Source organism: Rossellomorea sp. H136 (assembly GCF_056838065.1).
On the sequence record NZ_CM166371.1, the window covers coordinates 4,397,705 to 4,497,500 of the forward strand.

Annotated in this window: 88 protein-coding genes, 2 rRNA genes and 2 riboswitches (2 of these 92 cut by a window edge); of the genes, 26 read left to right on the forward strand and 64 right to left on the reverse strand. The window is 41.8% G+C overall.

Annotated features, from left to right (window positions below; genetic code table 11):
• The 8 genes from flgK to ACYH0O_RS22210 form a co-directional block, all read right to left on the reverse strand.
• Positions 1-123, reverse strand: the 5' portion of a protein-coding gene (gene flgK / locus ACYH0O_RS22175) for a flagellar hook-associated protein FlgK (protein ID WP_482630365.1). Its footprint begins 1,455 nt before the window's first position; the window shows 123 of its 1,578 coding nt (coding positions 1-123); the start codon lies at positions 121-123; the stop codon falls past the left edge of the window.
• Between the two features lie 29 nt (positions 124-152).
• Entirely contained in the window at positions 153-647 is a 495-nt protein-coding gene (locus ACYH0O_RS22180) for a flagellar protein FlgN (RefSeq protein WP_482630366.1), read from the reverse strand.
• 17 nt (positions 648-664) lie between these two features.
• Positions 665-934 carry a flagellar biosynthesis anti-sigma factor FlgM gene (gene flgM / locus ACYH0O_RS22185; RefSeq protein WP_482630367.1) on the reverse strand — a complete coding sequence of 90 codons (270 nt, stop codon included), beginning with the start codon at positions 932-934 and terminating at the stop codon, positions 665-667.
• A gap of 111 nt (positions 935-1,045) precedes the next feature.
• Complete coding sequence (locus ACYH0O_RS22190; protein ID WP_482630368.1) at positions 1,046-1,462, reverse strand: TIGR03826 family flagellar region protein; 417 nt, start codon at positions 1,460-1,462, stop codon at positions 1,046-1,048.
• A gap of 60 nt (positions 1,463-1,522) precedes the next feature.
• Positions 1,523-2,224: a phosphoribosyltransferase family protein gene (locus ACYH0O_RS22195; RefSeq protein WP_482630369.1), complete on the reverse strand. Its 702-nt coding sequence runs from the start codon at positions 2,222-2,224 to the stop codon at positions 1,523-1,525.
• A complete protein-coding gene (locus ACYH0O_RS22200) occupies positions 2,214-3,701 on the reverse strand; it encodes an ATP-dependent helicase ComFA (protein ID WP_482630370.1) in 1,488 nt (495 codons plus the stop codon). Before ACYH0O_RS22200 ends, ACYH0O_RS22195 begins: the two co-directional genes overlap by 11 nt.
• Before the next feature lie 192 nt (positions 3,702-3,893).
• Positions 3,894-4,745, reverse strand: a complete 852-nt coding sequence (locus ACYH0O_RS22205) for a DegV family protein (RefSeq protein ID WP_482630371.1) — start codon at positions 4,743-4,745, stop codon at positions 3,894-3,896.
• Positions 4,746-4,959: 214 nt separating this feature from the next.
• Positions 4,960-5,862: a DMT family transporter gene (locus ACYH0O_RS22210; RefSeq protein WP_149156483.1), complete on the reverse strand. Its 903-nt coding sequence runs from the start codon at positions 5,860-5,862 to the stop codon at positions 4,960-4,962.
• A gap of 281 nt (positions 5,863-6,143) precedes the next feature.
• Between ACYH0O_RS22210 and murB the strand changes: the two genes are divergently transcribed.
• A complete protein-coding gene (gene murB, locus ACYH0O_RS22215) occupies positions 6,144-7,064 on the forward strand; it encodes a UDP-N-acetylmuramate dehydrogenase (RefSeq protein ID WP_482630372.1) in 921 nt (306 codons plus the stop codon).
• Positions 7,065-7,438: 374 nt separating this feature from the next.
• Here murB and ACYH0O_RS22220 read toward each other — a convergent pair whose 3' ends face one another.
• The 14 genes from ACYH0O_RS22220 to ACYH0O_RS22285 form a co-directional block, all read right to left on the reverse strand.
• The gene (locus ACYH0O_RS22220) at positions 7,439-7,900 is read right to left on the reverse strand and encodes a hypothetical protein (protein ID WP_482630373.1); all 462 of its coding nucleotides are present in this window, start codon (positions 7,898-7,900) and stop codon (positions 7,439-7,441) included.
• A 66-nt stretch (positions 7,901-7,966) separates the two neighbouring features.
• Positions 7,967-8,854: a helix-turn-helix domain-containing protein gene (locus tag ACYH0O_RS22225; RefSeq protein ID WP_482630374.1), complete on the reverse strand. Its 888-nt coding sequence runs from the start codon at positions 8,852-8,854 to the stop codon at positions 7,967-7,969.
• Between the two features lie 40 nt (positions 8,855-8,894).
• On the reverse strand, positions 8,895-9,800 hold the full coding sequence (locus ACYH0O_RS22230) for a helix-turn-helix domain-containing protein (protein WP_482630375.1): 906 nt from the start codon (positions 9,798-9,800) through the stop codon (positions 8,895-8,897).
• 212 nt (positions 9,801-10,012) lie between these two features.
• Positions 10,013-10,399 carry an SMU1112c/YaeR family gloxylase I-like metalloprotein gene (gloA2, locus tag ACYH0O_RS22235; RefSeq protein ID WP_482630376.1) on the reverse strand — a complete coding sequence of 129 codons (387 nt, stop codon included), beginning with the start codon at positions 10,397-10,399 and terminating at the stop codon, positions 10,013-10,015.
• A gap of 100 nt (positions 10,400-10,499) precedes the next feature.
• Complete coding sequence (locus tag ACYH0O_RS22240; protein WP_482630377.1) at positions 10,500-11,327, reverse strand: creatininase family protein; 828 nt, start codon at positions 11,325-11,327, stop codon at positions 10,500-10,502.
• A 30-nt stretch (positions 11,328-11,357) separates the two neighbouring features.
• Complete coding sequence (locus tag ACYH0O_RS22245) at positions 11,358-12,533, reverse strand: M20 family metallopeptidase (RefSeq protein ID WP_482630378.1); 1,176 nt, start codon at positions 12,531-12,533, stop codon at positions 11,358-11,360.
• A 3-nt stretch (positions 12,534-12,536) separates the two neighbouring features.
• Entirely contained in the window at positions 12,537-13,547 is a 1,011-nt protein-coding gene (locus tag ACYH0O_RS22250; protein WP_482630379.1) for an ABC transporter ATP-binding protein, read from the reverse strand.
• Positions 13,548-13,552: 5 nt separating this feature from the next.
• Positions 13,553-14,506, reverse strand: coding sequence for an ABC transporter ATP-binding protein (locus tag ACYH0O_RS22255; RefSeq protein ID WP_482630380.1), 954 nt, complete (start codon positions 14,504-14,506; stop codon positions 13,553-13,555).
• 3 nt (positions 14,507-14,509) lie between these two features.
• Positions 14,510-15,394 carry an ABC transporter permease gene (locus tag ACYH0O_RS22260; protein WP_482630381.1) on the reverse strand — a complete coding sequence of 295 codons (885 nt, stop codon included), beginning with the start codon at positions 15,392-15,394 and terminating at the stop codon, positions 14,510-14,512.
• 11 nt (positions 15,395-15,405) lie between these two features.
• A complete protein-coding gene (locus tag ACYH0O_RS22265; protein WP_482630382.1) occupies positions 15,406-16,380 on the reverse strand; it encodes an ABC transporter permease in 975 nt (324 codons plus the stop codon).
• A gap of 59 nt (positions 16,381-16,439) precedes the next feature.
• Positions 16,440-18,221 carry an ABC transporter substrate-binding protein gene (locus ACYH0O_RS22270; RefSeq protein WP_482630383.1) on the reverse strand — a complete coding sequence of 594 codons (1,782 nt, stop codon included), beginning with the start codon at positions 18,219-18,221 and terminating at the stop codon, positions 16,440-16,442.
• A gap of 41 nt (positions 18,222-18,262) precedes the next feature.
• The gene (locus ACYH0O_RS22275) at positions 18,263-19,216 is read right to left on the reverse strand and encodes a S66 peptidase family protein (RefSeq protein WP_482630384.1); all 954 of its coding nucleotides are present in this window, start codon (positions 19,214-19,216) and stop codon (positions 18,263-18,265) included.
• A gap of 22 nt (positions 19,217-19,238) precedes the next feature.
• Positions 19,239-20,039, reverse strand: a complete 801-nt coding sequence (locus tag ACYH0O_RS22280) for an IclR family transcriptional regulator (protein WP_482632641.1) — start codon at positions 20,037-20,039, stop codon at positions 19,239-19,241.
• A gap of 657 nt (positions 20,040-20,696) precedes the next feature.
• On the reverse strand, positions 20,697-21,623 hold the full coding sequence (locus ACYH0O_RS22285; RefSeq protein WP_426892250.1) for a manganese-dependent inorganic pyrophosphatase: 927 nt from the start codon (positions 21,621-21,623) through the stop codon (positions 20,697-20,699).
• 174 nt (positions 21,624-21,797) lie between these two features.
• On the opposite strand from ACYH0O_RS22285, the gene ACYH0O_RS22290 reads away from it, so the two are divergent.
• Positions 21,798-22,100, forward strand: coding sequence for a hypothetical protein (locus ACYH0O_RS22290; RefSeq protein WP_482630385.1), 303 nt, complete (start codon positions 21,798-21,800; stop codon positions 22,098-22,100).
• 202 nt (positions 22,101-22,302) lie between these two features.
• Positions 22,303-22,404 carry an IS1096 element passenger TnpR family protein gene (locus ACYH0O_RS22295; protein ID WP_482630386.1) on the forward strand — a complete coding sequence of 34 codons (102 nt, stop codon included), beginning with the start codon at positions 22,303-22,305 and terminating at the stop codon, positions 22,402-22,404.
• A gap of 505 nt (positions 22,405-22,909) precedes the next feature.
• On the opposite strand, the gene ACYH0O_RS22300 is transcribed toward ACYH0O_RS22295, so the two are convergent.
• The gene (locus ACYH0O_RS22300) at positions 22,910-23,968 is read right to left on the reverse strand and encodes a DctP family TRAP transporter solute-binding subunit (protein WP_482630387.1); all 1,059 of its coding nucleotides are present in this window, start codon (positions 23,966-23,968) and stop codon (positions 22,910-22,912) included.
• Positions 23,969-24,042: 74 nt separating this feature from the next.
• On the opposite strand from ACYH0O_RS22300, the gene ACYH0O_RS22305 reads away from it, so the two are divergent.
• The 6 genes from ACYH0O_RS22305 (at position 24,043) to ACYH0O_RS22330 (ending at position 30,978) form a co-directional block, all read left to right on the forward strand.
• The gene (locus ACYH0O_RS22305; RefSeq protein WP_482630388.1) at positions 24,043-25,653 is read left to right on the forward strand and encodes an ATP-binding protein; all 1,611 of its coding nucleotides are present in this window, start codon (positions 24,043-24,045) and stop codon (positions 25,651-25,653) included.
• Positions 25,637-26,326 (forward strand): response regulator, encoded by a 690-nt coding sequence (locus ACYH0O_RS22310; RefSeq protein ID WP_482630389.1) that lies wholly within the window; start codon positions 25,637-25,639, stop codon positions 26,324-26,326. Before ACYH0O_RS22305 ends, ACYH0O_RS22310 begins: the two co-directional genes overlap by 17 nt.
• Positions 26,327-26,478: 152 nt before the next feature.
• The gene (locus ACYH0O_RS22315; RefSeq protein WP_482630390.1) at positions 26,479-27,477 is read left to right on the forward strand and encodes a TAXI family TRAP transporter solute-binding subunit; all 999 of its coding nucleotides are present in this window, start codon (positions 26,479-26,481) and stop codon (positions 27,475-27,477) included.
• A 42-nt stretch (positions 27,478-27,519) separates the two neighbouring features.
• On the forward strand, positions 27,520-27,993 hold the full coding sequence (locus ACYH0O_RS22320) for a DUF1850 domain-containing protein (protein ID WP_482630391.1): 474 nt from the start codon (positions 27,520-27,522) through the stop codon (positions 27,991-27,993).
• A 15-nt stretch (positions 27,994-28,008) separates the two neighbouring features.
• Positions 28,009-30,171, forward strand: a complete 2,163-nt coding sequence (locus tag ACYH0O_RS22325) for a TRAP transporter permease (RefSeq protein WP_482632642.1) — start codon at positions 28,009-28,011, stop codon at positions 30,169-30,171.
• Between the two features lie 15 nt (positions 30,172-30,186).
• On the forward strand, positions 30,187-30,978 hold the full coding sequence (locus ACYH0O_RS22330) for an SDR family oxidoreductase (RefSeq protein WP_482630392.1): 792 nt from the start codon (positions 30,187-30,189) through the stop codon (positions 30,976-30,978).
• Positions 30,979-31,027: 49 nt separating this feature from the next.
• Here ACYH0O_RS22330 and ACYH0O_RS22335 read toward each other — a convergent pair whose 3' ends face one another.
• The 7 genes from ACYH0O_RS22335 to ACYH0O_RS22365 all read right to left on the reverse strand — a co-directional run bounded on the left by ACYH0O_RS22335 (position 31,028) and on the right by ACYH0O_RS22365 (position 41,286).
• A complete protein-coding gene (locus ACYH0O_RS22335) occupies positions 31,028-32,098 on the reverse strand; it encodes an SDR family oxidoreductase (protein WP_482630393.1) in 1,071 nt (356 codons plus the stop codon).
• A gap of 178 nt (positions 32,099-32,276) precedes the next feature.
• Positions 32,277-34,280, reverse strand: a complete 2,004-nt coding sequence (locus ACYH0O_RS22340; RefSeq protein ID WP_482630394.1) for a penicillin-binding transpeptidase domain-containing protein — start codon at positions 34,278-34,280, stop codon at positions 32,277-32,279.
• Between the two features lie 217 nt (positions 34,281-34,497).
• Complete coding sequence (locus ACYH0O_RS22345; RefSeq protein WP_482630395.1) at positions 34,498-36,027, reverse strand: AbgT family transporter; 1,530 nt, start codon at positions 36,025-36,027, stop codon at positions 34,498-34,500.
• Positions 36,028-36,221: 194 nt separating this feature from the next.
• Positions 36,222-37,529: a hypothetical protein gene (locus ACYH0O_RS22350; RefSeq protein WP_482632643.1), complete on the reverse strand. Its 1,308-nt coding sequence runs from the start codon at positions 37,527-37,529 to the stop codon at positions 36,222-36,224.
• A gap of 6 nt (positions 37,530-37,535) precedes the next feature.
• Positions 37,536-38,768, reverse strand: a complete 1,233-nt coding sequence (locus tag ACYH0O_RS22355) for a M20 family metallo-hydrolase (RefSeq protein ID WP_482630396.1) — start codon at positions 38,766-38,768, stop codon at positions 37,536-37,538.
• Positions 38,765-40,087 (reverse strand): amidohydrolase, encoded by a 1,323-nt coding sequence (locus ACYH0O_RS22360; RefSeq protein ID WP_482630397.1) that lies wholly within the window; start codon positions 40,085-40,087, stop codon positions 38,765-38,767. The genes ACYH0O_RS22355 and ACYH0O_RS22360 overlap by 4 nt, the downstream gene beginning before the upstream one ends.
• A complete protein-coding gene (locus tag ACYH0O_RS22365) occupies positions 40,084-41,286 on the reverse strand; it encodes a M20 metallopeptidase family protein (protein WP_482630398.1) in 1,203 nt (400 codons plus the stop codon). The genes ACYH0O_RS22360 and ACYH0O_RS22365 overlap by 4 nt, the downstream gene beginning before the upstream one ends.
• 438 nt (positions 41,287-41,724) lie before the next feature.
• Between ACYH0O_RS22365 and trhO the strand changes: the two genes are divergently transcribed.
• A complete protein-coding gene (trhO, locus tag ACYH0O_RS22370; RefSeq protein ID WP_482630399.1) occupies positions 41,725-42,690 on the forward strand; it encodes an oxygen-dependent tRNA uridine(34) hydroxylase TrhO in 966 nt (321 codons plus the stop codon).
• Between the two features lie 64 nt (positions 42,691-42,754).
• Here trhO and ACYH0O_RS22375 read toward each other — a convergent pair whose 3' ends face one another.
• Complete coding sequence (locus tag ACYH0O_RS22375; protein WP_482630400.1) at positions 42,755-48,013, reverse strand: 5'-nucleotidase C-terminal domain-containing protein; 5,259 nt, start codon at positions 48,011-48,013, stop codon at positions 42,755-42,757.
• Positions 48,014-49,405: 1,392 nt separating this feature from the next.
• On the opposite strand from ACYH0O_RS22375, the gene ACYH0O_RS22380 reads away from it, so the two are divergent.
• The 3 genes from ACYH0O_RS22380 to ACYH0O_RS22390 all read left to right on the forward strand — a co-directional run bounded on the left by ACYH0O_RS22380 (position 49,406) and on the right by ACYH0O_RS22390 (position 51,562).
• Positions 49,406-49,600, forward strand: coding sequence for a helix-turn-helix transcriptional regulator (locus ACYH0O_RS22380; RefSeq protein ID WP_482630401.1), 195 nt, complete (start codon positions 49,406-49,408; stop codon positions 49,598-49,600).
• A 5-nt stretch (positions 49,601-49,605) separates the two neighbouring features.
• Positions 49,606-50,079 (forward strand): DUF3278 domain-containing protein, encoded by a 474-nt coding sequence (locus ACYH0O_RS22385; protein ID WP_482630402.1) that lies wholly within the window; start codon positions 49,606-49,608, stop codon positions 50,077-50,079.
• A gap of 310 nt (positions 50,080-50,389) precedes the next feature.
• Positions 50,390-51,562, forward strand: coding sequence for an SEC-C metal-binding domain-containing protein (locus ACYH0O_RS22390; protein WP_482630403.1), 1,173 nt, complete (start codon positions 50,390-50,392; stop codon positions 51,560-51,562).
• A gap of 84 nt (positions 51,563-51,646) precedes the next feature.
• On the opposite strand, the gene ACYH0O_RS22395 is transcribed toward ACYH0O_RS22390, so the two are convergent.
• The 8 genes from ACYH0O_RS22395 to ACYH0O_RS22430 all read right to left on the reverse strand — a co-directional run bounded on the left by ACYH0O_RS22395 (position 51,647) and on the right by ACYH0O_RS22430 (position 60,513).
• Positions 51,647-52,468, reverse strand: coding sequence for a MetQ/NlpA family ABC transporter substrate-binding protein (locus tag ACYH0O_RS22395; protein ID WP_482630404.1), 822 nt, complete (start codon positions 52,466-52,468; stop codon positions 51,647-51,649).
• 21 nt (positions 52,469-52,489) lie between these two features.
• The gene (locus ACYH0O_RS22400) at positions 52,490-53,155 is read right to left on the reverse strand and encodes a methionine ABC transporter permease (RefSeq protein ID WP_482630405.1); all 666 of its coding nucleotides are present in this window, start codon (positions 53,153-53,155) and stop codon (positions 52,490-52,492) included.
• Complete coding sequence (locus ACYH0O_RS22405; protein WP_482630406.1) at positions 53,145-54,158, reverse strand: methionine ABC transporter ATP-binding protein; 1,014 nt, start codon at positions 54,156-54,158, stop codon at positions 53,145-53,147. The genes ACYH0O_RS22400 and ACYH0O_RS22405 overlap by 11 nt, the downstream gene beginning before the upstream one ends.
• Positions 54,159-54,230: 72 nt before the next feature.
• A riboswitch (SAM riboswitch) is annotated at positions 54,231-54,342 on the reverse strand.
• A 213-nt stretch (positions 54,343-54,555) separates the two neighbouring features.
• Entirely contained in the window at positions 54,556-55,545 is a 990-nt protein-coding gene (locus tag ACYH0O_RS22410) for a LacI family DNA-binding transcriptional regulator (protein ID WP_482630407.1), read from the reverse strand.
• Between the two features lie 91 nt (positions 55,546-55,636).
• Positions 55,637-57,271, reverse strand: a complete 1,635-nt coding sequence (locus ACYH0O_RS22415; protein WP_482632644.1) for an alpha,alpha-phosphotrehalase — start codon at positions 57,269-57,271, stop codon at positions 55,637-55,639.
• A 116-nt stretch (positions 57,272-57,387) separates the two neighbouring features.
• Positions 57,388-58,218 carry a carbohydrate ABC transporter permease gene (locus ACYH0O_RS22420; protein ID WP_426892225.1) on the reverse strand — a complete coding sequence of 277 codons (831 nt, stop codon included), beginning with the start codon at positions 58,216-58,218 and terminating at the stop codon, positions 57,388-57,390.
• 33 nt (positions 58,219-58,251) lie between these two features.
• Positions 58,252-59,154: a carbohydrate ABC transporter permease gene (locus tag ACYH0O_RS22425; protein WP_482630408.1), complete on the reverse strand. Its 903-nt coding sequence runs from the start codon at positions 59,152-59,154 to the stop codon at positions 58,252-58,254.
• Between the two features lie 126 nt (positions 59,155-59,280).
• On the reverse strand, positions 59,281-60,513 hold the full coding sequence (locus ACYH0O_RS22430) for a sugar ABC transporter substrate-binding protein (protein WP_426892223.1): 1,233 nt from the start codon (positions 60,511-60,513) through the stop codon (positions 59,281-59,283).
• 551 nt (positions 60,514-61,064) lie between these two features.
• On the opposite strand from ACYH0O_RS22430, the gene bglX reads away from it, so the two are divergent.
• Together bglX and ACYH0O_RS22440 are read left to right on the forward strand one after the other, a co-directional pair.
• Positions 61,065-63,230 (forward strand): beta-glucosidase BglX, encoded by a 2,166-nt coding sequence (gene bglX, locus ACYH0O_RS22435; RefSeq protein WP_482630409.1) that lies wholly within the window; start codon positions 61,065-61,067, stop codon positions 63,228-63,230.
• Between the two features lie 19 nt (positions 63,231-63,249).
• The gene (locus ACYH0O_RS22440; RefSeq protein ID WP_482630410.1) at positions 63,250-66,582 is read left to right on the forward strand and encodes a GH36-type glycosyl hydrolase domain-containing protein; all 3,333 of its coding nucleotides are present in this window, start codon (positions 63,250-63,252) and stop codon (positions 66,580-66,582) included.
• Positions 66,583-66,641: 59 nt separating this feature from the next.
• On the opposite strand, the gene chbG is transcribed toward ACYH0O_RS22440, so the two are convergent.
• Both chbG and ACYH0O_RS22450 read right to left on the reverse strand, forming a co-directional pair.
• Positions 66,642-67,331 carry a chitin disaccharide deacetylase gene (gene chbG, locus ACYH0O_RS22445; protein ID WP_482630411.1) on the reverse strand — a complete coding sequence of 230 codons (690 nt, stop codon included), beginning with the start codon at positions 67,329-67,331 and terminating at the stop codon, positions 66,642-66,644.
• Positions 67,332-67,351: 20 nt separating this feature from the next.
• Positions 67,352-68,077 carry a GntR family transcriptional regulator gene (locus ACYH0O_RS22450; protein WP_482630412.1) on the reverse strand — a complete coding sequence of 242 codons (726 nt, stop codon included), beginning with the start codon at positions 68,075-68,077 and terminating at the stop codon, positions 67,352-67,354.
• Between the two features lie 222 nt (positions 68,078-68,299).
• Here ACYH0O_RS22450 and ACYH0O_RS22455 point away from each other — a divergent pair, with 222 nt between their 5' ends.
• From ACYH0O_RS22455 to ACYH0O_RS22470, 4 genes are read left to right on the forward strand one after another with little or no spacing between them, the layout of a single operon-like run.
• Positions 68,300-69,607: a 6-phospho-beta-glucosidase gene (locus ACYH0O_RS22455; protein ID WP_482630413.1), complete on the forward strand. Its 1,308-nt coding sequence runs from the start codon at positions 68,300-68,302 to the stop codon at positions 69,605-69,607.
• 23 nt (positions 69,608-69,630) lie between these two features.
• Complete coding sequence (gene celB / locus ACYH0O_RS22460) at positions 69,631-70,923, forward strand: PTS cellobiose transporter subunit IIC (RefSeq protein ID WP_482630414.1); 1,293 nt, start codon at positions 69,631-69,633, stop codon at positions 70,921-70,923.
• The gene (locus ACYH0O_RS22465; RefSeq protein WP_426892217.1) at positions 70,920-71,240 is read left to right on the forward strand and encodes a PTS sugar transporter subunit IIA; all 321 of its coding nucleotides are present in this window, start codon (positions 70,920-70,922) and stop codon (positions 71,238-71,240) included. The genes celB and ACYH0O_RS22465 overlap by 4 nt, the downstream gene beginning before the upstream one ends.
• A 12-nt stretch (positions 71,241-71,252) precedes the next feature.
• Positions 71,253-71,558 (forward strand): PTS sugar transporter subunit IIB, encoded by a 306-nt coding sequence (locus ACYH0O_RS22470; protein ID WP_149156449.1) that lies wholly within the window; start codon positions 71,253-71,255, stop codon positions 71,556-71,558.
• A gap of 99 nt (positions 71,559-71,657) precedes the next feature.
• Here ACYH0O_RS22470 and ACYH0O_RS22475 read toward each other — a convergent pair whose 3' ends face one another.
• The 3 genes from ACYH0O_RS22475 to ACYH0O_RS22485 all read right to left on the reverse strand — a co-directional run bounded on the left by ACYH0O_RS22475 (position 71,658) and on the right by ACYH0O_RS22485 (position 73,649).
• Positions 71,658-71,876, reverse strand: coding sequence for a DUF2922 domain-containing protein (locus tag ACYH0O_RS22475; RefSeq protein WP_149156448.1), 219 nt, complete (start codon positions 71,874-71,876; stop codon positions 71,658-71,660).
• A 40-nt stretch (positions 71,877-71,916) separates the two neighbouring features.
• Positions 71,917-72,135 carry a DUF1659 domain-containing protein gene (locus ACYH0O_RS22480; RefSeq protein ID WP_149156447.1) on the reverse strand — a complete coding sequence of 73 codons (219 nt, stop codon included), beginning with the start codon at positions 72,133-72,135 and terminating at the stop codon, positions 71,917-71,919.
• Positions 72,136-72,269: 134 nt separating this feature from the next.
• Positions 72,270-73,649 carry a Glu/Leu/Phe/Val family dehydrogenase gene (locus ACYH0O_RS22485; protein ID WP_482630415.1) on the reverse strand — a complete coding sequence of 460 codons (1,380 nt, stop codon included), beginning with the start codon at positions 73,647-73,649 and terminating at the stop codon, positions 72,270-72,272.
• 339 nt (positions 73,650-73,988) lie between these two features.
• Here ACYH0O_RS22485 and ACYH0O_RS22490 point away from each other — a divergent pair, with 339 nt between their 5' ends.
• From ACYH0O_RS22490 to ACYH0O_RS22505, 4 genes are all read left to right on the forward strand, one after another.
• Positions 73,989-74,777 carry an ABC transporter ATP-binding protein gene (locus ACYH0O_RS22490; protein ID WP_482630416.1) on the forward strand — a complete coding sequence of 263 codons (789 nt, stop codon included), beginning with the start codon at positions 73,989-73,991 and terminating at the stop codon, positions 74,775-74,777.
• The gene (locus tag ACYH0O_RS22495) at positions 74,761-75,516 is read left to right on the forward strand and encodes an ABC transporter permease (RefSeq protein ID WP_149156444.1); all 756 of its coding nucleotides are present in this window, start codon (positions 74,761-74,763) and stop codon (positions 75,514-75,516) included. The genes ACYH0O_RS22490 and ACYH0O_RS22495 overlap by 17 nt, the downstream gene beginning before the upstream one ends.
• Before the next feature lie 67 nt (positions 75,517-75,583).
• Complete coding sequence (locus tag ACYH0O_RS22500) at positions 75,584-76,579, forward strand: aliphatic sulfonate ABC transporter substrate-binding protein (protein WP_482630417.1); 996 nt, start codon at positions 75,584-75,586, stop codon at positions 76,577-76,579.
• Positions 76,580-76,644: 65 nt separating this feature from the next.
• Positions 76,645-77,235 carry an SCO family protein gene (locus ACYH0O_RS22505; RefSeq protein WP_482630418.1) on the forward strand — a complete coding sequence of 197 codons (591 nt, stop codon included), beginning with the start codon at positions 76,645-76,647 and terminating at the stop codon, positions 77,233-77,235.
• Positions 77,236-77,594: 359 nt separating this feature from the next.
• On the opposite strand, the gene ACYH0O_RS22510 is transcribed toward ACYH0O_RS22505, so the two are convergent.
• The 14 genes from ACYH0O_RS22510 to ACYH0O_RS22575 all read right to left on the reverse strand — a co-directional run bounded on the left by ACYH0O_RS22510 (position 77,595) and on the right by ACYH0O_RS22575 (position 91,578).
• Positions 77,595-78,818: a hypothetical protein gene (locus tag ACYH0O_RS22510; RefSeq protein ID WP_482630419.1), complete on the reverse strand. Its 1,224-nt coding sequence runs from the start codon at positions 78,816-78,818 to the stop codon at positions 77,595-77,597.
• A complete protein-coding gene (locus ACYH0O_RS22515; protein ID WP_482630420.1) occupies positions 78,815-79,255 on the reverse strand; it encodes a type II secretion system protein in 441 nt (146 codons plus the stop codon). Before ACYH0O_RS22515 ends, ACYH0O_RS22510 begins: the two co-directional genes overlap by 4 nt.
• Before the next feature lie 11 nt (positions 79,256-79,266).
• On the reverse strand, positions 79,267-79,692 hold the full coding sequence (locus ACYH0O_RS22520; protein ID WP_482630421.1) for a type IV pilus modification PilV family protein: 426 nt from the start codon (positions 79,690-79,692) through the stop codon (positions 79,267-79,269).
• 160 nt (positions 79,693-79,852) lie between these two features.
• Positions 79,853-80,974, reverse strand: a complete 1,122-nt coding sequence (locus ACYH0O_RS22525; RefSeq protein WP_482632645.1) for a histidine kinase N-terminal domain-containing protein — start codon at positions 80,972-80,974, stop codon at positions 79,853-79,855.
• Between the two features lie 212 nt (positions 80,975-81,186).
• Positions 81,187-81,272: riboswitch (cyclic di-GMP riboswitch) on the reverse strand.
• Between the two features lie 710 nt (positions 81,273-81,982).
• Positions 81,983-83,761, reverse strand: a complete 1,779-nt coding sequence (locus ACYH0O_RS22530) for a LamG-like jellyroll fold domain-containing protein (RefSeq protein ID WP_482630422.1) — start codon at positions 83,759-83,761, stop codon at positions 81,983-81,985.
• Between the two features lie 133 nt (positions 83,762-83,894).
• Positions 83,895-84,923, reverse strand: coding sequence for a MupG family TIM beta-alpha barrel fold protein (locus ACYH0O_RS22535; RefSeq protein ID WP_482630423.1), 1,029 nt, complete (start codon positions 84,921-84,923; stop codon positions 83,895-83,897).
• On the reverse strand, positions 84,920-86,278 hold the full coding sequence (locus ACYH0O_RS22540; protein ID WP_482630424.1) for a PTS transporter subunit EIIC: 1,359 nt from the start codon (positions 86,276-86,278) through the stop codon (positions 84,920-84,922). The genes ACYH0O_RS22535 and ACYH0O_RS22540 overlap by 4 nt, the downstream gene beginning before the upstream one ends.
• 96 nt (positions 86,279-86,374) lie before the next feature.
• Positions 86,375-87,274, reverse strand: coding sequence for an N-acetylmuramic acid 6-phosphate etherase (murQ, locus tag ACYH0O_RS22545; protein ID WP_482630425.1), 900 nt, complete (start codon positions 87,272-87,274; stop codon positions 86,375-86,377).
• A 247-nt stretch (positions 87,275-87,521) separates the two neighbouring features.
• Entirely contained in the window at positions 87,522-88,082 is a 561-nt protein-coding gene (locus ACYH0O_RS22550; RefSeq protein ID WP_482630426.1) for a competence protein ComK, read from the reverse strand.
• A 283-nt stretch (positions 88,083-88,365) separates the two neighbouring features.
• Entirely contained in the window at positions 88,366-88,665 is a 300-nt protein-coding gene (locus ACYH0O_RS22555) for a DUF5658 family protein (protein ID WP_482630427.1), read from the reverse strand.
• A 108-nt stretch (positions 88,666-88,773) separates the two neighbouring features.
• Positions 88,774-89,400, reverse strand: a complete 627-nt coding sequence (locus ACYH0O_RS22560) for a TasA family protein (RefSeq protein WP_188048544.1) — start codon at positions 89,398-89,400, stop codon at positions 88,774-88,776.
• Positions 89,401-89,426: 26 nt separating this feature from the next.
• Complete coding sequence (gene sipW / locus ACYH0O_RS22565; protein ID WP_426892203.1) at positions 89,427-90,002, reverse strand: signal peptidase I SipW; 576 nt, start codon at positions 90,000-90,002, stop codon at positions 89,427-89,429.
• Positions 90,003-90,008: 6 nt separating this feature from the next.
• Positions 90,009-90,857: an amyloid fiber anchoring/assembly protein TapA gene (gene tapA, locus ACYH0O_RS22570; RefSeq protein ID WP_482630428.1), complete on the reverse strand. Its 849-nt coding sequence runs from the start codon at positions 90,855-90,857 to the stop codon at positions 90,009-90,011.
• A 124-nt stretch (positions 90,858-90,981) separates the two neighbouring features.
• On the reverse strand, positions 90,982-91,578 hold the full coding sequence (locus tag ACYH0O_RS22575) for a CalY family protein (protein WP_149156431.1): 597 nt from the start codon (positions 91,576-91,578) through the stop codon (positions 90,982-90,984).
• Positions 91,579-91,915: 337 nt separating this feature from the next.
• Between ACYH0O_RS22575 and galU the strand changes: the two genes are divergently transcribed.
• Together galU and ACYH0O_RS22585 are read left to right on the forward strand one after the other, a co-directional pair.
• The gene (gene galU, locus ACYH0O_RS22580) at positions 91,916-92,827 is read left to right on the forward strand and encodes a UTP--glucose-1-phosphate uridylyltransferase GalU (RefSeq protein WP_482630429.1); all 912 of its coding nucleotides are present in this window, start codon (positions 91,916-91,918) and stop codon (positions 92,825-92,827) included.
• 11 nt (positions 92,828-92,838) lie between these two features.
• On the forward strand, positions 92,839-94,173 hold the full coding sequence (locus tag ACYH0O_RS22585; protein ID WP_482630430.1) for a UDP-glucose dehydrogenase family protein: 1,335 nt from the start codon (positions 92,839-92,841) through the stop codon (positions 94,171-94,173).
• A gap of 50 nt (positions 94,174-94,223) precedes the next feature.
• Here the strand turns inward: ACYH0O_RS22585 and ACYH0O_RS22590 are convergent, their stop codons facing one another.
• The gene (locus ACYH0O_RS22590; protein ID WP_482630431.1) at positions 94,224-94,772 is read right to left on the reverse strand and encodes a serine O-acetyltransferase; all 549 of its coding nucleotides are present in this window, start codon (positions 94,770-94,772) and stop codon (positions 94,224-94,226) included.
• A 587-nt stretch (positions 94,773-95,359) separates the two neighbouring features.
• Between ACYH0O_RS22590 and ACYH0O_RS22595 the strand changes: the two genes are divergently transcribed.
• On the forward strand, positions 95,360-95,485 hold the full coding sequence (locus ACYH0O_RS22595) for a hypothetical protein (RefSeq protein ID WP_482630432.1): 126 nt from the start codon (positions 95,360-95,362) through the stop codon (positions 95,483-95,485).
• Positions 95,486-95,551: 66 nt separating this feature from the next.
• Here ACYH0O_RS22595 and ACYH0O_RS22600 read toward each other — a convergent pair whose 3' ends face one another.
• The 5 genes from ACYH0O_RS22600 to ACYH0O_RS22620 all read right to left on the reverse strand — a co-directional run.
• Positions 95,552-96,388 (reverse strand): SGNH/GDSL hydrolase family protein, encoded by an 837-nt coding sequence (locus ACYH0O_RS22600; protein WP_482630433.1) that lies wholly within the window; start codon positions 96,386-96,388, stop codon positions 95,552-95,554.
• A gap of 274 nt (positions 96,389-96,662) precedes the next feature.
• Complete coding sequence (locus ACYH0O_RS22605) at positions 96,663-96,887, reverse strand: hypothetical protein (protein ID WP_426892197.1); 225 nt, start codon at positions 96,885-96,887, stop codon at positions 96,663-96,665.
• Between the two features lie 8 nt (positions 96,888-96,895).
• On the reverse strand, positions 96,896-97,735 hold the full coding sequence (locus ACYH0O_RS22610; protein ID WP_426892196.1) for a tyrosine-type recombinase/integrase: 840 nt from the start codon (positions 97,733-97,735) through the stop codon (positions 96,896-96,898).
• A 160-nt stretch (positions 97,736-97,895) separates the two neighbouring features.
• Positions 97,896-98,012: ribosomal RNA gene (rrf, locus tag ACYH0O_RS22615) — 5S ribosomal RNA — on the reverse strand.
• Between the two features lie 104 nt (positions 98,013-98,116).
• Positions 98,117-99,796, reverse strand: a 23S ribosomal RNA gene (locus tag ACYH0O_RS22620); it runs 1,256 nt beyond the window's last position.

Here is a 99,796-nt window from a genome sequence, read left to right on the forward strand (position 1 = left end):
TCGTTGACGGGTATATCCAGGGGTATTTGCGTTGGAGATATTGTGACCGGTTGTATAAAGGGCGCCCTGCTGGGTGTACATGCCTCGTTTTGCCGTTTCCAGGCCCATAAAAGTGGATCGCATGGTGTTGCCTCCGTTTCAATTAGTAAGTGCTATGCTTTCGAATCAAACATGGATCGTCCAGTTGGTGATTTCTTTTCACCGTTTGGACGTGAATAGGTTGATTGATCCGGCTGCGGTTGCGTCATGGATAGATTCATATTCACGAATTGCAGAGATTGATAGACAAGCTTTTGATTCAGCTCATTTAGGACTTTCAACTCTCCGATGATTCCGAGTAATTTTTGCTGCCAATGGGCGAGCGTTTCTTGGTCTTGGGGTGAACTGTGCTCGATACAGTGAGATATCGTGGGTGCCCCGTTAAAAGGTACTCTCCGTGATTGAAGATAGTGACTGGACTCTCGCTGCCGCTCAGCTTCCACCGTATTGATGGCGGCCAAGTGCTTTTGTTCATCCTTCAGTACACGATCGAGTTCACTCATATCACCTTTTTTGATGACGTTCGTTTTATCCATTGAAAGATCGAACAAACTTTCATGCAGCTTATATAGTTTTTCAAGAGTTGTCGTTAGATTGGTTGCTGACATGTTTGTTCGCTCCCTTTTTATTGTCCGTTATAGAAATTCTTCAATCCTTTAGCAATTGCTCTGGGATCGATGGTGTAGTTCCCGCTCTGAACCTGATCTTTTAAAGCTTCCACTCTGGCTTGGCGCTCTTTACCGAGTTTGGAAACCTCCTGCATCTCTTTGGCAGCAGATGAAATTTCAATTTTGTCGGATGCGTTCTTTTCCGTTTTGCCGACCTGATCCATCTTGTTAAGATTGCGCTTATAAGGATTGATGTTCTGATTTCCGATATTGTTAATCTTCATCATTTTCTCCTCGCTTTCATCACGTCCATTGTTTCTACCTAGTATATCGGATAAAAACGTGGTTTGTTTAGCTTTAGAGCCTGGTTAGTTTTTCCTGATTTATGTGCTGACCTTCTAGTTCTTATCTCTCATGGTGTAATACGTTCTCTGACCGGATTCCTTTGATATATTCTTCCATTCCTGCTCCGTTTCGAACTTTTTCAGTTCACTGGCAAGTTCAGAAGAACAATCACTGCAAATCCTACCCGTCCCTATAATCTTCCCGCATTTATCACAAGGATAACCCATATTTGGAAACTGCCTCGTCTGAATGCGGCCTTTTTTCACCCATTTATATAGAAGCTCCTCATCTACACCCGTCACTTCAATGACACGCTCCATTGTCGCAGCTCGGTTATCCCGCTTTTTTAAAAATTGATAGACAGTCTCGTACATCGTTTCTTCTTCTTTATAGCATTTGTCACATACATCACGGAATTTATTTTTCATAAAAATCGCGTTGCAGCGTGGACAGTTGATGATTTCTGACATAATTGGTTCCTCCCAATAAAGCTTATCTTATTTGTTATATCGGTAGAAATGGAGATTGCTTTAACCCCTGGCAAGAGTTAAGGAAGATACCTCTTCAGCCCCTGCTTCCTTTAAGAGCTTAGCCGCCTGCCTCAAGGTCGTTCCCGTCGTGTAAATATCATCAAACAGCAGAATGGACTTGCCTTTAAGATCAGATTCTACCAATTGAAATACCTGCACTTGCCGAAGACGCTCAGCTCGTGTCTTCTTCGACTGTTTTTCAGAATGCGAACGGGCGAGAATATTGGAGGGATGGACCTCTGCTTCCTCCAGTAGAGCGGTAGATTGGTTGAACCCTCTCTCAAAGAGGCGTTCATCACTTAGAGGGATGGGAATGATGAGGTCATATTCCATTTTAGTGAGATAGGTTTTAATAGTATGAGAGAAGACTTTTGCCAACACGTAGTCCCCGCGATACTTATACTTTGCCAGATACTCTTTAAGAAAATCATTATAACGATATAATGAGAAGTTCTGGTGTAGAAGCCCTTTCCACTCAGAATCCACGTCCCATCGATGACAGTCCAGGCACACGTCACCCTTAATTAATCGCGGAGCCAGATCATCCAAGGACCGGGAGCACCCCAAACAACGCTTCCCTTCTATTTTCACTAACTGTTTATCACACGCAGAACACAGAAATTGAGGTTCCCTGTAAAACACCCCTCTCCAGGTCATCATCTCAACCAGTTCATCATCACAGTTCAAACAGTTATTGATCATGAAGCAATCCTCTTTTCCCAGCTTCTTTATTCATCTGATCGATATGAAGAAGGGCTTTGATCATCTCACCCGTTCGGCCGTAATGAAAATAGATAATGTCTCCTGTGGGATGGTCTACACTGCGTCCTACCCTTCCTGCGATTTGTACGAGGGCACTTTCTGTAAAAATCTTTTCTTCTGCCCCAAGAACGGCGACATCGATGTTCGGAATCGTCACACCCCGCTCTAAAATGGTGGTGGTTAATAGAATCGGAATTTCTTTGCTTCTCATTTTCATTACCTTCTCTTTTCGATCTGGATCTTCGGCATGGACGGATTCGATTAGAGGATTCATTCCTTGAAATAACGGCAGGGCTTTTTCCATAAGTTCGACTGTCGGGAAGAAAATGAGGGATTGTTTGGATTGCTGGAGATTTGATAATGTCCACTTTTTCATAGGATGAGGGATTCGATTTTTCTTCAAGGATTTTTTCCAAAGACCACACCACACAAACTTTGGTAGAGGAATGGGATGGCGGTGGAAGCGGGCCGGGATTTGGATATAGCTTCTATTCCCCTTGGCACACTGCAGCTGTGTTTTTTTATCCGGGGTAGCTGTAAGGTAAATAATCGAGGACTGAGGTTTTCGTGCTTTTTCCACTGCCCATTGCAGGGAAGAATCGTAGGAGTATGGAAAGGCGTCGACTTCATCAATAATCATGACATCAAAAGCGTCCTGAAATCGATACAGTTGGTGGGTGGTGGATAGAACAAGCTGGCCATAGGTGTTCCGTTCTTCCGAGCCTCCATAAAGGGTGGTCACCGATGTATCAGGGAATACCTTTTTAATACGTGGAGATAGTTCAAGGATTACATCGGTTCGAGGTGCGGCAATACATACCCGTTTATTCTCCCTAAGTGCTTCATGGATTCCTTCAAAGAGAACCTCCGTCTTTCCAGCTCCGCACACCGCCCAAACCAGCAAGTCCTTCTCCTCTTTAACGGCCAAAACCATTTTTTCAGAAGCTGTCTTTTGCGCTTCTGATAGAGTGCCGGACCATTTGAAAACGGGAGTCGTTTCTGATGTTGGTGCAGGTCCTTTCCAGGTTAAGAGTGGTGTGCACTCCGAAACTCTTCCCATCATGATGCAGTTACGGCAGTAGGTGCAGGGGGTGTGGCATCTGGAGCAGTAAAATGAATCGAATAAATGGGGGCTGGTATTTCCACAACGGAGGCAATTGCTTTTTTCCACACCTTTTTCATATGAAACATAGCCATTTAAATAGTGCTCTTGAAGGGTTTCGATTGAAAATGGGAGCTCGTCCTGTAGCAATGAACGTCCGCTAAGAAAGGATTGAAGCTCTGGAGAAAAACGAAATGACGGGTTGAGAGGTTGAGATGGAAGGAAAGTGAATTCTGAGATTTTTTGTAGAACGGAGGCTTCCCCTTTTATAAGGGGTTCTGGTATTAATCCATTATCTGCAAAAGCAAAGCGCAAAAACATCACTCCTTATTTGGGATAGTGATGTATTCTACATAAAGGGGTGAAAATCCTGCCTAATAAAAATGGTGCCAGGCACAAAAATGATGTTTTGTGCCTGGCACCGGGGAGTTCGGGATTGTACCTGGTACGTGATGACCAAATTGAACCTGGTACAAAAAACGTAATTTGTACCAGGTTCAATCAAAACTATCGACTCATCTTCCGAGCCCAACCCATCCCCATCGAACCCTCACCTAAATGGGTACCGATAACAGGGCCAAAAATACTTACATTGAACTCCACATTCGGATACTTCTCTTGAAGCTCATTCTTCCACTCGATTGCGTCTTCTTCGCGATTTGCATGAATAATAGATGCCTGAAATGCTTCGCCTGAAGACACGGCTACTTCAAGGAGTGATTCCACCCGCTTCAACGCTTTCTTCTTCGTACGAATTTTTTCAAACGGAACAATCACCTTATCAACAAAATGAAGCAAAGGCTTCACCTGTAAAAGGCTTCCGATGATCGCCTGAGCTTGCGATAGCCTGCCTCCGCGCTGCAAGTGAGCCAGGTCATCAACCATGAAGTATGCCTGTACAGAATGCTTCATTTCATCCAATAACGCAACGATTTCTTCAGCACTTTTCCCTTCACGGTCAAGCTTGGCCCCTTCAATGGCATAGAAGCCCTGGATCATGCAGCTGATTTCCGAGTCATAGGGATACACTTTAATGCCCTCGACCATTTCCCCAGCTTGAACTGCGCCTTGGTACGTTCCGCTGATTCCACTTGATAAGTGAATGGAAATGACGGCGTCGTAATCCTTTGAAAGTTTCTCGAATAGCTCGACGAACTTTCCGACTGGAGGCTGTGAAGTCGTTGGAAGCTTTTCCTGGGTGCTGACCTCTTCGTAAAATTCACTTGCCGTAATATCAACTTCTTCTTGATAGGTTTCTCCTCCGAAAATGACGCTGAGAGGAATCATATGTATGTTCAGTTGATCACGCAATTCTTTCGGGATGTAGGCGGTACTATCCGTTACAATTGCCGTTTTCATAGAATTACCATCCTTATTGTTTATTTTTATAGCCCTGCTGCGAGCTTATCTAGTCTACCTTATGTATCCTTTTCATTTTATATGAAAACAAGTTGGTTTGCATTAGTTTCTCGGGACTTTCGGCTCCACTAAACGAAACAAACGTTTGTTTAAGACTCTATGCCCATACAGTACAAGGGATTCGATGTCCTAATCAAACGTTTGTTTAAAGGTCTTACCTCATACCTACAGGCAAAGAGGAGACGATTTTTTTTGATTTTCTAGATGAGAGGAATACTCCTGCAAAAATGATGAGTAATCCTAATATCAGGTTATGCGTGACAGGCTCCCCCAAAAGAACGAATCCCCAAATCATCGCAGTACCCGGAATCAAGTATGTCACTGTCGAAGCAAATTCCGGACTTCCATTCGTCATGATATAGAAATAAAGAAGCGTTGCTACACCTGATCCTAAACAGCCTAACCCTAAGATACCCAGGATGACCTCTCCTGTTAACAAGTCTCCAATAGAGATCGGATTGGTCAATATCATTCCTACAAAACCTACAGCTGCCCCAATCAACAGCTGGAATGTAGAAATGACAACCACACTCGTTCCAGCTAGATATTTTTTTGCGTACTGAGAAGCAAATGCGTAACTCATGGTGGCAAGCACCATCGTCCCCACCCCTACAAAATCCGAAGTGAAGATCCCACTCACCTCGAAATTCATCAGGACAAGAATCCCCATAAACCCAACGACAATTCCAATCCATTGAAACCTGGTCAGTATGACTGAGAAAAATAAAAACCCTGCCAGCCCCGTCCAAATCGGTGTGGTTGCGTTTAATATGGATGCCGTATTACTATTAATCTGTGTTTCACTTAACGCGATCAGGGTCCAAGGTAACGCCGCATTACCAATCCCAACGACGATCAGCTTCCACATAGGGAGCGATTTCCTCTCCCCTTTTTTCCTCTGTACGAAAAAGATTGGAAGAAGCACAAGCGCCCCAGCTAAACATCGTAAGAATACCGTCCCCCACACACCAACTGGATCCACCAACCACTTAATAAAAACGAACGACATCCCCCAAATCAGACTTAAACCGATTAAGGCTACATATAATTTGGCCAAATTGCTTCCTCCTCCCTAGATTGTATAATTTAATAGTTAAATAGACGTTATAACATATTTTGTTAGTTCTATCCTAACTCACTTTGCTTAAGATGGGAACATTCTTTTTTTCATATTTTTGACCTATAATAAAGCATTCTTTTCCAATTACTGAGGTTCATTCGAAGGGGATTCACACCTGCCAACTGAAACCATTTAACTTTCATGGGTTTTCGTCATATAATGGTGGGGTAGGATTTATTAATGAAAAGACGAAAATTACTTTATAGGACTGATATAGAATGTACAATAAGGAAAAAGTATTTGAAGAATTATCAAAGGTGATGCATTCTGACAATATCAAACGTGACGAATTGTTAAGAGAGCATTTGTATACGAAGTTAGGCGGAAAAGCAGATTTCTTCTTAACGCCAACTACTTATGAAGAAGTTCAAAACATCGTGAAGCTGTCAAATGAAGTGGATGTCCCATTTACATTGTTAGGTAACGGATCGAATCTGATCGTGAAAGATGGTGGAATTCGTGGCATCGTTCTTCATCTAAAAAACTTTAAAGACATCAAAACGACCGATCAACTGATTGTCGCTCAAAGTGGTGCAGCGATCATCGATGTGTCGAGACGCGCGTTAGCTGAAAAGTTATCAGGGCTCGAATTCGCCTGTGGGATTCCAGGTACCGTTGGTGGCGCTCTATTCATGAACGCCGGGGCATATGGCGGAGAAGTTAAAGATGTTCTGGATTATTGCCATGTCGTTGACCGTGAAGGGAATCTGGTTAAGCGTACAGCCGCAGAATTAGAGCTTGATTACCGTCACAGCAATATTTCTGAAAAAGGCGATATCGTACTCGAAGCAACCTTCAGCTTGAAACCTGGCGACTACGAAGAAATCAAGGCCGTTATGGATGATCTGACAGATAAACGGGAATCCAAGCAGCCACTAGAATACCCATCTTGCGGAAGTGTCTTTAAACGACCACCTGGATATTTCGCAGGTAAGCTTATTCAGGACAGTGAGCTTCAAGGAACGAACTTTGGTGGCGCTGAAGTCTCCATGAAGCACGCTGGTTTCATCGTGAATAAAGACAATGCGACAGCCTCGGATTATATTTCACTCATTGAACACGTTCAAAAAACAGTGAAAGAAAAATTTGATGTGGAGCTTGAACGGGAAGTACGTATTATTGGAGAAGATCTGGAATAAAGAAGGTCAGGAATCATTGGATTCCTGACCTTTTTTATTCCATTCACCGTCAAAAATAACTGTAACCAACTTTAAACAAAAAAAACAGTCTAAATGAATTTAGACTGGGCAGTGGCTTTCACAATAAATTTCATTCTTAAGGAACATTAGCTATCTCTTTTTGACAACAGGAGCTGGCTTTTTTCTGCGAAATTCTCTCAATCTTGTTACTTGGAATTGAGATAACTTCGCATCTTTTGCATAGGCTTCACGAGCCTTAAAATAGAGTAGCGACACAGCTAATGCCCTCCTTTGTGAAAATATTAGTTTCTTTTTACCCGAAAAATTCAAGATAAAACCAAATTCAGTGAAAAAATTTCATTATAATCATCACCTTAGAAATTATAGTTCCATAGTACCCTCCATTCTCCTTCTTCTATGGCTACATAACAGGTTTGTGTGATCATTAATTCACCAAACTGACTATCAAAATACAAGTTCACTTCCGCTTTTCGAACATTTTTAAATTTAAGCCCTTCTTCGTTAAACGTAAACTCCTTCTCCTTTTCAATATTGCCAACCTCCACCTCAAACTCATCGACCCCCATATGCCCCATGAATACATGGTTTTTCGTTTGGATATATGAGGATTTGGGGAACTTATTTTGCATTTCCGAATGGAACAACTCCCATGCGTTACCGAAATCGCCGTCTTTTTCAAAATTGTAAAATTCCTCGATCACTTCTTCAGGTGTATCAGGTTCCTGGTTTTTTCCAATGAACATAAACAGAGCAACAGCAAGCAAAATAGCAACAATCGCTCCGATAAAAAGAGGAATCGGGCTTTTCCTTCTCATTCATCCAACACTCCTCATCTATAATCATGCTTATGAAGGACATGTTGAATGTATGAAACAGAAATATTATGACAGAATCTTGAGGTATAATTGCTCTTTCTTATCAGTTAGAAAGGTCTTATGTTCATCATTCCCAAGCATCTCAAACATCATTATAGATTTTTCTATATAAGAGAATGCTTGTTCGTAGTTCTCTTTCAGCTCGCAATTATAGCCTATGTGATAATGTAATTGTGCTAAACCATATAAGTGCTCCTCTTCAATGCACCACTTTATTGCTTCCGTGCAGTGATCAATCGATTCACTGTATTTTCCTAATCTGGTTAACGCCCTTGCTTTATTATAAAGCAATCGGGTTTTAATTGATTTATCGCTTAGTTGTCCAGTAGTATGGATTGCCTTTCTAACTTGATCATAATATTTGAGAGCTGTGGCATAGTCTTCTGTGCCTACGTAAAAACCCCCGATGGTTAATAGAATCTCCATTTCCCTTTCCGAAAGCGCTTTTTTACTGTCTGCTGTAAGTGAGAAGGCTTCATTTAACAGTCGAAAGGCTTCATCACGATTATTTTCAATCTCAAATATATAGATTCCTTTGTGCCAATAAAGGAGTTGAAGGTTTTCCCTTTCCTTAAAAAGTGGATTGTTTTCTTCTGCTCTCACCATTTCGATCATTTCTTTATATCTGTGTTTTTTTCTTAAGTGACGCAATTGGCGCTCAACTTCCTTTATGTAGTCCAGACGGGGGGTTGTTCCTATCTCAAAGAAATAATTCACATCCACTCCAAGCTTTTTGGAAATTTGATAAAGTGAAGTGGCATTGGGATAGATGTCTCCCTTTTCTATTCGACTGATAAGTGCCTGTGTGCATATCCCTTCTCCTAATTCTCCTTGAGTTATACCAACAACCTGACGTAGCTCCTTAATCTTTTTACCAATGATGGAGTAATCCACGAGCCTGCCTCCCTAGAGGTTATATTTAATAAGAAAGTTACTAAGTTAAAAATGCATTTTTATCTATATTTTTTTTGAGTTTTTCTATGTTCCCTTTAATAAAATTGGATAATTTAGGGTTGTTTTGGATATCAAAAAGCATAGCAGCTTTCTCCAGATAAGGCAGAGCTTCCTGATATCTCTCTTGCAGCTCCAGGTTATACCCAATATGATAATTTAATTGCGCGAATCCATATAAAGTTTCTTCTTGAATAATCCACCTAATACCTTCTTCACAATACTGGATAGACTCATGATAGTTTCCGAGCCTTGTCAATACCCTGGCGATATTATATAAGAGCCTCGTTTTAATGGACTTGTCGTGAAGTTGGTCGTTATATGTTATAGCATCATTTACACTTCGATAAATTTCTATTGCCCGATCATAATTATGACGACTGAATTCCAGTATCCCCATACTGATAAAAATATTCATTTCACGCTCAGACATGGCCTTTTTCTTATTATATGTCAGGGAGAGTGCCTTCTCTAAAATGATCAATGCTTCCTCTTTGTTTTGCTCGACCTCATTCACATATATTCCCCTATGCCAGTAGAGAAGCTGAAGATTTGTTTCATCTTTTAAAAATAATGGATTCTTCTCTTCTGTTCGAACGATTTCGATGATTTCATCATATTTCAATTTCACTCTTAACTTCTTTAGTTGACGCTCAACTTCTTTCACATAATCCAGGCGGGGAGTCGTACCAATCTCGAAAAAGTAGTTCACATCAACCCCAAGCTTCTTGGAAATTTGATAAAGAGAAGTAGCACTCGGATAGATATCCCCTTTTTCTATTCGACTGATCATGGCTTGAGTACAAATTCCGTCTGCCAGTTCACCCTGAGTCAAACCCACGACTTTTCTCAACTCTTTGATTTTTTTACCAATGACAGAATTGTCCATAACCCCACCTCCCGTAAATATTAATATTTTTATATTTTAACAGGAAACATGCAAATTTTTCAGGGAAATCCCCATATATTCTCTCTTAAGGTGATAAACCGCCAATACATACATTTAAAATCTATGTTTTAATATATCTAACGACAAATTACAATACCTTTGGACAGCACTTCTCTTTATGGGAAGTGCTCTTTTTTTATGGACGTGCCCAATTAATCCTCATATATCTCCAATGGCAGTCCATCCGGGTCCTCAAAAAAAGTGAAGCGTTTATGAGTATAAGAATCTATTCTTATTTCCTCAGTTACAATGCCTTCTTTTTTAAGGAGTCTTACAGTCTCCTCAATATCCTCTACTTCAAATGCTAAATGACGTAACCCTCGTGCTTCCGGATAACTTGGACGTGCTGGAGCAGCAGGAAAAGAAAACAGCTCGATCAAATATTCACCATTTAACGCTAAGTCCAATTTAAAAGAGTCTCTTTCTTCTCGAAAAATTTCCTGTTTTATTTCAAAACCAAGCTTGTTGACGTAAAAGTCTTTTGATTGATCATAATCTGAGCAGATAATGGCGATATGGTGGATTTTTTTAAAGTTCATGTGTTCTCTCCTTCACTATTTATCTATCATCCTATTATAAACAGAAAACTTCCTATCAATGTTGTTTACCCTAACATTGATAGGAAGTAAATGATTTCTATCAGCTGAGGTGGTGATTCACCCGCGGATGATTCGGTTCACGTCCTTTAAAGATTTGAACGAACTCGACTAATCCCTCCACAGCGGCATTAAGCAGCTTTTCCCCTTTTTCTCTGGTAGCTTGTGTGGGATCACCCAATGTCCCCGTCTCAGAAATGGAGCTCCAATATGGCACCATCACGACCGGTCGTCCTTCGCCTTTCCCGACTAAATCCAGCCAGAAATACTTAGACATTTGGTATTTGTCTATATCTCTAACGGCTTTGTCCATTTGAACCAGATCTTCTTTGATAGCCAGATACATAGAGGTTTCAAGCTCACAGGCATGATTGATCCCCCCAGGACTTTCTGAATCCCTTATTTCCTCCGTTAAGTCCACTACTTGTTGGAAATCCCAATGTGAAATAGAGGTACACTGAACATCCGGGTATTTTAAAATGGTTTGTCTTGCCGCTACTTTTAATAATGAAACATTGCTTCCATGTCCATTCATTAATATAATCTTCTTAAATCCCTGATGGGCTAAACTGTTGCAAACATCCACTACATAATTAATAAAAGTTTCACTGCTGATGGAGATGACTCCGGGGAAATCCATCTGATGAGGGGCATACCCATGGTTTATTGCCGGAACGATGACCATATTGTCTGGCGAAGCCTTACCTGCCCTATTACAAATTTCGTTCGCCAGTACTAAATCAGTATCAATGGGTAAGTGATGGCCATGCTCTTCAATCATTGCAACAGGAACAACAGCGATTCGTTCTTCCTTGACGGCATCTTTCACTTCAGGCCAAGTCATTTCTCCAAAAAGATATTTTTTCTCCATGTCTATGTACCCCTTCTTTCTTTATTGAATTTATACGTGCGATAAAAAGGATCGTTTAAATTCCTCTTTGATTTTTTCTTGTATTTCTTTATTTTTTATTACGTTCAGGCATGTATGAGCCATGGTTTTCCCCGCCAGCAGCATCGTTTCATATGCAGCAGGAGTGTTACACATATCAGCAAATTCCTTCGTATGTCCAGGGACAAGCTGATCCGTTAAGGATAAAACAGGATGAATCGATGGTACTGCGCGGCTGACATTCCCCATATCAATCGAGCCCATCCCTTCATCATATCTTGAAATATCCACATAGTTGTATTCATCAAGAGCCTCTTCATACAGTTCTACCAAGGTTTGATTACTGACCATGGCAGCATACGGATGCCCGATTTCTTTCACTTCCAGTTCCGTCCCAGTCATAAGGGCTGCCCCTTTGGCACAGTTGATGACCTGTTCGACCACTTCTTCTAAATACACATTATCGATGGATCGAATACAAAACTCCGCCACCGCTCTATGGGGGATGATGTTGGTTACCTTCCCGCCCTCTTTGATGATCCCGTGTATGCGCACATCGGGTTTTACATGTTGCCTCAAGGCATTGACTCCATTAAAGGTTTGAATAACGCCATCAAGGGCATTCTTTCCCTGCCAAGGTTCAGAAGCTGCGTGGGCATTCTTTCCGTGAAAGACAAACTCGTAGCTATGGAAGGCGAGGGATTTCACATCAATGATCGTGGAGTACCCAGGGTGAAACATCATGGCAATATCAACGTTCTCAAAAACACCTTCATATAAGAGGTCAATCTTACCGCCGACGTTTTCTTCATCAGGTGTACCGACAACGGATACCTCATATTGTTCATCAGTTTCTAGTTTAGCAAGGGCAAGACCGGCAGCGACACTTGCTACCCCGATCAAATGGTGGCCGCAGGCATGACCAATATCGGGCAAGGCATCATATTCAGAACAAAAGGCGACATGAATACCTCCTTCACCTTTTTTGTAATTTGCGATGAAGGCTGTATCATACTCTCCAACCCCTCTTTGAACTGTAAAGCCTTGACTCTCTAAATAGTCACATAAAGCCTTAGAGGATTTGTATTCTTCTCCCCCTAACTCCGGGTTCTGCTGAATATATCTACTTAATTCCACTAGATCTTCTTTTTCTCGATCAATAATTGAACTGATTTGTTCTTTTTCCATTGTTTATTCCGCTCCTTCCATCAGCTTTTCTGCGAAATGACAGGCGGCGAAATGCCCATCACTGTATTGGGTCAATTCAGGCTCTTCTACCTTACACTTCTCCTCAGCAAAAGGGCATCTTGTATGGAATCTGCATCCTGTGGGGATGTTACTTGGGTTTGGAGTTTCACCCTTTAGGATCATTCGTTTTTGTTTCTGTTTGGAGATTTTCGGTTTGGGCATGACATTAATAAGTGCTTTCGTATAAGGATGCAGGCTCGTAGAAATCACCTTATCCGCTTCGCCGATTTCGACAATTTTCCCTAAGTACATAATGGCAATTCGATTAGAAATTAACCACGCTAATGAAATATCATGAGTGATAAACAAGTAAGAAATTCCTTTCTTATCTCGTAAATCTACCATTAATCGGAGAATATCGGCTCGAACAGAGACATCAAGCATCGAAACAGGTTCGTCGGCTACAATAAATTCAGGATTTAATATAAGTGCTGAGGCAATCACAACCCGTTGTCTCTGCCCCCCGCTTAATTCATGGGGATAACGGTAGAAGAACGTTTCCGCCGGTTTCAACCCCGCCCATTCCAAAGCCTCTTTGACCTTTTCCTTTTTATGCTCTTCATTTCGAATCTTCCCGTTAATTTCCAATGGTTCTGCTACTATGTCGATGATTTTGAATTTCGAGTTTAATGAATCATATGGATCCTGAAAAATCATTTGCGCTTTTTGACGGAAGGATTTTATTTGTTTTTTATCCTTTTGATTCAGTCGTTGGCCATTATAGGTCACTTCCCCTTCAACGTTATCAAGCAACTGCAAAACGGCTTTTCCGGTCGTTGTTTTCCCGCTTCCGCTTTCCCCGACAAGAGAAACAATTTCACCTTTTCTTATTTCAAAATCCAGCCCATCAACTGCTTTCACCTGCTTCTTTTCTTTCGATAATAACTCATTCAGAAATCCGTTTTGAATCGTAAAATTCACCCGTAAATCTTTTGTCTTCAATAAACTGTCCACATCGTTTACCCCCTTAAGTGACAAGCAACATAATGATCTTCAGCCATTTTCTTCAGTGGTGGGGCGGATACCTCACATTCCTTCGTTGCATGCTCACATCTAGGATGGAAATAGCAGCCTGAAGGGGGTGTAATTAAGTCTGGCGGAGTCCCTGGGATTGACTCAGTCATTTCTTTTTCTCCATATATATCAGGGAATGATTTCACTAGTTTTTGAGTATAGGGATGAGAACTGTTATTGATGATGTTTTCCACACTTCCCGTTTCCACGACTTTCCCCGCATACATGACGATTGCTTTATCGCATGTTTCCGCCATAACAGACAAATCATGTGTGATTAAAATGACAGACATCCCGAGTTCCCTACGGAGCTTTTCCAGCAGCTCTAAAATTTGCGCCTGTACCATGACATCCAGAGCCGTAGTGGGTTCATCTCCAATCAGCACTTTTGGATCGCATGCCAATGCCATGGCGATCATCACCCTCTGTTTCATTCCCCCGCTGAATTCATGAGGATATTGATCGATTCTCACACTATCAATTTCTACTAATTCAAGAAGTTCTTTCGCTTTTTTTCTAGCAGCCTTGTAAGTTAATTGGTTATGATACATCATCACTTCTGTAATTTGTTCGCCAATTTTTTTTACAGGGTTTAATGCATTCATAGCCCCTTGAAAAGCAATCGAAATATCATTCCATCGATACCTTCTAATCTTGTTTTGATCCAATTCAGCTAAATTCTTGCCGTTATAATTAATTTCTCCTCCCACTACTTTGCCTTCTTTGGGCAGGAGATTGATAATCGATAAAGCGGTGGTCGTCTTTCCACAACCGGATTCTCCGACCAAACCGATCGCTTCGCCTTCCTCTAATGTAAAGCTCACATCATCTACTGCTCTTACGACGCCATCTTTTGTTTCAAAATACGTTTTTAAGTTTTTTATCTCTAAAAGACTCATGGTTTATCTCCTTTTTAATCTTGGGTTTAAGATTTCATCAAAGGCATACCCAATAAATGTGAAGCCCAGAACGACCAGTACCACACATATTCCGGGGGATATTAAATACCAGTAAGCGCCAAGGCTCGCTGCTCCTGATTCAAATGCATAATGCAGCATCATTCCCCAGCTCGGTTCCGTTGTATCTCCCATTCCGAGGAAGCTTAATGTCGTTTCCGAGAGGATCGCTACAGCAGAAACAAGAATCGTATTCGCAAAGATAAGGGGAAATACATTAGGCAGAATATGCTTTCTCATTATGTACAGATGATCTGCACCAATCGCACGAGCGCGTTCTATGAATTGCCTCTCTTTAACAGAAAGGGTTTGGGAACGTACGATCCGCGCTGTTCCAGGCCAACTTGTTAAACCGATGACAAAAATGATATTCCATATACTCGCCCCTAAAATGGCTGTCAGAACAAGAGCCAGAGGTAACCAAGGAAGCACGAGAAATACATCGGTAAACCTCATTAACAACGTGTCGGCTTTCCCTCCATAGTATCCGGAGGCAATTCCGACGACAGTACCAATGATCATCGAAATCAATGTTGCCAAAAATCCGACTGTAATCGATATCCTGGCACCTAATAGAACTCCTCCCAGCACATCTCTTCCCAAATCATCCGTCCCTAATAAATGCTGCAACGAGGGTGGGCTTAACACTTCTGCAACTCCATATTCCCTTGGGTCATATTGAGTAAGGAGGGGACCAAATATGGCAATGATGACAAAAAACCCAAGAATGAGAGCCCCGGAAAGTCCCATCTTGTTCGAAACAAAGGTATCTAAAAATCTTCTCCATTTGCTTTTGACAGTTGAGTTGTTTGTAGCAATTGAGTTTTTCATATGATTTCACCCTAGGCTTTATTATTTATTCTTGGATCAAGATATCCGTAAATGATGTCTGCAATGAGATTGGCCAGAACCACACATACACTTACAATGAGAAAAATCCCTTGTAATAATGGATAATCCCTGTTATTCAATGCTTCATACATTAATCTTCCTAGTCCCGGCCATGAAAACACCGTTTCAATTTGAATCGCGCCTGCAATCATAAAGCCTATATTAATCGCGATAATCGTGACCATTGGCAGCATGGCATTCGGTAATGCATGTCTTTTCATGATTAACTTTTCGGAAAATCCTTTCGCCTTTGCCGTTGTAATATAATCCTCTGTCAGCACTTCAATTAATGAATTGCGCATGATTAATACGAACTGTCCTATTAATACAAGACTTAAGGTTAAGGCGGGCAGGAACAAATGCATCAAGACATCAACGGCTTTTTCAAACGAGTTATCAAAAACCATCCCTGCTGTCACCATCCCGCTTGTCGGGAAAAGATTCAGGGTCACACTAAAGAAGATCACCAGCATGATCCCCAGCCAGAAGGTCGGCATGGAATATGTAATGAGGGAAAATGCCAATGAGGTTACATCGATTTTCTTCCCTTGTCTGGCAGCTGCAATAATGCCTAAAAATACTCCGGCGATAATGGCTGCGATTGTTGAAACCCCTACCAGCAAGAGAGTCGGGAATAATCGTTCTCCGATAACATGAATCACGGGCTGCTTAAACATAAAGGATAAGCCTAAATCCCCTTGAAACAACTGCTTAAAATAGAGCCATAATTGAACGTATATGGGCTGATCCATTCCCATCAAATGCTTTATTTTCTCAATAGCCTCAGGTGATGCATTCGGATTTCTCACAATCATGGAAAGCGGATTTCCAGGCATGACCCGGAATAGAAAGAAATTTAGAATAAGAACGAGAAAAATCGTAATAATAGATTGAAAGATTTTTTTTAGTAAAAAATTTTTATTCACACAATTCACCTCCACCTTTGAAAATGAGGGCAAAGTAAGTTACTTTGCCCCCTTATTCATCACATATCGTCGTCGATCGAAACGCCTTTATTTTTTCTTTTGGCAATCAAAATCCCACCGATTACTAGTACCGCCAAAATGAGACCTGTCCATAGCAGCACGGAAGATGATGAATCAGATGTTCCTGCCACATCGCTTTCACTACCCTGTGCAGTAGCGGAAGCACTCACCGGTTTCACATTCAAGTAATTCTCATGGTTAAATGAAAAGAAGTATACATCGCTAACCTTTGTCCAGCCTTCCAGTTTTGCTGTATTCACAGCCTGGATGGCATTTTCATACATAAGAATGATATAAGGTGCATCCTCGTATAACATCTTTTGCATGTCATATACCACTTTCTGTCTTTCCTTCTCATCAATCAGTTTCGCTTGTTCTTGAAGCAATTGATCATATTCTTTATTCGCATAATATGAATCACTCAGGTTACCAATTTGGTCAGAAGTCATGACCCGAAGAATCGTAGTAGGATCTGCATCTGTTCCCCAGCCCCAAATAAACATGTCAAAATCAGCGTTATCATAAATTCGATCACCTAATAATCCATCATCAACGGTTTCGATTTCCGTGCCGATTCCCACTTCCTCCAACATGCTTCCAATCATTTCTCCTGCACGAACCTCTTCTGACGTTTTGGAACGCAACATTAATCGGAAGTTCAATGGATTGCCTTCACTGTCTTCACGAATTCCATCACCATCTCCATCCATGAAGCCTGCAGAATCCATTATCTCTTTTGCTTTGTCAGGGTTATACGTTCTCAGTTCTTCTTCGGAAGGCTTATAATGCCAGAACTCTAAACTTGGTGGGATGAGTGTCGTACCAGGTGTTGCCTGACCGGCATATGCTACATCCACAATCTTTTGCTTATCAATGGCAAAGCTTATTGCGTGTTTCACATCTTTATTTAATAACAATGGATTTCCTTTTGATTTCGGGTCTGGCCAGCTATTAATTGCAAGCTCAGTGAACCCGTGAGTTGTGGCGGAAATCACGTCGATATCCTCTTCTTTTTCTAATAGCGGTACTTGATTTGCCCCGATATTAATAGCGGAATCGATTTCTCCGATTTTTAGGGATTGGACCATTGTGTCTGTATTAGCATAAAGGATAAAGACAAGTTCATCGATGTTTGCTTTTTTATAAAAATAGTCTTCATTTTTCTCGAGTTTAATAAATTCACCCTTTTTAAATTCAACAAATTTAAATGCCCCCGTACCGACTGGAGCTTCATTTGGCCACGTTTCCAGCTCTTCCATGGAAACATCCTCCCAAATATGTTTAGGGATAATCGGCGTCGTGCTTTGCAGCATATTTGCCTTAGGTTCATCCGTCTTAATCACGACGGTATGATCATCTGGTGTTTCAATGGACGTAATACCGTCTAAATACCCTGCGTATAAGCCCAATCCGCTTTCCTGCATGATTTCGTATGTAAATTTCACATCTTCAGCTGTGAATGGTTCACCATCATGCCACTTTACATCTTCTTGCAGGTTGAACGTCCACGTTAAGTGATCATCACTAACGCTCCATTCTTTGGCCAATCGTCCAACAGGCTTAACATCATTGTCAAAAGCAACCAACGGATCATAAATTAGCTTGAATATTTCGGTAGCTGCGATATTGTAAGCAACAAATGGACTTATACTATCCGGTTCTGATGTCCAGCCTATATTCAACGTGAATGGATCGGCTGCTTTTGTTTTTGAAGCGGGGATTATAAAACTACTGAATAATAAAACAAACATAAGTCCGATACTGAATAATTTTTTATTCATGAACGTATACCCCTCCCAGGTTTAATTAGTTTTCGTCTGTTCTACCTCGTGCCTGATTCTGTTACATACAACTTCTTATTGGTGGCATCAAGCTTAGCGTTCACTCCAATGGGAAGTGTAGCAAGATCCTTCGTGTGTCCGATCGGCAGTCCGTGAATTGCCGGGATCCCTAACGGCTCAATAAAGTCATATAAAATATCCTCTAGACTAAAGGTGACATGAAAGCCTGGATCAAGCTTCTTCGGTCCGCAGTCCGTGCACTCACCAATGACAATCCCTGCGGCTTCCTGAAGCTTTCCTGCATGATATAAATGTGTAAACATATGATCGATATTCCATGGCTCTGTCCAAACTTCTTCTAAAAATAAAATTTTCCCTTTCGTATCGATTTCATATGGTGTTCCTAAGGACGCACATACTAACGTGAGGTTCCCACCTGTCAGTTCTCCTTCTACCTCGCCTTTATGAATACGATTAATCCACTTTTTTTCATTCGCTTTACGGATTTCCCCGATAGGTTCCTGTTGACTTAGGGCTTTAAATACATAATCCTTGCGATATTCCGTTAAATCCTCCGGGTTAAATCCCGCCATGCCAGGCCCATGAAAAGTAACAAGGCCTGTATATTTTTGAATGGCCAAATGCAAGGAAGTAATGTCACTGTAACCGATGAAAATTTTCGGGTTCTTCCTCACAAGATCAAAATCGATGTAGCGCAGCATTCTTGCTGAACCATAGCCACCATGTGTCACGAAAATGGCATCAACCTCTTCGTTTCGGAACATTTCATTGAAATCATGTGCTCTTTCCTTGTCCGTTCCTGCTAAATATTCATGCTTGTTATGAAGATTCTCACCTGTAATTACCTTATATCCCCATTCCTCAAGGGTCTCTATCCCACGGATGATATCACTGCGATTGTAATGGGGACTTGCTGGAGCAATGATTCCAATCGTATCTCCTTTTTCAAGCCTCTTCGGTTTGATTTTCTCCATACTGAGCTCCTTCCATTGGAAACTAGTAAATTTTCTTGAATCCCATATCGTTTGATATTTCTTCTGCTGTTTGGAGTAATGCTTTCACATATGAAGGCCTGCTCTCTTCCTTGTAAAAATGTTCAGGTCCTGTGATGGCAATGCCTGCTTCAAGTTTTCCCTCGTAATTAAAAATCGGTGCTGCATACGCAACCGCTCCCAGTTGAAGCTCACCCTCAGACTTTGCATATCCATGTTCCCGAATGGATTCTAAATCCTCTTTCAGTTCGTTTCGTTGTGAAATCGTGATGGGGGTAAATGTTTTAAATGTGTCTGAAAGACTATTAAATTCTTCTTCAGGCAGATAAGCTAAAATCACTTTTGATAAAGCTCCCGCATAAATGGGAATTTTCTGTCCAACTTTAATTTCATGGCCAAAATGATGAAATGATTCAATATTGACTAAACATAACGCTTGCCCATGATCGTACACACTTAAATTCACATTCATTTCTGTTGATTTAGATAATCGTTGCAAGTGCGGAGTTGCTTTCTGTACAAGATCGATCCCTTGAATAATGATCCCTCCGATACGGACAAATTGCATACCCAGCCGGAGCTTTCCTGTGGTTTCATCTTGTTCTAAGTAGCCTTTATGAAGAAGTGTTTGAACATTCCTATGAACGGTTGTAAGCGGAAGACCCGTCTTATTGGATAGGTCTACCAGGGTATGTTGAGGTTCTCTCATGGAAAAGGTTTCAATAATCTCCAGAGCTCTTTCTACTGCGCGAATACCTGTTTTGCTGCCTTTTACGGTTTGTTTAATTTTAATCCCTCCTTTCAGATGATGTTATTCTTCAGATCCTCAATTTCCGTTCTGCGGAAAGTAGTTTCCGAAAGTAGGTTATAAAATATGTATTCAGTCTATTATATAAACAGAACATTCTGAATTTATTTTTTAATTTAATATAGAAGTACATACTGCTCAATATATGTAAATCCAAGAGATCGATAAAAGGTATCCGAGTGCGGGAGAGTTGAATCATAAAATAAGTATGGGGTTTTAGGATGGTGAGTTAAGTAATCCACTAAAGCTTGGCAGCATGCAAATAGGTAGAGGAAATGACTTAGTTGATTTTCTGAAATCATCTTAATAGTTCCGATTTATTAGATTTGTTCAACAGCCTCATTTCTATAATCTTTTTACTCCAAAAGCTTCTTTGATTTACGGTATGATTTCCATCATACGGAAATGTGTTTCCATTTTTAATTGTATATCCATGATTATATATGCATTTTTCAGAAAAATCAAACATTATGACAAAACGAATATTATATCCTACTTTATTCACAGACGAGGTGTTTCTGAAATCATTCATTTTTTTGAAGAAATGATAGAAGTAATACCACCAATATGGGAATGTTGAAGGAAATTGATCAGTAGAAGATCTTAAAACAAAAAAGAAGCAGTCACATAAACTGCTTCTTTTCCGATAACCTATTATTTCATCGCATCCGTCAACACAGGTACGATTTGCTTTTTACGTGATACAACGCCTTTTAATAGCGCCGTGTTGTTTTGAAGGGTTACATTAAATGCTTTTTCCACTTCTGCAGCTTTACTTCCAAGAGCCAATGCCGTTGAGTCGTTTTCCAGAATGTCAGTCACAACAAGTAAGAAAAGATCCAATCCTTTTTCTTTGATCATTGTTTCCATCGCAGCTTCCACTTCTGCCTGACGTCCGAATACGTCATTCACATCGACGACGTTGATTTGAGCTACTTCAACTTTCGCGTTACCCATAGAGAATTCTTTCGCATCAAGGGTTACAAGCTCAGCCACTGATTTCGTGCTCATGTTCGCACCAGCTTTAAGCATTTCCAGACCGTATACTTGAGCTTCAACACCAGCGATTTCAGCCAATTCATTCGCTGCTGCAACGTCTTCGTCCGTGCAAGTTGGCGATTTGAATAAAAGGGAGTCCGAAATGATTGCTGAAAGCATTAATCCAGCCATTTCCTTGGTTACCTCTACTCCTTTTTCCTTATAGATCTTGTTTAAGATCGTTGCCGTACATCCAACAGGCTCTGCACGGTAGTATAAAGGATCCGCCGTTTCAAAGTTTGCGATACGGTGGTGGTCAATGACTTCAAGAACGCGTACATCCTCGATGTCTACAGCGCTTTGCTGACGCTCGTTATGGTCAACAAGGATAACTGCATCGGTTTCACCGGCAACCTTCTCAACCAGACGGGGTGCTTCAACGTTAAAGTAATCAAGGGCATATTGTGTTTCACCGTTAACGTCACCTAAACGCACAGGTTCGACGTCCATCCCAATCTTTGTCTTCAAATCAGCATATACAAGGGCAGACGTAATCGTATCTGTATCTGGATTTTTGTGTCCGAAAATAAGTGTTTTACTCATATTCATTCTCCTAACTCTATGTAATGTGGTTCGTGATTTCTCTCTTTACATTTTCTTATATTACCATATTTAAAAGCAAAACCGTATCTGTTCGTGAAGATTTTTTCCAGTGATTATGAAGGCAATATTCCCAGATTCTGTGTTATACTATGGGGACAAGGAGGTGACAAAAACATGGATCAGATTTTACAAGCCATTAGAGAGTTGCAGGAGCAATTGACTCGCTTTGAATCAAATGTAAATACCCGTTTTGAGAGACTGGAAACGCGTATGGATAGAATTGAAACCCGTATGGATGGGCTGGAAACACGCATGGACAAGCTCGAAAACCGCATGGACAAGCTCGAATCCAGAATGACCGTCCTCGAAGAAAATCAACAAGACACCCAGGATAACATCACGATTCCGGTAAAAAAAAATTGGGATCATAAAAAAGATCTCCATAAAGTAAAACGACGAGTGGGGATGGAGCAATAACCTCAGATACTTTCACTCCCACTCTTTCCCCTTTTGTGAACACTACCTCAAGTTACATACCTATGGTAAAAGTCTTATGCATCCATTTACTTCCCTCATATATGATGGTAACACTGCATAGCCAAGGAGGATACCCATGTTAAATCGAACCGACCTTCTGCACCTTCTCATCAATAAAGTAAAGACCTCAGATGAATGACATTTGTTAGAACGTGAGATAGATACGATCTCTTATACCTATGATTTCGGCGATAATTGGCAACATCAGATTCTTCTCGAGAAAATCACAGAGGATCAAAACTGACCTTCCCCGTTTGTGTAAAAGGAAAGTGAAATTGCCCCTTAGAAGACAGCGGAGGCATTCATCACTTCAACATGTTTTAATGGTTCTATCATATACCGAAAAAATGGACGAGGAAGCCCAGTTCTTCAGAGAACGGTTTGGTGATCACGATCCCGAAGAATTCGATTTGGAAGAAACCCATGAAATGTTGAAAGAGTTCGATTTTGAATACAAAAGAGGCTGGGACAAAAGTTTTTTATCCTAAGTCAAACCCGAACAAACCTGCTTCTTAGTGTGCAGATTTGTTCGGGTTTATTATTTATTTTCGAATCATTTGATTCTAGCGGTTTCCAGCGGTTGATTGGAGTGCAAGACGAAGACTCCTGCGGGAAAGTAGCTTATGTGAGACCCCGCAGGCTTGCCGAGGAGGCTCACGGGCTACCCGCGGAAAGCGTAGTCTTGCACGGAAATCATTAGCGGTCTTATGAACCTACACTTCTATTTTTCGTCTTTTTATCGTGGTTTTTTAGTTTTGTCCCAGCCTCTTTCTTTCACTAATCTCCCTCATTAATTCCTTCCCAATTTCATCTTCATATTCCTCATACAAAGGATCAAGCTTCTTCATCCATTCTTCTTTTTCCGAATTCAACAGAATGTGGATATCCAAATCAGTATCTCTCTTTAATTCACGCATATGGTCATCGTTGATTTCAATAGAATGCCGACGGATCCACTCAGTCGTTTGCTTCATCGCTTCTTCAATTTCTACACGGTACTCTTCAGGTAACTCATCCCAAAATTCTTCGTTCATTAATACAACATAGCCTAAGTAAGTATGATTGCTGACTGTAAGATAAGATTGATGGTCATAAAGCTTCTTCGAGTAAATATTCGAAATGGTATTTTCCTGTCCATCTATAAATCCTACTTCTAAGTTCTCGTAGGTTTTATTAAAAGGCAGGTGACTTACGGCAGCCCCCATCCTTTGATATTGATCTTTTATCACTTCACCCGGCATTGTACGGAAGTGGAGGCGATTGAAATCACCCGGCCTAATCAAGGGTCTCTGGTTATTGGTGATTTGTTTAAATCCGTTATACCAAAAGGTAATTCCTTTCACGTTTTCTTGTTTTTCTACCTTTTCAAGTAATATATCTCCTATATTCCCTTCAAATGCCCGTTGAACATCGTCATAACTATTAAACGCAAAGGGTAAGTCGAGCACACTATACTCTGGAACATAGGTAGAGACTTTAGACGTGGCAGGGATAATCATTTGAACATTATTATTTTTAAGGGCATTCCATTCACTGATATCCGAATAGAGCGAGCCGTTAGGATAAATTTCAACCTTCACTTTTCCCTTGGTATTCTTTTCGACGAGTGCTTTAAAACGCCTGATTGCTTTTCCTTTCGGTGTATTTTCAGAAACAACATGACTGACTTTAATGACAATGCCATCTTTCAGCTTTTCTTGATCGTCATCATATTCCGAGGTAAAGCCGGTCTGAGAATGAAATCCAACAAAATAGGCTGAAGCAATCCCTGTTAAAATGAACAACCCTATAAAGAAAAAAGTTCTCATAATTGGACCTCCCCTCTCTCCGTTCTACTAAAAATGGTACAATAACTTTGAATGAAGAGGAAGGAATATTCAGAATGAATCGAAAACAAATGCCCATTCGTTGGAAAATAACGATATTATCCTTTGGTGTAGTCCTGTTTGCGCTCATCATTGGATTTATTATATTTGTAGGAAAAGCGATTGAAATGAAGAAAGAAGAGTTAGGAAACCAGGCACTTATTACAGCTAGAACAGTAGCGAATCTTCCAACTGTACAAAGCCATTTAGAAGAGCTCCGAGGGTGGAAAGAAATCCAGCCCATTGTAGAAAATATCAGGACTGTAAATGGATCTGACTACATCGTCGTCCTTAATATGAACCGGATCCGTTACTCACACCCGTCCGATGAGCAGCTTGGGACCATCTCTGCCGGAAAGGATGAAGGTCCTGCTTTTGCTGAGCACAGTTATGTGACGACAGCAAAGGGGGAAATTGGTACGGCTGTCAGGGGATTTGTTCCGATCATGAACGATCAGCACCAACAAATCGGTGTGGTCATTGTAGGTATCCTGCTCCCCTCTACACTCGATATAATGAGGAATCTTCAAAATGAACTTATCATTATAGGTGCTATCACTCTCCTGTTCGGAATCATGGGTTCATGGTTATTAGCAAGACAAATAAAGAAAGATACCTTTCAGCTGGAACCTCATGAAATTGGAAAACTCCTGGTGGAAAGAACAGCTACTTTTCAGGCCATGAATGAAGGCATCATTGCCATTGATAATCAAAATAGGATCACCGTCTTTAATGAGAAAGCCAAAGACATATTGGTGTTAGATGGAGATCCAACCGGAAAATACATTCAAGAGGTACTTCCTTCTTCAAAATTACCGGACGTGTTACACAAGAAGGAACCGATTTATCATGAAGAAATGAGATTAGAGAACAAAATTGTATTAAGTTCCAGGGTCCCCATCTTGGTAAACGGGGACATTGTCGGGGCCGTCGCCGTGTTTCAGGATCGAACGGAGATGACTCAACTGGCAGAAGAGCTGACTGGAGTGAAAGAATTCGTTGAGGCATTAAGGGTCCAAAACCACGAACATCAGAATAAATTACATACCGTTGCCGGCCTGATCCAATTAGAAGAAGGAGAGAAAGCTCTCGATTATATCTTTCAATCCTCTCAAGAAGAGGAGCATCTTACCGCCTCCCTGACGCGAAAAATCAAAATTGATAGTTTGACAGGATTACTATTGGGCAAGATCAGGAGAGGAAACGAAATGGGGATAGAAGTAAAGATCGATCCCGATAGCTACCTATCATCCATTCCCCCTCTTCTGGATGAACATGATTTTGTCATTATCTTAGGTAACCTGATTGAAAATAGCTTTTATGCCCTAAAAGATTCTGAAGAATATACCAAGGTCATTCATATCTATTTAAAAGAAGACCCGGACACTTTTCATATTGAAATAGAAGATAATGGAGCAGGAATGACGAAAGAACAGCTTCCCCACTTATTTCAAAAAGGATACACCACCAAAGAGAGTGATGGGTCAGGCATTGGGCTCTACTTGATTCATAGCATTATAGAGAAAGCAGGCGGTCATATTAAAGTGGAGTCAACCCCGGGTGAAGGGACGTTATTCCAACTCACTTTACCAATGAATGGAGGGAACAATCATGAAGGAACCGATTAACGTATTACTTATTGAAGACGATCCAATGGTTCAGGAAGTCAATCGAATGTTCATAGAACGTGTACCCGGCTTTACAGTGTGTGCCATTGCGGGGAATGGACAGGAAGGTGCGGAAAAGGTTTCTTCCTATCAGCCCGACCTTGTTCTGCTGGATAACTTTATGCCAAAACAAAATGGCCTTGAAACCTTACAAGCCTTCCGAAATCAGGATACAGACGTGGATGTGATTGTCATATCTGCAGCACAGGATAAAGAAACCATCAAGGCGATGATGAGATTAGGAGTATTCGATTACATCATTAAGCCTTTTAAGTTTGAACGATTGAAACAAGCTCTTGAGAAATACCGAATGTTTAAACATCAAATGACTGGAGAGGGATCGGTGGGACAGCAGGAATTAGATCAGCTTCAGGGTGTTCCCTCTCCCATTAATTCTCCCTCGGTGAAGGAAGAATTGCCAAAGGGATTGAACCAGCAAACGTTACAGCAGATCATACAATTTATAAAAGACCAAAAAAGCCCCTTATCAGCAGAAGAAACCGCTGAAGGAATCGGCATCGCCCGTGTAACAGCCCGAAGATATTTAGACTATTTACAGAAATCAGGACAGGTTCAAATCATAATCGAGTACGGCGGTATTGGACGCCCGATCAATCGATATCAATGGCAGTAAGAAAGAATGAGGACACCCCTCATTCTTTTTTCGTTCTCTTCTATCGCACTCCCAGACCAAAAAGACCAAAACGTCCTTTAAGTTCTAAATATTCTAATTTTAATTTGTAAGCGTTACCATATTTTATAGGTAAGTTAAAGGAGGACGAAACGATGAAAAATTTAAAATGGATTTCGATGGTAGCCATCATTTCATTACTATTGGCGGCATGTGGAAGTGATGGCGCAAGCGGCGGCGATTCAAGCAGTGGCGATGATTCTTCCAGCCAATCAATCGTATTTGGTACAGGTGGAACGTCTGGTGCTTATTATGCGATTGGCGGATCATTAAAACCGATTTTCGAGGAAAGTGATTCAATCGGGAATGTAACAGTAGAATCGACAGGAGCTTCTGTTGCCAATATCCAGAACATTACAGATGGTCTTAATCAAATGGCGATCGTCATGAGCGATGTTGCCTATGATGCCGTAGAAGGAAAAGGACAGTTCGAAGGCAATAAAGTAGAGGTTCAGGCTCTTGCAGGCATGTACCAAAACGTTGTGCAGGTAGTCGCTATGTCTGATAGCGGAATCAAGAGTATTGAAGATTTAAAGGGTAGGAAAGTGGGAGTCGGTCAGGTAGGTTCCGGCGTGGAACAAAGTGCGAAGAAAGTATTGGAAGCGGCCGGACTAACGTATGATGACCTTGAAAAAGTCACTCACACCGGGTACGCGGATTCTGTTCAGGAAATGAAAAATGGCACACTTGATGCTGCATTCTTCACTTCAGGTGTACCGAACAGTAATATTACAGACCTTATGCAGCAAAATGATGTATCATTTGTTGAAATCAAAGGAGATCTTGCTGATAAGCTAATGGAGAAATATCCGTTCTATAAAACATTTACGATTGAGTCAGGAGACGAGGCAAAATATAACCTGGATTCGAAAGTTGAAACCGTCGGGATTCAAAATATGCTGATTATATCGAAGGATGTAAGTGAAGACACAGTGTACGACTTAACAAAACGTTATTACGACTACCTAGGAACAGACGCAGTTGCGGTTGCACCGCTTAAAGAAGTCAACCGTGATGAAATGGCGAAGGGCCTCATTGCTCCCCTGCACCCGGGAGCGAAGAAGTTTTATGAAGAAAAAGGATTACTGGAATAATAGAGAAAGGGCATCAATCCTGGTGCCCTTTTCATTCTATCTATGAGAAAAAGAATTCTGGGTGCCTCTGCCCTGCTCCTATTTATTCTTCTCGCCATTGTTCCGTTCAATACGATCATCTTATCCTATCAAAATATAAACATATTCGTGGAGCCTGTTTTTAATCAAAAGGAAGTTTCCATCCGCTGGACACATTCTGTTGAAAAAGAAGATTGGGAAGAATTTTTTCACATTAAAGATAATACCATCACCTTGACCTCCACCCGTTTCAAAACGTTTGGTGCCGGTGTCCCGGATAACGCAGGCGAGGACACATATATCAAGGATGGCTGGGTGTATATGACGAATATCCATCAACCGATTGGAGACTCATTACGCTTCCAGACAGGTAAGAATACGAATCATCGTATTTCATTAAATGAACGAACTCTAGTACTTGATTCTCAGCGGTCCTACCAATTATCGGTGAGGTCCGTACCTATGTATGAACTGATTTATATGATTGTTAATGATTAAGCGAGGTGACTCATGATGAGAAAACAAAAGAACACATCTGTGGAAGAGTTGGATCGGGAGGGAAATACGAGAAGCCAGTTTCCCAAAGTGATTGGTCTATTAATTTTAGTATTGGCAGCCGGGATTGCACTCTTCCATCTATACACGTCTTATGCAGGTGCGTTAGTCGATGTAAAGCAGCGAAGCATCCACTTATATGGCTTAATGTCCATTGGATTTATCCTGTACCCTTTTATCAGTAAAAAGAAAGGCCTCCCTGTTCCATTTTATGACTATATCTTAAGCGGCTTGTCCTTATTCGTTGGCATTTATATGTTATTCAGTGCGGAGCGCATCATTAAAATGGGGGGACAAATCAACGATACCGATTTCATCGTAGGTATACTCGTCATTGTTCTTCTTCTCGAACTGACAAGGCGTGTGACCGGCTGGGGCTTGACGCTTCTTGCCCTTGGATTTTTAATCTATGGTCTCTATGTAAAGCTGGCTATCTATCCAGAATTAAATTCTCAAATCACATTGACTGTGACAAAGAAAATGATATCCCAGCTTGTATACATTACGGAAGGGATCCTTGGTACAGCGATCGGTGTGTCGGCAAGCTATATCATTCTCTTTATCTTGTTTGGAGCATTCCTTAGCCGCTCCGGCATGGGGAAATTATTTAATGACCTGGCACTGGCAGTTGCAGGACACACAAAAGGCGGACCTGCTAAAGTTGCCGTGATTGCCAGTGGCTTTCTCGGTTCCATTAATGGTTCGGCTGTTGCCAATGTCGTGACAACCGGGGCTTTCACCATTCCATTGATGAAAAAGATCGGCTATAAGAAAGAATTTGCAGGTGCTGTCGAATCAGCAGCAAGTGTCGGTGGGCAGATCCTTCCTCCCATCATGGGTGCAGCCGCCTTCATTATGGCAGAGAATCTGAATATTCCTTATACCAAAGTGATTATGGCAGGTATCATTCCTGCGCTGCTATTCTACATCGGTATCCTGCTTCAGGTGCACTTTAGAGCCTCCAAACGTGGATTGCACGGAGTACCGAAATCAGAGTTGCCGTCCGTGAAAGCAGTGCTGGCCGAAAGGGGACATTTAATCATTCCGATGGTGATTCTCCTGTACTTATTATTCTCAGGAAAAACACCGTTCTACGCTGCGTTCTGGTCGATTTTGGCAACGATTATCATTTCCGGTTCGAAGCAGGTTCTGACGTTATCAACCGTGCTCGGAGTATTTTTCATTTTCCAACCACAGGTGAATGGCGTCCTTTCAGGAGAAGGCATCCCCCCCCTCAAAAGCGGATGGTGGGAACTCCTGTTGATTGTGGTGATTCCATTAGTCATCAATCTCATTAGAAAAACGAAAAATCTGGAAGCCGAGGAAATAGGGTTAAAGGATTGTGTACAAGCACTGGAAGAAGGAGCGAAAACGACGATTCCGGTTGCAGTCGCCTGCGGTGCTGTTGGTATCGTCGTAGGAGTTGCCTCCCTGACCGGAGTTGCACTGGAGCTCGCTAACAGTATTGTCGGTATTGGTGAAATGATCGACAGTCCCCTCCTTCAGCTCGTTATTACTTTACTGCTGACAATGGTCACTTCCATCGTACTGGGAATGGGCTTACCAAGTATCCCAACCTATATCATTACGAGTACCATGGCAGCACCGATCCTTTTACAGCTGCCATTGTTCCGTGAATTGGCTGGGTCGACGGAAACGGCCGTGTTTGTTGCTCATATGTTTGTATTCTACTTTGGAATCTTTGCAAATATCACGCCGCCTGTCGCACTGGCAGCGTTTGCCGGAGCAGGCATCAGTGGCGGTGATCCGACTAAGACCGGATTCCAGGCGATGAGACTTGCCATTGCAGGGTTTATCGTACCGTTTATGTTTGTGTTTTCCCATGAAATGCTGATGGTGGATGCATCCGTTACGAGTATTCTTGTCCTCACCGTTACATCAGTTATCGGAGTGTTCCTGTTATCCGTTTCCATCGAGGGTTATTTCAAAAAGAAAATCCCTGTCAGTATGCGCTTGATAAGTGCTGTAGCCGCTTTTCTCCTGATTTACCCCGGTTGGATGACAGATATCATTGGCTTCACCGTTTTCGTACTAGTTTTGTTTTCGAACTATCAAGGAAAGGGTAAACCGATGAGTAAAGAGATCAATATTCCTAATTAAACGAGGTGGATTTTAATGGATTTTGGTTTAAAAAATAAAGCAGTGATTGTCACTGCTTCCAGTAAAGGATTAGGAAAAGCAACGGCACTCGAGCTTGCAAAAGAAGGGGCTCATGTGCTTATTTCCAGCCGAAATGAAGAAGAGCTTCGATCTACCGCAAAAGAGATCATTGAACTGTCCGGGAATCACGAAGTCTATTTTACAACATGTGACATGACAAAAGCAGAAGACATTCAAGCACTCGTGGAAACAGCGGTAAATAAACTTGGAGGTGTTGACATTCTCGTCAACAACACAGGCGGCCCACCTGCAGGGGGCTTCCAGCAATTTGATGATGAAGACTGGCAGTATGCCTTTGAGCTTAACCTGCTCAGCTATATCCGTACCATCAGAGAGGTTATTCCCCATATGAAAAAGAATAAGGGCGGACGGATCGTCAATATCGCTTCTTCCTCCACGAAGCAGGCAATTGATGGTCTGATTCTATCCAACACCTTCAGAACAGGAATTGTCGGCTTATCGAAGAGCTTATCAAGGGAACTGGCCCAGGATCACATTCTCATCAACACGGTAGGTCCGGGTAGAATTGCAACAGAACGAGTGGCTCAGTTAGACCAAATACATGCAGAAAAACAAAATATCCCCGTTGAAGAGCTAAAGGATATGAGTGGAAAAGCGATACCTATTGGGCGTTACGGGGAGCCAGAAGAGTTTGCCCGAGTGATTACTTTTCTGGTTTCAGATGCAAATACCTATTTAACCGGTCAATCCCTCGTCGTAGATGGCGGATTGGTTACCGCACTATAAAAAAGCAATGCCCCAATGGCACGTACCATTGGGGCATTGCTCATTCTATTTATACAGTGAGTTTTCCTCCGTTAGGCTCACATCCCGTCCGAATGATCATCTCAACCATCTCATTCGACATATCCAAATGAGAAACGGCAGTACCTTCCATCAGGTCTTGAGTATTGCGATCATCAAACGTCAACGCCCCTGCCAGATACACCTTGAACACATCAATCAGGCTATTAAGCTTTACTTCCTCTTCATCTAACTCATACTCACCCGTGTTTTCAACGACTGATAAGTTTTCAAATTGAAGTGCCTCTTTTAACATTTTCAGAAGCTCGATGTTCTCTGGAGGATTCGGATTCGTAATATGATAGATTTTGTTCGCTTGGGCCTTTTCTGGAGCAAGACTTAGAATGTCCGCTACATAATCAACTGGAACGAGATTGGAAGTACCGTTTTTCGCTGCAACCAGTCTGTAGGTACGCTCTTCTCCCCCGCGCCTTGCAGTCTTACGCTTGAACACACCAAGAGCACGCATGAATCCGTACAGTGTGAATTGGGAGTCCGCTTCCCCCGTTTTAGAATCTCCTACAATAATAGCCGGACGGAAAATGGACACATCCATTTTGTCTCGATAAGAAAAAACAAGATGCTCCGATTTCACTTTGCTTTCCTCATATGGGTTATGGAACTCTCCGTCTGCTGGATAAAGCTCCTCCACCCCTTCTGCCAGCTTTCCGACTGTGTAAGCCGTACTCACATAATAAAACTTCTTCACTTGCATTATGGTAGCCAGTTCAAGGATATGCTTGGTCCCATCGTAATTAGCAGCAAATAGTTCATCACGCAAATCAAAATCAAATTTCACCAGGGCAGCGAGGTGATAAACCTCATCAATCTTTCCTGTTAACCATTCAAGATCATCCCTGCTCAAGCCGGCATTGGGAATGGTAATATCCCCTTGAAAAATATGAATTCTCTTTTGCTCATCCATTTGAAAGGAATCTCTTAATCTTTCAGCCTTCTCTACATTTCTTACTAAAATGTAGACTTCGTTACGTTTATGTTGTAAAAGGTTCTTGATGAGCCTCCCACCAAGAAAACCTGTCGATCCCGTTAAAAATAAATTCAAATTGATCACTCCTGTTGAATTTCAACCTCTAGGGCTATTTTGTCTATCATAGCACATATTGAAAGCGGAATCGTGGTTAATGAGAGAGTTGGAACATGATGTCAAAAGACGGACGTTTAATAGCAAAAAACGATGAGCATATTTCTGCTCATCGTTTTCAACTCATATTCTCTTCACTTTACCAGCTATCATAAAATCTTTTCGTCACTTCTACCGTATGCGTACTGCCTCCCGCTTTTTCTACGTCTTCAAGAAGCACGGCAAGCACCATCGTCGGGTCATTCTGATCATAAGATACAAATAATCCATTTTCAGTCCCGGTTGTTCCTTGTTCTGCCTTGATCTCTGCCGTACCGGTTTTACCTGCGATTGCTTTCCCTTTTACACTCGCTTTTCCGGCAATTCCTTCAGTGACAACTTTTCGCAAATCTGTTTTCAGCATGTCTGCTTGTTCTTTCGACAGTAAGTTTTCTTTCCATACTTCATGTTCCTCGCCCAATAAGACCCTTGGCTTCATCATGGTTCCATCGTTGATGATTCCGCCATAGGAGCTGGCCAGGTGAACAATGCTCATGAGAACCTCCCCTTGACCAAAGGCTGAATCAGCCAGTTGGACTTCTTTGGAGATGGTTCCGTCATTGGAGATTTGTGACTTATAAATTGGATAAGAAGTTGGAATATTCTCTCCAAATCCAAATTTCTTTAATCCTGAGATAAAGGTATCTGCCCCCATCTCTAATCCCACTCGGGCAAAATAGATGTTATCCGAGAATTTCAACGCACTTTCCAAGTCCACCTTACTCTCATTATCAAAGACACGGACGACTCGGTAATTCCCCCAGGAATCATCCTTCTGCCACTTCTTCCCCGTAATATCATAGATCTTATTTGGATCTAGCTTTCCGGATTTCAATCCTACCGAAGCTGTGATGCCCTTCATGGTTGATCCAGGTGAATACGCAATTGGAAAACGATTCTGTAAAGGCTTTTTCGGATCGTCAGCCAACTTTTTGTATTTTTCAGAGGACATGCCCAATACAAAATCATTCGGGTCATAGGCTGGCGTACTGACCAGTGCCAATGCTTCACCCGTTTGAGGATTGAGGGCTGCCGCTGTCCCTGCTTCACTCTTCATCTGTTCATAAAGCTTCCTTTGCATTTCGGCGTCGATGGTCAAGGTGATGTTTTTGCCATCTTCAACCGGTTGTTCTGCAACGGGCACTACTTCTTCAGACTCTTCTTTCTTCAAATAAATCTGCTGACCATCTTTTCCTCTTAATTGGTCTTCATATACTTCTTCAGCACCACTGAGCCCCATCAATGATTGAGCTGTATAGCCTTCACCTTTTAGTTTCTCCAGCTTTTCTGCTGTAAGTTTTCCTATATAACCGGTCAGGTGGGCGGTCGCTTCCCCATATGGGTATTCCCTTGCAGGCACCCGGTTAGAGTACAGACCTCCTAATTCAATAACTTCCAGAGCTAAAGGTCGCTCGGTTAGGGAAATCTTTTTAATCGGCACAAAAAATTCCGGTTTCACCCAGCTCTGATCAAGTTTACCCTGAATGGATTCCGCTGACATATCGAGCAAGGAAGCCAATTTACTTAAATCACTATCATTAAACTCTTTCGGTACGATCCCCAGTTCAAATGCCTCTCCATTCATCGCAAGGGGCTGTTGATTCCGGTCAAGTATATCCCCGCGCTTAGCAGGTATACTCTCCACACCTACTTTATCTCCCTTTTCCATTTCCGGCAGGATAAAAGAAGGCTCCCATTCTACAAACCAATTTTCATCTTCACCTTGTTTTTCTTTGGTTAAAGTGATTTCTTTATCATAGGACACCTTACCAGCCAAAGTGTTGAAAGTAATTTTTAAAGGAAATCCCGCTTTTGTTTCCTTGTCCCAGTCCATTTCTTTTTTCGGCTTTTTAAAAGTTACCTTTACATCCTTCACTTCTAAATCTTCATAGATGTCCTTGTATCTCGTGACGAAATCTTCTTTCTTGAACGACTCTTTAGTTGAAGAGTTTAGATACTCTTTGAACATGCTTTCAAACTTTTCTTTATTCCAAAGTTCGACGTATTCCTGCAAGCGATCATCAGGCTTTGGCTTCTCTTGACATCCGGCGACCAACAGACTGAAAGAAATAAAGAGACAAAACAGCATGACTTTTCTATACATATGTACTGACAACCCCTATATTAGACTTTTCATTTCACTTCTAATTCTTTCAAAAAAAACAAATATTTTCAAATTTAATGTATCTATATGCTTGTATCTCTTAGGTATGATTATGACTTGAATGGGTGACGAAAGTTGTCATATCTTGAAGCACGACACATATAAATTATTTTTGACAAATAAAAAAGGCCAGTTTATAAACCGGCCTTCTCTACTACTATAAGTAAACCCCTACCCCAGGACCAAATGGAATACCTAATAACGCAAATGTCAGAAGTAACACGATCCATACAGATAAGAACGCGATCGTATAAGGAAGCATAAGTGAGATCAAAGTTCCCAGCCCTGCTTTTTTATCATACTCCTTCATAAAGGCAAGAATCACGATGATATACGGGTTCATCGGTGTGATGATATTCGTTGATGAATCCGCGATACGATAGGCCGCTTGTACAAACGCCGGGTTATATCCAAGTGTCGCAAACATCGGGATGAAGATCGGTGCTTCCAATGCCCATTGAGCGGAACCACTGAAGATCAATAGATTCAATAATGCTGTCAACAGGACAAAACCGATAATGGCCGCAAGCCCCGTCATATTGATCGATTCCAGGAAATTCGCCCCACTGACCGCTACCCATGTTCCTAGATTTGTCCAGTCAAAGTAAGCGATAAATTGTGCTGCTGCAAAGATTAGTACGATATAACCGCCCATGTCTTTCATGGCTTCTGTCATATACTTTGGTACGTCCCTGCTGGATTGAATTTTCTTCACGGTCACCCCGTAAGTAACCCCGATCACGATAAAGAAGAATAGCGTGATGGGAATGATTCCGGATAAGAAGGTAGAAGGAATAAGTCCCCCATCTTCATTTCGCATCGGAGAGTCCGGCCAGGCAATCGAGACGACTAACAGGACGATAAATGCTAATCCTGCCAAGGTTGCATTTCGAAGCCCTTTTCCTTCTAAAGGACTCTCTTCTTCTAAAGTTTTATCTACTTTCCCTTTGTATGTCCCTAAACGCGGCTCGACAATTTTTTCGGTAACAAAAGCGCCTACAACTGTAAGAAGAGCAACAGATGCAATCATGAAGTACCAGTTATCCACTGGTGTTACCGTTACTTCAAATGCTTTGGCAGCTTCGGTTGATATACCTGCGAGTAGCGCATCGGTTCCGGTAATGATAAAGTTTGCCGTAAAGCCTGCTCCTACTCCGGAGAACCCGGCAGCAAGTCCAGCCAGAGGATGTCTTCCCACCGTATAGAAGATCATGGCGGCAAGTGGAGGAATGATAACGAAGGCTGCGTCTGACGCCAGGTTCCCCATGATTCCTACCATAATAACAGCGTATGTAATCAATCCTTTGGGAGCGTTTAAAACGGTTTTCTTAATCGCTGTTTCCAGTAATCCCACCTTTTCCGCCAATCCGATCCCAAGCATCATCGCTAATACGAGGCCGAGTGGAGCGAAGCCGGTAAAGTTATCGAGCATGGAGGTCAGGATGTATTGGAGTCCCTCTCCGGAAACCAGGCTCTTGATCGCTAACTCTTCTCCATTTTTCGGGTGTATAACCGTCACACCCAGACTTGAAATAAACCAGGAAAATAAAACAATAAAGACAGATAAGTACACAAACAACATGAATGGGTCAGGGAGTTTATTCCCTACCTTTTCAATTCCACCTAAAATTCGAAGATATCCCTTCTCCTTTTGAGGTGGATTTGGCTCTAAATTGGGATTTGTCATGAGGTCACTCCTTCAAATAATATTTTAAGGAATAATTCCTTTTTACTTCCGTTAATAAGTATTTCGATATTAATTGTGTAAATCCTCTTTATTTTTTAATATTTATGAGAAAATTTTAAATTTACGGATTACTGAATGGATGAGGATAAAAAATCCCCTACTCATAGTTAGAGTAAGGGATTTTTAGGATTCATTTATTTAAGTTGGAAGCGATATAACTTCCTTGGTCTTCCCCTGCCGCCGCTTTGTTCTTCGCCGCTGATTTCCACAATCCCGATCCTTTCCATTTCAGTAAGAATTCTACGCCCGTTCCGTTCGGTGCTTTTCAGCCAGCGGGAAAGGTCCTGGGACGTGATTTCCTCTTTGTCGTAATGACGGGAAAGAGAAAGGATTTTTGAGACGATGGCTGAACTGACCGAAGCCCCTTTAAAGACTTCCTTCCATTCATTGCCCCAGTTGTTGAGAGCGTATGTAATGGACTCCGACGATGGAAGAATTTCCGTTATCGTCTTGTCTTCATTGACACTTATGACGATGGAAGATTCGTGCTTTCTCGCATGTTGAAAAGCAAGACGTACATGATGTTCCGCTTCTAATACGGTCACACCAAACCCTAATCCCACACGGATATCCAGATCTGTATGGGTCTTCACTTCCTGAGTCAAAGTAGTGAAAACCGACTCCTTCTCATGAAGATCGAGTTCCCCTCTCGTTGTATAAACGAAGAACAATCCGTCCCCTAATTGAACCATGGAACCATTGATCTTCTGGGCAATATCAAGGAGATTCCGCTTCAGATCCAGCTCCTGATGCTTCATTTTATAAGAAAAATGGGACTCGTCCAATGTCTGTGTGGAATAGATGACTTCGATTCCAACGATGGCAATTTGGGATTTACGATATTTCCTCGATTGTGCCCTCTCTAATAAATACTGCAAAATCATCCGGATGGATAAATTCGTCGGTACGACACGGTAACAAGGAATGCCTGCTTCAGTGAGGCGCTTTTGGACACTTTGAATACACGTAATCGCCGATTCAATTTCACCTTTTTCGTAGAGTGAACGGTGATAGTCTACGAGTTCATCTGCACTCCGGTATCCTTCATATGGATAGCTTGAGATTTCTAATTGATCAAAGGAGTGAAATTGAACGGCTGTTTCAATTTCCTCCTTTGATATTGTATCTATACTAATCTTATTTAACAGAGTCTGTTCTTTCATTTGCGCTTCTAATAATGCCCCAAAGAAACTGGATCCATGTAAGGGCGGAAAGCTCCCTTCCTTTTCCGTGATCCATCCTTTCTCAAGCGCATAATAGAAGGGGGATTGTCCTGAAAAGAACCATTGATCTACTAGACCGCGGTTCTTCTCAAGAATTTCTTCTATTTCATTCACCCCGTGATAGGGAAAATTCATAAGTTCTATATTGTCAAAATGAGTGGCCACATGATTGATCCGCTGAATCGAATCATCCGGGCCGATGACACCAATTTTTATCATCAACTGTTATTCACCTGCTTCTTGCCGCAATACTTCAGCTAGAATCTCGACTCCTGCATACAGGTCTTCTAATGAGCTATGTTCCTTTGGGTGATGGCTGATCCCTTTTTCACAGGGAATGAATACTAAAGCAGATGGCCATTTCGCTGCCATATTCATGACGTCATGCCCTGCCCCGCTGTCCATGTCAAAGGTGTCGTACCCAAGGGATTCCCCGGCTTGTTTGACTCTGGCTATCAGCTCTTCATCTAATAGAATAGAAGGATTATCTACAAGAGTTTCTATGTTGATTGTAACATTAAATTCAATCTCTAAGCTTCGACACTTTTCAATTATTTTATCGGCCATGGATCGCTTTAGGTCATCGTCGACGGATCGGATATCGATTCCCGCTTCTGCATCGCCCGGGATCACATTCATGACGTTCGGTTTCACGTTCATCGTGCTGACGGTTGCTACAAGTGGTTTCTGGGACTGGCTTGATAGCTTTTCCGCTTCTTGGGAAACAAATGTGATTAGGGGAGCTAGAGCCACAAGGGCGTCCGCCCGTTTCCCCATTGGTGTCGTTCCCGTATGACCAGCCATTCCTTCCACCTTTACCTTCAAGCGGATCGGACAGGCTACACCCCGGACAATTCCGAATTGAGCAGCATGATCTTCGATTTGGGTCCCTTGTTCAATATGAAGCTCGATGAAAGAGAGGATTTCCTCTCTGGAGCGTTCAGCTTTTTCAACAGATGACCAGTCTAAACCCGTTGATTCCACTGCTTCTTTAATGCTGACCCCGCGCTGGTCTCTTACGTTTTTTACTGATTTATCAAGAATTCCTGCCACACATTTACTTCCCAGAGTAGAAACACCGAAACGTGCTGACTCTTCAGAGGCAAAACAGGCAACTTCAAGGGAGTGATGTGGTTTGAAACCACGGTCTTTTAATGCTTTCACGGCTCCCAGTCCACACAGGACACCGGCTACCCCATCATAGCCTCCTCCGTTTTCAACCGTATCGAGATGAGATCCGGTCATGACAACTTGACTGGTCTCCCCTTCCCACCTGGCAAATAGATTCCCTGCCCGGTCCCTCTGTACGGATAACCCTAACGTTTCTGCAACGCCCTGAAACACATTCATGGAAGCAGTCTCTTCCTTGGAATATCCTAATCTCGTAAATCCATCGGGTTGATCCATCGTGTCAACCAAATTTAATGCTTCTAGAGTTGTTCTTAACCATTCTTTCAACTCGCAACCTCCTCTTTTAGGTGAGATAATTTTAGAATAATACGTGCGAAGGCATCCACTGCCACGTTTAAGACGCCTTCTTCAAAATCGAATCGGTGGTGATGATGTCCGTTTTTCAATCCTGTTCCAAATACCATGTAGGTTGCTTTTCCACCCTGATTTTGTACCTCATTCATCATATAGGTCACATCTTCTGATGCCTTTAAAGGTAAACCATCATGGATTTCGGATATAAATGGACTTTCCCCTCCCACATCCTTTAACCACTGAATCCATTCAGGGTTACATGCTGCTTCAACCGTCTCTCCCACCACATTGATTCCGGTTTCCACACCATAAAGGTCTCCCGATGCTTGAAGGATACGCAGAGCTTCCTTCTGCATGTACTGATTGATGGCAGTCGTTTCCCCTCTTGTTTCCATTTCAAGATGAGCTTCATCGGCAATGATGTTTCGGCCTGCTCCCCCTTGAAGCTTCCCGACATTGATCCTGGTCGCCCCGTCAGAATGGCGCGGGATATTGTAAAGGTGAAGACTTGCCGCTGCCGCAGCCAATAAAGCATTCTTCCCTTTTTCAGGCTCGAGACCTGCGTGGGCCGCTTTTCCTTTATAGGTGACGTTGATTTTGGATGAAGCGAGAAAAGAATGAGTCGTAGCATACACTCGTCCAAGCTTTGAATCCCGAATGCCGATATGACCGCTTGCAAAGTAATCGACATTCTCCAGCCAGCCTTTTTTCACCATGGCTTTTGCTCCCCGTCCACCTTCTTCAGCAGGCTGGAAGAGGAGAGTGAACCTTCCAGAGATCTGGTCTTTGTATGCTGACAAGAAGCTTGCCACACCAAGTCCGATAGTAGCGTGACCGTCATGACCGCAAGCATGCATGATCCCTTCATTTTGAGAACGAAAACCTTCTTTCATTGGCAGGTGGTGATCAGGATCATTCGCTTCTTTTATGGGCAGGGCATCGATATCAAAACGGAACGCCATATGTGGACCGGGCTTTCCTGTATCAAATGTGGCAGCCAATCCTGTATGACCGGCTTTCATTTTATCGAGCCAGCCCTTTTCCACGCCTTCTTTTTTGGCACGTTCTTCTTGAAGGACTAAATATTCCTGTAGGGGAACCCCCATTCGTTCCGTGGACTCCAAAGCATCTTTTCCAAGGTGAACCGTGAAGCCGAGGTTGATTAATTCTTTTCCGATCAGATAGGTGGTTACATATTCAGTGAACCCCAGTTCGGGCTTCTGATGAAAGGTGCGTCTGAAGGCAGTGAGTGCCGGTGATATTTCATTAATAAAATGTTCAACAGTTTTCATCTTTCAAGACTCCTTTTTTCAAGCTTTTCCAACGTATCCAGTGCAAGCTGGGCCATCACTTCAATCCCTATAGGCAATGCACTTTCATTTAGTTTAAATCTCGGGTCATGGAGAGGGTATTGTGATTCAGAATCCTTCACAGCTGTCCCCAGCCAGTAAAAAGCACCTGGATATTTCTTCAGAAAGCGGGAGAAATCCTCTCCTCCAAGAGACGGAGATACGACAGGCACAGCTTCTTCTCCAAGTACTTTTCGGGCAGCGTTACGCACTTCATCTGCCCATTGAGGTGTGTTGATCGTCGCGGGGTATCCATCTAAATATTCGATGGTCATGTGAGCCCCAAAGCTTTTTCCTACTCCTTCAATGATGGAGTGAAAACGGTCCTTCACCATTTCATTCACTTCCGGTTTGAAGGTTCGAATGGTTCCCTCAAGGGTTACTTCATCCGCAATGACATTGTAGCGATAGCCTCCTTCGATTTTCCCGATGGTGAGGACGGCAGAATCGATGGGATCTGTATTTCGGCTTACGATCGTTTGAAGCTGGGTGATAAGATTGTTAGCAATAATGATGGCGTCATTGGACTGATGAGGCATGCTCGCGTGTCCACCAGATCCTTTAACGGTAATCTTAAAGCGGTCCGAAGCTCCCATGATTTCATGATGGAGAACCCCGATTTCCCCGACAGGCAGGTCCGGCCAAACATGCTGCCCGAAAATGACGTCAGGCTTATATTCGTCGAATACTCCGTCGTCCATCATTTGCTGAGAACCTCCTACAGGGGCATTCTCCTCCGCCGGTTGGAAGACAAGAAGAATCGTACCTGCTATTTCCGGTTTTAGTTGATTCAATACTTTCCCTGTACCAACGAGCATGGCCGTATGGGCATCATGACCGCACGCATGCATTTTGTTATGGATAGTGGATTTGTAGGAGAGATCATTTTCCTCCTGGATTGGCAGTGCATCAATATCGGCTCTTAATGCTACCGTACCTCCAGGTTTTTCTCCTTTAATGAATCCAAGCACTCCTGTTTTGGCATAGCCCGTTTTAAATGGAATCCCTGCTTCTGCTAATTTCACTTGAATCGTTTTCGATGTTTCGAATTCCTCTTCACTCACCTCAGGGAATTGGTGAAGGTGTCTGCGTAATTCTATGACTTCTTTCTCTACTGATTGGACAAGCTGCTTTAACTTCATGAAAAATCTCCTTTTTCGGTCGAATGATTATTTAAGGAAAAGTTCCTTAATAATACCGTTAATAGATATATTCGATATAAAGTTGGAAAATCCTATGTGGAGTAGAAAGTTTTTTAGGAATTTGTTTTTTTGGTCAGTAGCATTGGTGAGATTCTTTTGAAGGTATTTCTTTCGGCGAGGATACTTACAAAGTGAGAGATATACGGATGTTGGACAGAAAATCTAAAGTAGGAAGGTGACAGACACCCCACAGCATCTCCCTTGTATTACTAATCTAGAACCAATTTCCACCAACTTTTCCTTGCAAAACCCACCTTTTCTCCACCATACATAATGCATTTCTTAAAAAATTTGTTATAATAGTACATCGTAAGAGTAATAAGGAACAGAATCCTAAGATTATATCTTGCAAATATATATCGATAGGTGGAAATAAAAATGAAAAATTATCGAGTACTACTGTATTACAACTATGTAGCCATTGAGAATCCTGAGGAGGTTACGGCCCAGCATAAACAATTGTGCGAGGAGCTTGGCCTTATGGGACGTATCTTGATTTCTTCTGAAGGAATCAACGGTACATGTTCCGGTACAATTGAACAGACAGATGCTTATATGGAAGCGATGAGAAAGGATCCTCACTTCTCGGACACTGTGTTCAAAATTGACGAAGCTGATGGTCATGCCTTCAAGAAATTGAAAGTTAAGCACCGTCCAGAGTTAGTAACACTTCGTCTTGAAGATGATGTGAATCCGAATGAACTCACAGGTAAATACCTTGAGCCAAAGGATTTCTTTGAACAAATCCAGCAGGAAGATACGATTCTTCTTGATGCACGTAATGACTATGAATATGAATTGGGACACTTTAGGGGAGCTGTGAAGCCGGATATCAAGAACTTCCGCGATCTTCCCAATTGGGTCCGTGATAATAAAGATAAACTGGAAGGCAAAAAGATCATCACGTATTGTACGGGTGGTATCCGCTGTGAAAAATTCTCAGGCTGGTTAGTGAAAGAAGGCTTTGAGGATGTAGCACAGCTTCATGGTGGAATCGTCACTTACGGGCAAGACCCTGAAGTGAAAGGTCAGCTATGGGACGGTCAGCTTTACGTGTTCGATGAGCGTATCGGTGTTCCTGTCAACCAGACAGAGCATGTCGTTGTTGGGAAAGACTACTACACAGGTGAACCTTGTGAGCGCTACGTAAACTGTGCGCACCCGCCTTGCAACCGAAAAATTCTTTGCTCTGAAGAAAACGAGCATAAGTATATGAGAAGCTGCTCTGATGAATGCCGCAAGAGCCCTGAAAACCGCTACATTAAAGAGCATGGTTTGACAGAGGAAGAAGTGGCAGAGCGTTTGGCAGTGATTGAGCGGGAGAAGGAAACGGAGACTATCTAAATAATATAATAAAAGCACTGGCTGAAAATTCAGCCAGTGCTTTTTTGATGTTGAAGTTTTTCTATTATGGTCTTCCACAAAGTCCAAACAATGTGCATAACCAATTTTTCAATTTCTTGATAAAGTCGAAGAAATCATCCTGCCAGTCTCCATCATCTGAATCATCTTGCTGTACTTCCTGAATGATTCTGCCTTCTACTTTAGGAGCCACTTTTTTGTTTTTAGCTAAATAGTCAGTGAATACTTCGTAGTCCACCTGATACAACTCTGTCATTCGACCTTCATCCTTAGCTGTTTTAAACATGGTATACCCGTCTCCACCATCAGCTGTAAAGGCATTTGTTGCTACTGTATACATCTTGTCGGTTTTGATTTTTTCAAAACCTTTATCTGTTTTCACTTCAACAAACCAAACTCTTTCTCCGACCGGTTTGTTTAGATCATACTTGAAGTTGATTCCTGATACTTGAAGGAATCTCCCTTCTCCTGTTTCTACCCCGCTTACACCATGTTCAAGAGCATCTAAAAGTTCCTGACCGGTTAAGTCGAGTGTCACAAGATTATTTCCGAATGGCATCGTGGTTAAAACTTCGCCTAATGTAATCTTGCCTTTATCGATGGATGCCCGAATACCGCCACCATTTTGAAGACCGATATGTGTCTTAACGGACTCATTTGCTTTTGCTACCATGGCGTCTGCAATCAGATTTCCCAGATTCGTTTCTTTCGTACGAACATCAGCACGTTCACCATTTAGAGCTACCTTCGTCTTACCTACTACTTCATTTTTAATTTCTTCCAGAGGAGCCTTGAATTCATTTACTTTCGCAAGGGCCTCTGCATCCTCTTCGTATGATTCCAGGTCGAGGACCTCACCTTCATGACTAGTAACGACACCCTCAGCATTAAAGGTTACATCCAATAATCCAAGTAGATTTAAATATTCACCAGCTTGGACAATCAGTGTAGGTTCTTCCTTCTCAATCACTACCGGCTCTTCTAATACAGTGTGAGAGTGCCCGCCAACGATAACGTCGATTCCATCAACAGCTTCTGCCAGCTCGAGGTCATGTGAATAACCTAAATGAGAAAGAACGATGATTTTATTTACACCTTCATTTTTAAGCATTTCAACCGTAGCAGCTGATTTCTCAGCAGCATCTTCGAATACTACGTTTTCTCCGGGACTTGATAGGAATTCAGTTTCTGGAGTCGTTAAGCCAAAGATACCTACTTTCTCTCCATCTACTTCTTTTATGATGGCTGAATAAATGTTGCCACCTTCACCAGGAGTGCCTATTTCATTCTTCACTAATGGTTCTAACTCTTCATCACCTGTAACAGTAACATTTGATGAAACCATCGGGAAGTTCATTTCTTTAATAAAGTCGGCTAATGTTTTAGAGTCTTTATCGAATTCATGATTCCCTAATGTCATGGCATCATAGCCAAGTTCATTCATGAACCAGAGATCTGCAAGACCTGAATATTGACGGAAGTAAAGAGTTCCTGAGAAGACATCCCCAGCATCTACTAACAAAGCATTCTCTTTCTCGGAACGCACCTCGTTTACAGCTGTGAACAGTCGAGGATATCCTTCCACATGGGCATGTGTGTCATTTGTGTGCATGATGGATAAATCAAACTCAGTCGATTCTTCCGGTGCTGCTTCTTGAACGATCCGACCTTCAACTTCAGGTGAGATCGGGTTGTTCTTTTCAAGGTAAGAAGTGAACACCTCAAAATCGACAACGAACAATTCTGTTTGACGACCATCTTCTTTTGCCTCTTTTAACATGGTGTATCCGTCTCCACCATTTGCAGTGAAAGCGTTAGTAGCAACAGAATACATCATTTCGGGATCTAATTCTTCAAATCCATTGTCTGTTTTCACTTCAACGAACCAAACCCGTTCGCCTGCAGGCTTGTTTACATCATATTTAAAGTTAATTCCTGATACTTGGAGGAATTCACCTGGTGCGTCTGTACCTTCAACCCTTGCTACACTATGCTCAAGAGCATCTAAGATTTCTTTTCCAGTTAAATCAAGTGTAACTAGATTATTGCCAAATGGCATCGTCGTTAAGACTTCCCCAAGAGTGATGTCACCAGCGTCGATTGAAGCCCGGATTCCACCACCGTTTTGAAGACCGATGTGTGTTTTCACAAACTCATTTGCTTTTGCAACCATACCGTCTGCAATTACGTTCCCTAAGTTCGTTTCTTTTCTTCGTACGTCTGCGCGTTCCCCGTTAAGGGCAACTTCTGTTTTTCCTACTACTTCTCTCTTTAATTCCTCAAGTGGTGCCTTATATTCCTGAACTTTTGCAAGAGCTTCGGCATCTTCATCGTAGTTTTCAAGGTCCAGCACCTCGCCTTTATGGCTCGTTACGACACCTTCAGCATTGAATGTTACATCCAGTAAACCAAGCAGGTTTAAGTATTCACCAGCTTGAACAATAAGGGTCGGTTCTTCTTTGTCAATGACCACCGGTTCGTCAAGAACAGTATGAGAATGGCCACCAACGATGATATCAAGACCATCTACCTCTTCAGCCAGGTCTAAATCATTTGAGTATCCCAAGTGAGAAAGAACGATGACTTTATTTACCCCTTCATTCTCAAGCATTTCGATTGTAGCCGTTGATTTTTCAACTGCATTTTCAAAAACAACATTGTCTCCGGGGTTAGAGATAAATTCTGTATCAGGTGTTGTTAACCCGAAGATCCCAACCTTTTCCCCATCTACCTCTTTGATCATCGCCGGATAGATGTTTCCACCTTCACCTGGAGTCCCTATTTCATTTTTCACCAGTGGTTCTAAATCTGCGTCACCTGTTACCGTAACGTTGGACGAGACCATCGGGAAATTCATTTCTTTAATGAAATTAGCAAGTGTCGCAGAATCTTTATCAAACTCATGGTTCCCCAGGGTCATGGCATCGAAGCCAAGCTGATTCATGAACCAGAGATCTGCAAGACCTTCATATTGACGGGAGTAAAGCGTACCTGAGAATACGTCACCTGCATCCAGCAACAGGGCATTCTCTTTTTCGGCACGAATTTCGTTAACCGCCGTGAATAATCGAGGATACCCTTCTACATGTGCGTGTGTATCATTCGTGTGCATAATCGAAAGATCAAACTCATCATTACTTTCGACAGATAAATCAAACTTCCCTACATAAGCGTCATGATCACTTGCCCGTCCATGCTCTTCCATATAAGGAGAGTTAAAGTTTACGATATCGTATTCTGCACCCGCAGCAAGACGGTTAGATACTAACATGTGATCTAAGACTTGTGCATTTCCTTGATACGTGTACGTATATCGTTCGCTAACAGGAAGAGTCTCAACAAGATTCGTTAACACATCACCTTTAAGAGTTTGAAGAGGTGCTGAGTATTCAAAATCATTTAAATCTCCCATAACGACTACATTAGCGTTTTCATTCTTCTCATGAATATCTGCTACAAAGGAATTAACAATTTCAGCGATTTTAAGACGCTGCTCTTCACTTCCTAATACAGGTGGTTGATTCTTGCCGAATAATGGCTGGTCTCCACCTTTAGAGTTAAAGTGATTATTGATGACGATAACGTCTTCACCATTAAAGTTGAACTGTGCAGCTAATGGTTTACGGCTATCATCAAATGCAGGATTTGTTGGATCGATTCTCCCTGGATTCAACGTTAAAGCACCATTTTCATAAGCTACTGCAGTAGTCGCATCTCCTTTAGTTCCTTCCGCTAGGGTTACACGCTCAGGATTATATAAATAACCGACGCGTATATTCCCCCCTGGTACCCCACCATCTACTTTATTTTCAGGAGCAACTTCCGTCCACGCATAAGTCGGACCGCCAAAATTGGCAATCGCATCACTTAATGCTTTATAGTTGGCATCCGCCTTTACAACACCATCATCTGTAGTACCACTCTCATCTAATACTTCCACTAAGCCGATAATATCCGGAGAGTTTAAATTCTCCACCATTGATTTAGCAAGCTTGTCACGTTTTTCAGTATCAGAAGCAGCAAAGTTTTCAATGTTGTAACCTGCGACGGTCAACCTGTCTTCTTCTTTTTCAATCGTTGTGACTTCAGATGTGAATTCACGCTCGGATAGTTCAGGCAGACTTTCTTCATTAACCAGGATCTTAAAGTTACTGAAACCGTAACTTACAATCCCTGTTACCGTTCCATTGAATTGATCTCCTGTTTTTGCTACATAATCACGGTTGTCTAATAATAAGAACATTCTCTCAGGATTTTGATTTTCTTTCGTTAAAAGAGGTGCACCTTCTTTTGTATACGCCTTTCCGTCTACTTTTCCAGTAATGACAGGAACTTCGCCATACTTTTGAGGTCCTGTAACGGTTGGGCTATCTAGAGATACACGCATCCCCTCTACACTTTCGTAAAAATCGATTCCATCCTGCCCGGGATCGAATTCACTGAATTGATCATTGTCGATCACTTCTGTTGGAGGAATTAAATCCTCCCCCATCACAAGGGATTCTGGAAGTTCATTGTCAGCAGAAGTGACAATGACATTTCCGTACTGTGCGTTAATTTCAGTCATCGCAAGGTCTGTATCTAACTTTTCTGAGTATCCATCCAATACCCACTCTTTTACTTGTCCATCAACCGACACGGCATCCCCTACGTTTACACCATGAGCCGGCTTATAAACAAGTAAAGCTTCAGATGTTTTATCATTATCATCTGGCTGAGCATCCTGCATGTAGAAATTGCTTGCATCCACAACGTGGGTGACAATCCCCTCTACACCTTTTACTTTTTCTGAATTGTAAGGTGACGCATGTGTTTCACCTTGAATATCGTGAATCCGCAAACCTTCAATACCTTCATATGGTGTTGGCTCATCGGACTGTTCACCGTCGAAAGAGATGGCTGTAGCATCTTTTAAGCCAGGAACCTGAAAATAGGCGGTGAGATTGCCTGTAATGATAACTTTTTTGCCGATATTGTCCGGGTTTGTTTTAAGGCCAAATTTCGCCCGGAAAGCATTGGGCAGTTGAACGGGAAGAATCTTGGAAGGGTCTGTCTCGTCCACACTATCTGCAATGGCAATATTGTAATCATTACTAAAATCACCTTCAAAATTATAACTATTGGTAGCTTTTGTATGCCCAACAATATACCCAGTAACAGTTCCTGTACCTGTATTATTCTCAATCGCTTCCTGAACCGTTAAATAATCGGATGCAGAAGCAACTGAACCAATGGGAGCAATATAACTGACAAGCATCGCCAGAATTGTTGTCAGGATTAACAACTGTTTTTTCGCTATTTTCAACCTGGTTCCTCCTCATATTGTAATGATTGTGAAATAAGCCTATGTATCTAGTAAACCGCCTATTTCATTAAACCGCTTTTTGTCTTTTTTCTATGGCACCAATACCTTCTAAGGTTTTGAAAGCGCTTACTTTTAAGTATATTCATTTCCCTTGGAAAGTCCAATTCCGTGCCAAAATACGTAGATTCGCGAAACTTATTGATTAAAATCTACCTATTTAAAACACCTCCACTAGTCTATTACACTTAGTTCAAATTCTGTAGAATAATGTAAACCAAGCACTTCTTAAATATATCACTTTTTTGTCGAGGATTAAGGAATTATAAAAAAATTTACAAAAATGAGACAATGGATTCATATTATATTAATATGAGGAGACGGAATGAGTTCGTCACTCTCTTTGAGATGTAAAGCAATCCTTTTTAGATAGGTATAAACACCCAATCATTCACTGGGTGATAACCTTAAAATATTCCATTGGTCTTCATTTACTTTCTTCTTAGATGAAACAGTTAATAATGAGGAAGCTTATTACACCCCTAATAAAAAGAATCAGTTACTGAAGTTGCAACTGATTCGTTACGTACATGAGTTTATACTTTTCTTTGAATTGGTTACTCGAGCCACAATCAATAAGGCAATGAATACAATAACTCCAACCGTGTCATACGCAACGTCCGATAAGCAACCCGTTCTTGAAAAAAATAACTGTGCACCTTCTGTAAAAAAACGAAACATACTGAGCACAAAAATACAGTAGATAATTTTCTGAATACCCATTTGTATGTAAAAGCCAATTAAAAGAAACAAAGAGCATGACTTAATTTTTGTTGTATATATGCAGGTTTCAGAAATGATAATCAGTAAAGTTAAAAAAAGAACCAAAGTCAGGCTCTGAGTCCAACGTAAATAATAGCACGTGGTTATTTAATAGATCTTGTAGATTTTCTGTACATGTTAAGCACCATAAGAATCCTATATAAGCTATTATCACCGCTACCCTCAGAATGAAACCCTCCTCTGTAAACATTTTGTCCGATAATAATATAATTTATATTTATAGATTATCATTAAGGTCATCAGGGGACCTTCATCTAACAACAACTTACTAAAACTAAATAGGTGTTTGCTGAGTTTTCCCTGTAAACACCTTGGACAGACCTCACCATTTTTGTAAGAAAATCCGTTGCTTATAACTTCCTTTCCTTTCTTGGGTTGACATTATGAAGGTCCGTCCCTCGACCTAGTCCTTCAATCTATTTAATAATGTAGGTCTAAGGATTTAATTCCAAATATAATCCACGAAATCATTGCGGTGATTCATTTTAGTATGTAATATATAAATTGCATATTGTAATATATATATTACATTTAACTTAAAAGGAAGGTTCTATGAACAATAAGGTGAAAGTAGCAAGGATTGAGAAGAATTTGACTCAAGAGGAGTTATCCAGACAAGTAAATGTAACAAGACAAACGATTGGACTAATTGAAAAGGGAAAATATAACCCAAGCCTTCAACTGTGTATATCAATCGCTAAAGCATTAGATAAAACATTGGATGAATTATTTTGGGAGGTGCACTAACATTAATGAAATCGTGGCTATCGATTTTCTTACCAAAGGATGAGTATAAGGAGAAAAGAGTACTGTATTTCCTTGCCGAATCCGCCGTCGTTTTACTAGCAATATCCTCCATCTTTTTAGCCGTAAAACGCTTCTATCCTATTAATCAAATCAGTGATGAGATCGTTGTGACAGCCCTGTCCGGCTTAGTGATTATTTATACCATTATCCGTTATATGGTTTCTGGCATTGAATATTCAAATGTATTTAACAAGACAGAATATAAAAAAGAAGTAAGGAGTATTGTTTTTCAATCACAAAAGTTCTCAGTACTATTTAGCGTCATTTATTTACTCTTTATGGGAATCCCCGAAGCCAAAGAAGGTTGGGTAGACCTATTAGGGTTATCTTTCCTTATTTGGACGTTTATGTTCTTTTTGAATTATTTCTCTCTTAAACATTCATTTAAAAAGAATTGTGAATTAGAGGAAGATAATTAATTGGTAATTGAATTACACTCTTTAAGAGGTATAAAGCTTTAACACACCTCTTAGAGAGTAAAGAATTAAGCTTATACATTCTATTCCATGCCAAACTTCCGGCAAAGGCATATTCTCAAACTGTAAAGCATAGAGTAAGTCCATTTTGGCAGCCGGAGTTTTTTGAGGGACGGACCTCTAATTCTGGTTAAAAGTCCTTTGCCATCACTTCCTTTCCTCCCTAGGTTGACATAATAGAGGTCCGTCCCTCTTCCCTTTTCCACTCCCACCCTTTACACTAAATAAAAATATAATGATAAAGGATGGTTGGATGAATCGTTTTGTTGAAAGGGTCGAGCCTTATTTCTTAAGTGAAGATCCGTTTGTTCAGAGATATGCTATAGAAATGCTAGAGGACACTTATTTACCAGATGGGAATACTTTTTTGACAGGATTGGATGCCGTTGATCGGGGACCGGTATCGGAATATTCATCCCCTATTCTTCCTAATTTAATGTACTTACCCCTTAATGAAGAAGGGTTGAAAGAAGTAGTAAATAGATTAGATGCTATGAGTGAAAACGATAACAACCGACTGTTCTATCTTCAATTAGTTACAAACGCTAGCACAGAATTATTAATTACATACAGAAATAGAGTAAAACAATATGTTGGTGAGGTACAGTTAAAAGAAGTAGAGAAGCTTCCTACTTTAACTATAGAAGGCCAATACATGGCGTTAGCTGACGTGATGAGTTACTTGGATGAACATGGGTTTGATCAAATCATTTATGACTATGGAAAAAGAATTATCAAAGAGCTCGTTAAAAAAGGCGGCATTGAAAGCGGGGAAGTACAGAATCGACTTCAGAAAAATAAAGATAAAGGGGAGTTTTTCGGATTTGAAGGGATTTATGACGTCTACATGGCCGGTGAAATACAGGAAGAAGGTGTAATCCCTCAATTAGTGAGTCTCTTCAAAAATGAAGAGGAAGGAGACTTCTTATTTGAGGAAACTGCAAATTCCCTGGTCAAAATAGGGACGGACCAAGTAGTAAGGGAAGTTGAAAAAATAGCACTCTACGGGAATACTTACTTCTATTCTCTGGACGTACTGGGTAGGATCAAGACCAAAGAAGCTGAAAAGGCATTACTCAGACTGTTTGGTCAAGCGGATGACTTAACCGCCAAAACAATCATTGCAGATAATCTATGTCGACAATTATCAACAGACGCCATCCCCAAGATAGAAGATTTAATTGAAGCAGGGTATGAAGATGGGCTGCTTTGTTTAGAAGAATCACTATATGTCAATTGCGTCGTGAATGGCATCCAACACCCCAAACTTCCAGAATGGAGACACTTGCTGGAGGTAATGGAACTTCAAATGTTGAATGAGCCACCAGCGCTTATTCCACAGCCCGTCATAAACGACGAAAAAGTCGGACGCAATGACCCCTGCCCTTGCGGAAGCGGGAAAAAATATAAGAAGTGCTGTCTATAAAGTAAGGGACGGACCTCCGCATTTTGCGGAAGCCCGTCCCTATCGTTTTCTTATATTAAATATTTCCATTAGAGGTCCGTCCCTCTACTCCATCCACTCCGGCTTACCAAAGCCTTTAAATTCTTCGTCGATGATTTTCTCGAATTCGTCTGCTTCGACGACTGCTTTGATGTCTTTCGCCAACTTTGAATCAACGTCCTTCGTATTTACAACTACTCGGTTTCGATACTGATCAGGCATGTTTTCCAGCTGAAGTGCATCAAGTAAGTCCATGTTGGCAGCAAGTGCATAGTTTCCTGGAACCGCAGATAGATCAACACTGTCAACCGCTCTTGGAAGCTGAGCCGCTTCGATCGGTTTGAACTGCAGATTTTTCACGTTTTCAGCAATATCTTTTTCTGACACCGTCAATGGATCTGTATCCGGCTTTAATGTAATCAGTTTCGCGTCCTCCAAGATTTGAAACGCCCGTGCAGCATTCGTTGGATCGTTCGGAATGGCAATGGCACTGCTTTCTTTGATGTCTTCAATAGAATCAAACTTCTGTGAGTAGATTCCCATTGGAGCCGTTGGTACGACAATCACTTCGGATAATTCCATGTTATGCTGCTTCGCGAAGGTTTCCATGTAGATTTTATGCTGGAAAAGGTTCGCATCCAGATCTCCCTCGGCCAGCGCGTTATTCGGCTGGATGTAATCACTGAATTCCTTCACTTCAACCGTATATCCTTTTTCTTCAAGTCCGGGCTTGATCGCTTTTGTCACCATATCACTGTACGGTCCGGATGTCGCTCCGATGGTTACCTCTTTTTTATCTTCCCCGCTTGAACTTGCTTCGTCCCCTCCGCAAGCTGCAAGAATGTTCATTGTTACCGCTAATGCTACGAATAAAATCCACTTTTTCACTTGTTGTTCCCCCTAAAGTAGTTATCGTTTATCGACTAATCGTGCAAACACATCACCCGTATATTGGATGAACTGAACTAAACATATTAAGATGACGACGGTCGTGATCATCACCGTGTTGTCATATCGATAGTACCCGAAGCGTATCGCCAGGTCCCCGACTCCCCCTCCACCGACGATGCCGGCCATGGCTGAATAGGCGACTAAACTGATCGTTGTAATCGTGATAGCTTGAATCACTGCTGGACGAGCTTCCGGTAGCAATACGTCCTTAATGATCATCCAAGGGCTTGCTCCCACTGAAACCGAAGCTTCGATGACACCTTTATCAATCTCACGCAATGATGTTTCTACCATTCTCGCAAAAAACGGAATTCCCGCAACAGAAAGTGATACGGAGGCTGCCGTCGGTCCGATCGTGGTACCGGTCAATAATTTGGTTAATGGTAAGAGTGCGACTAATAAAATGATGAACGGAACCGACCGCACCATATTGACGACAAATCCAACGACCTTTTTGATCAAACTATTTTGTAAAAACAAGCCTTTGTCTGTTACGAAAAGAAGAATCCCTAGCGGTAATCCCACTAAAATCGCAACTCCCAGTGAAATCCCCACCATATATATTGTTTCAAAAAAGGCTTTATTCAATTCTGGTAAAATCGCAGTCAATGAATCAGGCAGCATTCTCAAGCACCTCCAAGCTCTGTGTCTTCAGCGTGATATACCGGATTGCGGCTTCGATTTCGTCATGGGAGCCGATCAGTTCCATGATAAAAATCCCGAGTGGCACTTCCTGAATATATTCAATCTTGCCGTGAAGGATATTGCCTTGCACTTTGTATTTCTGGAACACTTCTGAAACGACGCTTTCTTCTGCGATCGATCCTTTGAATTGGATTTTGATCAGCTTTCCTTTTCTTGATTCCACGAGGTGTGGCGGGAGTTCAAATTGAAGGATCGTTTCAATGAATTGCTTCGTTAAAGGCTGTTTCGGTTCGGCAAACAGGTCGTATACCGGACCTTCCTCTACGATCTTTCCATCCTGCATCACGGCCATCCGGTCACAGATTTCCTTCACCACTTCCATCTCGTGGGTAATGAGCACGATCGTCAAACCCAGTTCTTTGTTGATTTTTTTCAATAGCTTCAAAATCGATTTCGTCGTATTCGGATCGAGTGCCGATGTCGCTTCATCGCAAAGTAAAACCGATGGGTTATTCGCCAGGGCCCTTGCAATCCCGACTCTCTGCTTTTGTCCTCCGCTAAGCTGAGCCGGGTAGGCGTCCGCTTTATCAGAAAGACCAACCATCTTAAGGAGCTCGACGACCCTGGGCTTGATTTTCGATTTTGGCACACTAGCCGCTTTCAAAGCAAAAGCCAGATTGTCAAAAACCGTTTTGGATTTGATCAAGTGAAAATGCTGAAAGATCATGCTCGTTTTTTGACGGGCTAGTCTTAGTTGTTTAGACGTGAGCTTCGTAAAATCCTGTCCATCAATGATAATTTCTCCTGATGTAGGGGTTTCTAATAGATTTAAGCAGCGAATGAGTGAACTCTTCCCCGCTCCACTGTATCCGACGATTCCAAAGATCTCACCTTTTTCAATTTTTACGGAAACGTTATCGACACCGACCACCGTTTGCTTTTTTGTTTTGTACGTTTTCACCAAATTCCGAATCTCGATCAATGTGCACACCCCTTTTTTAGTCCAATAAAAAAATGCCTCTTTCAACTGAAAGAAGCATCGCCTGTTTATCTCGACTTATCTCTCAGAATGAAATCATTCTGCAGGAATTGGCACCGTTCCAATACTAATACTGGAGGTTGCCGGACGTCATAGGGCCTGATCCCTCGGTCACTCTGGATAATTGAAAGTATGTAATTTTCTAAATTTTCATCTTATAGAGGATAATACTGGGGATTGGTGGCGATGTCAATAGGGTAATTTGCATGGATGTTTATGTAAGCGCTATCTTCGCTTGCATATCAAGGAAATATTTTTTGGTCAGCACCTCAATGTATTCATATAACAGAAAAACCCGCTCCCTCCCACTACTCGGTAAGGACCGGGTAACCCTGTCCAATCAACGCCTCTTCACAGATTCCCGCTCCACAAGCTCGGTTGTCAGCTTGTAGTAAGAGTCGACCTCTTCCTTTAAGAGCATTTGAAAGATAAGATGAACAGCCAGTGCACCTGCTTCATACTTTGGCTGCCTCATGGTCGTTAAGGGAGGTGAAACGTATTCTGACAGTTGAATATCATCAAAACCAATGATAGAAATGTCTCCAGGTACTGAAATGTTTTTTTCGTTTAGTGCTTGTAAGCCACCGATGGCCATTTCATCATTTGCGTAGAAGATGGCGTGTGGGACATCTCTCTGGGCGATCAGCATTTTGGTGGCCTGATAGCCTCCTTCACGAGTGAACCCCCCTGATACTTTCCATTTTGATTTGTACTCGATATTGTGTTTCCCGAGAGCCTCCCGAAATCCTTGAAAACGCAGCTCATTGTCATGGGAGTTATATGGTCCGCTGATATAGGCAATGTCACGACTCCCGTTTTCAATCAAGTGTTCCGTTGCCACAAAGGCTCCGTGAACGTTATCGACTTCTATCTGAGTGACGTAATCACTTTTTATGCTCCTGTCCAGAACTACGATGGGGAAGCCTTCCCTTGCAGACTCAAGGATCGTCTCATCATTGATATTATGGGCAAGTATGATGACGCCATCGACACGTTTTTCCTTTAAGAATTTAACGGCAGTCGATTGCACTCCTCCTATGGAACTGCATGCGATCAGATCATATCCGTTTGTGGTTGTAACGTCCTGTACGCCCTTGATCAGTTCTGAGTAAAAAGGCCCTGATAAATCGCTCAGAATCAAGGCGATCGTATTGGTGCTTGTCCGTTTCAAATCTGAAGCAAGCCCGTTTTTTTGGTAATTCAATTGTTTTGCTGCAGCTAAAACTTTTTGTCTGGTTCCTTCGCTGACTTTTTTACTGTTGTTCAATGCGTATGAAGCGGTTGAAACGGCGACACCGGACAGCTTAGCCACATCTTTGATGGTTGCCATAAGTTCACATCCTATTGCTTCTATAAATGAAGGCATCCTTCTAAAGTGTTTTCTTTGTCCATTATACATGAAAGCGCTTCGATTTATTGGGTTATTCTTCTATTAAGTACACAATCGCTTCATAGGGACGAAGAGTGTGCAACTCTGATGGTCGATTAGTATTGGGATAGTTGCTGATGATGATCTCGGCATGAGTACCACCGATCTTTTCAGGTAAAAGAAAGTCAGGATTTCCCCCATAGAAATTTGCCACTACAAGCAGGGTCTGATTTGCCCATTTTCTTGTATATGCCATGATTTCAGGATGGTCTTCCAATAATAGCTCATACTCTCCATAAACGATGATCTCCATTTGTTTCCTGAGTGAAATGAGCTTCTGATAGTGATAAAAGATAGAGTCCCTATCCTTCATGGCTTGTTCAGCGTTTATTTCTTTATAGTTCGAATTCACATCAATCCAGGGAGTTCCCTCTGTAAATCCACCATGAACATCGTCATTCCATTGAAAAGGAGTTCTCGCATTATCTCTTCCTTTTGTCCGGATTGATTTCATAATATCCTTTTGGGAGACACCTGCAGATGTTTTTTCTTTATAATAATTAATTGTCTCAATGTCACGATATTGTGAGATATCGTTAAATTCGGTATTGGTCATCCCGATTTCTTCACCTTGATAGATATAAGGTGTCCCCTGCATCATATGAAGGACCGTTGCCAGCATCTTGGCTGATTCCACCCGAAATTCATTATCATTTCCCCATCTGGATACGATACGGGGCTGGTCATGGTTATTCCAGTATAAACTGTTCCACCCCTTTTGAAAGAGTGACGTCTGCCACTCACTCAACACATTTTTCAACTCAAGTAAATCCATTTCCTTTAAGGCCCATTTTCCTTCCCCTTCTATTTCGTCCAGGGACATGTGTTGAAAGGTAAACACCATGTCAAGTTCATTCCGGCCTTTTCCTGTATATAGTTGAGCGGTTTCAGGAGTAGCGGAAGGGGTCTCACCGACCGTGACTGTAGGATATTTGGAAAGAACCTTTGCATTCATCTCCTGTAAATAATCATGGAGCATTGGACCATCTGTCAGAACTTTTCGGTCGATTTCTTTTCCGATTAAATCGATCACGTCCATGCGGAAACCGCTGACTCCTTTACTGAGCCAATAGTTCATCATGGTGTATAGGTGCTCCCTAACTTTAGGGTTATGCAAATTGAGATCAGGTTGTTTTTTACTGAAGAGGTGAAAATAATACTCACCAGTGTGTTCATCCCATTCCCAAGCTGAGCCACTGAAAACAGATTGAATGTCACTTGGGGGACCATTCTCATCTTTTCTCCAAATATAGTAATCACGATAAGGATTATCCTTTGATTTTCTGGACTCCTTAAACCATAGGTGCTCATCAGAGGTATGATTGATGACAAGGTCCATCATGATATGAAGGCCTCTTTTCCTCGCTTCCTCTATTAACCTCTCCATGTCTTCCATGGTACCGAAATCATCCATGATTTCATAATAATTGCTAATATCATATCCATTGTCGTCATTCGGGGATTGATAGACCGGACTTAACCAAATGATATCGATACCGAGAAGAGCCAGGTAATCCAGCCTTTCGATGATGCCCGGAAGGTCCCCGATTCCATCCCCATTATGATCATTGAAGCTTCTCGGATAAATTTGATAAACAGTGGATTGATGCCACCATGCTTTTTCCATCATTCCGCCTCCGTATTCTTAGGTTTTCGTAATAAAGTCAACCAACAACCAAAGAAATGTACCAGGTACATTTCACTAACCTTTGTACCAGGTACACTCCTACCAACAACAAAGGATCACTTAATTCCCGACATCGTAAATCCTTCGACAATGTATTTCTGGAAGAAGGAGAAGATGATGATGATCGGTACAACCATGAAGGCAGCCCCTGCCATTTGCAAGCCGAAATTATTAGCGTATTGACCTTGTAAGAGGGATAGTCCTACAGACAATGTGTAGAGACTTTCATCATTTGCAATGATCAACGGCCATAGGAAGCTGTTCCAGGCCCCAATAAACGTAAGAATTCCTTGCACGGCAAAGATCGGCTTCGCAATCGGCACAATCAATCGGAAGAATATATAAAATTCTCCCGCCCCATCAAGTCTTGCTGCTTCGATTAAATCAGTCGGAATGGTCGTCATGAACTGTCTGAATAAGAAAATACTAAAAGCTGCTGCAAGACCTGGCAGCACAATTCCAGCCATCGTATTGGTGAGTCCCATTTCATTCAGGATCAGGTAAACAGGAATCATCGTAACCTGTGCAGGAATCATCATCGTTGCCAGTACGATATAGAAGATCTTTTCTCTACCTTTGAATTGATATTTGGCAAATCCATAACCGGCCATGGCATTAAAGAATAATCCTACAAAGGAGAATAAGACGATAATGAGAGTGTTTCGTAAATAAACACCGAAATTCATACTTTCAAATAGATTCACATAATTTTCAAGGGTTGGATTTTCAGGTATTAAACTTGGCGGTATTTGAAGAACTTCACTTTCAGGCTTAAATGAGCTTGAAATCATCCAAATAAACGGAACTGAAACGATGATTCCGCCGAGTATTAGTAAAATGGCGACAAATAGCTTTTCCATTTTAAATTTCGTTGTTTTTGTATCCATATTTTCATCCCCGATACTGTAGAGTTTTCAAAATTAGTATTCTGTATCAGATTTTCTCAACTTAAATTGAAGAAGTGTGATGATAATGATAATGATGAACAGGATAAACGATCCTGCTGCAGCATAACCGAATTCACTGAACTGGAAGCCTTTTTGATAGATGAATAATGCCATCGAGATGGTGCCGTCTAAAGGTCCACCATTTGTCATGACAAATGGCTCTTCGAAGAATTGAAGCCAGCCAATTAAAGTCGTTACGGTTACAAAGAAAGTAGCATATCGTAATAATGGGATGGTGACATTCCACAGAACCTGCCAACGATTGGCCCCATCCATTTCAGCTGCTTCATAATAGGATTTCGGAATTCCCTGCAACGCAGCGAGAAAGATGATCATATTGATACCAATCCCTTTCCATACAGCTAAAACAATCAACGATATCTTAGCGATCGTTGGCTCTCCTAACCAAGGAATTTTCTCGACATCCAGTAATGATAATAAATAGTTAAATAAACCGTATTCAGTATTGTAAAGAAATCCCCAAATAACGGCTACTGCGATGATATTTGTAATGGAAGGCATATAATATACTCCGCGAAATACTGTAAACAATCTGCTTGTTCCGTAATTGAGGAGTAAAGCAATTCCTAATGAAAACACGATGACAAGAGGAACACCGATGATGACATAGAACAACGTGTTGAAAATCGACTTGTGAAACAAACTGTCTGATAGTAACGCAGAGTAATTTTCCATACCTATAAAGTTGACGTTTGTCCAATTGGCCAGCCCTTTTAAATCAAGGTCCGTAAAACTTATGAAAAAGGCTACAATGATAGGAACAATACTGAAAACAGTTAAAATGATTACTGCAGGAGCAATAAACACATAGGGATGTTTGTTTTTGAATATGCTACTTTTCATATTATTGCTCATGATACCCCACCTAACCAAAACACTATAAATAAGGTATGATTCTAAAAATGGAGTTCAGGCAATCCGGGAGGGGATGTGCCTGTAACTCCATATGAACCTTATCCAGCAAGTGCTTTTTATTTAATGTTATTCTACTATTTCTTGCGCTTTCTTATTGAACTTCTCAATTTCACTATCGACATCTGCTCCGCCTACTGTAATTCTTTCAATAGAAGCAAGGAATTCTTGAGTGATCTTCTCAAATTCTTTGATCTTAGGAGATGCTTTTGTATTTTCTAATTGCTTACCAAACACAGAAAGTAATGGATCCTCTTTTAACTTAGGTTCTTCCCAAGCGTCAACACGAGATGGAAGAGTGTTCGATACATCCAACCATTCCATTTGTGTATCTACTTCATTCATGTATGAAATGAATTTCAGAGATTCATCTACATGTTCAGAATTGTGGAAGACAGAAAAGACTGATCCACCAATACTGGATGTATTTGTTTCCTTTTTAGGCATAACGGCTACGGCCCATTTATCCTTTAAGTCAGGCGCTTGATCGTTTATGATGTTTATCATCCAAGGACCACTGAAGAACATTGGTTTGACCCCGTCTTTAAACGCTTGGACAATATCTATACCTTCTGTTGTCGGACTTATACCCTCTTGAAAGAAACTCGCATAATACTTAATTGCTTCTTTAAATTCGGGACTTTCAAAATTCATTTTGTCTTTACTTTCAAATTCATATCCATTTTGCCAAGCGAAAATATAAGGAGTAATCTGGTCATTACGGTCAATATCAAGACCATAGACATCATCACCTCTTGCATTCAACTTCTCAGCGGCATCCTTTAATTCATCCCATGTTGAAGGTGCTTGATCATATCCTACTTCTTTCAATAAATCTGTACGATAATATAACACTCGAGTATCAATATACCAAGGAACACCAATTACTTGGTCATCATATTTCATTGTTTGAGCGGAGCCCGCAAAGTAATTTTCAGACTTGAATTCTGGATAGTCATCTAAATGTGAAGTTAAATCTAAAAGTGCTCCGGCATCAGCGAATTCTGGTATCCAGGTAGTTCCTAATTGTACTACGTCAGGACCGTTTCCAGAAGCTACAGCAGTAAGAAGCTTATCATGTGCATTTGCCCATGGTATCGCTTGAACCTTTACAGTGATATCTTTGTTTTCTTCTTCGAATTTTTCAGCCATTCCTTTTAACTTTTTACCTTCTTCCCCCATTGCCCACACAGTAACTTCTTTCTTTCCATCCTTTGACTCACCGTTGCCGCCGCACGCTGCAAGAATCGTCGATAATGTCAGTATACCGATCAGTAGTATAGACCACTTTTTCTTTCTCATTTTCCCATCTCCATTTCTATTTGTTTTTAAAACTCTTTAAAAATGGTAAAGCGTGTCGAATGATTACCTCTGATAGAAGACTTAACCTTTATGGCTCTTTTGTTTTAAAAGATCTGCCAAGCACTTTGTTAGCCAGTGAGTACTAGATGGTAGGGGAACCGCTCTGCTTACCGCAGAAAGCGAGCATCCTGCAGCAGAAATCAACTCCTACATACTTCTTTAAATAGCAACAATCTTCACGAAAGAGTCTTAAAGATAAAAAGGAAAATCACTCAAGTTTTGTTGAAACGTTTCGATAACTATATTATAATCAAACGTGAATACGCTTTCAACACTTTTTTTAGAAATTACTGAATTGAATATGAATTCATCCTTGAGCAAACCTCTATATATCAGCAATCACTGATATATAGAGGTCATAGGGAGTTTTTGGGTTTAAAGGAGCGGGTTGACTATCCAATGAAACCCGCTTATAATTCATCTCAATTCATTTTCGAAACGTTTCACTTAATTGAGAAAAAATCATAAATCTTAATACGGAGGTTCTATCAATGAGCGAGAACAAGCTGATTTCATTATTGAATCAAATGACAATCGATGAAAAAATCGCCCAGCTCATGCAGCTGGCTACTCCCTTCTTTAAAGGAGCAGAAGACCAGGGACAGATTACAGGACCGATGGCAGATATGGGAATAACAGATATGATTGTCCAAAACAGTGGTTCTGTCCTCGGGGCATCAGGTGCAAAAGAGATTATGAACATTCAGCGCACACATATGGAAGAGAATCGTTTGGGAATCCCTTTATTATTCATGTCCGATATTGTACATGGCTATAAGACGATTTTCCCTGTCCCTCTCGCAATCGGCTGTTCCTGGGATTTAAAATTAGCCGAGAAGAGCGCCGAAATGGCAGCGAAGGAAGCTTCCGTTTCCGGCGTCCATGTTACGTTTGCCCCTATGGTAGATCTTGTTCGTGACCCTCGTTGGGGAAGAGTGATGGAATCAACCGGGGAAGATCCTTTCTTAAACAGTGAATTCGCCCGGGCTTTCGTCCGCGGTTTCCAGGGTAACGAGTTGACAACGGATGTTGAACGGGTTGCTGCGTGTGTGAAACACTTTGCTGCATATGGCGCACCTGAGGGCGGACGTGATTATAACACCGTCGATATGTCTGAAAGAGAGCTTCGTGAGAACTACCTGCCTGCCTATCAAGCAGCTCTTGAGGAAGGCTGCGAAATGGTGATGACGGCCTTTAACACCGTATTCGGAATCCCTGCTACCGGTAATAAACGGCTTATGAGAAAGATGCTTCGCGAAGAAATGGGCTTTGACGGTGTCCTTATTTCCGATTGGGGGGCAGTGAAAGAAATGATTCCACACGGTGTAGCAGAGAACGAAAAGGAAGCCGCTTACAAGGCGATCACGGCTGGTGTGGATATTGAAATGATGACGTCAACCTACGTGAATTACTTAAAAGAACTAGTAGAAGAAAAACTGGTCGATGAGTCCTTGATTGATGAGGCTGTTTTACGCATATTACAGTTGAAACAAAAACTGGGCTTGTTTGAAAATCCGTACCGGGGTGCAAATGTGGAGCTTGAATCTGAAGTGGTCATGAGTACGACCCATAGAGAAGCTGCACGGGAACTTGCAGCAAAATCCTCCGTATTATTGAAAAACGAAAGCACCCTCCCTCTTAAAAGGGAACAAAAAATTGCCCTTATAGGTCCTTTTGCAGAGAACGGAGACATATTGGGACCGTGGTCATGGCTTGGTTCTAAGGAAGATGCAGTCACCGTTAAAGAAGGACTCCTTACCAAAATAAAGGACAGCCACCTAACCGTTTCAAAAGGCTGTGACACCGAAAACATTACAGATGCCCAACTGGAAGAAGCATTGAAAGCTGCAAGAGAAGCGGATGTGATCGTCTTAGCCCTCGGAGAAGACTCTGAAATGAGCGGTGAGGCCGGATGCAGAGCGAACATACAGCTCCCTGCAGCTCAATTACAACTCATCGAGCATCTAAAATCATTGGATAAGCCGATGGCTGCTGTCCTGTTTAATGGGCGTCCACTCGATTTGCACGGAGTTCTGGATCAAACCGACGCAGTTTTAGAAGCATGGTATCCGGGGACTGAAGGCGGAGCTGCAATTGCAGATCTATTATTTGGAGACGTGAATCCTTCCGGACGTTTAACCATGTCTTTCCCATATCATGTTGGACAAGTTCCGGTTTATTATAACCGTTTCAACACCGGTAGACCCAAAGGGGCACCCGATGCACAAGAACGATATGTATCACAATATCTGGACATCCCGAATGATCCACTGCTGCCATTCGGGTTCGGCTTAAGCTATACGTCCTTCACTTATTCTGAAATGAAACTATCTAATGAAACGATGACCGAAGAACAATCACTGGATGTTTCCATTCAGGTGACGAATGATGGACCTGTTGCAGGCGAGGAAGTCGTACAGCTCTATATTCGTGACCATAGCGGAGAAGTGATCCGCCCTGTAAAGGAATTGAAGGATTTCAAGAAAATAAGCCTGGAGCCGGGTGAAACAGCTGACGTATCCTTTACGATATCGGAAGATCAACTGAGGTATCATCATTCCGACCTTCAGTACAAAAGCGATTCCGGGACATTTACGGTTTATATAGGGAGAAACAGCAAAGACGTTATGGAGCAAACATTCAAGCTGGAAAAATAGAGGAATCGAGGGGAAAACGATGCATTCAAATGTACAATTAACATCTGGAGATCTTCAATTTGAATTTTTAAACAGTGGTGATCTTTTCGCCATTACACATAGAGAGAACATGATCAATCAGTTAGTAACAAATCCAATCGACGGCTCACTAAATAATGTGTATTTACGCATTCATGAACCTTCTGGAATCAACGTCATCCCGCTAATCGGAGTGAAGTCCATCAGCTCCGTTCAATTCGCGGAATCACAGGTCAGATGGACTGGGACATATGAGAAAATCTCATATGAAGTGACGTTCACCCTAACTGAAAGAGGCGTATGGTTCTGGGATGTGATGCTTGATGGAGTCGAAGCCGAAGTAGACGTCATTTACGGACAGGATCTCGGTCTTGCCGACAAAGGAGCCGTCCGCTCCAACGAAGCCTATATGTCCCAATACATTGACCACAAAGTGTTTGAAGATGAAGAGAAAGGCTATGTCCTTTGCTCCCGCCAAAACCAGCCGCAATCAAGTGGATTTCCTTATATTCAACAGGGATCCCTTGGAAAGACAATCGGCTACTCTACAGATGGATTTCAATTTTTCGGATTAACCTATAAAGACACCAATGATCCTGAAGCATTAAGGAAAGACTCATTGGCAAACGAAGTCTACCAATATGAATTCGCTTATACAGCACTACAATCGGAGAAAGCACGACTAAATGGACCTCAACATTTTATTTTCTACGGGGTATTCAAAGAAAATCACGAAACGGCCATTTCTTCGTTGGAGTTCCAGGAAGTAATAAAAGCTGCCTGGGAAGAAGCATCACTCAGCAAATCTGAATTTGTGGATACAGTGGAGCAAGTACGTTTAATGCCGGCAATCGGACAGCCCCTCTCTTCCCTTTCGATGACAGAGGAAGAAGTTAGTATGTATTTTAATTCTAGACATAATGAAGAACGGGATGGTGATTCACTTCTTTCTTTCTTCACAGACACTCATGAACATGTCGTATTGAAAGAAAAGGAATTGATGACGGAAAGACCCCATGGACATATTCTGATGTCGGGTGAAAACCATCAACTTAAGGATGATACCATCACTACGACTTCATTCATGTACGGATTATTCAACTCGCAGCTTGTCGTCGGAAATACTTCTTTTAATAAAATGATAACCAATCAGAGAAATCATTTGAATGTCATGAAAACGTCCGGTCAGCGAATTTACGTTGAAATGGATGGAATGTATCATTTACTGACCATGCCATCTATGTTTGAGATGGGTTTCAACTATGCACGCTGGTACTACAAAACAACCGGTGATACGTTAATTGTCACCAATTACACAGTAGTGGATTCTCCTGAAGTCCAGCTTCAAGTTGTATCCAAAAACAATAAAAAATACCGTTACCTCATCACAAATCAGGTCTCAATGAACAATCATGAATATGAAGTCGGATTTAATGTAGAACAAACTGAAGATATTCTGTCCATTACGGCAGATCGTCAGTCAGAAAACAGCGAGATGTTCCCTCAATTAACCTATCGAATGAAAGTCGATGGTGCCTCCTTTGAGATGGGCAACGAAGAAAAAATCGCACATAATGTTGAAAAGAATTCTGCTTCTTTGATCGTGATCGATGTAAGTGAAACGTCAGAATGGAATATGACGATTCAAGGTCTGATTGACGGTGAAGAGCAACCCTTTATAGAACGAAACGTCATAGAAGAAATCGAAAAATATCGTGCCTATTATCATCAGGTAATGAATGGGTTCCGACTCTCTTTAGGAGAGAAAGCACCGGCCGAATTAGAAAAAGTGAATGCCTTGGCATGGTGGTACACTCATAATATGCTTGTGCATTATTCCGTACCTCATGGACTTGAGCAATACGGAGGCGCGGCTTGGGGAACAAGGGATGTATGCCAGGGGCCGACAGAATACTTCATGGCAACTCAAAACTATCAATCTGTGAAAGAAATCATTAAGACTGTCTATTCCCATCAATATGAGGATAACGGAAATTGGCCGCAATGGTTCATGTTCGACCGTTATTACAAAATACAACAAGACGACAGCCACGGGGATATCATCGTATGGCCATTGAAAGTAGTCAGCGACTACATTGCCGCAACAAACGATTATGAGATTCTGCGGGAAAAAATACCTTATACAGAACGCAGCGGATTTGGATTCACCGATGAAAAAGAAACCCTGCTCCATCATATTCAAAAAGAAATCTCATATATAAAGGAGAACTTCCTCCATGACACATTCTTATCTTCTTATGGTGATGGAGACTGGGATGATACCCTGCAGCCGGCCGACACTCAATTGAAGAAATATATGGCAAGCAGCTGGACCGTCGCCCTGACGTATCAAGTACTTGTGAAGCTTTCAACTGTTCTGAAAGATGTATATGATGAGGAAGCAAAAGAGTTCAATGCTCTAGCTCAGGGAATTCAAAAGGATTTCAATACCTATATCCTTAAAGATGACGTAATCCCAGGATTTGTTTATATGGAAGAGCCAGGAAATCCGGAATTCATGGTCCATCCAACCGATACGAAGACAGGTATTCATTATCGTCTTCTGCCAATGAACCGCAGTATCATTTCAGAGCTATTTACACCCGAGCAGGCGGACTCGCATTATCAATTAGTCAAAGAGCACTTGTACTGCCCGGATGGAGTTCGATTAATGAATCGTCCTGCCAAATATGATGGCGGTGTAAGCACATACTTTAAACGGGCTGAGCAGGCTTCGAATTTCGGTCGTGAAATCGGGCTTCAATACGTACATGCACACATTCGCTATGTGGAAGCTATGGCCAAGCTCGGGAAAACCGATGATGTATGGCAAGGGTTACAGATCATCAATCCAATCAGTCTGAAAGACGTAGTACCAAATGCGGAAAGAAGACAAAGCAATGCGTACTTCAGCAGCTCAGACGGTAAATTCAATACCAGGTATGAAGCAGACGAACATTTTAACGAACTTCGTGACGGGAGTGTGCCCGTCAAAGGAGGATGGAGAATCTACTCCAGCGGACCGGGAATCTACATGAACCAGCTAATTTCAAATTGTTTGGGCATACGTCAGGAATCCGAAGATCTGGTCATCGATCCAGTGTTACCCGGCAACCTTGATGGGCTGAAACTTGAATTTACCTTCATGAATCGCCCAGTCACGTTCATCTACCACCTTGGCAACCAGGTCTCAAAGCGGATTGTGATTAACGGAAAGGAATCTGCGTATGAACAACTGACCAACCGTTACCGCCAAGGCGGGATCAAGATAAATCGACAAGAACTTGAAAAAAGGCTATACGAGAAATCAAATACGATTGAGATTTACTTATAAACCTTAAAAAAGGTAGTGCAGACCAATCCATTGGTCTGCACTACCTTTTTACATATTTGTCATGACAAATATTTAGCGGCTGTCAACACATCCAACTCCCTCAACCGCTGCTCACAATAAGAAGAATTCCCTTTTAAAAAGGAGTCCACATAAGCAGGATGACACATAATCTCGAGCGTCTCCCCCTCACGCCTACTCTCCAAAATGCTCTTCAACCCTCCAACTGACACACCCTCCCCATAAAACGCCATGGAGAATCGATCGGTTAGTACATTCATTCCCTCACTTACAGGGAGCGCATTCCGGACCGGAACCCCAAAACGCTCCGACAACCTCTTCACCACCGGGATCAAAGGCCGAAAGCTATGAACATGGTGATGACTGTCAATATGAGAAAGGGGCAAACCGAATGATAGAAATTTATCCACCTGAGCCTCCCACTCCAACTCAACCTCATCCACATCGATTTCTTCTTCTTCAAAAATCCTGCTGGTGTAACGGAAAAAGCCTCTCTCGTCTAGTAGCGATGGTACCCCGCCAGAGACTGGTCTCCCACATGTAAGCGTTAAATGGACCCCGACCTGTAATTCCGGATATAGCTTTGCCAACTCCACCGCATGCAGGGTTCCCGGCATATTGACCAACATGGTTGTTGAGTTCACTATTCCAAATCGATGACTATCAACGATGCCGTAGTTCACTCCCCGGCATAAACCAAAATCATCTGCATTGACGATCACTTTCCTCATAATCCCCCATCCCCTTTTTTCTAATAGGTTCTTTCTACAAGAAAACTCGCTTTATCTCCTCTGAAGATCGCTTTGGAAAATTCGATAACCGATCCATCCTCTACATAGGCTGTCGTTTCGATCATAAAGCAAGGTGTTCCCTCTGGTACCTCAAGCCTCTCTGCCACTCGTTCATCTGCTAAAAATAACTCGATCGTTTCGACGGTTTTTTTAATTTTAATCTCAAACTGTGTTTCCAGGAGCTTGTAAAGTGATCTTTCACATTCGTCTTTATCAAGCCCAGGCGTCTTGTACCAGGGCAGATAGGCCACCTCATATTGCAGGGGCAGCCCGTCTGAATAACGGATCCTCTCTAAACGATTGACAGGATCTCCATTCTTCAATTCCAACGCTTTTTCCACTGTTGATTCTGCCGGGATGACATTCATGCTTAGTACCTTGATCTTAGGTTTCTTACCTTGTAATCGCAGTTGCTCTGTATAGTTGTCGATCGTTGAGGACAGGATTTGACTAACTTTCTCTTCTGCGACAAAGGTTCCTCTCCCTTGCTCGCGATACACGTAACCTTCAAGTGTCAGCTGCTGGAGCGCCGTCCGGATCGTCGTACGGCTGACATTGAACTTTTCGCAAAACTCCGCCTCTGTCGGCAGTTTTGTATTCGGCGCGTATTCTTTATTTTTAATCATGTGGATGATTTCTTCTTTTACATGCGAATGCAAGGCTTTTGCTTCTTGTGTCTCTTTCATTCTGTTTCTCCCTTCCACTTTCTTCCTATATTTGTTATAACACATCCACGTTCAATTCTCTATTCCTATTCATTTTATCATAAAATATATTTGTTATTACAAATAAATAAAAATTAGTCATAAATCTTATATTTGTCATTACAATATATAGACGAGCGAAAATTTGTATGATACATTATTAAAAAATAGAAATCGCTTTCAAAATGAAGGGAGATCGACAGAATGTCATTAAAGGTGGTCATAATCGGAGGCGGATCAAGCTATACACCAGAAATTATCGAGGGGTTCATCCACCGATACAAATCTTTTCCTGTCACGGACATAACGCTTGTTGATATCGAAGCAGGGAAAGAGAAGCTTGAGATTATCGGGCAATTTGCTCGTCGAATGATTCAAAAAGCAGGTGTGCCGATTGAATTGGAATGGACTCTTAACCGGCAGGATGCCTTGTTAGGCGCTGACTTTGTGACAACACAAATCAGGGTGGGCGGCCTCATAGCCAGGGAAAAAGATGAACGGATTCCGTTAAGTCATGGCGTCATCGGTCAAGAAACCAATGGAGCAGGCGGTATATTCAAAGCCTTGCGCACCATTCCGGTCCTTATGGAGATTTGTCATGATATCCAACAGATTTGTCCCCATGCATGGCTTATTAATTTCACCAACCCGGCAGGCATTGTAACAGAAGCCCTGCTTAAATACAGTACCCATAAAAAAGTCATCGGGGTGTGCAATATCCCTTTCAACATGAAGAACAGCGTCGCCGAGATGATGAATTGTTCTGCAAATGAAGTACAAATTGAATTTGTAGGGATGAATCATTTTGTATTCGGCAAAAGGGTTTGGGTCAATGGTCAGGATATAACCGATCGGGTCCTACAAAAATTGATCCATCAAGAAGTCGATTACTCACCGGCTAACATCGTCTCCCTCGGATGGTCGAAAGAATTTTTACAGGCACTGGGGATGCTTCCCAATCCTTATCATCAATACTACTTCCAACGGGATTCTGTGTTGGAAAAGGACCTTCAAGCTTATAGAGAAAACGGTACACGGGCAGAGGTTGTTCGAAAAGTTGAAAAAGAACTTTTCATACAATATTTGAAAGAAGAGTTAAATGAAAAACCAAAAGAACTGGAAAATCGAGGAGGTGCCTACTACAGTGATGCTGCCTGCAGCCTCATGACGAGCATTTACAACAATTCAGAGGACATCCAAACCGTCAACACACAAAACAACGGAACCATCCCGGACCTTCCCAACGACGCCGTCATCGAAGTAAACGCCGTCATTACGAGGGACGGACCTCGGCCAATCGCCATCGGACCGCTTCCTCCATCAGTTAAAGGAATCATTCAACAGATGAAAGCGTTCGAAGAGCTCGTCATTCAAGCAGCAATGTCCGGTCAGTACAATCATGTCTACCAGGCCATGGTGATGAATCCGCTAGTACAGAACGAAGGGGTAGCAAGACAACTAGTCGATGAATTATTGGAAGCTCACAAAGAGTTTTTACCGCAATTCAATTAATCTAGTAAATGGGGGAAAGAGAAATGAGTAAAGTAATGGGGTTTATGGAAAGCAAGTTTATGCCTATTGCAGGACGAATCGGATCACAACGACATCTCGTCGCCATCCGTGATGGATTCGTTTCGATCATGCCGCTGATCATCGTGGGATCTTTGGCTGTTTTATTAAATAATCTGCCGATTGAAGCCTTCCAGAATTTCATGGTCGCTGTTTTCGGTGAGAACTGGAAATCTGTTGGCGGGAATATGTGGAATGGATCATTCGCCATCCTCGGACTGCTCGTCGCTGCATCCATCAGTTATCATTTAGCCAAGTCCTATAATATCGATGGGTTGTCTGCAGCGTTAGTGTCGATCGCTTCACTCATCATCCTTACACCGGTAACGGAAGACTGGGGAATATCCTACGCCTGGACCGGAGCACAAGGGATATTCGTCGCCGTGATCACGTCTCTTCTTGTCACTGAATTATTCAAAGTGTTAATTCGTTCGAAGTTTACGATCAGTATGCCCGATGGTGTGCCGGAAGGTGTCGTAAAATCATTTAAAGCCCTGATTCCGGCTACGATCATCTTGATTCTTGTTGGTCTTATTCAAGCTCTCTTAACTTCATTTGCAGAAAAAAGCATCTTCGAAATCGTGTTTACGGTGGTTCAGGAACCACTGCAAGCTGTATCAAACTCACTGCCATCAGCCATTGTTGTAGCTTTCTTAAATCATTTCCTTTGGTTCTTTGGTTTACATGGCACAAACATTTTAGGTCCGATCATCGAACCGATCTACCTACCTTTAATTGAAAAAAATCAGCAGCTGTTCGCAGACGGCATGAGTGCCTTCGACGTTCCATACATTGTGACGAAACCATTCTTTGATGCGTACGTGTACATGGGTGGATCCGGTACGACGATCGCCTTGATCATCGCCATCTTCCTTGTGGTGAAGACGAAGCATTACCGTACAGTTGGAAAACTGTCTGCTGCACCTGGAGTATTCAATATTAATGAACCGGTCATCTTTGGTCTTCCAATCGTGTTAAACCCGCTTATGTTTATCCCGTTTTTACTAGTACCTGTCGTATTAACGGTTACATCTTACCTGGCCCTGAGCTTAGGGATTGTACCTAAAACCGTCGCGATTGTTCCTTGGACGACACCACCAATCATTAGTGGCTACCTTGTAACAGGCGGATCCTGGAGTGGAATCGTTCTTCAACTCGTGAACCTGACGATCGCTACACTCATGTATATTCCATTCCTACTCGCATCTGAACGTGCCCAATTAAAGAAAACGACCGAAACGAGTGATAAAATCGCATGAATGCTGAACAACATTTAACCTTAGAAGAAATATCTTTTCATATCATATTACACGCTGGTAACGCGCGGTCTTCCGCCATGGAAGCCCTCCAGGCAGCGAAGAAAAAACAATTCGAAACAGCAGGGGAAAAAATGGCCGAAGCAACGAATGAAGTTCATCAGGCCCATCACTATCAAACTCAGTTACTTCAAAAAGAGGCAAGCGGTGATACACAGAATCCTACGATTCTATTGATTCATGCCCAGGATCATCTCATGAACGCCATCACCGTCAAAGAACTGGCCCAGGAAATCATCGAAATCCATCAAACAAAGTAAGGAGTGCTTTATATGAATATCATGCTAGTCTGCTCAGCAGGAATGTCAACGAGTATGTTAGTCCAAAAAATGCGTAAAGCTGCTGAAGAAAAAGGTCTTGAAGCCACTATAAATGCTACATCTGAAGCTGACTTAAGCAATCACTTAGATAAACTTGATGTGATCCTCATCGGTCCCCAAGTACGCTACCTATCATCTAAAATTAAGGAAAAAGCTGAGCCTTATCATATTAAGGTGGATGTAATAGATGGGATGTCTTATGGGATGATGAATGGTGAGAAAGTGTTGGAACAGGCTGTGAGTTTGTTGAGGAAATAATATTTTCGTGATTGAGAGTGACCTGTAAAGGGTTACTCTTTTTTCATATTAAATAACATAAAGAAAGTGTCCCCCATTATGGAGAACACTTTCTTTCGACTACATCACATCATAATCCGTCACATTACGCTCGACCACCCGTGCTCCTTCCACACTCACAAACATTCCGTTCGAACTTCCAAACACATTGGTCGCGATCAGGTTATCCATCGCTGCTTTCACCGCCACAGTATCAATCGGCTCAACCGGGTCATTGATGGATAGTTTCCCTGACTTCCCCGTTTCGGTTTGAAATTCCAGTTCCAATACTTTTGCCATGTTGCATCTGCCTCCTTTCTATTAAAATATCGATCATCGCTTACTCGTTAATGTCGAAGCTTTGGACCTTCTCGATGTTGAACAATCCTTTTGATGAAAGACTTGCCAGGGATAAAGCTGCGCTGTTCATCTCATCTGCCGTTGCCAGTGCATTGATGTAACTGTACGACTTGTACACAATCTTAGGATTCCCCTTCTCGTCCAGCCCATCATTATAAGCCAGTCGTATTCTCGTAGATTTCAAATCCGCTGTTGCCATGTGCCTCACCTCCTTTCACCCTTTATATAGGAAATAGGGAGAGTGAAGGACACCCTTTATAAAGATTTATTAAAAGAGGGACGGACCTCCACTCCTAGTACCAGCTCCTAGGAATAGAGGTCCGTCCCTTGTTCTTAATAAAGTTTTCCTTGTCTGTATAGAACCGTGGATAGTTTCATGACGGAGTGGATGTAGCAGTTTTGGCGCAATGGGAATGGGTCGCCGAAGAATAGTGGCAGGACGGTGTTCATGGTTGTTTTCATTTTGTCGTAGAGGAGGTTGAATACTTCTTCCTCTGTGTAGAACTGGGTTTCCCTTCCTTGCAGCCATTCGAAATAGGAGACGATGACCCCACCGGCATTGGCCAGGATATCAGGGATGATAATGACTCCTTTATCACTTAAATATTTATCCGCATCTGTTGTAATTGGAGCATTGGCCCCTTCCACGATGATTCTTGCTTTCACCTTTTCTACATTATCTTTGTGCACCTGATCCTCTAATGCTGCTAACATCAGAACGTCTACATCTAAATACAGAACCTCATCACGGCCACGGATTTCAGCCTTTACTCCGATTTCCTTCAACTGTTCATCTTTCGTGGGAAGATCTCCTTTATTCTTCATCGTAAACTCTACCAATGCCGGAATATCAAGACCATCCGAGTTGAACAACGTGACATTCCGGTCACTCACCGCCACCACTTTATTCTGCAAATGAGTCGATTGATAGGCTTCAAGTGCCGCCACCGAACCGACATTCCCGAACCCTTGTACAGCAATCGTTAACGCACGGTCTTCAAAACCAAGAGCCGTTTTCGCAAAGACATTATCGGTTTTCGTCAATAAACTCTTCTGTTCCTTTACAAAATCATGAACCAGATAGCGGAATGTAAAGAAGACACCTTTTCCCGTCGCCTCCCTCCGTCCCAACGATCCGCCGTTCACAACACTCTTCCCCGTAAAGCTCCCTCTATAAGGCGTTCCTGGCCGGATGCTCTTGTACTCTGCCATCATCCAGTCCATTTCACGTTCCCCCGATCCCATATCAGGAGCAGGGATATCTTTATCGGGTCCGAGGACATCACTGAAATATTGGACATACTTCCTGGCAATCAAATGAAGCTCCTTCTCCGAATACTCCCGGGGATTCAAGATGATCCCGCCTTTTCCTCCACCGAAAGGAACATCATGAAGGGCATTCTTTAACGTCATCAAGGAAGCCAGATTCACAACCTCTTCCTCATTCACCGTCTCATGAAAACGAATCCCGCCCTTATATGGCCCCAAGGCATTATTATGCTGAACACGAAATGCAGGAATCCTGACCACCTTCTCATCCTCCAACGGAATCCTCAAATACGATTTATGTACATGGTTCGGTGTCGATAGAATGGAAGTTAATGATGTAAACGCTTTCTTTCTTGTCTCCCCTTTCACTTCGGGTAAAAATAATTCGTCCTCTAATAAAGCATCCAATGACTTCTGAACAATATCTCTCGTTTGGCTGATCAAATCGGGTCCCTCCTATTAATGTAAAGAAAATAATGGTATTTACTATAGTGTTACCCTTTCACACCTGGTTAAAAACGACTAGTAATAATATGTTCATCCAATCGAGTTAAATATGATATTTTTAAGAAATGACAACTCCTATAATAAAGACGCCTCTTAAAGCTATTCAATTATATGAAACCATTTATAAAGACATACAACAAATTTAAAGACCTTTCGCAGATCTCATTTTATTCTTCCCAAAATAAAGGAAACCTTGACAACCTCCCCCAATATACTATAATTGTATTATTTATATTCCGACTAAACTAATATGAATTATAAGATAAGGATGATGACATGTTTATACAGATCAACCATCTCAATAAGCAATACCTCGATAAGTCAGGAAAGCCGACCGATGTACTAAAGGATATTAACCTCGAGATAGATAGGGGTGAGTTTGTTTCAATATTGGGACCTTCAGGATGCGGTAAATCCACGCTCCTCTCCATCGTGGCTGGACTGACCGGCTCGACATCCGGAGAGATTCTTGTAGATGGAAATCCGATCAAGAAACCCGGAAAAGATCGGGGGATGGTATTCCAGCAAGCGGCATTGTTTCCATGGTTGAATGTTCGTGACAATGTGACGTTCCCCCTCAAAAAAGAAATGTCAAAAAAAGAAGCGAAGCAGCAAGCCGCAAAATACTTACATATGGTCCAACTGAGAAACTATCAGGATCATTACCCTCATGAGCTTTCAGGAGGGATGCAGCAGCGGGTGGCCATTGCACGTGCTCTCTCCATGAACCCGGAAATCCTTCTCATGGATGAACCATTCGGCGCGCTGGATGAACAGACCCGCTCCCGTCTTCACCATCAGCTTGAAACGATCTGGATGGAAACGAAGAAAACCGTCCTGTTCGTCACTCACAGTATCTCGGAATCTATTAAGCTTTCAGACCGGATCATCGTTATGGGTACCCGCCCCGGTACAATTTTGTCAGATATCAAAGTGGATCTTCCCCGTCCACGGGATGCTCATAAAGAAGAAATGGTAAAAATCGAAGAACATATCATGAGCTATTTAAAGAAGGAAATAGACAAAGTGATAAGTGAGGAATTGGCCTATGAACACAGCTCTTAAACGCATCATCTTTTTTGCCCTTATTATAGGCCTCTGGGAATCGGGATCACGATTCGGGCTATGGACAGAAGTTGTCCTCCCCTCTCCTACTTCCGTTTTCCAGGCCCTATTTACTGGGATTGCAGATCAAACCTTGATCATTGACCTTATTGCAAGCTTTAAACGCTTATTCATCGGATTGGGGATATCGCTCGTTATCGGAACCAGCATCGGCGTCCTTCTCGCCAAATCCAAAACGGCCGACGATACACTGGGATCATTACTGCTGGCCTTCCAAAGTGTGCCGAGTATCGTATGGCTCCCACTGGCGATCATGTGGTTCGGCCTCAATGAAAAAGCCGTCATTTTCGTCGTCATTCTCGGTGGAACATTTGTCATGGCCCTCAATATTCGAATGGGCATAAAAAACGTCTCTCCCCTCTTTTTAAAAGCAGCACAAACAATGGGATCAAGAGGTTTAGACTTATTCATTCGAGTCATCTTCCCGGCATCGATTCCTTATGTAGTAACCGGTTCACGTCTTGCATGGGCCTTTGCCTGGAGAGCTTTAATGGCCGGGGAACTATTAAGCACCGGTCCCGGACTCGGCTACACACTCCGATACGCATCAGACTTTGGTGACATGAGCCTGGTCATTGCCGTCATGATCATCATTGGGGTCATCGGAGCGATCGTGGATCAGCTGATCTTCCAGCGCATTGAAAAATCAGTGATTAAGCGTTGGGGATTGGAGTCTTAAGCATAGACGAAAAAATACGGCAGGGGATGAGCACCTGCCTCATTAATAAAAAACAGGAGGTTACAAAATGAAAAAAGCATTTCTACTCTTGACCATTTTCTTTACATTACTAGGTGTTTTGGCAGGCTGCGGTACTGAAAAGAGTTCAGGCGGTGACGTCAGAGAAAAGGTCGTCATAGGTTACTTCCCAAATATTAACCACGTTCCCGCAATGGTTGCAAAGGACAAAGGATTTTATAAAAAACAGCTTGGAGACGGCACAAAGATTGAATACAAAACCTTCCCCGATGGCTCTTCGTTTATGACCGCATTGAAAACAGGTGAAATTGATGCAGGTCTTGTCGGGCCTGGTCCTGCCATGAACAACTACATGACAGGGGCTGACGTGAAAATCATTGGTGGGGGATCCACTGGTGGAACCGTGGTTCTGGCAAGTAAGGAAAGCGGCGTGAAAACCGTGGACGATTTTGCAGGTAAATCCTTCATCACCCCTGCAGTTGGTTGCACGCATGATGTTCAGGTCGAAACATTCTTGAAAGAACACGGCATTGAATCTCAACGTATCGGTGGGACCATGAAACACGTAACAGGAAATCCGGCACAATATGCCAACATGCTGAAATCAGGGAAAGTCGATATTGCCGTAGCTCCGGAACCTTGGGCAGCCGTGATTCAACAGGAAACAGGTGCCAACATCATCATCGATCATGACGAAATTTCATTTGGTGAAACACTTCCTGCTTCTGTGCTTGTAGCGTCTGGAAAATCCGTGAAAGAAAATCCGGATACCATTCAAAAAATCGTCGACGCACATAAAGAAGCAACTTCTTTCATCGCTGAAAATCCGGAGGAAGCAAAAGAAATCACGATTAAAGACGTAAAAGACGTAACCGGTCAAGAACTAAGCAAAGAAGTCGTTGATCAGGCTTGGGAACGAATCGGTTTCACTTACAAAGTGGACTCAGATGCTGTTCAAGCATTTGCCGACTCATCCTATGAACTGAAATTCCTGAAAGAAAAACCGGAATTCACCGATTTAATAGATAAACAGTTTATAGACTAACATGACAAGGTCCGTCCCTCTTCTGGTGTGAGGGACGGACCTCTGTTTCAGAAGGAGGAAGTTGAGTGGGATTTAAATTTATGATTGCTACTGTTGTCTTATCTCTTTTCTTCTTGGCTGGCTGCCAGTGGGAGAATGTTGAGGAGTCCTTTCCTATGAATGTAGAGGTCGGTGATTTGGGTGCCGTGGATCAGAATGGGGAGGCTACGTCATTAGGAGAGCTCATTAAGGGAAAGATTGTGATTGCAGATTTCATCTTTACGAATTGTGATACAGTTTGTCTTCCGATGACGGCGAATATGTCAAAGCTTCAAAAGAAGATAGCGGAAGCTGGATTGGATGGGGAAGTCCAGTTGGTATCGATTAGTGTGGATCCCGAACATGATACTCCTGAAGTGTTGAAGGAATATAGCGGCCGATATGAAATGGATGATGAGAATTGGAGTTTTTTAACGGGATACTCTCGTGACGAGATTGAATCCTTCGCCAATGTCTCCTTTAAAACTCCTGCTGCTCAAGTTGAAGGCTCTAATCAGTTTGTCCATGGAACTTCTTTTTATTTGGTGAGTGAGAATGGGGTTTTGCTGAAGCAGTATGAAGGAGTGTCCAATCCTCCATATGAAGAGATCATTGAGGATATTGAGAAGTTGAAGTGACCTTCTCGAATGAAATCGAGGAGGTTTTTTATGTGAAATTACGTCATACAGCCCGATTATCCATCTCATCCCATAACCCAATTTCCACATACCACTCATTTAATTTTCACCACTTCGCCCAAAGCAGGAATAACCCCTACCCCTAACAAATACTAGACATAAAGGGATTTATAAAAAGGAGGGGGTCACCATGCACACAGGGGACGGTGCCAGGTACACTTACGATAGAGTGTACCTGGTACATCATGTGGGATTTGTACCTGGTACGTCATGTGGGATTTGTACCCGGTACAAAATCCATTCATTTGTACCTGATAAACTACTAAAAAAGCAATCGACACATTGGACGACTGCTTACATCAATAACTATATTCCACCTTGTTTAAGATATCTCCCCACTCAACATTTAGTTCAGGAGAAGAATTTGGTACGCCGCAATTTTTTTCGAATTCTGCCTGGTTGACTTGAGTGACTTGGCCAGATTTGACCTTTCCGCTCACAGATCCCTTCACATATAATTCCCCATCAATATCTAATTGACTGGCACCTAAATTACCGGCTACACACATCTTGGAATTTGAACCGATGGATAGATGTTTTGAAACAGCCGCGCTTCCTCCTACATATATAATAGACTTATCCTCAACTTCAAAGTGGCCGGCAACACTCATACTCCCTCCAACAAACACCCGGGATCGATCCATCCTTAGCTGCCCACCAAAGCTGGTAGCTCCTTTCACTTCTATGAATACATTCCTTGCATTGTTCATATTTTTCCCCATAGACATGGAACCATCTGTATGGATCTGGGTATTGCTCATGTTATTAGCGTTACCACCTAGCATTAATGCACCCTTTGCGTAGAGGAGTTTATCATCTAAGTTATTATAGTTTGAAGAGAAGGATCCTGATCCAGCTAAAAATATCTCACTGCAACTATCATAGATGATAGGTGGGTTTTTGCACCTATCCGGTATGCCTTTAGGCTCTTGAATCTGGTTGAAATCCGGTAATTTATTAGCATTGGACGGATCGGATTCGCTACCTTCCCCGTCTGTTGATCCTAAATCTTTAATAGGGATCTTCATTTCAGCGCTGAGCTTTGATGTCTCATCCTCCTCTTCTCCGAGACTTGTAAAAGTAATGATGATGTCGTTGGATTCTGAAGTGATATTCACATCCTGAATGATGTAAGTGGCATCGGGACGATTCTCTATTTTGAGAGTTTGATGTTCATTTTCAAGAGATGATTGGATGGCCTGCTTCATGAGAGAAACTATAATACCAGTATAGTATTCTGATGTATTTTCTACCCGATTGCGTCTATCCGTTTCCAATTTGTGCTGTGTTTGACTCACAATACCCTCCTGATTGGAAAGATAGGCATTTCTTACAGCTAATTGATAATATGAAATGCCCATTTCAGCCAATGCTACTGATTGATAGTTTTTTTCAACTACTCTATTTTGCTTCACACTATTAAAGGACTGTCCCATAAAGGAGAGGGAAATCACCATAAATACCACGATGATCAACAACACGGTTACCAAAGCATAGCCTTTTTCATCTTTCAGATGGGTCATTCGCTTTGATCCTCCTTCAGCCTATAAAATATCGTTTCCATAACAAATTCATTTGCAGCATTATTTTTATCATGGATGGAAATGGTTAGTGGCAAGTCTTCCTTACTTGGGTCTACACGACCTGTAAAGGTTGTTTTAAAACATAGATCAGCATCAGTAATTATTTCTTTAGAGGACTCATTATTTTGATTAATGTAATCGACCACAATATTGCAGTTAGAATTCTTAAGCTCATACTGTTTAGCGGTTTGATGGATTCTTGTCAGTTTCATCGTTAAATAGTTCGATTCTTGTTGCATCGAATTTTGGGTGACAGCTTTATCAGAATAGTCCAGACCTTGAAAAAACACATTCCAAATAACCACGCCGATAATTGATAGAATTGTTAATGTAGCTAAAACTTCAACAAGAGTCAATCCACGTTCATTCTGTAACAAACTATCCCCCCTTACTCACCGATCGTCAAATAACCGTATGTTTCGCTCACGGTGTCATTATTTTCCTGCAATTGAATTTGAATCAAGTGAGCTTTAGACGGAGTCGAATGTAAGTCAGATTCCTTTTTAATTTTGATATGTACATCAAAGTCATTCTTTATAGTACTAAAATAATAATAGCTATCGTCTTCACTCTTATATTCTTCAGGCCGATTGGCTGGTGCCGGTGCTTTTATAAAGTCAATAACCCTTTGAGAAGTCTTCCAATCTACCAATACCTGCTTAGCAAAATTCATTCCCTGAGACTTTTCTTCATTGTGTTTATTCATCATCCCCATTTGAGGGAAAAAATTCGTTATAGACAAAAGGATAATCGATAAGATCGTTATAGACAAAAGCACTTCAAGTAACGTAACCCCTTTTTCATTATGTACCAAGACCTTACCCCCACCCAACCGAAATGATAATATTTTCCTATTCCAATTATATCACTCACACTCTATGAATCACTAAATCAATTGCTATAAAATACTAAAAAAATCGGTGCCAGGCACAAAAACTAAGTTTTTGTGCCTGACTCCGATAATCAATAGTCAATTAAATAACAATATTAGATTCAACGGGAATACCGATCGTAAACGTCGTCCACTCATCGTTCGACTGACAACGAATTTCCCCGCCATGCTTTTCAATCAGCTTTTTACAAATATATAGACCGATTCCCGTTCCGAGGTCTTTTGTCGTGTAAAAAGGTTCGAAAATGGCTTCGATGGTCTCCTCTTTGATCCGCGGGCCATTATTGGAGATTTGAAGATTTGTTTTACCTGCTTCTTCTTCGCATGAAACCGTGATTTGACGTTGTCCCTCAACTTCCTGAAGGGCATCAATGGAGTTCATGATGAGGTTAAGAAAGACCTGTCTAAGCTCATCCCTATTTCCCAACACCTTTATGTCAGCATCGCACTGAAAGTCAATGGATACATCACCATCCAGAAGGCTCGGATACAGAAATTCAATGGTCTCTTCCAGATGTTCTGTAAGGATGATCTCTTCCCTGGTACTCTCAATCAAATCCTTTCTCGACACATGCAGGAATTGGGAGATCCGGTAATTCAATTGCTCCAGCTCATGCTGCATAATATCCAAGTAAGGTAAGTCTGGATAACCGTTTTGCAAGAGCTTGGTAAACCCGATGATCGACGTGAGGGGGTTTCTGAATTCATGGACGAAGCTTGAGCTCATCTGTCCCAGGATCGTCAGCCGCTCTTTATGGGTTTGATCGATATACAACTCCTTTTCCTGAAGCTGCTGTTCTTTAATTTCCGTGTATTTTCTAACGGCTAAGTAGGAAAAACGGTCGAAAAGCGCGTTGATTTCTTCAATGATGGGCTGCAATTCCCGAAGTTCAATTCCTGAATTACTCACCCATTTGATAATAATACTTTTCCCGACATTTACGTTATAGACAAACTCACTTATATTCACGTTAGCGTTTACCCGTTCCAGGGCGGTCTTGTAGGCGAGATAAGTAATTTCCTGTTCACTGAGAGGTGTTTCAATGGCACGCTTTACTAACTGAAACATTTTAACCCCATTGTTCAACACTTCTTCTTTATATAGATCATTATCTGAAATGACGACACTCTTACGCCAATTATGTAAAAATTCGTCTGAATGATTTTCAAGAAATTCTATTAGTATGACAGAAGCACTAGTCATCAAAATGGCAGTCCCTTCATTCCGGTTATTGTCGAAATATTCATTGATATTACTATAACAGAAAATAGGGGATAGGGTGAGAGCCATTTGATAATTTAATACCATGAGGAGCATGGTAAGGGATGAAAAATAAAAGGCATAAATCTGTTAAAATATTAATGAAGGAAAAATTCAGGAAAGTATCTTGATTAACTTGTGTAAATATTTGCGTACACGGTAACTGGCTGGCATTATCTTGTAGACTTAAGCCCCTATAGCTTTGCGTCGCCATTTTTCAATGGGTTTGCCTTTATCGCACGCGTTTTAGAAGTATTTAATATATTAGTTTTAAAAAATACGTTTCCTTGGTTTTTGGAGGACCTTCATAAAGATACTATTTTCTTCTGATTTAAAAATTTTAATCCCCACTATCTTTAATGGTGTCCATATTTCTTTCATATAATATCCAGGCATTCGCCATCCCCCTATTAATCTAAATATTAACAAATATTACTTGTATTTACATTATATAAGAAAAATCAGAATAATCTATATTTTAGGTAAAAATACTTATCGACAACTTTCTCACTTTGGAACTAATCACTTCATACTAATAAGATTTCTTGACTTTCAATTGACTAGATACCCACACCGATGTGCCTATGAAATGGCTTTTTCGTCACTCTTCCATTTCTGCGAAACCAAAAATCCATTCGAAAACCACCCAGTCCTTTTCCAAATTCTTGATCTCGAAAGGAAAGATAGTTTGAAATTCACCGATCATAAATTCTCACATATGGGTATGTATAACGATGTTGTTTTTATTTACTCAAGAAAACGCAGAAAATATACTATATAGTATTAGTTTGTTTACTTTCATATAATCCTTACATCCCTTTCCATAGATGCCCGCTTAAGCCAATCGCTTTGACTCTGACTCTGAGGAGATTACGGAGCATAGATTTGCATTAAAAAAGCATGAAATTATGTATTCATGCTTTTGTATTTATTCAGATCCAAACCCAAATATCACTGGTCAACAAAATCAAAACGCTCTTCAAAATCAAATGGTACTTTGAATTGATCGCGCACCCCCGTTAAATACGCTACATCAAAATACGTTTTCTGCGGCCTCGGCAGTTTATCCACCCATGGGGAATAGGTCTTAAACGAAATCATCTCGTCTGCTTCATCGAATTCTGCAAACCTCATCCATCCATTGCCCCCGTGATAGCTTGACTGGTAGTCGACAAGCATTTGTAAAACGGGATTACCTGCTGCATTTTGTTTCATTCTGTGAATGGAGCCATGGTGATGTCCATTGACTGTCATAAATACCTGGTTAAATGGATGGACCAGTTCATCCCAGGCCAATGTCCCCCTCTCTGTCTCCATGGGAGTGACTCCCTCCATGTCGAGGATTTGATGAGAAAGAAGGATGGTCGGTGTTTTTGGGTGTGCTTTTAGAACCTTCTTCGCCCAAGGAATGTCCTTTTTCATATGTTCCATGTCGAGGGATAGAAATAAGTAATGATAACTTCCCGCTTTAATGATGGAATACGAACTATATCCAGTAGGGGAAGAACCTTTATAATACGATTTGTCCGAAAAACGCCCTGATCCATAATATTTAAGATAAGGATCTCCTTTACCGTAGTCATGATTCCCGGCAATCGTCACGTACGGAGCCTTTCTTTTGTCGAGGAAACCGACGCTTGTAGACGAGTGCACCCATTCCTCCAACGAGTCGCTTTGATCGACCATGTCTCCTAAGAAAGCGGTCATAGCGATGTTTAACCTTTCATATCTCTTTGAAATCCATCTCATTTGCTCTTTGAAAATCTCTGGCTTATATCGCACCGTTTTTTGTGGATCCGGGACAAAAAGAAAGGAATAATTCTTCTTCTTGGTTCGTAAGGATTGATATTGATTGGATCCATTTTTGACGTGGTCACCGGGCTTATGTTGGATAAGCCAGTCTTCTTTTGGAAGAGATCGATTGGCTATGCGGATTTCCTGTAAATTCCCTGCAAACAAAGCATCTGCTTTATTCTCTTTTTCTGATGCCCCGACATACCATCCCTTTCCTTTTACCAAATCAATCCCGGTCATTTCAGCAGTGGAGTGCCGAAAGTCGGCCTCTCCATTTATATAGATGCTAGTATTCTTCCCGTCATTGACGACCGCTACATGATACCAGTCTTCTTCACTATCAAGGGCAAGGGACCAATCTGTCTCGGTGCGTTGAAGATTTATGGGATGACTGGCCCAATGGACTTGTTTATAGTCGGATACAGATAAGTTGGAACGTTGCCCACCCCTTGACATAATGCCCATTCCACCGTGGTCTTTCGGAGAGAACTGTTTCGGCAGTTTGAATATGGCCTCGATCGTATATCCGTTTTTAAAACGATTATGATTCAAAGGGGCATTTTTACCGGTTTGAAAATATTGACCTCCAGCATCACTTTTTTTGTGATTAAATTGTAAGGTCTGAACCTCATCCTTTTGTTCGTAATCTTCTTCCGACCAGCGGATGAAAGGAAGTTTTTGATTGGAGTCTTCAAGGTTGATTAACCGGAGATGATTGCCGTTCCCACTTACATCTTTCATCACTAGATCCTTCCCGGTGATGGTTCCGGATTGAATATAATCCTTCGAGAAGATCCAATGGGCGGCGATGGCTGTAGAAGGACCTCTCTCTTCCATGTCCCGTCCTGAAATGACAGGAGGGAACAACACCCAAAGTAGAACCATCAAACCTGCTAGTCCTGTTATGAATAGCATATGTTTTTTGTCTATTCTCAATGTCTTCCCTCCTTTGAATGGCCGAAGTGTTTTCTAATTAGTATGGACTGTGTTGAAAAGAAGATGTATCCTATTGAAACAAAAAAAAATCTCCTAATGAACAAATCATTAGAAGATTTTTTATACAAGTATTTCACAGACTTAGGTCCGTCCCTCTTATCAATCGAATCTTTTGACCAGGCTCCAGTAATTTCAATAGATCAAGGTCTTCCTCGCGAATTCTACCGACTACGTTCACGGCAGGGTTTTTCTCCAGGTCATTTCGGATAATTTGCATTTCCCCTTTATAGCGTCCATACAAATTATTGTCCTGGGTGATGGTGCCACGTGGTCTTTCTACAGTATTTGAAGGCGGAACATCGCCATTCGTCCTTGTTTCGAGTAATCGATACACATCTCTTCCCGGATCGGGTCTGAGTTGATATTCTCCCTTGATTTCACCGCGGCCCTCATACGAAAGCTCGATTACATTTCCTTGATCATAATCCGCTAGCTTACGAAGTAGTTCCTGTGAACAACCTGGATCGCCTATAAATACACCCTGGACACCGCAGTGCCTCAATTGGAGTGCACTCGTATAAAGGTTTTGATCACGATGATCCTCCAAAGTTGGGAGACCCTTGTATAACGGTCCTCTTTTTTCCTCGTCCCCCGGTATAAAGGCATAAACCGGAATGTCTAATGCTTCAAACAGTCTTTGCTGCTTCATAAAGTAATCCTGATCCAATCCCGTTTCAGGCTTGGGGTAGAAATTATGCCACGCAATCATGTTCCCTGTTTCCAGTCCGCTCAAGGTCCATTCTCGAAGCTCCCTTTCTCCAACCGTACTGGCATTGATGGCAATCTGAAAGTGATGAGATAACGTCACCATCTCTTCAGCAGTAAACCCATCATCCAGACGCAATGCCGTCACACCCAATTCCTTTAACTCTTCCATATGGCTCAATCCTAAAAGAGCGGTCGTGTTTTTAGATACATCAGCAAACACTTCAAACCCATCCCTTTTGAAAATGGATAACAGATGACTAACATGCTCTCTGCTATACGCCGACTCTTCCGGAATGTGAAGGGAGGTGAACGCCAGCTTGATACCTGATGAAGAAGCGTGAAGAATTCTCTCTTCAGCTCCTTCGTCGGATAAATAAACGGAGATTCCGATCATTCGAACTCACTCGCCATTTCGTCTTTAAAGCCAACCAGATACGTGATAGCAAACCCGGCTGCATAGGCAATTAAAAGTCCAATCGTGTAGTAAAGAATTTCTCCTGCATTCACAAGGAAAATCAGCGGCAACCCTGATACCCCGATCGCAAACGTCGCGACATCAAAGTACGCTTGGAATGCTCCCCCGAATCCGGCACCTAAACACGCCGTCAGGAATGGTCTGCCGAGTGGTAAGGTGACACCAAAGATTAGCGGTTCCCCAATTCCAAGCATCCCTGCCGGAAGTGCTCCACCAATGGCTCTCTTCAGCTTCTTTTTCTTTGTTTTCATAAAGATCGCGAAGGCTGCTCCAACCTGTCCTGCTCCACCCATTGCAAGAATCGGAAGAAGCGGATCGTCCCCAATCGTGTTGATCAGTTCCAGATGAACCGGTGTCAGTCCTTGATGCAATCCTGTTACGACGAGTGGCAGGAAGGTGGCGCCAAGTACAAAACCAGCGACTAATCCACCCATTTCAATCAATGAAAGGAGTCCGTTCGTAATTAAATCTGAAATAAATCCACCTACCGGCATGAATACCGTGTATGTTAATAATCCCGTGACAAGTAACGCAATGGTCGGTGTCACAATAATGTCCACTGCCTGTGGAATAACTTTGCGTACATTTTTCTCAACAAATGCCATGAAAATTGCCGCAATCAATACGCCGATCAGTCCGCCCCGTCCTGGAAGCAGATTTTCTCCAAATAACGTCACATCACCAATGGCCGGGTTGATAATCAAAATACCAGCCAACCCGCCAAGTGCCGCTGAGCCGCCAAATTCTTTCGCCGCATTCATCCCGACAAGAATACCCAGGTAACCAAATAACCCGCTACCAATAATGGAGAGCATCATCACAAGCTGTGATTCTCCATTTAACCAGCCTGCTTGAACGAAGAACTTCGTAAACCCTGTAATCAATCCTGACGCAATCAACGCAGGAATCAGAGGAATAAAGATATTTGCCACTCGTCTTAGTAGTAATTTAAATGGAGTGCTGTTCTTTTTCTTCAAATCAGCTTTTTGTTCAGCAGCACGAGCCTTCAGATCAACATCCCCTGAACCTTCTGAAACCAGCTTCCCAAACTCTTCTGTCACTTTATTGACCTTACCCGGCCCTAAAATGACCTGATACGTTTCGTCTTCTACAAATCCTAATACTCCCTCGATCTTCTTGATACTTGTCTTTTGAACTAGATCTTCGTTATATACTTTCACTCTCAGTCTGGTCATACAATTTTCATAGCTTGCTATATTATCAGCACCGCCAAACTGCTCTAATATAACGCCAGCCAATTCTTTGTTTGTCAATTTCACCTTCCCCTTTCAATTCTGCTTTGAATTCTTATTACATCTTCACATCTATTTCTATGAAGATTTCTGGACAGGTACCCCTATACAAAAAGCCTATTTTTCAATAGCCAATCGAACATATCCATTGGCATCTTCTAACCGGCTCTTCGCTTCTTCATAGTCACAGCCAAGAGTGATCATCACAATGGATGGTTTCACTTCGTTGTTCGCTTTCTTTAAAGTTGCTGCTGCCGTTTCTCTATCGGCACCTGTGATACTCTCGATGATTCCGATCGCCCGCTGTTCAAGCTTGTAGTTACTGATATTCACGTCGACCATCAGATTCCCATAAGCCTTACCCAGCTTGATCATGGCCGCTGTCGAAATCATGTTGAGGACCAATTTTTGTGCAGTTCCGGCTTTTAAGCGAGTGGATCCGGTTAACGCTTCCGGTCCGGCATCTACTTCAATCGCATGCTTTGCTTCAGCAGAAATTTTCGAGCCTGTATTACAAGACAGGGCAACCGTTGTAGCACCGAGTTCTCTTGCATATCTTAGACCTCCGATGACATACGGAGTACGTCCGCTCGCTGCAATGCCGACGACTGTGTCCGCCTGCGTCAGCCCGATCTCTTTCAGGTCGGATACGCCTAACTCTTCATCGTCCTCTGCTCCTTCAACCGCTTTAACGAATGCTTTCTCCCCGCCGGCAATCAATCCGACCACGACGTCACTGCTGACACTAAAGGTCGGAGGACATTCCACCGCGTCAAGCACACCGAGTCTGCCGCTTGTACCTGCACCTATATAAATCAACCTTCCTCCTTGAGAGATTGACTTCACTACCTCGTCCACCACTTGTTCCACTTGAGGAATCACCTCTTGAACTACCGAAGCGACCTTTTGATCTTCCTCATTCATCATGCGGAGAATTTCGCTTGTACTCGCTGTATCAATTCCAAGCGTATCCCGGTTAACCTTCTCTGTTGATAATTCAAAAAATTTATCTTTCATAAGTCATTCCTCCCAGAAAAATCTGTATGCGTTTTCATTACTTATATTAATATCACGTTTAAAATAATATTTCAATTGTATTTTTAAATATATGAAATTTTATTTTAGAAAGACCGATGTTTTTTATGGAAAAGGAGGATAAGTTTTCTCTTCATAAAAGAATGAAACGACGACAAATAGGAGTTGGAACAAGCTTCCTACTCCTGTTTTTTCTTTATTTCATGTTTTTAATATATTCAAAGGTCTTTCAAAAATCGAGGTGTGAATCATTTGTAATATCTGTTGAATCAAGCATACCGGGATGAAAACCAGGAAGATATAGTTCACTTTCGGTCCTTCTCAAAGCTCTGCGGGATGGGAAGCTGGCGAAGTGATTCATGGTGGCTGCCGCCCGTTCCCGTTGTTTGGCGATCACTTTTTCCGAACAGTTGATTTCCAACTGCTCTCCATTCGTAAACTGGATGTGTGTTTTTCCTTCTGAAGTGGAAGTTGACTCGATATGCTGGCAGAATAACCAGATACAATCATAGTCGGTTGGAGCCATTGTGGGTATCGCATAGATGTATTCCTGCGGGCAGATCATAAGAGGGGTCTTACGTAAATACTTGGTAGCATGACGAACGGCTTTGATCCTGCCGTCATATGTAGACCGGTAAGCCATACAGGAGTCGTCCAGAATCTCCATTACTGATTTTTTGCTGAACGTCTTTCTCCCCGAGTAGTCATAAATAATTGACCGATGAATCCCATCATAAGCAGGGCAAATCGCCACCGTCCTTCGAGTAACCAGCACTTCTAAACCTTTCAATCAAAACACCTTCCTTTTCCTTTATAATAAAGTCCCTTTTATCAGAATCTTCTTACATATTAGACTTTATTACTATTATATACTAACCCCAAAATATTTCCATTTATATTTGAGTGTTTTTTGAGAAAAATCTCATAATTTGAGGAAATGGATTATTTCCTGGGAGATAGTGTCGAAAGAATCGATTTAACATGACGTACAAACTAGAGGAGAATATAGTTTTTCATTTATATGAAACTCACTTCAGGAAATGAAAAAACTCCTCTTTTGCGAGAGGAGAAAATCACATAACCGATTGGATGATCCAGATTCCGTGGAGACAAAATACGAAGAGGTAGATGATACTAACAACATATGCTGTAGAAGTTACCCATTTCAGACGCGGGATCCGGTCGTAAAATACAATAAGGACCAAGAAGAGCGATAACAATAGTTTGATACCTAAAAATAGTATGGGACTCGTCATATACAATTCGTTCATAAGAGGGTTGGCTTCTACCATGAAGGAACCATTAAGACCAATAAAGGAGATAATTCCATCCATCAGATTCAGAAAAGCCAAGCCAAGGAATAGTTTCTTCATCCTTTCACCCCTACCTATCATTACTAGAATGTTACTCTGGTTTCTTGACTCATACCCCAATAAATTTAATTCAAAAAAGAAAACCTTGATCTACTTCTCATCAAGGTTCTACCCATTCACTATATTCACTCTTCTTCGGTATTGATAAACATAAACTCCAAGTCCGCTGAAAAATAATAGTCCACCTATCAATAGAAGTTTATAAATGACCGTTCCCGTATTCGGAAGTGTCATTCCACCGACTGGAAGAGATTCGCCCACTATACCTTCTGCTTGAAAGGTGAATTTTAGTTCAGTCATGAGTCCTTGAAATTCATTCCCAAGATGTTCAGGGAACTCGATCTTAAAGGTCATATCCTCTTCTCCTGAACTAGCTAGTTTACGGGCATCAAACCCTTTGAATTCTGAAACCTTTCCCTCATAGATGACCCCTTTAGTATTTGACAGCGTCATCATTAGTGCGTTATATAATTTATCAGAGCCAGATTTCACTTCCGATGACATCGTATATTGAAAATCCTTCAATCCCTGATTCTTGACCTTGATGGTTTTCGTTGTCCAGTCACCAGGCTTCATGTTATCTACTTGAAAGAGTATTCCTGTTGGCGATGTTGCAATATCCACTTCATTTGTCGTATCCCCTTGATCTGCTTGAACCCTTTCCAGTGAAAAAACGAAGAATCCAAGCAGGAAAACCACGCTAATTGTTAACAAGGTGAATCGCTTATTACCCATAGACTCCACATCCTTCTTAGACATCTTTACGATACATTCTTATCAATAGACTCTGACGGTTTCTTTATCTCAATCTGAGAAAGGGCTTTACCAATGACAAAGCCTGAATAGCAAAGGAGTAAAAGACCTGGGATGATGAAGAGGAAGGCGCCGTTTTTGGAATTCATGATGTTCATGAAATAACCTATATAAGGGATGGTGAACCCTGTATATTCACCTACAACATTTTCTGATAAGACAGGCTCTAAATCTGCAGCATCATTATTGTCCCCTTTTGTTTTGTACATGACATGTTCCCCGCTCTTCATTACCTCGACGACCCTATGAGTAACCAGCATGTTCTCTTCTTGTTTAAAAGTGATGACGTCACCATTTTTGAACCGGGTCATATCGCCGCCTGGTTTCACTGCAATGATGGATCCTGTTTGAATACCAGGCTCCATTGATCCGGAAAGGACGGTTTTTATCTGCTTCCCAAATATTTCAGGTTCTCCTCCAGCTGCTTTTGAAGATACAACCACGATAATCATCGTGAAAAGGACGAGGTATAAAACGACCGTAATACTAGAACTGATGAATTTCTTAATCTTCTTTGCGTTCACCTGTAATCATCCTTCCTTTTGCATAGGTGCCTCGGATTCAGTTGTTTCTGTTAGAGACGGTACTTCTTTTCCTTCACTCTTATGTTGTTCTGAGGTTTCATCCTTTTTTTCTAATTTGGTATCAGTCTCAGGACTCACTTTATCCGGTATTTTCACTTCTTCCTTGACTGGGTCACTTTCTGTTTCAGATGCTTCTTTGTTTTGTTCGGCTTTTTGCTCTTTTTCCGCTGGTACCGATTTTTCTTCTACCTCTTTCCCAGGTTCGGATTCTGATTTCACTTCCTCTTTCTCTTGAGATTTTTTAACTTCTTCACACTTCACTGTAATGGTTTCACTCCATAAGTCTTGTCTACTATCATCTTTATTCCCATGTCCCGGCCTTTGAAGAGCTCTAAATTTGTAGTTGCCTGGTTTATTCACCTCAAATGTGAGAACGTCAACCCTGTTTGAGGAAATAGGCTGAATAATCCCATCTCCTATCTTTTTACCTTTCATAGGGTTTCCGCTATCTTTGTAAAACACTTCAAATTCCGTTGTTCCTTTCATATCTCTCCCGTTATTCCTGATTTTTGTAGAAATTTTAATTGGGGGACATGCCTTCACTACTATCGTCTGATCTTTATTTATAAATGCCAATGAGCTTTTATCCCACTGAGAAGACTCCACTTCCCATGTTCCTGCTGTTATTTTCCCCGTCACCTGATCATGATCATTAAAGTATGCATCCGTACCGGAACTGAGATAGGTTCCCGTAATAATGACCATGTACCAGATGGCAAAAAGCTGTAATGCCACACTCCAACGCTTTGAATTTGTTTTAAACTTCCTTGACCTTAAAAAACGGATGGTAATCACTTCCTTTGGTGGGGGGTGGGTTAATCCTGTTCAGGTTGCATAACCCATTTATAAAACCTGAACAGGATTAAGAGTTTGATAGTATGTAAGAAAGGTGGGTGGCCCCACCTTTCCTGATTTACACTTACTTGGCTTCCCCTCTGCCTTGTTTACCTTCGAATGTCCATTCAAGTTCTAGAGTGTCGCCTTGGAATATATTTTGGTCTTTATCATTTTCTACAAATTCATACTGTACAAAGAGGGTATCAGAAGTCCCTGCTTTTAATTTCCCTCCTCTTTCTGCTAACCAGCCACTAAAGATACTTCCTTGAATGACATCAGGTGACATACCTTGAAGCTCTTGAAGAGTTGTTGAAAAGATAGGTACACTTAATTTATCAGCATTTACTAGGAAGTTAACTCGGATATGCTTTCCGAAATCTGCACCATCGTTATCTCCTTTCACATCATTTACAGTGTAAGAAGTTGCTAAACTAAGAGAAGCGATGTCAAGCGTACCATCATTTTTCAGTTCAAATGAGCGAAGCATTGTATCACCCGGTTTAATGTTATGGACATCTATGATCGTCGTTGGATTAGCATTTAATTCAATTGTCCCTGAAGCAAACGTACCAGAAGTTTCAGCTGTGTCACTAAAATACGCATATGTACCCCCACCAATCAGTGATACACCTAGAACCGCTGAAGCTACACCCAAACCTAACTTTTGTTTAATTCCCATCCAAAATTCCTCCTCGTTTTCAAGTATATAGTCCGTTTGTAAGATTTTGTTCTTTTTAACGAACTTACAATTGAAGTATATGACAGAATACCCAGCTTGAAAATGGTTAAATATAGTCAATTTGCCATTAAAAAGAACACTTATTGTTCTTTATCTCGAATTATCTTCCTATTTCTTAATCTTTTGTTTTTTATTAAGAAAAAACAAAATCTTTATTAAGAACGAAAGTCCATTTATTTTCTCATTGTTAAACCTGCGTAAATTTCTACATCCTTAATCATATATGAGCATACATTCTGATAAAATATGAAACATGTACATATTGGAGGCTGATAGAATGAAGGATTCATCTTTATCTAACAACCAGCAACAACAAAAGGTAAAAAAGGTCATCATTCCCGCCGCGGGATTAGGAACACGATTCCTTCCGGCAACGAAAGCTCAACCGAAGGAAATGCTTCCCATTGTCGATAAACCTGCCATCCAATATATTATTGAAGAGGCCGTTCAATCGGGAATTACGGATATTATCATTATTACCGGAAGAGGAAAGCGGAGTATTGAAGATCATTTTGATAAATCCTACGAGTTAGAATCCACTTTGGAGAAAAAACAAAAATGGAGTGCATTAGAAGAAGTACAATCGATTGCAAATCTCGCAAACATTCATTATTTCAGACAGAAGGAACCCCTAGGATTAGGGCATGCCATACTGTGTGCCCGTGCCTTTATAGGGAATGATCCCTTCGCTGTTATGTTAGGGGACGATGTGATCGACTCAGATATTCCATGTCTTCAGCAATTGATTCAAGCTTTCGACCATCATCAAGCACCGGTTCTGAGTGTACAAGAAGTGAATCCAGATGAAGTTTCAAAATATGGCATTGTAAGTCCTTCTTTAACCGAGGGAGCAGACCAGTTAACATATCCCATTGCCGGACTGGTTGAAAAACCGCATCAAGATGAAGCTCCTTCCCGTTTAGCGATCATGGGAAGATATATTCTTACTCCTGATATTTTTCCATATTTAGAACAGGTGAAAGTGGGCACAGGTGGAGAATACCAGCTGACAGATGCCCTCAACTACTACAGTCAGGAATTACCTATTTATGCAAAATCATTTGAAGGACATCGATATGATATAGGCGATAAACTAGGATTCATCAAAGCAACCATTGAATTTGCCATGAAAAGACCTGAACTCCAACAGGACGTAGCTCAATATCTTAAAGAACTACTGAATAAATAAGGAGTGAGACGATGAGAATTTCCATAATCGGTGTTGGATATGTTGGACTGGTGACAGGAGCCTGTCTTGCGAAAATTGGGCATCACGTGACGTGCCTTGATATCGACCATGAAAAAATTGGTCAGTTGAATCAAGGTATATCACCGATTTATGAACCTGGTCTGGAAGCCATTTTACAACAAAATCTAGTAAATAAAACTATTTCCTTTACAACATGCTACAGAACCGCTTGTAATGAAGCTCAAGTGATCATCATCGCCGTAGGAACTCCCTCCAATGATGACGGCTCTGCCGATCTGTCTGCTATTCAAGAGGTCGCCGAAAAAATAGGTTCATTTGTTCAAAAAGAGGATGCCATTATTGTCACTAAAAGCACGGTTCCTGTAGGGACAAATAGAAAGATAAAAAAATGGGTAACAAATCATTTGAAACAAAATACGCGTGTCATGATTGCGTCCAATCCAGAATTTCTCCGGGAAGGCTCAGCGGTACACGATACCTTCAACGGGGATAGAATCGTGATTGGAACCGAAGATCGTCAGGCTGCATCGAAACTTCAAGAAATGCTTAAGCCATTCGGGGTGCCGTTTCTCCAAACTTCTATTGAGAGTGCCGAAATGATAAAATACTCCTCCAACGCTTTTTTGGCCACAAAAATCAGCTTTATTAATGAAATTGCGAATCTCTGTGAGAAACTTGGCGCAAACGTAGAAGATGTTGCAAAAGGAATGGGCATGGATCAGCGCATCGGTCACCAATTTCTGAATGCCGGAATCGGTTACGGGGGATCCTGTTTTCCGAAAGACACCAATGCCCTTGTTCAAATGGCAGGAAATCTTCACCACAAATTCGACTTACTCGAGTCGGTCATTCACGTCAACGCAAAACAACAGGTAAAACTCGTCGAACTCGCCAAAGAGCATATGAAAGATATCAAAGGAAAAAAAGCCGGAATACTCGGGCTTTCCTTCAAACCGAATACAGATGATATTCGTGAAGCAGCCTCCATAGAAATCATAAGTGCCCTGTTGAAAGCTGGAGTTCGAGTCACAGTATATGACCCGGTTTCTCGAGATAAAGTAAAACTTTTATTAGGCGATACCGTTTCCTACGCTCAAGATTGCTTTGCTGCGATTGAAGATCAAGAAATGCTGTTCATTGCAACCGAGTGGGAAGAATTTAAAGTCTTAAGACTTTCAACCATTGCAAATCTAATGAAAACCCCGAATGTGTTCGATGGACGCAATTGCTTCTCTCTTCACGAAGCGAAGAAGACAACAATGAACTATTATTCGATCGGAAGACCTGCTGTAATGAATCATTGTATCGAAAAGGAAAATGTGTAAAAAAAGAAAGCCTTCTCTCCTGGGAGAAGGCTTTCTTAAATAGAACTGAATTAAATGACACGATTCATACTCCGTAACGAATGAGGGATACGTACCTCCCCAACAGGCTTTGCCGGAACTCCTGCTACCACCAGGTTTGAAGCAATATCCGCAGTCACAACGGCATTCGCCCCCACCGACACATTATGGCCAATGTTAACTGGCCCCGCAACCACAGCACCGGTGAAAATCGTCACATTATCACCAATGATAGGTTTGATCTGCCCATTGCGTTCTTGATCTCTTCCACCTATCGTCACATTTTGAAATACTTCCAAATGTGCACCTGCCTTCACGTTGGTCCCGATTACCACTCCAACTGAATGAGCAATTCTGAAACCTGGTCCAATCTCAGCTCCTTGAGAAATTTCTGCTCCGTAGAAAATAATTCCTATAGACCTGAGTATGCGAGGCAAAATGGGAATCCTCTTTTTATACAAATAATGTGACATTCGATAAAGTACTACCAGCCAAAAAGTAGAAAAATTGAACACACTCATGATCAATCCCTTAAACGATAACCCATACGCCTTGTAATCAGACTTAATTAATGTAAACATTGATCTCTCCCTCTACTGGGTTCTTTTTCTGTAGTTTACTAGAGAGATGTTAATAGATTGATTCAAGGAGTTTAGGCTTTTGTAAATTTTCGATTACAACCATTGTTCACATACCACTCTTCATAAATGAACAAACCAAAACTTTGAATTTTAAGGTAATCAGCTTGGCCTTCTTACTTTTTCTCATTGTGGCCCTCCTTGCACAATTTGTGAATATATTTTTATATGAAGATTTTCGTTCCAAAATTCATTAAACATTCGTTTAACCAGATTCACTCGTATATCAGTGATGCTGGTTCCTTTAAACAAACGTTTGATTAAATCGTTAGTCTGCCTCGACATTTTGTGACAACTGTAATCCCATGTTTCATTACCATCCTCCCATTCTATTCCCTAATGACAACTTATGAATAATCCAATAGAAATAGTTAGACTTCATTTCCTAATCATTCCAACGAAAAGGACGGCGAATTTTGTAAGAAAGATACATATGATTCCCTATATATTTTGAGCGGTATCTAGTAGAAAATAAGAATACACACAAATAGGATCAATGAATACGAATTACAAAGCAATGGGGGTACGTTATGAAAATCATTCATAAGCTTCTTGCTACTTATTACTTCTCTCTTATACAAAGTTGTCTAGATGAAAAAATGAAGGAACAGCTCAATCAGAAACTAAAATTTCATGAATCTAAATTCACAGCCTAAAAAGGTGTACTTTATCTAAAAAAGCCCTCAGCTCTATGAGGACTCATCAACTCTATGGAATTTATCCTATGACTTCTCTTTTCTGCCATCTCTTACAAAATACTCCTTCAAGTACTCAGCCCAAGTTTCATTCCCTTTCTCATTTGGTACATTTCCTTCAGTAAGAAAATCTTCAATCACTTTCTTATTAAAATCTGGCCATGCTTTCCAATGATCCAAATAAATATAGTTATTTTGTTTAGTATAACGTTCTAAATCGTTTTCTTCATGCGGATAGTAAGTGGCTCCATAAATAGGATTTGCAGGCTGGATCAAGATGATCAGGTCTGGATTCGCTTTTTTGAAAGATTTTATAATCTTTGAAATGTTTTTCAGTCTTTCAGACATTTTGATTTCTCCATTGTCATAGAGTAAAAAAGGTTCCAGCAAAAGAATGTCGGGCTTCATATTCACCAATTCTTTATGTATATTCTCTTCAACCACCTGTTGCGATGTTTTGCCGCTTATTTCCTTAATCGTTACATGGATTAACGAATCCCCATATGCATCGAGTAAATTCCTTTCCAGTAACCGTGGCCATGCTTCATTCTTTTTTGAAGTGGAGGAAGAGCCGGTGATCATAAGGTGTACAGGACGCCTCTCTTCTATAGCCCTTTGAAAGGTAGGCTGCAGATCCTTCGGTAAGAAATTGACCTTATCAAGCTTTACTAATTTATTTTTGTCTGGCTTTTCTTCCACTTGCTTTCCCTCTATAGAACTCTTTCCTTCAACACTACCTCCATCATTCTTCTCTTCAGTTAGCTTCGCCTGAACAGCACTGACCTTTTGATTCCAGTGGTACTTCCCCCCTATTACTGTTGAAATCGTCATAATGGTTAGAATGATGAGCAGAAACTTTTTCACCTTGACTCCCCCATAATCTATCAATTTGTAACTCTATGATACAGAAGGAATCTTACATATTTTGTATATCTATGTAGATGACCGTCCCAAAAGTTCCGACAAAATAAATGAGGATTGACGCATGAATAATAATATATTCATGGCACTTCTAAATCTGTGGGTCTGATTAAGGGGGAGAGTATGAAAGCTAAGTTATCATTATTCAAGATTACTCTTTCTACTATTTCAAAAAAACCCCTCTATCATTTTTCTGATAAAGAGGTTCTACCATTCATTAATCAATTAACCTGGCTACGGCTGCTCCACACTTCTCACATCTGCCTTCCAATACGGTTTTATGGTTTTCAGAACCCACAATATAATCAATGATTGTAGTCACTCCACAGTTTCGACAAAAGACATTTCCCTCGAGTTTCTTGCGTATGTGACCTGGTATGGCCATCCATCTTCTATTTGCTAATTCATCCTTACTCATCATCCTCACCTCAATCCATTTCATAATACACTTTATGAATCCTTCGAAAAAGTTCGTCGAATCGCATTCTCAAATTCAGTTTCAGGAACGCGCGACTTCGCATACCTTTTCGTTACATTTATGTCCCTATGTCCCGCCAACTTAGATACCACTTCAAGGCTGGCACCTTGATCGATAAGATGCTGACAAAATGTATGACGAAGCTTTTGAGCATTAATATGAAACTTCTTAAGCATATATTGCACCGATCGCTCAGTTAAACGCTCATTGTTTCTTGAAACGAACACCGCTTCCTTTGGTTGAATAGCACCCATATAGAAAGAAAGATACTCTATCAATTCTTCAGACATAGGAATGATCCTTCTATCTCCATGAGTATCCAAAACGTTTACCTGTTTTGTTCTAAAATCAATATCAGATATATTCAGGGCGCAGAGCTCTGAAACCCGAATACCCGTATGAAGCAACATATAAACAATCGCTATGTTTCGTTCATTTTCACTTTCTCTTACTTCAGATAAAAGTTCCTCACACTCTTCCTTAGAAAGTGTTTCGATTTCATCCTTTTTATTTCCCTGTTTGATCTTTATATCAAACGTAATGTCAGGTCTCTTTAAATATTTAGCAAAGGTTCGGATCACACCAAAAACCTTATCCGTCGTGATCGGACTCTTTCCCTTTTGCTCTAAAAATACGATATATTTCTGAACATCTTTCTGATTAATATCTACAAGTTCCTGATTATGATCCTGTAGCCATTTCTCATATTTCTTAAGTTCCTGTTGGTAAGTCGAGATGGTATTTGATGATTTCCCTTCATGTTCAAGCCATGTTAAAAACTGATCAATTGTAGTACTAGAAGATCCTTGCAAGAGTACCATCCTTTCGAATCAAACCTCTGTTTACTATTATCGTAGAACTTATAGATGAGGAAGTCAACTTCTCCGAATGTAGCAGGCAGGGAGAAATTTGTCTGTAAAACAAATAACAAAAAAAAGAGTAACTCCTAAGAGCTACTCTTTTTTCACATTTGCCTGGCGACGTCCTACTCTCACAGGGGGAGATCCCCCAACTACCATCGGCGCTGAAGAGCTTAACTTCCGTGTTCGGCATGGGAACGGGTGTGACCTCTTCGCCATTGTCACCAGACGAATTATTCAATTGAAGGATTGTTCCTTCAAAACTAGATAAAGAATTGATGTCAAGAAAGCCGAATATCGACCCATTGTTGTTCATTTAATAAATGACTCTTTGTGGTTAAGTCCTCGATCGATTAGTATCAGTCAACTCCACATGTCGCCATGCTTCCATCTCTGACCTATCTACCTAGTCATCTTCTAGGGATCTTACTCACATACGTGATGGGAAATCTCATCTCGAGGGGGGCTTCATGCTTAGATGCTTTCAGCACTTATCCCTTCCGCACATAGCTACCCAGCGATGCCTTTGGCAAGACAACTGGTACACCAGCGGTGCGTCCATCCCGGTCCTCTCGTACTAAGGACAGCTCCTCTCAAATTTCCTGCGCCCACGACGGATAGGGACCGAACTGTCTCACGACGTTCTGAACCCAGCTCGCGTACCGCTTTAATGGGCGAACAGCCCAACCCTTGGGACCGACTACAGCCCCAGGATGCGATGAGCCGACATCGAGGTGCCAAACCTCCCCGTCGATGTGGACTCTTGGGGGAGATAAGCCTGTTATCCCCGGGGTAGCTTTTATCCGTTGAGCGATGGCCCTTCCATGCGGAACCACCGGATCACTAAGCCCGACTTTCGTCCCTGCTCGACTTGTAGGTCTCGCAGTCAAGCTCCCTTGTGCCTTTACACTCTGCGAATGATTTCCAACCATTCTGAGGGAACCTTTGGGCGCCTCCGTTACTCTTTAGGAGGCGACCGCCCCAGTCAAACTGCCCACCTGACACTGTCTCCCACCCCGATAAGGGGCGCGGGTTAGAATTTCAATACAGCCAGGGTAGTATCCCACCGATGCCTCCACCGAAGCTGGCGCTCCGGCTTCCAAGGCTCCTACCTATCCTGTACAAGCTGTACCAAAATTCAATATCAGGCTACAGTAAAGCTCCACGGGGTCTTTCCGTCCTGTCGCGGGTAACCTGCATCTTCACAGGTACTATAATTTCACCGAGTCTCTCGTTGAGACAGTGCCCAGATCGTTACGCCTTTCGTGCGGGTCGGAACTTACCCGACAAGGAATTTCGCTACCTTAGGACCGTTATAGTTACGGCCGCCGTTTACTGGGGCTTCGATTCGCACCTTCGCTTGCGCTAAGCACTCCTCTTAACCTTCCAGCACCGGGCAGGCGTCAGCCCCTATACTTCGCCTTACGGCTTCGCAGAGACCTGTGTTTTTGCTAAACAGTCGCCTGGGCCTATTCACTGCGGCTCTCTCGGGCTTGCACCCTACCAGAGCACCCCTTCTCCCGAAGTTACGGGGTCATTTTGCCGAGTTCCTTAACGAGAGTTCTCTCGCTCACCTTAGGATTCTCTCCTCGCCTACCTGTGTCGGTTTGCGGTACGGGCACCTTTTTCCTCGCTAGAGGCTTTTCTTGGCAGTGTGGAATCAGGAACTTCGCTACTATAATTCGCTCGCTATCACAGCTCAGCCTTCACGATGATGGGATTTGCCTCATCATCAGCCTAACTGCTTAGACGCACATATCCAGCAGTGCGCTTACCCTATCCTCCTGCGTCCCCCCATTGCTCAAACGGAAAAGAGGTGGTACAGGAATATCAACCTGTTGTCCATCGTCTACGCCTATCGGCCTCGACTTAGGTCCCGACTAACCCTGAGCGGACGAGCCTTCCTCAGGAAACCTTAGGCATTCGGTGGATGGGATTCTCACCCATCTTTCGCTACTCATACCGGCATTCTCACTTCTAAGCACTCCACCAGTCCTTACGGTCTAGCTTCGC

Bases quoted from the DNA above. Each gene is read 5' to 3' on its own strand.
- ACYH0O_RS22180 (WP_482630366.1), bottom strand. From the start codon at position 647: ATGTCAGCAACCAATCTAACGACAACTCTTGAAAAACTATATAAGCTG.
- flgM (WP_482630367.1), bottom strand. From the start codon at position 934: ATGATGAAGATTAACAATATCGGAAATCAGAACATCAATCCTTATAAG.
- ACYH0O_RS22190 (WP_482630368.1), bottom strand. From the start codon at position 1,462: ATGTCAGAAATCATCAACTGTCCACGCTGCAACGCGATTTTTATGAAA.
- ACYH0O_RS22195 (WP_482630369.1), bottom strand. From the start codon at position 2,224: ATGATCAATAACTGTTTGAACTGTGATGATGAACTGGTTGAGATGATG.
- ACYH0O_RS22205 (WP_482630371.1), bottom strand. From the start codon at position 4,745: ATGAAAACGGCAATTGTAACGGATAGTACCGCCTACATCCCGAAAGAA.
- murB (WP_482630372.1), top strand. From the start codon at position 6,144: ATGTACAATAAGGAAAAAGTATTTGAAGAATTATCAAAGGTGATGCAT.
- ACYH0O_RS22220 (WP_482630373.1), bottom strand. From the start codon at position 7,900: ATGAGAAGGAAAAGCCCGATTCCTCTTTTTATCGGAGCGATTGTTGCT.
- ACYH0O_RS22230 (WP_482630375.1), bottom strand. From the start codon at position 9,800: ATGGACAATTCTGTCATTGGTAAAAAAATCAAAGAGTTGAGAAAAGTC.
- gloA2 (WP_482630376.1), bottom strand. From the start codon at position 10,399: ATGAACTTTAAAAAAATCCACCATATCGCCATTATCTGCTCAGATTAT.
- ACYH0O_RS22240 (WP_482630377.1), bottom strand. From the start codon at position 11,327: ATGGAGAAAAAATATCTTTTTGGAGAAATGACTTGGCCTGAAGTGAAA.
- ACYH0O_RS22245 (WP_482630378.1), bottom strand. From the start codon at position 12,533: ATGGAAAAAGAACAAATCAGTTCAATTATTGATCGAGAAAAAGAAGAT.
- ACYH0O_RS22255 (WP_482630380.1), bottom strand. From the start codon at position 14,506: ATGAGTCTTTTAGAGATAAAAAACTTAAAAACGTATTTTGAAACAAAA.
- ACYH0O_RS22260 (WP_482630381.1), bottom strand. From the start codon at position 15,394: ATGAAAAACTCAATTGCTACAAACAACTCAACTGTCAAAAGCAAATGG.
- ACYH0O_RS22270 (WP_482630383.1), bottom strand. From the start codon at position 18,221: ATGAATAAAAAATTATTCAGTATCGGACTTATGTTTGTTTTATTATTC.
- ACYH0O_RS22275 (WP_482630384.1), bottom strand. From the start codon at position 19,216: ATGGAGAAAATCAAACCGAAGAGGCTTGAAAAAGGAGATACGATTGGA.
- ACYH0O_RS22285 (WP_426892250.1), bottom strand. From the start codon at position 21,623: ATGAGTAAAACACTTATTTTCGGACACAAAAATCCAGATACAGATACG.
- ACYH0O_RS22290 (WP_482630385.1), top strand. From the start codon at position 21,798: ATGGATCAGATTTTACAAGCCATTAGAGAGTTGCAGGAGCAATTGACT.
- ACYH0O_RS22300 (WP_482630387.1), bottom strand. From the start codon at position 23,968: ATGAGAACTTTTTTCTTTATAGGGTTGTTCATTTTAACAGGGATTGCT.
- ACYH0O_RS22305 (WP_482630388.1), top strand. From the start codon at position 24,043: ATGAATCGAAAACAAATGCCCATTCGTTGGAAAATAACGATATTATCC.
- ACYH0O_RS22310 (WP_482630389.1), top strand. From the start codon at position 25,637: ATGAAGGAACCGATTAACGTATTACTTATTGAAGACGATCCAATGGTT.
- ACYH0O_RS22315 (WP_482630390.1), top strand. From the start codon at position 26,479: ATGAAAAATTTAAAATGGATTTCGATGGTAGCCATCATTTCATTACTA.
- ACYH0O_RS22320 (WP_482630391.1), top strand. From the start codon at position 27,520: ATGAGAAAAAGAATTCTGGGTGCCTCTGCCCTGCTCCTATTTATTCTT.
- ACYH0O_RS22325 (WP_482632642.1), top strand. From the start codon at position 28,009: ATGAGAAAACAAAAGAACACATCTGTGGAAGAGTTGGATCGGGAGGGA.
- ACYH0O_RS22330 (WP_482630392.1), top strand. From the start codon at position 30,187: ATGGATTTTGGTTTAAAAAATAAAGCAGTGATTGTCACTGCTTCCAGT.
- ACYH0O_RS22340 (WP_482630394.1), bottom strand. From the start codon at position 34,280: ATGTATAGAAAAGTCATGCTGTTTTGTCTCTTTATTTCTTTCAGTCTG.
- ACYH0O_RS22345 (WP_482630395.1), bottom strand. From the start codon at position 36,027: ATGACAAATCCCAATTTAGAGCCAAATCCACCTCAAAAGGAGAAGGGA.
- ACYH0O_RS22350 (WP_482632643.1), bottom strand. From the start codon at position 37,529: ATGATAAAAATTGGTGTCATCGGCCCGGATGATTCGATTCAGCGGATC.
- ACYH0O_RS22360 (WP_482630397.1), bottom strand. From the start codon at position 40,087: ATGAAAACTGTTGAACATTTTATTAATGAAATATCACCGGCACTCACT.
- ACYH0O_RS22365 (WP_482630398.1), bottom strand. From the start codon at position 41,286: ATGAAGTTAAAGCAGCTTGTCCAATCAGTAGAGAAAGAAGTCATAGAA.
- trhO (WP_482630399.1), top strand. From the start codon at position 41,725: ATGAAAAATTATCGAGTACTACTGTATTACAACTATGTAGCCATTGAG.
- ACYH0O_RS22380 (WP_482630401.1), top strand. From the start codon at position 49,406: ATGAACAATAAGGTGAAAGTAGCAAGGATTGAGAAGAATTTGACTCAA.
- ACYH0O_RS22385 (WP_482630402.1), top strand. From the start codon at position 49,606: ATGAAATCGTGGCTATCGATTTTCTTACCAAAGGATGAGTATAAGGAG.
- ACYH0O_RS22390 (WP_482630403.1), top strand. From the start codon at position 50,390: ATGAATCGTTTTGTTGAAAGGGTCGAGCCTTATTTCTTAAGTGAAGAT.
- ACYH0O_RS22400 (WP_482630405.1), bottom strand. From the start codon at position 53,155: ATGCTGCCTGATTCATTGACTGCGATTTTACCAGAATTGAATAAAGCC.
- ACYH0O_RS22410 (WP_482630407.1), bottom strand. From the start codon at position 55,545: ATGGCAACCATCAAAGATGTGGCTAAGCTGTCCGGTGTCGCCGTTTCA.
- ACYH0O_RS22415 (WP_482632644.1), bottom strand. From the start codon at position 57,271: ATGGAAAAAGCATGGTGGCATCAATCCACTGTTTATCAAATTTATCCG.
- ACYH0O_RS22420 (WP_426892225.1), bottom strand. From the start codon at position 58,218: ATGGATACAAAAACAACGAAATTTAAAATGGAAAAGCTATTTGTCGCC.
- ACYH0O_RS22425 (WP_482630408.1), bottom strand. From the start codon at position 59,154: ATGAGCAATAATATGAAAAGTAGCATATTCAAAAACAAACATCCCTAT.
- ACYH0O_RS22430 (WP_426892223.1), bottom strand. From the start codon at position 60,513: ATGAGAAAGAAAAAGTGGTCTATACTACTGATCGGTATACTGACATTA.
- bglX (WP_482630409.1), top strand. From the start codon at position 61,065: ATGAGCGAGAACAAGCTGATTTCATTATTGAATCAAATGACAATCGAT.
- ACYH0O_RS22440 (WP_482630410.1), top strand. From the start codon at position 63,250: ATGCATTCAAATGTACAATTAACATCTGGAGATCTTCAATTTGAATTT.
- chbG (WP_482630411.1), bottom strand. From the start codon at position 67,331: ATGAGGAAAGTGATCGTCAATGCAGATGATTTTGGTTTATGCCGGGGA.
- ACYH0O_RS22450 (WP_482630412.1), bottom strand. From the start codon at position 68,077: ATGAAAGAGACACAAGAAGCAAAAGCCTTGCATTCGCATGTAAAAGAA.
- ACYH0O_RS22455 (WP_482630413.1), top strand. From the start codon at position 68,300: ATGTCATTAAAGGTGGTCATAATCGGAGGCGGATCAAGCTATACACCA.
- celB (WP_482630414.1), top strand. From the start codon at position 69,631: ATGAGTAAAGTAATGGGGTTTATGGAAAGCAAGTTTATGCCTATTGCA.
- ACYH0O_RS22465 (WP_426892217.1), top strand. From the start codon at position 70,920: ATGAATGCTGAACAACATTTAACCTTAGAAGAAATATCTTTTCATATC.
- ACYH0O_RS22470 (WP_149156449.1), top strand. From the start codon at position 71,253: ATGAATATCATGCTAGTCTGCTCAGCAGGAATGTCAACGAGTATGTTA.
- ACYH0O_RS22475 (WP_149156448.1), bottom strand. From the start codon at position 71,876: ATGGCAAAAGTATTGGAACTGGAATTTCAAACCGAAACGGGGAAGTCA.
- ACYH0O_RS22480 (WP_149156447.1), bottom strand. From the start codon at position 72,135: ATGGCAACAGCGGATTTGAAATCTACGAGAATACGACTGGCTTATAAT.
- ACYH0O_RS22490 (WP_482630416.1), top strand. From the start codon at position 73,989: ATGTTTATACAGATCAACCATCTCAATAAGCAATACCTCGATAAGTCA.
- ACYH0O_RS22495 (WP_149156444.1), top strand. From the start codon at position 74,761: ATGAACACAGCTCTTAAACGCATCATCTTTTTTGCCCTTATTATAGGC.
- ACYH0O_RS22500 (WP_482630417.1), top strand. From the start codon at position 75,584: ATGAAAAAAGCATTTCTACTCTTGACCATTTTCTTTACATTACTAGGT.
- ACYH0O_RS22510 (WP_482630419.1), bottom strand. From the start codon at position 78,818: ATGACCCATCTGAAAGATGAAAAAGGCTATGCTTTGGTAACCGTGTTG.
- ACYH0O_RS22525 (WP_482632645.1), bottom strand. From the start codon at position 80,974: ATGACTAGTGCTTCTGTCATACTAATAGAATTTCTTGAAAATCATTCA.
- ACYH0O_RS22535 (WP_482630423.1), bottom strand. From the start codon at position 84,923: ATGATCGGAATCTCCGTTTATTTATCCGACGAAGGAGCTGAAGAGAGA.
- murQ (WP_482630425.1), bottom strand. From the start codon at position 87,274: ATGAAAGATAAATTTTTTGAATTATCAACAGAGAAGGTTAACCGGGAT.
- ACYH0O_RS22555 (WP_482630427.1), bottom strand. From the start codon at position 88,665: ATGAAGAAACTATTCCTTGGCTTGGCTTTTCTGAATCTGATGGATGGA.
- ACYH0O_RS22560 (WP_188048544.1), bottom strand. From the start codon at position 89,400: ATGGGTAATAAGCGATTCACCTTGTTAACAATTAGCGTGGTTTTCCTG.
- ACYH0O_RS22575 (WP_149156431.1), bottom strand. From the start codon at position 91,578: ATGGGAATTAAACAAAAGTTAGGTTTGGGTGTAGCTTCAGCGGTTCTA.
- galU (WP_482630429.1), top strand. From the start codon at position 91,916: ATGAAGGATTCATCTTTATCTAACAACCAGCAACAACAAAAGGTAAAA.
- ACYH0O_RS22585 (WP_482630430.1), top strand. From the start codon at position 92,839: ATGAGAATTTCCATAATCGGTGTTGGATATGTTGGACTGGTGACAGGA.
- ACYH0O_RS22590 (WP_482630431.1), bottom strand. From the start codon at position 94,772: ATGTTTACATTAATTAAGTCTGATTACAAGGCGTATGGGTTATCGTTT.
- ACYH0O_RS22595 (WP_482630432.1), top strand. From the start codon at position 95,360: ATGAAAATCATTCATAAGCTTCTTGCTACTTATTACTTCTCTCTTATA.
- ACYH0O_RS22605 (WP_426892197.1), bottom strand. From the start codon at position 96,887: ATGAAATGGATTGAGGTGAGGATGATGAGTAAGGATGAATTAGCAAAT.